The organism is Sphingomonas sp. PWP1-2, assembly GCF_049898305.1.
Taxonomy (GTDB): domain Bacteria; phylum Pseudomonadota; class Alphaproteobacteria; order Sphingomonadales; family Sphingomonadaceae; genus Sphingomonas; species Sphingomonas glacialis.
The window spans coordinates 895377-987639 of record NZ_JAFCXM010000001.1 but is presented as its reverse complement, the minus strand read 5'-3'; the positions used below and the strand labels follow the sequence as shown (position 1 = coordinate 987639).

At 66.7% G+C, this 92263-nt stretch carries 91 protein-coding genes and 2 tRNA genes (1 of these 93 running past the window's edge); 42 read left to right on the top strand and 51 right to left on the bottom strand.

Annotated features, from left to right (window positions below):
• On the top strand, positions 1-210 hold a 210-nt coding region (locus ACP7C5_RS04830; protein ID WP_426263363.1), incomplete at its 5' end, for a DDE-type integrase/transposase/recombinase.
• A 576-nt stretch (positions 211-786) separates the two neighbouring features.
• On the top strand, positions 787-1206 hold the full coding sequence (locus ACP7C5_RS04825; protein ID WP_426263362.1) for a globin domain-containing protein: 420 nt from the start codon (positions 787-789) through the stop codon (positions 1204-1206).
• 104 nt (positions 1207-1310) lie between these two features.
• On the opposite strand, the gene ACP7C5_RS04820 is transcribed toward ACP7C5_RS04825, so the two are convergent.
• The 4 genes from ACP7C5_RS04820 to ACP7C5_RS04805 are packed head-to-tail and all read right to left on the bottom strand — an operon-like array spanning position 1311 to position 5582.
• Positions 1311-1829 carry a YdcF family protein gene (locus ACP7C5_RS04820; protein WP_426263361.1) on the bottom strand — a complete coding sequence of 173 codons (519 nt, stop codon included), beginning with the start codon at positions 1827-1829 and terminating at the stop codon, positions 1311-1313.
• Positions 1826-3397 carry a cryptochrome/photolyase family protein gene (locus ACP7C5_RS04815; RefSeq protein WP_426263360.1) on the bottom strand — a complete coding sequence of 524 codons (1572 nt, stop codon included), beginning with the start codon at positions 3395-3397 and terminating at the stop codon, positions 1826-1828. The genes ACP7C5_RS04820 and ACP7C5_RS04815 overlap by 4 nt, the downstream gene beginning before the upstream one ends.
• Before the next feature lie 53 nt (positions 3398-3450).
• The gene (locus tag ACP7C5_RS04810) at positions 3451-4464 is read right to left on the bottom strand and encodes an inorganic phosphate transporter (protein WP_133189042.1); all 1014 of its coding nucleotides are present in this window, start codon (positions 4462-4464) and stop codon (positions 3451-3453) included.
• Positions 4465-4472: 8 nt separating this feature from the next.
• On the bottom strand, positions 4473-5582 hold the full coding sequence (locus tag ACP7C5_RS04805; protein ID WP_416194525.1) for a DUF47 family protein: 1110 nt from the start codon (positions 5580-5582) through the stop codon (positions 4473-4475).
• 244 nt (positions 5583-5826) lie between these two features.
• Between ACP7C5_RS04805 and ACP7C5_RS04800 the strand changes: the two genes are divergently transcribed.
• On the top strand, positions 5827-6057 hold the full coding sequence (locus tag ACP7C5_RS04800; RefSeq protein ID WP_133189044.1) for a hypothetical protein: 231 nt from the start codon (positions 5827-5829) through the stop codon (positions 6055-6057).
• Between the two features lie 148 nt (positions 6058-6205).
• The gene (locus ACP7C5_RS04795) at positions 6206-7486 is read left to right on the top strand and encodes a DEAD/DEAH box helicase (RefSeq protein ID WP_426263359.1); all 1281 of its coding nucleotides are present in this window, start codon (positions 6206-6208) and stop codon (positions 7484-7486) included.
• 46 nt (positions 7487-7532) lie between these two features.
• Here the strand turns inward: ACP7C5_RS04795 and ACP7C5_RS04790 are convergent, their stop codons facing one another.
• Positions 7533-8189, bottom strand: coding sequence for a DNA starvation/stationary phase protection protein (locus ACP7C5_RS04790; RefSeq protein WP_322163077.1), 657 nt, complete (start codon positions 8187-8189; stop codon positions 7533-7535).
• 208 nt (positions 8190-8397) lie between these two features.
• On the opposite strand from ACP7C5_RS04790, the gene ACP7C5_RS04785 reads away from it, so the two are divergent.
• Together ACP7C5_RS04785 and ACP7C5_RS04780 are read left to right on the top strand one after the other, a co-directional pair.
• Positions 8398-9654: a TolC family protein gene (locus ACP7C5_RS04785; protein ID WP_426263358.1), complete on the top strand. Its 1257-nt coding sequence runs from the start codon at positions 8398-8400 to the stop codon at positions 9652-9654.
• Positions 9651-12830, top strand: a complete 3180-nt coding sequence (locus tag ACP7C5_RS04780) for an efflux RND transporter permease subunit (protein ID WP_426263357.1) — start codon at positions 9651-9653, stop codon at positions 12828-12830. Before ACP7C5_RS04785 ends, ACP7C5_RS04780 begins: the two co-directional genes overlap by 4 nt.
• Before the next feature lie 121 nt (positions 12831-12951).
• Here ACP7C5_RS04780 and ACP7C5_RS04775 read toward each other — a convergent pair whose 3' ends face one another.
• Positions 12952-13587 carry an SOS response-associated peptidase gene (locus ACP7C5_RS04775; RefSeq protein ID WP_189675580.1) on the bottom strand — a complete coding sequence of 212 codons (636 nt, stop codon included), beginning with the start codon at positions 13585-13587 and terminating at the stop codon, positions 12952-12954.
• A 232-nt stretch (positions 13588-13819) separates the two neighbouring features.
• On the opposite strand from ACP7C5_RS04775, the gene ACP7C5_RS04770 reads away from it, so the two are divergent.
• Positions 13820-15862, top strand: coding sequence for a putative bifunctional diguanylate cyclase/phosphodiesterase (locus ACP7C5_RS04770; protein WP_426263356.1), 2043 nt, complete (start codon positions 13820-13822; stop codon positions 15860-15862).
• A 4-nt stretch (positions 15863-15866) separates the two neighbouring features.
• Here ACP7C5_RS04770 and ACP7C5_RS04765 read toward each other — a convergent pair whose 3' ends face one another.
• Positions 15867-16322, bottom strand: coding sequence for a MarR family winged helix-turn-helix transcriptional regulator (locus ACP7C5_RS04765; protein ID WP_426263355.1), 456 nt, complete (start codon positions 16320-16322; stop codon positions 15867-15869).
• Positions 16323-16339: 17 nt separating this feature from the next.
• The gene (locus tag ACP7C5_RS04760) at positions 16340-16765 is read right to left on the bottom strand and encodes an organic hydroperoxide resistance protein (RefSeq protein WP_426263354.1); all 426 of its coding nucleotides are present in this window, start codon (positions 16763-16765) and stop codon (positions 16340-16342) included.
• 140 nt (positions 16766-16905) lie between these two features.
• On the opposite strand from ACP7C5_RS04760, the gene ACP7C5_RS04755 reads away from it, so the two are divergent.
• Both ACP7C5_RS04755 and ACP7C5_RS04750 read left to right on the top strand, forming a co-directional pair.
• A complete protein-coding gene (locus ACP7C5_RS04755; RefSeq protein WP_354289034.1) occupies positions 16906-17550 on the top strand; it encodes a DsbA family oxidoreductase in 645 nt (214 codons plus the stop codon).
• Between the two features lie 28 nt (positions 17551-17578).
• Positions 17579-18664, top strand: a complete 1086-nt coding sequence (locus ACP7C5_RS04750) for an alkene reductase (protein ID WP_426263353.1) — start codon at positions 17579-17581, stop codon at positions 18662-18664.
• A gap of 40 nt (positions 18665-18704) precedes the next feature.
• Here the strand turns inward: ACP7C5_RS04750 and ACP7C5_RS04745 are convergent, their stop codons facing one another.
• Together ACP7C5_RS04745 and ACP7C5_RS04740 are read right to left on the bottom strand one after the other, a co-directional pair.
• The gene (locus tag ACP7C5_RS04745; protein ID WP_426263352.1) at positions 18705-19622 is read right to left on the bottom strand and encodes a hypothetical protein; all 918 of its coding nucleotides are present in this window, start codon (positions 19620-19622) and stop codon (positions 18705-18707) included.
• 29 nt (positions 19623-19651) lie between these two features.
• Positions 19652-20860: an MFS transporter gene (locus ACP7C5_RS04740; protein WP_426263351.1), complete on the bottom strand. Its 1209-nt coding sequence runs from the start codon at positions 20858-20860 to the stop codon at positions 19652-19654.
• 90 nt (positions 20861-20950) lie between these two features.
• On the opposite strand from ACP7C5_RS04740, the gene ACP7C5_RS04735 reads away from it, so the two are divergent.
• Positions 20951-21871, top strand: coding sequence for a LysR family transcriptional regulator (locus ACP7C5_RS04735; RefSeq protein WP_426263350.1), 921 nt, complete (start codon positions 20951-20953; stop codon positions 21869-21871).
• Positions 21872-21940: 69 nt separating this feature from the next.
• Here ACP7C5_RS04735 and ACP7C5_RS04730 read toward each other — a convergent pair whose 3' ends face one another.
• Positions 21941-23230, bottom strand: a complete 1290-nt coding sequence (locus ACP7C5_RS04730) for a tetratricopeptide repeat protein (RefSeq protein WP_133189069.1) — start codon at positions 23228-23230, stop codon at positions 21941-21943.
• A 182-nt stretch (positions 23231-23412) separates the two neighbouring features.
• Between ACP7C5_RS04730 and yaaA the strand changes: the two genes are divergently transcribed.
• The 5 genes from yaaA to ACP7C5_RS04705 all read left to right on the top strand — a co-directional run bounded on the left by yaaA (position 23413) and on the right by ACP7C5_RS04705 (position 28634).
• Positions 23413-24165, top strand: coding sequence for a peroxide stress protein YaaA (gene yaaA / locus ACP7C5_RS04725; RefSeq protein ID WP_426263349.1), 753 nt, complete (start codon positions 23413-23415; stop codon positions 24163-24165).
• Positions 24162-24860, top strand: a complete 699-nt coding sequence (locus ACP7C5_RS04720) for an SDR family NAD(P)-dependent oxidoreductase (RefSeq protein ID WP_133189071.1) — start codon at positions 24162-24164, stop codon at positions 24858-24860. The genes yaaA and ACP7C5_RS04720 overlap by 4 nt, the downstream gene beginning before the upstream one ends.
• Before the next feature lie 221 nt (positions 24861-25081).
• Positions 25082-25399 (top strand): hypothetical protein, encoded by a 318-nt coding sequence (locus tag ACP7C5_RS04715; protein ID WP_322163050.1) that lies wholly within the window; start codon positions 25082-25084, stop codon positions 25397-25399.
• A gap of 110 nt (positions 25400-25509) precedes the next feature.
• The gene (gene gyrA / locus ACP7C5_RS04710; RefSeq protein WP_133189073.1) at positions 25510-28281 is read left to right on the top strand and encodes a DNA gyrase subunit A; all 2772 of its coding nucleotides are present in this window, start codon (positions 25510-25512) and stop codon (positions 28279-28281) included.
• Positions 28278-28634 carry a DUF952 domain-containing protein gene (locus tag ACP7C5_RS04705; RefSeq protein WP_426263348.1) on the top strand — a complete coding sequence of 119 codons (357 nt, stop codon included), beginning with the start codon at positions 28278-28280 and terminating at the stop codon, positions 28632-28634. The genes gyrA and ACP7C5_RS04705 overlap by 4 nt, the downstream gene beginning before the upstream one ends.
• A gap of 9 nt (positions 28635-28643) precedes the next feature.
• Here the strand turns inward: ACP7C5_RS04705 and ACP7C5_RS04700 are convergent, their stop codons facing one another.
• The 3 genes from ACP7C5_RS04700 to ACP7C5_RS04690 form a co-directional block, all read right to left on the bottom strand.
• The gene (locus ACP7C5_RS04700; protein ID WP_189675149.1) at positions 28644-28982 is read right to left on the bottom strand and encodes a PilZ domain-containing protein; all 339 of its coding nucleotides are present in this window, start codon (positions 28980-28982) and stop codon (positions 28644-28646) included.
• 99 nt (positions 28983-29081) lie between these two features.
• Positions 29082-29513, bottom strand: a complete 432-nt coding sequence (locus tag ACP7C5_RS04695) for a DUF488 family protein (protein ID WP_426263347.1) — start codon at positions 29511-29513, stop codon at positions 29082-29084.
• Positions 29514-29582: 69 nt separating this feature from the next.
• A complete protein-coding gene (locus ACP7C5_RS04690) occupies positions 29583-31289 on the bottom strand; it encodes a hypothetical protein (RefSeq protein ID WP_426263346.1) in 1707 nt (568 codons plus the stop codon).
• Positions 31290-31513: 224 nt separating this feature from the next.
• Between ACP7C5_RS04690 and trmFO the strand changes: the two genes are divergently transcribed.
• Positions 31514-32827, top strand: a complete 1314-nt coding sequence (gene trmFO, locus ACP7C5_RS04685) for a methylenetetrahydrofolate--tRNA-(uracil(54)-C(5))-methyltransferase (FADH(2)-oxidizing) TrmFO (RefSeq protein ID WP_426263345.1) — start codon at positions 31514-31516, stop codon at positions 32825-32827.
• A 9-nt stretch (positions 32828-32836) separates the two neighbouring features.
• Here trmFO and ACP7C5_RS04680 read toward each other — a convergent pair whose 3' ends face one another.
• Together ACP7C5_RS04680 and ACP7C5_RS04675 are read right to left on the bottom strand one after the other, a co-directional pair.
• Positions 32837-33322, bottom strand: a complete 486-nt coding sequence (locus tag ACP7C5_RS04680) for an EF-hand domain-containing protein (protein WP_133189079.1) — start codon at positions 33320-33322, stop codon at positions 32837-32839.
• A 56-nt stretch (positions 33323-33378) separates the two neighbouring features.
• Positions 33379-34071, bottom strand: coding sequence for a squalene/phytoene synthase family protein (locus tag ACP7C5_RS04675; RefSeq protein ID WP_426263344.1), 693 nt, complete (start codon positions 34069-34071; stop codon positions 33379-33381).
• 111 nt (positions 34072-34182) lie between these two features.
• Here ACP7C5_RS04675 and ACP7C5_RS04670 point away from each other — a divergent pair, with 111 nt between their 5' ends.
• The 3 genes from ACP7C5_RS04670 to ACP7C5_RS04660 all read left to right on the top strand — a co-directional run bounded on the left by ACP7C5_RS04670 (position 34183) and on the right by ACP7C5_RS04660 (position 37390).
• Positions 34183-36057: a pilus assembly protein TadG-related protein gene (locus ACP7C5_RS04670; protein WP_426263343.1), complete on the top strand. Its 1875-nt coding sequence runs from the start codon at positions 34183-34185 to the stop codon at positions 36055-36057.
• Positions 36054-36665: a TadE/TadG family type IV pilus assembly protein gene (locus ACP7C5_RS04665; RefSeq protein WP_426263342.1), complete on the top strand. Its 612-nt coding sequence runs from the start codon at positions 36054-36056 to the stop codon at positions 36663-36665. The genes ACP7C5_RS04670 and ACP7C5_RS04665 overlap by 4 nt, the downstream gene beginning before the upstream one ends.
• Positions 36666-36739: 74 nt before the next feature.
• Complete coding sequence (locus ACP7C5_RS04660) at positions 36740-37390, top strand: TadE/TadG family type IV pilus assembly protein (RefSeq protein ID WP_426263341.1); 651 nt, start codon at positions 36740-36742, stop codon at positions 37388-37390.
• A 17-nt stretch (positions 37391-37407) separates the two neighbouring features.
• Here the strand turns inward: ACP7C5_RS04660 and ACP7C5_RS04655 are convergent, their stop codons facing one another.
• Positions 37408-38808 (bottom strand): pyruvate dehydrogenase complex E1 component subunit beta, encoded by a 1401-nt coding sequence (locus ACP7C5_RS04655; protein ID WP_426263340.1) that lies wholly within the window; start codon positions 38806-38808, stop codon positions 37408-37410.
• Positions 38808-39854, bottom strand: coding sequence for a pyruvate dehydrogenase (acetyl-transferring) E1 component subunit alpha (gene pdhA / locus ACP7C5_RS04650; protein WP_133189084.1), 1047 nt, complete (start codon positions 39852-39854; stop codon positions 38808-38810). The genes ACP7C5_RS04655 and pdhA overlap by 1 nt, the downstream gene beginning before the upstream one ends.
• Before the next feature lie 255 nt (positions 39855-40109).
• Here pdhA and ACP7C5_RS04645 point away from each other — a divergent pair, with 255 nt between their 5' ends.
• The 3 genes from ACP7C5_RS04645 to ACP7C5_RS04635 all read left to right on the top strand — a co-directional run bounded on the left by ACP7C5_RS04645 (position 40110) and on the right by ACP7C5_RS04635 (position 43896).
• Entirely contained in the window at positions 40110-41393 is a 1284-nt protein-coding gene (locus ACP7C5_RS04645) for an MFS transporter (protein ID WP_426263339.1), read from the top strand.
• Entirely contained in the window at positions 41390-42310 is a 921-nt protein-coding gene (cysK, locus tag ACP7C5_RS04640; protein WP_133189086.1) for a cysteine synthase A, read from the top strand. Before ACP7C5_RS04645 ends, cysK begins: the two co-directional genes overlap by 4 nt.
• A gap of 275 nt (positions 42311-42585) precedes the next feature.
• Positions 42586-43896 (top strand): cell wall hydrolase, encoded by a 1311-nt coding sequence (locus ACP7C5_RS04635; RefSeq protein WP_426263338.1) that lies wholly within the window; start codon positions 42586-42588, stop codon positions 43894-43896.
• Positions 43897-43942: 46 nt separating this feature from the next.
• Here ACP7C5_RS04635 and ACP7C5_RS04630 read toward each other — a convergent pair whose 3' ends face one another.
• From ACP7C5_RS04630 to ACP7C5_RS04610, 5 genes are all read right to left on the bottom strand, one after another.
• Entirely contained in the window at positions 43943-45745 is a 1803-nt protein-coding gene (locus ACP7C5_RS04630) for an acyl-CoA dehydrogenase C-terminal domain-containing protein (protein ID WP_426263337.1), read from the bottom strand.
• Positions 45745-46164 (bottom strand): MerR family transcriptional regulator, encoded by a 420-nt coding sequence (locus ACP7C5_RS04625; RefSeq protein ID WP_133189090.1) that lies wholly within the window; start codon positions 46162-46164, stop codon positions 45745-45747. Before ACP7C5_RS04625 ends, ACP7C5_RS04630 begins: the two co-directional genes overlap by 1 nt.
• Before the next feature lie 105 nt (positions 46165-46269).
• Complete coding sequence (locus ACP7C5_RS04620; protein ID WP_426263336.1) at positions 46270-46779, bottom strand: hypothetical protein; 510 nt, start codon at positions 46777-46779, stop codon at positions 46270-46272.
• 32 nt (positions 46780-46811) lie between these two features.
• On the bottom strand, positions 46812-47174 hold the full coding sequence (gene hisI, locus ACP7C5_RS04615) for a phosphoribosyl-AMP cyclohydrolase (protein ID WP_426263335.1): 363 nt from the start codon (positions 47172-47174) through the stop codon (positions 46812-46814).
• Between the two features lie 145 nt (positions 47175-47319).
• Positions 47320-47568 carry a Rho termination factor N-terminal domain-containing protein gene (locus ACP7C5_RS04610; RefSeq protein ID WP_426263334.1) on the bottom strand — a complete coding sequence of 83 codons (249 nt, stop codon included), beginning with the start codon at positions 47566-47568 and terminating at the stop codon, positions 47320-47322.
• A gap of 130 nt (positions 47569-47698) precedes the next feature.
• Here ACP7C5_RS04610 and purF point away from each other — a divergent pair, with 130 nt between their 5' ends.
• Positions 47699-49168, top strand: coding sequence for an amidophosphoribosyltransferase (gene purF / locus ACP7C5_RS04605; RefSeq protein WP_133189094.1), 1470 nt, complete (start codon positions 47699-47701; stop codon positions 49166-49168).
• A 133-nt stretch (positions 49169-49301) separates the two neighbouring features.
• Complete coding sequence (locus tag ACP7C5_RS04600; protein WP_354289010.1) at positions 49302-50012, top strand: SDR family NAD(P)-dependent oxidoreductase; 711 nt, start codon at positions 49302-49304, stop codon at positions 50010-50012.
• Positions 50013-50122: 110 nt separating this feature from the next.
• Here ACP7C5_RS04600 and ACP7C5_RS04595 read toward each other — a convergent pair whose 3' ends face one another.
• The 3 genes from ACP7C5_RS04595 to ACP7C5_RS04585 form a co-directional block, all read right to left on the bottom strand.
• Positions 50123-51340: a class I SAM-dependent methyltransferase gene (locus ACP7C5_RS04595; RefSeq protein ID WP_426263333.1), complete on the bottom strand. Its 1218-nt coding sequence runs from the start codon at positions 51338-51340 to the stop codon at positions 50123-50125.
• A gap of 44 nt (positions 51341-51384) precedes the next feature.
• Positions 51385-52758 carry a cryptochrome/photolyase family protein gene (locus ACP7C5_RS04590; protein ID WP_426263332.1) on the bottom strand — a complete coding sequence of 458 codons (1374 nt, stop codon included), beginning with the start codon at positions 52756-52758 and terminating at the stop codon, positions 51385-51387.
• Between the two features lie 64 nt (positions 52759-52822).
• On the bottom strand, positions 52823-53761 hold the full coding sequence (locus ACP7C5_RS04585; protein ID WP_426263331.1) for a histone deacetylase family protein: 939 nt from the start codon (positions 53759-53761) through the stop codon (positions 52823-52825).
• A 35-nt stretch (positions 53762-53796) separates the two neighbouring features.
• On the opposite strand from ACP7C5_RS04585, the gene ACP7C5_RS04580 reads away from it, so the two are divergent.
• From ACP7C5_RS04580 to ACP7C5_RS04545, 8 genes are all read left to right on the top strand, one after another.
• Positions 53797-54753, top strand: coding sequence for an alpha/beta hydrolase (locus tag ACP7C5_RS04580; protein WP_426263330.1), 957 nt, complete (start codon positions 53797-53799; stop codon positions 54751-54753).
• Positions 54754-54924: 171 nt separating this feature from the next.
• Positions 54925-55404 carry an RNA pyrophosphohydrolase gene (locus ACP7C5_RS04575; protein ID WP_189675169.1) on the top strand — a complete coding sequence of 160 codons (480 nt, stop codon included), beginning with the start codon at positions 54925-54927 and terminating at the stop codon, positions 55402-55404.
• A gap of 49 nt (positions 55405-55453) precedes the next feature.
• Positions 55454-56662: a hydrolase gene (locus ACP7C5_RS04570; RefSeq protein ID WP_426263329.1), complete on the top strand. Its 1209-nt coding sequence runs from the start codon at positions 55454-55456 to the stop codon at positions 56660-56662.
• A complete protein-coding gene (locus tag ACP7C5_RS04565) occupies positions 56659-57675 on the top strand; it encodes an arginine N-succinyltransferase (RefSeq protein WP_189675171.1) in 1017 nt (338 codons plus the stop codon). The genes ACP7C5_RS04570 and ACP7C5_RS04565 overlap by 4 nt, the downstream gene beginning before the upstream one ends.
• A gap of 94 nt (positions 57676-57769) precedes the next feature.
• Positions 57770-57988: a hypothetical protein gene (locus ACP7C5_RS04560; RefSeq protein ID WP_426263328.1), complete on the top strand. Its 219-nt coding sequence runs from the start codon at positions 57770-57772 to the stop codon at positions 57986-57988.
• A 68-nt stretch (positions 57989-58056) separates the two neighbouring features.
• On the top strand, positions 58057-58956 hold the full coding sequence (cysD, locus tag ACP7C5_RS04555) for a sulfate adenylyltransferase subunit CysD (RefSeq protein ID WP_426263327.1): 900 nt from the start codon (positions 58057-58059) through the stop codon (positions 58954-58956).
• Positions 58956-60974, top strand: a complete 2019-nt coding sequence (gene cysN / locus ACP7C5_RS04550) for a sulfate adenylyltransferase subunit CysN (RefSeq protein WP_426263326.1) — start codon at positions 58956-58958, stop codon at positions 60972-60974. Before cysD ends, cysN begins: the two co-directional genes overlap by 1 nt.
• Positions 60971-61726: a 3'(2'),5'-bisphosphate nucleotidase CysQ gene (locus ACP7C5_RS04545; protein ID WP_426263325.1), complete on the top strand. Its 756-nt coding sequence runs from the start codon at positions 60971-60973 to the stop codon at positions 61724-61726. The genes cysN and ACP7C5_RS04545 overlap by 4 nt, the downstream gene beginning before the upstream one ends.
• A gap of 291 nt (positions 61727-62017) precedes the next feature.
• On the opposite strand, the gene ACP7C5_RS04540 is transcribed toward ACP7C5_RS04545, so the two are convergent.
• Positions 62018-62094 (bottom strand) — tRNA-Arg (locus ACP7C5_RS04540).
• 131 nt (positions 62095-62225) lie between these two features.
• Between ACP7C5_RS04540 and ACP7C5_RS04535 the strand changes: the two genes are divergently transcribed.
• The gene (locus ACP7C5_RS04535; RefSeq protein WP_426263324.1) at positions 62226-62699 is read left to right on the top strand and encodes a hypothetical protein; all 474 of its coding nucleotides are present in this window, start codon (positions 62226-62228) and stop codon (positions 62697-62699) included.
• Here the strand turns inward: ACP7C5_RS04535 and ACP7C5_RS04530 are convergent.
• The 7 genes from ACP7C5_RS04530 to ACP7C5_RS04500 form a co-directional block, all read right to left on the bottom strand.
• Positions 62696-64891: a spermidine synthase gene (locus ACP7C5_RS04530; protein ID WP_426263323.1), complete on the bottom strand. Its 2196-nt coding sequence runs from the start codon at positions 64889-64891 to the stop codon at positions 62696-62698. The two genes, ACP7C5_RS04535 and ACP7C5_RS04530, sit on opposite strands and share 4 nt — an antisense overlap.
• 17 nt (positions 64892-64908) lie before the next feature.
• Positions 64909-65439, bottom strand: coding sequence for a GNAT family N-acetyltransferase (locus ACP7C5_RS04525; RefSeq protein WP_426263322.1), 531 nt, complete (start codon positions 65437-65439; stop codon positions 64909-64911).
• Positions 65436-65981: a GNAT family N-acetyltransferase gene (locus ACP7C5_RS04520; protein ID WP_426263321.1), complete on the bottom strand. Its 546-nt coding sequence runs from the start codon at positions 65979-65981 to the stop codon at positions 65436-65438. The genes ACP7C5_RS04525 and ACP7C5_RS04520 overlap by 4 nt, the downstream gene beginning before the upstream one ends.
• On the bottom strand, positions 65978-66970 hold the full coding sequence (gene hemB / locus ACP7C5_RS04515) for a porphobilinogen synthase (protein WP_189675178.1): 993 nt from the start codon (positions 66968-66970) through the stop codon (positions 65978-65980). Before hemB ends, ACP7C5_RS04520 begins: the two co-directional genes overlap by 4 nt.
• 49 nt (positions 66971-67019) lie before the next feature.
• Entirely contained in the window at positions 67020-68471 is a 1452-nt protein-coding gene (locus ACP7C5_RS04510) for an MATE family efflux transporter (RefSeq protein ID WP_426263320.1), read from the bottom strand.
• Positions 68472-68597: 126 nt separating this feature from the next.
• Entirely contained in the window at positions 68598-71276 is a 2679-nt protein-coding gene (locus tag ACP7C5_RS04505) for a valine--tRNA ligase (protein WP_426263319.1), read from the bottom strand.
• A 199-nt stretch (positions 71277-71475) separates the two neighbouring features.
• Positions 71476-72024 (bottom strand): hypothetical protein, encoded by a 549-nt coding sequence (locus tag ACP7C5_RS04500; RefSeq protein ID WP_426263318.1) that lies wholly within the window; start codon positions 72022-72024, stop codon positions 71476-71478.
• Between the two features lie 120 nt (positions 72025-72144).
• Between ACP7C5_RS04500 and ACP7C5_RS04495 the strand changes: the two genes are divergently transcribed.
• The gene (locus tag ACP7C5_RS04495) at positions 72145-72552 is read left to right on the top strand and encodes an MAPEG family protein (RefSeq protein ID WP_426263317.1); all 408 of its coding nucleotides are present in this window, start codon (positions 72145-72147) and stop codon (positions 72550-72552) included.
• A gap of 21 nt (positions 72553-72573) precedes the next feature.
• Here the strand turns inward: ACP7C5_RS04495 and ACP7C5_RS04490 are convergent, their stop codons facing one another.
• From ACP7C5_RS04490 to ACP7C5_RS04475, 4 genes are read right to left on the bottom strand one after another with little or no spacing between them, the layout of a single operon-like run.
• Positions 72574-74655, bottom strand: coding sequence for a prolyl oligopeptidase family serine peptidase (locus tag ACP7C5_RS04490; protein WP_426263316.1), 2082 nt, complete (start codon positions 74653-74655; stop codon positions 72574-72576).
• Positions 74656-74713: 58 nt separating this feature from the next.
• Positions 74714-75226 carry a DUF2497 domain-containing protein gene (locus ACP7C5_RS04485; RefSeq protein WP_426263315.1) on the bottom strand — a complete coding sequence of 171 codons (513 nt, stop codon included), beginning with the start codon at positions 75224-75226 and terminating at the stop codon, positions 74714-74716.
• A gap of 34 nt (positions 75227-75260) precedes the next feature.
• Complete coding sequence (locus ACP7C5_RS04480; protein WP_426263314.1) at positions 75261-76772, bottom strand: TolC family outer membrane protein; 1512 nt, start codon at positions 76770-76772, stop codon at positions 75261-75263.
• Positions 76773-76792: 20 nt separating this feature from the next.
• Positions 76793-77458 (bottom strand): protein-L-isoaspartate O-methyltransferase family protein, encoded by a 666-nt coding sequence (locus ACP7C5_RS04475; protein ID WP_426263313.1) that lies wholly within the window; start codon positions 77456-77458, stop codon positions 76793-76795.
• Between the two features lie 198 nt (positions 77459-77656).
• Here ACP7C5_RS04475 and ACP7C5_RS04470 point away from each other — a divergent pair.
• Positions 77657-77730 (top strand) — tRNA-Cys (locus ACP7C5_RS04470).
• Positions 77731-77769: 39 nt separating this feature from the next.
• On the opposite strand, the gene ACP7C5_RS04465 is transcribed toward ACP7C5_RS04470, so the two are convergent.
• Positions 77770-78207 carry a (deoxy)nucleoside triphosphate pyrophosphohydrolase gene (locus ACP7C5_RS04465; protein WP_426263312.1) on the bottom strand — a complete coding sequence of 146 codons (438 nt, stop codon included), beginning with the start codon at positions 78205-78207 and terminating at the stop codon, positions 77770-77772.
• A 55-nt stretch (positions 78208-78262) separates the two neighbouring features.
• On the opposite strand from ACP7C5_RS04465, the gene ACP7C5_RS04460 reads away from it, so the two are divergent.
• Both ACP7C5_RS04460 and ACP7C5_RS04455 read left to right on the top strand, forming a co-directional pair.
• Entirely contained in the window at positions 78263-78457 is a 195-nt protein-coding gene (locus tag ACP7C5_RS04460) for a Flp family type IVb pilin (RefSeq protein WP_133189145.1), read from the top strand.
• 120 nt (positions 78458-78577) lie between these two features.
• Entirely contained in the window at positions 78578-78751 is a 174-nt protein-coding gene (locus ACP7C5_RS04455) for a Flp family type IVb pilin (protein ID WP_133189146.1), read from the top strand.
• Between the two features lie 223 nt (positions 78752-78974).
• Here ACP7C5_RS04455 and ACP7C5_RS04450 read toward each other — a convergent pair whose 3' ends face one another.
• Genes ACP7C5_RS04450 through ACP7C5_RS04435 form a run of 4 tightly spaced genes read right to left on the bottom strand, consistent with a single transcriptional unit; the run spans position 78975 to position 82832 of the window.
• Entirely contained in the window at positions 78975-79922 is a 948-nt protein-coding gene (locus tag ACP7C5_RS04450; protein ID WP_426263311.1) for an acetyl-CoA carboxylase carboxyltransferase subunit alpha, read from the bottom strand.
• Between the two features lie 12 nt (positions 79923-79934).
• A complete protein-coding gene (locus tag ACP7C5_RS04445; protein ID WP_426263310.1) occupies positions 79935-80870 on the bottom strand; it encodes a tyrosine-type recombinase/integrase in 936 nt (311 codons plus the stop codon).
• Positions 80867-82714: a hypothetical protein gene (locus tag ACP7C5_RS04440; protein ID WP_426263309.1), complete on the bottom strand. Its 1848-nt coding sequence runs from the start codon at positions 82712-82714 to the stop codon at positions 80867-80869. The genes ACP7C5_RS04445 and ACP7C5_RS04440 overlap by 4 nt, the downstream gene beginning before the upstream one ends.
• Positions 82695-82832: a hypothetical protein gene (locus ACP7C5_RS04435; protein WP_165954491.1), complete on the bottom strand. Its 138-nt coding sequence runs from the start codon at positions 82830-82832 to the stop codon at positions 82695-82697. Before ACP7C5_RS04435 ends, ACP7C5_RS04440 begins: the two co-directional genes overlap by 20 nt.
• An 85-nt stretch (positions 82833-82917) precedes the next feature.
• Between ACP7C5_RS04435 and ACP7C5_RS04430 the strand changes: the two genes are divergently transcribed.
• Genes ACP7C5_RS04430 through ACP7C5_RS04420 form a run of 3 tightly spaced genes read left to right on the top strand, consistent with a single transcriptional unit; the run spans position 82918 to position 84747 of the window.
• Entirely contained in the window at positions 82918-83472 is a 555-nt protein-coding gene (locus ACP7C5_RS04430) for a shikimate kinase (RefSeq protein ID WP_133192011.1), read from the top strand.
• Positions 83469-84560 carry a 3-dehydroquinate synthase gene (gene aroB, locus ACP7C5_RS04425; protein ID WP_426263308.1) on the top strand — a complete coding sequence of 364 codons (1092 nt, stop codon included), beginning with the start codon at positions 83469-83471 and terminating at the stop codon, positions 84558-84560. The genes ACP7C5_RS04430 and aroB overlap by 4 nt, the downstream gene beginning before the upstream one ends.
• A 37-nt stretch (positions 84561-84597) precedes the next feature.
• On the top strand, positions 84598-84747 hold the full coding sequence (locus ACP7C5_RS04420) for a DUF2256 domain-containing protein (RefSeq protein ID WP_133189151.1): 150 nt from the start codon (positions 84598-84600) through the stop codon (positions 84745-84747).
• Between the two features lie 66 nt (positions 84748-84813).
• On the opposite strand, the gene ACP7C5_RS04415 is transcribed toward ACP7C5_RS04420, so the two are convergent.
• Genes ACP7C5_RS04415 through radA form a run of 6 tightly spaced genes read right to left on the bottom strand, consistent with a single transcriptional unit; the run spans position 84814 to position 89605 of the window.
• Positions 84814-84972 (bottom strand): hypothetical protein, encoded by a 159-nt coding sequence (locus ACP7C5_RS04415; protein ID WP_165954492.1) that lies wholly within the window; start codon positions 84970-84972, stop codon positions 84814-84816.
• Positions 84973-85016: 44 nt separating this feature from the next.
• On the bottom strand, positions 85017-85346 hold the full coding sequence (locus ACP7C5_RS04410) for a DUF423 domain-containing protein (RefSeq protein ID WP_426263307.1): 330 nt from the start codon (positions 85344-85346) through the stop codon (positions 85017-85019).
• On the bottom strand, positions 85343-87142 hold the full coding sequence (locus ACP7C5_RS04405) for a cation:proton antiporter (protein ID WP_426263306.1): 1800 nt from the start codon (positions 87140-87142) through the stop codon (positions 85343-85345). Before ACP7C5_RS04405 ends, ACP7C5_RS04410 begins: the two co-directional genes overlap by 4 nt.
• On the bottom strand, positions 87139-87573 hold the full coding sequence (locus ACP7C5_RS04400) for an iron-sulfur cluster assembly scaffold protein (protein ID WP_426263305.1): 435 nt from the start codon (positions 87571-87573) through the stop codon (positions 87139-87141). The genes ACP7C5_RS04405 and ACP7C5_RS04400 overlap by 4 nt, the downstream gene beginning before the upstream one ends.
• 45 nt (positions 87574-87618) lie before the next feature.
• Positions 87619-88188 (bottom strand): CvpA family protein, encoded by a 570-nt coding sequence (locus ACP7C5_RS04395; RefSeq protein ID WP_133189155.1) that lies wholly within the window; start codon positions 88186-88188, stop codon positions 87619-87621.
• Between the two features lie 43 nt (positions 88189-88231).
• Entirely contained in the window at positions 88232-89605 is a 1374-nt protein-coding gene (gene radA, locus ACP7C5_RS04390; protein WP_133189156.1) for a DNA repair protein RadA, read from the bottom strand.
• A 148-nt stretch (positions 89606-89753) separates the two neighbouring features.
• Between radA and ACP7C5_RS04385 the strand changes: the two genes are divergently transcribed.
• Complete coding sequence (locus ACP7C5_RS04385; RefSeq protein WP_426263304.1) at positions 89754-90164, top strand: BLUF domain-containing protein; 411 nt, start codon at positions 89754-89756, stop codon at positions 90162-90164.
• 3 nt (positions 90165-90167) lie between these two features.
• Here ACP7C5_RS04385 and ACP7C5_RS04380 read toward each other — a convergent pair whose 3' ends face one another.
• A complete protein-coding gene (locus ACP7C5_RS04380) occupies positions 90168-90872 on the bottom strand; it encodes a glutathione binding-like protein (protein WP_426263303.1) in 705 nt (234 codons plus the stop codon).
• Between the two features lie 76 nt (positions 90873-90948).
• Between ACP7C5_RS04380 and ACP7C5_RS04375 the strand changes: the two genes are divergently transcribed.
• A complete protein-coding gene (locus tag ACP7C5_RS04375; RefSeq protein WP_426263302.1) occupies positions 90949-92127 on the top strand; it encodes a glycosyltransferase family 4 protein in 1179 nt (392 codons plus the stop codon).
• Positions 92128-92202: 75 nt separating this feature from the next.
• Here ACP7C5_RS04375 and ACP7C5_RS04370 read toward each other — a convergent pair whose 3' ends face one another.
• Positions 92203-92263 carry the end of a DUF2218 domain-containing protein gene (locus ACP7C5_RS04370; RefSeq protein ID WP_354288973.1) on the bottom strand. It continues 254 nt past the right edge of the window, so the window shows 61 of its 315 coding nt (coding positions 255-315); its start codon lies beyond the right edge, outside the window; the stop codon is at positions 92203-92205.

Sequence of the window (92263 nt, the reverse complement as noted above, 5' to 3'; positions counted from 1 at the left end):
AACAATCGGGTCGAAAATAGCCACCTGCCCTTTCGACGACGAGAGCGGGCAATGCTAAGATTCAGGCAAATGAAGACCCTACAGAAATTCGCCTCGGTCCATGCCAACGTCCACAATCACTTCAATCTCGAACGTCACCTCGTCGACCGCAAGACCTACAAGGAACGCCGCTCAGCCGCCCAGGCTGAGTGGCAATCGGTCATGGCATAGCGGCACCTTACAAAAGCCCGACCTGCATCGTGGAGAGAGCGGTTCGCGTTAGACTGACATCACCGCCATTTTTTCTGTAATCGCCTTGCTTAAAGGCCGCACCAGTCGAGGCGCTGGCGCGAATACGTTAGCGGCTGAGCAACCGATTTTGCCGTCGGCGGTCCACCATTGAGGAGTGATCGCCCTCTGTATTGCCGCGACTGGGATGCTCCGAAAAAATCTCTCAGCCGTGAGAGACCTCGGCGGGATTGGCCATCTCTGAAATAACCGCCGATTTGACCACAAATCAACAGTTTGATCCATTACCATGCTTGGCACTGGGGATAATCGTACGCGCGCATGTGCTCTCACCGCCCGTCTATTGATGGCTACCAATCGCTGCCTGTTACCCAAAAGTACCCCCAAAGCATCGGCACTCTATCGGGTTGAACTTGATCTAGATCATTGACGCGCAAGATTGTGCTGCACCATGTTTCTCTGCCAGGCTGCGAGCTTGGCGGGTCAAGATGGCAGCGGGGTAATCGGACACTGAAATGATGGAATATCGAACGATATAACCACCAGGGAGCAGCGAAGGTGGCTTTAACCCTAGAGCAGGTTCAGCTCGTGAAGGAAAGCTACTCGCTGATTTGCAAGCATTCCGAACCGTATTCTATCCTCTTCTATCACCAGCTATTCCTGAAGCATCCGTTCGTACGCGCGCTATTTCCTGACGAATTGGCGCACAAAACGAGTGTGTTCAAGCAAACCATCGATGTCTTGGTCGAAAACATCGCTGACCTTGCACGCATGCGTCCGACCTTGGCGACCTTGGCCAGACAGCATGTTCAGTACGGTGTCGACACATACCAATATGCGATCGTCGGAGCCGTGCTGATCGATACGTTCGCAGAAATTCTGGAGAGCCGTTTCACTTCGGAGGCCCGTAAAGCTTGGGAAGCGCTATATGCGGAGACCGCGGCCATCATGATATCGGAGTCCAGCACAGGACATTAGCGCAGAACGCCAGGGTCGCTCGCACGCCTGCATCGGCCATCCTGCCCGGCGCGTAGACCGACACGATCGCGGGCTGGACACCGACCGCGATAGCCTTCCCCTCATCAACGGCGATGGCGCCAAGCCGCATTCACGCCTGCGATCATATCGTAGGGGATCGCCGCGGCCTCGCGCATCCACATCTTGGCCTGCAACGGCCTTGGCCCGCGCGCGACCATCCGCACTGGACGGCTGGCAAGGCCCAGCAACGCAAACAGCATCCGCACGCGGGGCTGGTGGTACGCATCGGTACAAGTCCGGATCGCCGTATAGCCGTGACGCCGCGCGTAGCTCGCGGCCGCGCGAACCGTCTGGAGCGTGTCCGCGCTGACGTCATCGAGGATCAGCCGATCGCGCGCGACGGTGCCGTGCAGCAGTTCGGCCATCACCGCCGCCTCGGACGGTGGATAGGTCCCCACCCCGCCCGAGAGGAACAGGTCGGTGCGCGGATCCGCTTCGGCAACCGCAGCGGCATAACCGACGCGGCGCAAGAGTGCGGGGCTGGCCGTCCCATCGGCCCGCACGGCAGCCCCGAACACCACGACGAGGGTGCGCGCGGGCGCCTCAGGTCTGTCGATCGTCATCGCGCGTCCGATCCGCTACCCCGCGCCCACCCCTTCGCCGCTGGTACCAGCGTCGCGAGGAAAGCCTGCGCACTTGCGCGATAGGAATCGCGCACCTCGGGCTTCATCCGGTTCCACGTCGCGTACATGTTCGCCATGCGGTGATTGCGCCCGAACAGACGTTCGTGCCGCGCGAGAAAATCCCAATACAGCGCATTGAACGGGCAAGCGTCGGGCCCGACCTTCTTCTTCACGTCGTAGCGGCATTTGCCGCAATGGTCGGACATCCGGTCGATATACGCGCCGCCCCCGGCATAGGGCTTGGTTGCGAGCCGGCCTCCATCGGCGTGCTGGCTCATGCCGATCACGTTGGGCAGTTCGACCCATTCATAGGCATCGGCATAGACGACGAGGAACCAGTCGGCGACGTCCTGCGGCCGCACGCCGGCGAGCATCGCGAAATTGCCGAGCACCATCAGCCGCTGGATATGATGCGCATAGGCATTGTCGCGCGTGTTGCGCACCGCCTCGGCGAGGCACAGCATCTGCGTGTCGCCGGTCCAGTAGAAATCGGGCAGCGGCCGTGTCGCCTCGAGCGCGTTAGCGGCTGCGACGTCGGGCATCTCGAGCCAGTAATAACCGCGGACATATTCGCGCCAGCCGATGATCTGGCGGATGAACCCCTCCGCCGCATTGAGCGGAACGCTCCCCGCGGCATAGGCGTCGGCGGCGGCCTGCGCGACCTCGAGCGGGGTCAGCAGCCCGAGATTGAGCGCGGGACTGAGCCAGCTATGGTAGAGCCAGTCCTGCCCCGTCACCATCGCGTCCTGATATGTGCCGAAATCGGGGAGCGCGGTCGTGACGAAATGCGCGAGCGCCTCGCGCGCCTGCGCGGCGGTCACCGGCAACGCGAACTGCTCCAGCCGCCCGAAATGCTCGGCAAAGCGATCGGCGACCAGCGCCATCACCGCCTGCGTCGTTTCGTCGGGCGCGAAATGCATTGGCTCGGGATAATTGAGCCCGCGCTTGGGCGGTGCGCGATTGTCCTTGTCGAGGTTCCAGCGGCCGCCCTCGGGCTTGTCGCCGGGCGTCATCAGCAGGCCGGTCTTGCGGCGCATCTCGCGATAGAAATATTCCATCACGAGCTCGCTGCGCGCCTGCGCCCAGGTCTGGAATTCGAGGATGCCGCAGATGAAGCGATCGTCGATCAGCACGTCGACGCGAAGCCCGAACCGCTCGGCCCAACCGTCGATCATCGTCCGCACGCGCCATTCGCCGGGCTCGACGATCCGGATCGCGCTCGGCCGATGCCGATCGACCGCGCGCGCGACTTCGCCCGAGAAACTCCCACTATTTTCGGGATCGTCGAGCCGGATGTAATCGACGCTCCATCCCGCGGCGCGCAGTTCATCGGCAAAGTGCCGCATCGCGGAAAAGATCAGCGCGATCTTGCGCTTGTGGTGGCGGACATAGGTCGTCTCGTCGGCGACCTCCATCAGCAGAACGACGGTGCCGTCTTTCGGCACGCCGTGCAGCGAGGCGATGGTGTGCGACAGTTGGTCGCCGAGGATCGGAACGAGGATTGTCATCGCACTCCAACGTCCGGCATCGCGCCGGGATGCACCACGCCGCGATTCGACGCTCAGAACAGCGTCGTCAGCATGTAGAAGGCGGCGCCGACCGCCGCCGAGGCCGGGATCGTGATGATCCACGCGACCAGCACGTTCTGCGCGACGCCCCACCGCACCGCCGACGCGCGCCTGGCGACGCCCGCGCCGATGATGCAGCCCGTGATCGTATGCGTCGTCGAGACGGGAATACCGAGCAGCGACGCCGCGAACACCATCACCGACCCGCCGAGCGAGGCGCTGAACCCCTGGTGCTGCGACAATTTGGTGATGCGCGAGCCCATCGTCTCGATGATCTTCCACCCGCCGGTCAGCGTGCCGAGCCCCATCGCGACGTAGCAGCTGATCGCCACCCAATGCGGCACTTCGAAATCGCCGTGGAGATAGCCGGTCGAGAACAGCAGGACGGTAATGATCCCCATCGTCTTCTGCGCATCGTTGAGCCCGTGGCTGAGCGAATAGGTGCCCGACGAGATCAAGTGCAGCGCGCGGAACGAGCGCTCCGCAGTGCGATGCGTGGCGCGGCTGAACAGCCAGCTCGACACCAGCATGATCAGCATCGACAGGATCATGCCGAGCACCGGCGACAGCACGATCGCGATCAGCGTCTTGTTGAGTCCGCTCCACTGCACCCCGGTGATGCCCGCATGCGCGACCCCCGACCCGATCATCCCGCCGACGAGCGCGTGGCTCGACGACGAGGGAATGCCCTTGAGCCAGGTCACGACGTTCCAGAACATCGCGCCGACCAGCGCGCCGAACACCACCGCCGGGGTCACCAGTTCCTGCGCGATCAGCCCCTTGCCGATCGTCGAGGCGACCGCGTGCAGGCTCGGAAAGGTGATCGTCAGGAAATAGGCGGCGAAGTTGAAGAAGCCTGCGAACAGCACGGCATGGACGGGTTTGAGCAACCGCGTCGACACGACCGTCGCGATCGAATTCGCCGCGTCGTGCAACCCGTTGAGGAAGTCGAACGCGAGCGCGACGGCGATCAGGCCGATCAGCAAGGGCAAGGCTAAGGTGTACATCGATCTGGTCAGGCGTGATCGATGACGATGCCATCGATTTCGTTGGCGACGTGTTTGAAGGCGGCGACGATCCGTTCGAGATGCTTGTACACCTCGCGTTGCACGATGAAGCCGAGCGTGTCGCTCGCCCCGAGTTCCTTGAACGCGCGTTTTACGCCGTTGGCGTGGATCGCGTCGGCCTGGCTCTCCATGCGGACCATCCGCTCGGTCAGTTCGTGCAGCCGCCCGCCATTCCTCCCAACGTCGCGCAGCAGCGGCATCGCCTCGGCGGTGAGCCGCGCGGCATCGACGATGATCGCGGCCATGTCGGTCATTTCCTGGGTGAAGTGCGCGACCTCGTACAGGTCGATCGCTTGCACCGCGGCCTGCATCTCGTCGATCGAATCGTCCATCGCGCCGATCAGGCTCGTTATCGCGCCGCGATCGAACGGCGTGAGGAAGGTCCGCCGCACCGTCAGCAGCATCTCGCGCGTGATGTCGTCGGCGTCGTGCTCACGCTCGATCACTTCGCGAATATGGTCGGCGGCGCCGCCGGTGCCGTTGCGCAGCAACCGCGCGACCGCGTCGGCCGCGGCGCCGATCGCGACGGCGTGCGCTTCGAACAGCTCGAAGAAATTGCCGGTGCGCGGCAGGAGGCGTTGGAACCAAGCGAACATCGGACGGACTTTCGTAGTTTTGGCAACGGCCGCAAGCACACCCTTGCGCTCTGCGGCGGTCTTGAATTCGGCGGGGCCGAACGAGCGGATGAGATCGCGCAGATCGCTTTCATCGACCGCGTCCGCGGCGTCGGGGAGCGAGAACCAGCGACGTTCGCGCTGCGACTGTTCCTTCCACACGTCGTGCTCGCGCGTCACCGCCAACGGGAAGACGTCGACATCGAGCATCAGCGAGGCGCCGTTGCCCTTGCGCTTGCGATAGCGGTACGATCCGAGCGGGGTCGGGCAGACGAGCCCGCTGACGCCGGCCTCCTCCTCTGCCTCGACCGCGGCGGCCCGGTGGGACGCCATCCCGGTCATCGGATTTCCCTTCGGAATGACCCATCGCTTGCTTTCGCGCGAGGTGACCAGCAACACGCGCACGGGCGCGTCGATTCTGGTCCCTTCGGTGCGATAGGGCAGTGCTGCAATCTGGCGGATGATCAGGCTCCCTTTGTTGCACCCCCGTATCGGACCGCCACGACGCCGCCAATCCCATGGGCGGCATCGTCGCTGCGGTTGGATGGGTCGCACGACGATCGCTCGCTACCGCCGAATCGACGCATATTCCACCGCAGACTTGCGTCTCGCGTGCGCTCCGGCGATGTCGGGCCAAGCCGTTCGTCGGAAACGGTCCAGGAGCAGAGCAGCAAAAGATGCGAATCCCATGACTGCGCGGTCCCTGTCGCCGTCCGAGCCTGCCGTCCTGTTTCGCTCGCGCGCCGAATGGCCCGACGAGATCGAGCGGGCCGTGCTCGAACAGATCGGCGACGGCCCTCTGGCCAAGATGATCCGCATCGCGATGACCGATCCCGATGAAGAGCTGTGGCGCTATTCGATCAGCGTGTCGGGACAGACGATCGCGGGGAAAGCGATCCGCGCTTTGGAGCTTCAATAAAGCGGACACGACATTGCGGCCTTACCCGTCCCCGCCTGCGATGTTCGAGATTGACGCAGTGCAGCATCGCACCTACCAGCCCGCGCTCCCAACCTCGCTAAGCCCGATCAGGCGCAGCTTTGCTCAGCGCCGGAGGCGCCGCGTGCCCATGACCATGACTTTCGCCGATCTCGCTCTGGCGCCCTTCCTGCTGCGCAGCCTCGCCGACCTCGGCTATGCCACGCCGACCCCGATCCAGGCCGGCGCGATCCCGCTGCTGCTGCAGGGCCGCGACATGCTCGGCATGGCGCAGACCGGTACCGGCAAGACCGCTGCCTTCGCGCTGCCGCTGCTCCATCGCCTCGCCGCCGATCCCCGCCCCGCACCTGCGCGCGGCGCACGCGTTCTCGTGCTCGCGCCGACGCGCGAACTCGTGTCGCAGATCGCCGCAGGGTTCGAAAATTTCGGTCGCGATCTGAAGCCGCGCGTCACGACGATCTTCGGCGGCGTCAGCGCGTTCCACCAAGTCAAGGCGCTCGAGGCCGGCGTCGACATCATCGTGGCGACACCGGGGCGCTTGCTCGATCTGATCGAGCAGGGCGAATGCGACCTGTCCACGCTCGAGGCGCTGGTGCTCGATGAGGCCGACCAGATGCTCGACATGGGCTTTGCCAAGCCGATCGCGCAGATCGTCGCGACCATGCCGACCGAGCGCCACACCCTCCTGTTCTCGGCAACCATGCCAAAGTCGATCACCGCGCTCGCCGATAGCTTGCTGCGCGATCCGGCAAAGGTCGAGATCGCCCCGCCCTCGACAACGGTCGAGCGGATCGAACAGTCGGTGATGTTCCTCGATGCCGCCAACAAAAAGGCGGCATTGCTCGACTTGCTGCGGACCCCCGACATGGGCCAGGCGGTCGTCTTCACGCTGCAGAAGAATATCGCCAACGAAGTGTGCGCGTTCATCAGCGAAGGCGGCATCACCGCCGAGGCGCTCCACGGCAACAAGTCGCAAGGCCAGCGCGAACGCGCGCTCGATGCGTTCCGCGCGGGCACGGTGCAAGTCCTGGTGGCGACCGATATCGCCGCGCGCGGGATCGACGTCGACACCGTGACGCACGTCTTCAACCACGATCTGCCGAGCTTGCCCGAAAGCTATGTCCACCGCATCGGCCGCACCGGCCGTGCCGGGCGCAGCGGCTACGCCATCACGCTGTGCGACGCCGAGCAGCGCGCCTGGCTCCACGATGTCGAACGCGAGATCGGCCAGACGCTGACCGTCCAGGACGATCACCAATGGCATTGCGAAATTGCGCGCCACTCGACCAAGCGCGCGCCGGTGCTCGGCGGCGGCCCGGTCAAGCAAGTCAAGGCGCCCAAGGAGCGCGAGCGGAAGATCTGGACCGAAGAGGAAAAGGCCGCCGCGCGGATGGCGGCGAAGGCCGCCTGAGCCGTGCTTGGGGCGGCAGCGCCAGACGCGCTCCCGCCCTTTGCGCTTATTGAACCGGTGCGCTCGGGCGTCCGGTGGGCGCGAGCGGGCGGCCGCCGTTGAGATCGGCGCCGGTGTTCGAATCGGTCGGTGTCGACTGAATCATCGCGCGCATCTGCCACTGATATTTGTCGATCGCGTGCTGGACTTCCTGCAGCAGGTTCGACGTGGTCGGATCGGTGTCGTTGGTCGCCTTGATCCCCTGCGCGATCTCGTCGCTGGTCACCCGGTAATATTGCGCGAACCACTGGATGACCTGCGCATCGTCGACAAAACCGCCCGGGAATTCAGGGATGCGGCTTGTGCGGATGATCGTGTTGGCGCGACCGTCCGACGAGACGCCGATCCCCTGCAGCCGCTCGGCGACTTCATCGGCATATTTTGCGACGCCTTCGTAATGCTCCTGCAGCAGTTCGTGCAGCGGGTAGAACAAGGTGCCCGAGACGTTCCAATGCGCCTGCTTGGTCTCGAGTTGGAGCTGCTGGAGTTCGGTCAGCGTCTGCTGGAGCGCCTGGGTCGAAGCGCGCAGCCCCTCGCCCTGCGGCCCCGCATGAACGCGGTCGGTGACGCTGTTGAGCGGGAACGGGCCGGTCTGCGGCTGGGTCTGGGCCAACGCGGGTGACGCACACAGGAGCGCCGCCGTGGCGAGTAGGATGGAACGCATGGAAGTCCTTTCGATCGAGCACTCGAGACGCCACCGCGTCTCGCTCGGCACGCTCAACGGTCGTCGGGTCGAAGGGTTGTCTAAATTCGCTTTCAGCTTTGCTGCGAGGCGACACTGGACCACAGCGGACCCTTCTGTCTGAACTCGTGTTTAGTCGACGCGAGCGCTCGCGCCGCTAACGGGTGCAGCTCGGTCTGAAGGAAGTAGCATGCGGAATCTTGTCCTCGCGGTGGTGCTCGCCGCTACGCCAGCGTTGGCGGCAGCGCAGGAGACGACGGGGATGTCGCTCGACCGGCTCGCGCAGGATGTGATCGCCAACAATCCCGAGCGGCAATTCTATCAGCGCCAGATCGAGACCGCCGGCGTCGAACGAGCCGCCGCCGGGCGCTGGGCCGACCCCGAGGCCGTGGTCGAATTTGGCCAGCGGAGTGCGAACGACCGCACCACCGGCGCGCTGCTCGGCGACGGGCAAACCTATGCCGTCTCGATCGTCCAGCCGATCGAATTCGGCGGGCGGATCGCGCTGCGTCGCGCGATCGCCGAGCGGCAGATCGACCTTGCCAAGATCGGTCTCCAGCAGTTCGACGCGACGCTGGCCGCGCGGGCTCGCTCGCTCGGGTACGGACTGTTCGCCGCCGACGAAAAGGCCGCCACCGCACGGACCGTCGCCGCACGGATGCGCGACCTTTCGCGCGTTCTCGTCGCACGCGATCCCGCCGGCCCTGCCCCACGGCTCGAAGCGGCATCGCTCCAGGCCGGCGCGATCACCGCCGAGCGCACCGCGGCGATGGCCGATGCCGAGGCGAATTCGGCGCTGTACGAGCTCAATCAGTTGCGCGGTGCACCGTTCGCGGCGCGTATTCGGGTCATCCGCCCCGACATGCGTCTACCCGATCTCCCCTCGGGCGCAGCGCTTGCGGCGAGTGCCGCCGCCAACAATTTCGAATTGAAGTCGCTGCGCGCGCAGTTCGAGCAGCAGGGTCTGCGCGTCGATCTTGCGCGCAAGTCACGAATCCCGATCGTCGGCGTTGGTCCGTATTACGACCGCGCCCGCTCCGACATTCGCGAGACAAATTACGGTGTGCGGCTGTCGACCACGCTGCCGGTATGGAATCGGCAGGCGGGCGACGTCGCCGCGCAACAAGGCCGCCAGGCGCAGGCCAATGCCACGCTGATCAACGCCGAGCGCCGGATCGAGCGCGACGTGTTCGACCAGGCCGCGCAATATGAGGCCAAGCGCAAGGCGCTCGGCCAATGGTCGGGCAGCACGCCGCAGGGCTTTGCCGATGCCGCCGCCGACGCCGACCGCAACTATCGGCTCGGCGCGATCCCGCTGCAGGTCTATATGCAGATGCAGCAATCCTATATCGAGGCGACCAACGCCGTGCTCGATACGCGGCGCGAGGCGCTCGAGGCGTTGCTCCAGTTGCGCGCGCTCAACGGCGGGACCGCGCTCGCGCGATGATCGGCTGGTTGCTCGCGCTGGTGACGCGTCACCGGCTGGCGGTGACGATCGTCACCGCGATCGTCGCGATGCTCGGCATGGGCGCCTATTCTGCGCTCAAGATCGACGCGATTCCCGACATCACCGGCGTCCAGGTCCAGATCAACACGATGGTCCCCTCGCTCGCGCCCGAGGAGATCGAGCGGCTCGCGACGCTGCCGATCGAGCGGGCGATGGCGGGCCAGCCAGGCCTGCAGGAAACGCGCTCGCTGACCAAGACCGGGCTGAGCCAGGTCACTTTGCTCTACAAGGACGGGACCGACCAGCTGCGCGCGCGCCAGCTCGTCGCCGAGCGAATCCAGGCGGTGCGTGATCAGCTTCCGCCGGGTGCGACGCCACAAATGGCGCCGATCACGACGGGCTTGGGCGAAATCTATTACTACACGCTCGAATGGAAGAATCCGCCCAAGGATTATGACGCGCAGCGCCAGTTAATGGAGCTCTACGAGGCGCAGGAATATACCGTCCGCCCGATGCTGCGCGCGGTCACCGGCGTCGCCGACGTCAATTCGAACGGCGGGATGGAGCAGCAGTTCGTCGTCCAGCCCGATCCCGCACGCCTCACGATGCACGGCGTGACCGCGGGCGAACTCGCCGATGCCGTCGGCAAGAATGTCGAGAATGCCGGCGGCGGGATCATCGTGCGCGGGCCCGAGCGCTTCACCGTGCTGACCAAGGCGCGCGTCACCAATGCGACCGAGATCGGATCGATCCCGGTCAAGTTCGCCGCCGGCGTGCTGCCGCTGCAGGTCCGCGATCTGGCGAACGTCGTGATCGGCTCGGCCCCGCGCCAGGGGGCGGCAACGCAGAACGGGCGCGAGACCGTCCTCGGCACGGTGATGATGCTCGTCGGGCAGAACAGCCGCGAAGTCGCATTGCGCGTGCAGGATGCGTTGCCCGACATCCAGGCGGCGCTGCCCAAGGGCATGGTGCTCGACCGGCAATATAGCCGCGCCGATCTGGTCGACCGCGCGATCTCGACGGTCGAACACAATCTCGGCGAAGGCGCGCTGCTCGTCGCGCTCGTCTTGCTCGTCGTGATGGGCAATTGGCGCGCGGCGCTGATCGTCGCGCTGGTCATCCCGCTCGCCTTCCTCGTAACCGTCTCGGGCATGACCGCGATCGGCGTGTCGGGCAATTTGATGAGTCTCGGCGCGCTCGATTTCGGACTGATCGTTGACGGGTCGATCGTCGTGATCGAGAACAGCCTGCGGCTGCTCGCCGAGCGACGGCGCGACAAGGGCGAGGATCTGACGCCTGAGGAACGCCGCCAGACCGTCGCCGATGCGGCCAAGATGGTCGCGCGGCCGACGCTGTTCGGGATCGTGATCATCGCGCTGGTCTATGTACCCGTGCTCAGCCTCGGCGGGGTCGAGGGCAAGCTGTTCCAGCCGATGGCGCAAGCAGTGATGCTCGCGATCTTCGCCGGGCTGATCTGGACCTTCACGATCGTCCCCGCGCTTGCCGCCTGGCTGCTGCGCGCGCCCGCTGGCGAAGCCGGCGACGGCGGCAAGACGGGGCTGATCGGCTATGCCGAACGCGGCTATGTCCCCGTGCTCGAGCGCGCGCTCGCGCATCCCAAGCTGCTCGTGCTCGGCGCGCTCATCCTGCTGGCGGGGACGTTCCTCGTCTTCCGCACGCTCGGCTCGCAATTCACCCCGCAGCTCGACGAGGGCGCGATCACCGCGATGGTCTATCGTCCGGTCGGCATGTCGCTCGACCGCAGCCTGGCGATCGAGAAGGAAACCGAGCGCCAGATCAAGCGCCAATTCCCGCAGGTGACGCACACCTTCTCGCGGATCGGCACGAGCGAAGTCGCGACCGATCCGATGCCGCCGAACGAAAACGATCTCTACATCTTCTACGCGCCGCTCAAGGACTGGCCGACCGGCGACGGCAAGCCCAAGACCAAGGAAGAGCTGGTCGCAGGCATCGAGAAGATCGGGCGGAAGGTCTATAAGGGCCAGACCTTCGAATTCGCCCAGCCGATCGAGATGCGCTTCAACGAGATGCTCGAGGGCGTCCGCGCCGACGTCTCGGTCAAGGTGTTCGGCGAAGATTACGACGTGCTCGAAAAGGCCGCCAAGCAGGCCAAGGCGATTCTCGAGAAGCAACCCGGCACGGCTGGTGTCGAGTTCGAGACCGCCGGGCGGCCGAAGAGCATCGTCGTCGAGCTCGATCATGCCGCGCTCAACCGGCTCGGGCTCGGCACCGCCGAGGTCAACAAGGCGATCACCGATGCGATCGCCGGCACCGAGGAGGGTTTCATCCCGCACGAGGAAGCACGCCACATGATCGTCGTGCGGATGAAGGAGGATCTGCGTGCGGATCCCGCTTCGATCCTCGCGCTCCCGCTGCGCGTCGGCGAATACGGCATGGTGCCGCTGTCACGCGTCGCGCACTTGCGGACGATCCGCGCGGTCGAGCCGATCCTGCACGACGGCGGCAAGCGCCGTGCAGCGTTGATGGTCAATCTCAAGACCAGCGATCTTGCAGGCTATGTCAAAAAGGCGCGCGCCGAGGTCGGGCAGCAGGTCAAGCTGCCGCCAGGCTATCGCATCGAATTCGGCGGGCAGTTCCATCAGCTCGAGGCGGCGCAGAAGCGGTTGTCGATCGTCGTGCCCGCCGCGCTGATCCTAATCTTCCTGCTGGTTTATGCAGCGCTCGGCAGCGTGAAGGAGGCGGCGATCGTCTACACCGGCATTCCGTTCGCGGTGACGGGCGGCGTGCTGGCGCTGTGGCTGCGCGGGATGCCCTTCTCGATCACCGCGGCGATCGGTTTCATCGCGCTGTCGGGGATCGCGATGCTCAACGGGCTGGTGCTGATCGATCATATCAACAGCCTGCGCGACGGCCGCGACGGCGATGCGCTTCCGGTCGACGACGCGGTGCGTCAAGGCGCGCGTGATCGATTGCGGCCGGTGCTGTCGACTGCTTTGGTCGCCTCGATCGGCTTCGTGCCGATGGCGATCGCGAGTGGGGCAGGTGCGGAGGTGCAGCGGCCACTGGCGACAGTTGTGATCGGCGGGATCGTCACCTCGACGCTGCTGACGCTGGTGCTGCTGCCGAGCCTGTATCGGTGGTTGATCCGCGACGCTGGCAAGGCGAAGCCCAAGGACGAGGTGGCGGCCGACTGATCCCACCCCCCGCCGTCACCCCGGCCTCGTGCCGGGGCCCACCGTGCCGCGTACGCTGAACCGGCAGTATGTGGATCACGGTGGACCCCGGCACAAGGCCGGGGTGACGGCGGGGGGATGGCTACGTCTCGTTCCGCCGCGTCGGGAACACCGGCCCGCGCACCGTCATCCGCTCCGCCGGATACGGGCGCTGCAGCGCGACCACATCGTCATAGCTGCCCCGCAGCCAGCGCTCATGATCCTCGGGCGCGAGGATCGTGACCATCGCCTTGGGATGGATCGGCGCGACCAGCGGGTTGGGGTCGCAGGTCACCATCGTGAAGCCGTTGCCCTTGGCGGTACGCTGCCAGAACCCAGCGACGCAGAACAGCGGCTGGTCGGTCACCTGGAACCACATCTCGCCCTTGAGCGGCTTCTTGCCGTCGCCGAGATCCTGCGCGTCGGGCGTCCATTCGCAAAATTCGCTGAGCGGGACGAGGCAGCGGTTCTCGGGGCTGGCGGCGAGCGCACGCCACTGCGACAGGCCGAGATTGCGGACGTTGGTCATCGGCCACGCCGCCGCGCCGCCGAGCACGTCCCACGCCATGATATCGAGCCCGCGTCGCCCGGCCTCCTCGCGCACGACATACGCGCGCCCACGCGGCATCAGCTCGCGCGGGTTGAAACGATTGTCGAGCGGGCGCTCGGGTTCGAACACCGTCGCGAGGTGCGTGTGGAGCGTTTCGGGCTCGTAGCTGAGGCGGGCGCGGTTGCACATCGTCGGTCGCTCCGGTGGATTGGGCTAAAGGGCCGACACCTCGCCCCTGGGGGAGCGCGCCATAGGCTACCGCGTCCCGCCATCTAAGCAACCGCTAGGCGGCGATCAATCCACCTGCACGCCACGTCTCCACTCCGATCTTGTGCGGTCGGCAGTGGTATCGCTTCCGGAACATCCCGCAGCCAGCCGCCATTTTTACCCGATCGTTACGGATAGCGTGCAAGGGGCAGTCATGGTCGATACCACTCTATCCGGCGAATCTCCCGGCGCATCGTCAGCCTTTGGGGAAGCGTCGTGCTCGGACTGGCGCGTCCGGGTCGATCAGCTGGTCGAGGCGCAGCGCAGCGTGGCGATCGCGCTGCCGATCAACGTCCTGCTCACCCTGCTCTGCGCCGCCGTCGCGTGGCACGCCGGCGCCACGCGCATGGCACTGCTCTGGCTCGCTGCATCGTTGAGCGTCAATATCGCACGCGGTGTCTTGCAGTGGCGCACGCGAGGTCGGCGCAGCGCGGCAACACCGCCCGTCACCCCCGCGGCCGTCGAACGCCAGCTCCGCGCCTTGTGGGTCGTCACGCTCGCGTCGGGGTGCGCGTGGGCGACGCTGCCGTGGCTGTGCGCGCTCTACACGACGCAGCAATCGTTGTTCTTTCTCGCGGTCGGCTGCGGCATAACCGCCGGCGCGGTGTCGCATGGCGGGGCGTGCGCGCGCGTGCCGATCGCCTTCATCACGCCGCCGATCGTTTCGACCGCGATCGCGCTGCTCGCGGTCGGCGGGTTCGATCGCACGATGCTCGCGGCGACGATGGTGCTGTATTGGGCGGCGTTGGTCGCCACCGCGCGGCAGGCCGAGGCGACCTTCCGCCGCGCCAGCGCGCTGACGCACTGCATGGCGACGCTCAACAGCTCGCTCGAATCCGCGAATGCCAGCGCGCAGCGCACCGCGAGCGAGATGCGCCACCGCGCCGACCATGACCATCTGACTGGCTTGCTCAATCGTGCCGGTTTCCTGCGCGCCGCTGCGGCGCAGATGGAGCGGGCCAAGCCGCCCTTCTGCCTGATGCTGCTCGATCTCGACGGCTTCAAGGCGATCAACGACGTGTTCGGTCACAAGATCGGCGACGAGGTACTGGTCGAGGTGGCGCAACGGCTGTGTCGCGAATTGCCTGACGATGTCCTCATCAGCCGCTGGGGTGGCGACGAGTTCGCCGTCCTGCTCGCGGCCGACGCCGCGCTCACCCCGCCGCTCGATCTCGCCGACCGGCTGATCGGCGCGGTGGCGGCGCCCTACCCGACCTTCGGCACGGTGGCGCGTGTCGGGCTGAGCGTCGGGCTGCATTTGACGCACGACAGCGAGATGCCCGAGATGTTGTCGTGCGCCGATCTCGCGCTGTATGCAGCCAAGGGGGCAGGGCGGAATCGCTGCCACGTGTTCGGCGACGATCTGCGCAGCACGCTCGACCTGCGCCGCGACATCGAGCGCGATCTGCCCGCGGCGCTGATCCGGGCTGAAGTGGACGTGTGGTTCCAGCCGATGTTCGGCGATGGCGGCACCCGGGTCTTCGGGCTGGAGGCACTGGTGCGCTGGCAGCATCCGACGCTCGGCTGGATCATGCCCGCCGATCTGATGGCGACCGCCGCCAAGGCGGGCTTCGCGCGGCCGCTGATGGACCTGATCCTCGACCGCGTCTGCACGATGATCGCGGCGCTTCGCGAGCGCGGTGTCGATCATGTCACCGTCGCGATGAATGTATCGCCGCGCGAAATGTCGCAATTGCCGGTCGACCGGATGATCCTGTCCGCGCTGGCGGAGCGCAGCTTGCCCCCCACCGCGCTCGAGATCGAGATCACCGAGGAGACCGCACTCGACACCGCCGATTGCGCACGCAAGCTGATGGCGCTGTCGAATGCGGGAATCCGCATCGCGATCGACGATTTCGGGATCGGCTATTCGTCGCTGTCGCTGCTGCGCATGCTCAAGGTCGACAGCCTCAAGATCGATCGCTGCTTCGTCTCGGGGCTTGCCGATTCGGCGGGCGATCAAGTGCTGGTCAAGGCGGTGCTCAACCTCGGCCAGTCGCTGCGAATCGACGTGACCGCCGAGGGCGTCGAGAGCATCGACGATCTGCGCATGTTGCGGACCTTCGGGTGCCAGATGATGCAGGGCTATCACCTCGCGCGCCCGATGCCGATGGCGCAGTGCCTCGCCTTCGTCGCCGACTCGCAGGCGCGGTCGCTCGCGCCGGGCGACGACGGCGTGCACCGGCTCGCGGGCTGAGCCGCTAGGAGACCTCCGCCTCGGCGGTCGCGAGAACGCCGACGAGATGCTGCACCGTCGCGCGGAGATCGGAAAGTTCGGCCGCCGACAGGCCGAGCCCGCTCGCCAAGGTGTGCGGCACCGCGCGCGCGGCGTCGCGCAACGCCACGCCCTGTGCGGTCACGCCGACCAACACGCGACGTTCGTCGGTGGCATCGCGCTGGCGCGTCACCAGCCCGGCGCTCTCCATTCGCTTGAGCAGCGGCGTCAGCGTGCCGCTATCGAGATGCAGCCGCTCGCCGAGTGCGCCGACGCTTTGCGGCGCCTGCTCCCACAGCACGAGCATCACCAGATATTGCGGATAGGTAAGCCCAAGCTCGGCGAGCACGGGGCGATACAGCCGGCCGAACAGATTGGAGGCGGCGTAGAGCGGGAAGCAGACCTGTCGGTCGAGCCGCAGGAAATCGTCGTCTTCGCGCATCGCCGCCTCCGTGTGCGTCACTTGGTGTTGACGGTGATCTTGACGTCGATATTGCCCTTTACCGCGTTCGAATAGGGGCACACCGCATGCGCTTGCGCGACGAGCGCCTCGGCAGCGGCCTGATCGAGCCCGGTGATCGTCACGTCGAGTGCGACCGACAGGACAAAGCCACCCGAAGCATTGGGCGACAGGCCGACCTCTGCGACGACGAGGATATCGTCATCCTTGACCTTCTGCGGCTTGCTGCGGCCGACATGGATCACCGCATTTTCGAAGCAAGCGGCGTAGCCCGCGGCGAACAGCTGCTCGGGATTCGTCGCGCCGCCCTTGCCGCCGAGCGCGGTCGGCATCGCAAGCTGGAGGTCGAGCAAGCCGTCGTCGCTGCGAATCGTGCCGCTGCGGCCGCCGACTGCGGTTACCTTGGTGCTGTAGAGCGTGCTCATCGTGGGTCTCCTGAAGTGAGGATCGAAAGGAGCTTTTATATTGTGCGCGATTTAATTGAGCACAAGTATTTCCCGCCCCTGTTTTTGCGTCGCCCAGTCCCCACATCGCCTTTCAACACTCCAACCGCAGATGGTGCCCCATGCCCAAGCCAATGAAGATCGATTTCGTTTCCGACGTGTCCTGCCCGTGGTGCATCATCGGGTTGCGCGCGCTCGAGGACGCGCTCGCGCGGACGAGCGACGTGGTCGATGCCGAGATCACCTTCCAGCCGTTCGAACTCAATCCGCAGATGGGCAAGGACGGCCAGAACATCGGTGAGCATATCGCCGAGAAATATGGCGCGACGCCCGAGCAATCCGCCGCCAACCGCGCAACGATCCGCGAACGCGCCGCCGATCTCGGCTTCACGATGGCGATGGGCGCTGACAGCCGCATCTACAACACTTTCGACGCGCACCGCTTGCTTCATTGGGCCGAGCTCGAAGGCAAGCAAGCAGACCTCAAGCGCGCATTGTTCCAGGCGTATTTCACCGATCAGCAGGATCCCTCGGACCATGCCGTCCTGGTCGCGCTCGCCGAAAAGGTCGGGCTCGACCGGGCACGCGCCGCGGAAATTCTGGAGAGCGACGCCTATGCCCGCGAGGTGCGCGCCGCCGAGCAGCTCTGGCAATCGCGCGGCATCTCCTCCGTCCCCGCGATCATCATCAACGATCGCCACTTGATCTCGGGCGGCCAGCCGACCGAACTGTTCGAGCGCGCGATCCGCGAAATCGCTGCCGCCTGATCCCCCTCACCGACCGAAAGACACACAAATGGCTACCCTGTTCGACAGCTACACGCTCGGCACGATCCCGCTCGCCAATCGCATCGTGATGGCCCCGCTCACGCGCAACCGCGCGGCGGCGGGCTTCGTCCCCGGCCCGTTCGCCGCCGACTATTATGCACAGCGCGCCACCGCCGGCCTGCTCATCGCCGAGGCGACGCAGGTCTCGCAGCAAGGCCAGGGCTATCAGGACACGCCTGGCATCTACACCGATGCGCAAGTCGAAGGCTGGCGCGTCGTGACCGACCGCGTTCACGCGGCAGGCGGCAAGATCTTCCTCCAGCTGTGGCATGTCGGGCGCATCTCGCATGTCGACCTCCAGCCCAACGGCGGCGCCCCCGTCGCGCCCTCGGCGATCCGCGCGGAGGCGAAGACCTTCGTCGGCAATGCCTTTGTCGACACCTCGACGCCGCGCGCGCTCGAGCTCGACGAGATGCCCGGCATCGTCGAGGACTTCCGCCGCGCGGCCGCCAACGCGATCCGTGCCGGTTTCGACGGCGTCGAGGTCCACGGCGCCAATGGCTATCTGCTCGACCAGTTCGCCAAGGACGGCGCGAACCACCGGACCGACGCGTACGGCGGCAGCATCGAGAACCGCGCACGGCTGATGCTCGAGGTGACCAAGGCGGTCGTCGCCGAGATCGGTGCCGATCGCACCGGCATCCGCATTTCGCCGGTCTCGCCTGCAAGCGGCGTTTCGGACAGCAACCCGCAGCCGCTTTTCGACTATATCGTCGATCACCTCAGCGCGCTGGACTTGGTCTATCTCCATGTGATCGAGGGTGCGACGGGCGGCGATCGCGATTTCGCGCCGTTCGATTACGCCTCGCTGCGCCGCCGTTTCGCCAACACCTATATGGCGAATAACGGCTACACGCTCGAACTCGCCACCAAGGCAGTCGAGTCGAATGCTGCCGATCTGATCGCGTTCGGGCAGCCGTACATCGCCAATCCCGATCTCGTTGAGCGCTTCAAGCAGCATGCGCCGCTCAACACGATCGATCAGGCCACGCTCTATGGCGGTGGGGCGAAGGGCTACACCGACTATCCGACGCTCGCCGAGCAGACCGCCTGACGGGGTGGCGGGGCCGGCGCAGTGCCGGCCCCGGTTGGATTTAGGTGAGCGAGCTGGTCCGGATCAGGTCGCAGACATCGTCCGCGACTTGATTGTTCGCGCCGAGCCGCTCGATGAGTTGCGCCGGGCGGCTGCCGCGCAGTCCGGCAATGGTCAGCGTCTTGTCGCGGACATAGGTGTAGACCCCGCTCACCGCGAACGCCGACGCATAGGCGATATGCGCCTTCTGCGCGTCCATCGTCGCGCGGAACGCTTCGGTTTCGAAGAAGGCGCGCCGCGTCATCGGCGTCTCGAACGCGATCTCGACCACGGCGATCGTCGTCCGCTCGGGCGGCACCTGATGGTCGACATTGGGGGCGGGCGGTGCCGGCTCGGCATTGTCATAGGTCTGCGGAAGATGCAGCCGCAGCTTCAGCACCGCTGGCTCCGCCGCAAGCGTTTCGGCAAAATTGCTCATGAAGTCGCCGAACGCCTTCGCGTCGGTCCCGGCCGCGCCGAAATGGACGTGGATCCGGTCGATCCCGTCATCGCCATTGGGAACCGGGTCGGGCAAGCGGTCGACCAAAGTGCGCGACCCGTCCGGCAGAGCGTATGCGACGGTCGCGGCGAACATGTTCTGCTCGTCGGCGAAGAGGATCGAGCTCGCTGCGTTGAACACGCCCTGATCGTCCGCCGACAAGAAGCCGATCTCGACCCCACCATCGAGTTCATAGTCGGGGAACGGCGCGATCCCGTCGACTTCCGGCCAGAGATGCGCATCCTGCTCGCGGTCGAAATGGTTCTGAACGTACCAGCCGAGCCCGGCAATACGCGAGCAGAGCGGGCCATGGACGTCCCGCCAATAGGTCGCAAACACGTCGTGCGGCACGCGCGGGCGGCGCAGGACGGTGGTGTAGCTGTTGATCGCGATGCCGGCATCGCGCGCGGCATAATCGGTGGTGATCGAAACCTTGGGCATGACGATACTCCTGAAAAGCGGTGGGGGCTTTATGCGGCGGCGCGCGCCGGCTTGAGCCGACCGACCAGCGCCGCGACGATCGCGGCCAGCACGGCGATGGCCGCTGCGACATAACCGACCGTCCCCAGCCCGAGATGCTGGATCACCGACCCGCCGATGATTGCGCCGAGCCCGATTCCGGCATTCGCCATCGACACGTTGAGCGTGCCCGCAAGCGCCTGCGCATGGCTCGCCGACTGCATCACGCGGACCTGGCAGATCGGATAGAGCGCCGTGTTGGCGACGCCCCACACCGCGATCGCCACCGCGAGCCAGAGATGCGAGCCCGCCACCAGCGTCGTCGCCGCCATGCCGATCGCGAGCACGAGCGCCGTGACCGCGGTCACCATCAGCGGCCCACGCCCGACGAACTGCCCGCCCAGCCAGTTGCCGCCAAGCCCGACGACGCCGAAGCCCATCAGCCACCAGCCGACTTGCCCGACCGGGATCTTCGCGATCTGCTCGAGCGTGTCGGCGAGATAGGTATAGGCGGTGAACATCGCGGTGAAGACGATCACCGACAGCACGACATTGCCGAGGAAATACGGGTCCTTGAGGATCCGCGCCTGGTCGGCGAGTTTCACGCGCGCCGGCCGCGCCAGCGTCGGCATCACCACGAACAGCAATACCGCCATCACCAGCGACAGCCCCGCCAGCCCCCAGAACGTCCCGCGCCAGCCGAACGCGGTCGAGGCGAGCGTGCCGATCGGAATGCCGAGCACCATCGCGCCCGAAATCCCGAGATAGACATTGGCGACCGCCTTGCCGGCCTTTTCGGGCCCGGCGAGCTCGCCCGCAGTCTCGCTCGCCGTGCCCCAGAACACCGGCAGCGCGAGCGCGGGAAGGAAGCGCGCGAGACCGAGAATCCAGATGTCGGGCGCGGCCGCGGCAAGCGCGTTGGCGCCGGCGAAGATCACCAGGATCGTGACGAACAGCCGCTTGCGCTCGAAATGCGAGAGCAGCGCCGTCAGGAACGGCCCCGCCAGCATCACCGTGAAAGCGAACAGCGTAACGAGTTGACCCGCGGTCGAGATCGAAACCCCGAGATCGCGCGACAGGCTCGGCAGCAGCCCGACGATGATGAACTCGGTCGTCACGATCACGAACGCCGAGATGGCGAGTAGCAGCACCGCGAGCCCGCGCCCCGCCGATGGTACCGCGGGCGGCGCTGCGAGATGGGGATGGACGACGGACGACATGGGCAGGCTCCTGTTCAGCCGCCTCTAACGCGCGACGGAAAGTTCAGTCGCACGGCGTTTTTTCCGCTATGGTGCGACAGAAATTCCAGAATGGAGATGACGTTGATTCCGTCCGAGCGTCTCAAGGGCATCGAAGCGTTTGTCTGTGCGGCCGATGCCGGCAGCTTCACCGCCGCCGGCGCACGCCTCAACCTTACCAACTCGGCGGTCAGCAAGAGCGTCGCGCGGCTCGAGGCGCGGCTCGGCAGCCGCTTGTTCGACCGCACGACGCGCCGGCTCGCTTTGACCGACGCCGGCGCGGCCTTTTACGAAACGTGCGCGCGCGTGCTCGGCGACTTGGCGGATGCCGAGGCGGTGCTCGCCGCGCAGCGCTCCGAGATCGTCGGGCGGCTCAAGCTCGACGTGCCGGTGGCATTCGGGCGGATGCAAGTGATGCCGGTCTTGCTCGCCTTCGCAGAACAGCATCCCGGGGTGCGCCCGGTCGTCACCTTCACCGATCGCGTAGTCGACATCTTCGAGGAAAGCGTCGACGTCGCGATCCGGATCGGCGGCTCGGAGGTTTGGGCGGACAATCTCGGGCACCGCTATCTCGGGCGCGAGCGCGTGATCTTCTGCGCGGCGCCCGGGTATCTCGCGCGCCGTGGGGCGCCGGCTTCGGTCGAGGCGCTCGCCGCGCTCGACTGCATTCTCTACGGCCGCGCGGATGGCAGCACGATCGCATGGCGCTTCGCCGATACTGCGGGCGGGATCGAACAGCGGACGATGGACGGGCGGATCGTGCTCGGCAGCGCCGAGGCGCAGGTCGGCGCGGTCAAGGCGGGCTTCGGCGTCGCGCAGCTGGCGACCTGGCTGATCAAGGACGAACTCGCGCGCGGCGAACTGATCGAAATCCTCCCCGAGCTGGCGACGGTCGGGCTGCCGCTGCATCTCGTCTGGCCGCGCAGCCGCCAGCTCAGTCCGAAGGTCGATGCGCTGATCGAGGCGCTGACCGCCGGCCTCGAGATCGCCTGACCGGCATCCTGCCGAAACAAAAAGGGCGACCCGAGGGCCGCCCTTTTCGCTTCACGTCTCAGACGATCCTCATGCAGCCGTCGGCGGCGCATCGACGAACACCGTCCACAGCCGCGCGATTGCCTTGTTGGGCTCGGCCGCGACCTTGGCGAGCGTCGTCTTGGCGGCGGCACGATCTCCCGACAGCGCGAGCGCCATCCCGAGGTGGAGGTTGTTGCGGTCGGCGTCGGGTGCGCCCTTGGTCTCGCACAGGCGGTACATCTCGATCGCCTTGGCGTAGTTGCGCGTGCCGAAATAGGCGTCGCCCGCCTGCTGCGCGAGATCGCCCTTCGGGGCGCCCATCGCGTTCTTTTCCTTGATGGCGAGCGAAGAGCTGCCCGCGATCCCGGTCTTGGCGCGCGTCTGCAACTCGGTCGCGGTGATGTTGCCCTTGGGGATCACGCCCGACGCGAGACCCTCGTCGATCACGGTCTTGGCTTCGTTGGGCAAGCCGATCGTCAGCGCGGCGTCGGCATAGTCGATATATTCGCGCTGGCCGGCCTGGCTCTTGGTCGCCCACAGCAAGCGGAACAGATCGATCCGGTTCTTGCTGTACTTGACCGCCGCCGGGCCCTGGAAGCCGAAGGTGTAGATCGCACCGCGCCAGTTCGGGGCGGTGCCATATTCGGTCAGCCAGGCTGCGGTCCAGGCATCGGCCTGCTCGGTCAGGCCGGCCTTGGTCAGACGCGTGAAGGCATATTTATACCAAGCCTCTGGCGCCTTGCGGCCAGCGGCCTTCTCGGCCTTCACTGCAGCTTCGAGATCGGCGGTGCCGCCAGCGACGTCGCCGGCTTCGACCTTCGAGCGCGCGATGTTGAGCTGGAGGTCGGCATCGGTCGCGCCGAGTTCGCGTGCCTTCATATAGTCTTGCGCCGCCAGCTTATAATCCTTGGTCGCAAACGCGAAACCGGCGCGCTCGTTATAGCGAATGCCGAGTTCGGTCTTCGGCGTCGCGGGATTGGCGATGATCGCGTCGAGCGGCGGGGTCAGCGCGGCGACGCGCTGCGTTTCGGGCTGGCCGGCGGTCTGCGCATTGATCAGCGCGAGGCGCAGACCCGAGGCGAGGTACTTTTCATAGTCGCTCTTGGCAGCGGCATCGAGCGCGTCGAGCGAAGCTGCGGCCTTCACCAGATCCTTCGGGGTCGCGTTCATCGCGGTCTGCACTTCGACCGCGGCAGCGCGCGCTTCCTTCGACAGGCTCGGCGCGGCCGCATCGGCGGCCTTTTCCTTCTTTGCGGCGAAGGCGGGGGCGACGAGCGCCGCGCCGTTCATGCCGACGACAAGCGTGGCAGCCAAAGCGATTTTCGAGACCATCTTCATTGTCGAACTCTCCTCTTGCCGCGCGGCCGCGCGCGGCGGATTGCTGCCGCCGCTCTAACGCCGCGGGGTATACCGTCAAGCGACGGCAGTAGTGTCACCGCGACTGAACACCGCTTGAACCCGATATATCCCTGACGCGAGACTCTTTGACGCATTCGCGGCGGAAGCTTAACGGCGGGGCGATGATCGCCTTGCTCTCCCCCGCCAAGACGCTCGATTACGAGAGTCCCCTGCCCGCCCTCACGCCGACGACGCCGCGCTTCGTGGCCGAGGCCGAATCGCTCGCCAAATCGGCGGCGAACCTGTCGCAGAAACGGCTGTCCGAGCTGATGCATATCTCGCCCAAGCTCGCCAAGCTCAACGCCGACCGCTTCGCCGGTTTCGCCGATGCGCCCGAGCGCCCCGCGCTGTTCGCCTTCGCCGGCGACGTCTATACCGGCTTTGAGGCGCAGACGCTCGACGAGCCCGCGATCGCCTTTGCGCAGGATCATGTGCGGATGCTGTCGGGGTTGTACGGCCTGCTCCGCCCGCTCGACGCGATGAAGCCGTATCGCCTCGAGATGGGCACGCGCTGGGCACCACGCCGCCACAGCCTGTACGAATGGTGGGGCGACCGCATTGCCGCCGCGGTGCGCGAGGAGGTCGCGGACGAGGGATCGGGCGTCGTCCTCAATCTCGCCAGCCAGGAATATTTCGGCGCGGTGCTCGGCAAGCTCGACGGCGTGCGGGTGATCGACGTCGATTTCCGCGAGCCTGGCCCCGATGGCCCGCGTTTCGTCAGCTTCCACGCCAAAAAGGCACGGGGACTCGTCGCGCGCTGGCTGTGCGAACATCGCATCACGGAGATCGACGACATGAAGGGTTTCGACACCGACGGCTATCGTTTCGACACGGCCGCGAGCACGGCCGATCGCTGGCGGTTCGCGCGGTCATGAGCGGCGCAGCCGTCATCATCGGCGCCTCGGGCGGGATCGGCGCAGCGTTCGAAGCGGCGCTGATCGAGGAAGGCGCGTACGACGTCGTTCACGGTTTCGCGCGGTCGCGCACCGGCGCGCAGCATCTCGACCTGACCGACGAGGCGAGCATCGCGGCAGCAGCGGCGCACGTTGCCAAGGGCCCGGCTCCCACGCTGGTGATCGTCGCGACCGGTATCCTCCACGCCGACGCGCGTGGCCCGGAAAAGGCGCTGCGCGAGCTCGACCCGGCATGGCTGGCGCGCGTCCACGCGATCAACGCGATCGGCCCGGCACTCGTCGCCAAGCATTTCCTGCCGATTACACCCAAGACCGGCCGCAACGTCTTCGCGGCCTTGTCGGCGCGCGTCGGGAGCATTTCGGACAACAAGATGGGCGGCTGGCACGGTTATCGTGCGTCGAAGGCCGCGCTCAACATGCTGGTGCGTACCATCGCGATCGAGGAAAAGCGCCGCAACGACCGAGCCATCGTCGTCGCGCTGCATCCGGGCACGGTCGACACCGCGCTGTCCAAGCCGTTCCAGGGCAATGTCCAGCCCGGCCGGCTGTTCGACACCGAGCGCGCCGCGCTGCAACTGCTCGACGTGATCGAGGAATTGAAGGCGCCCGATACCGGCAAACTGTTCGATTTCGAAGGCAAGGAAGTGCCCTTCTAAGCCAACGGGGTGCTCTCCCGCCCGTTCGCCCTGAGCCTGTCGAAAGGCGCCGCTCCCCAAGTGCCGGTGCAAGCGGGGCTTTGACGGGCTCAGCCCGAACGAGATAGGAGCCGCCGCTCCATGACGAACTTGTCATCGTCGACCCATTGATATGGTCGCAAATCGGCCGCATTCTCCCGACCATCGCGCATAACGCTCGAAGGTTTTTTGAGGGGACCGTCATGATCAGACACGCATTCACCGCCATCGTCCTGCTGTCGGGCACCGCCGCACTCGCGCAGACACCCGTCGCGACCAAGACGACCACCAAGACCACCGTCGCCAAGCCAGCCGCCGCGCCGACGACCAAGACGATGGTGACCACCACCAAGACCACCCCGCCCACCACGGCGGTCAAGGCCACCACCGTGGCACATTCGCGCACCACCAAGACGACCACCACCGGCGGTCGCATGGTCCAGGCCAAACTCGCCAACGGCAAGACCGTCACCTACAATTGCTCGCTGCCAGGCAACAAGACCAAGAGCGCCTGCAAATAACGCTCTCCCCACCCCTGCGACCCCATCCGGGACATGCGCAGGGGTGGCATTCGTCGCCGTGCTGGGCTAGGGTTGTCGCAATCCCGTAACACAGCCGAAGGCACCGAAAATTGACCGACGAGACCGTGCTCGCCGACCCTTCCGATATTGCGCCGATCTCGATCGTCGACGAAATGAAGTCGAGCTATCTCGACTATGCGATGAGCGTGATCGTCGCGCGCGCGCTGCCCGACGTTCGTGACGGCCTGAAGCCCGTCCACCGCCGCATCCTGTGGTCGGCGAGCGAAAGCGGCTTCGTCTACAACCGCCCGTATCGCAAATGCGCGCGCATCGTCGGTGATGCGATGGGTAAGTATCACCCGCACGGCGACAGCTCGATCTACGACGCCTTGGTCCGCATGGCGCAGGACTGGTCGATGCGCGTCACGCTGATCGACGGCCAGGGCAATTTCGGCTCGATGGACCCGGATAAAGCCGCGGCGATGCGCTACACCGAGGCGCGTCTCGCCAAGGTGACAAATTCGCTGCTCGAGGACATTGACAAGGACACCGTCGATTTCACGCCGAACTACGATGGCTCGGAACGCGAGCCTTCGGTCCTCCCCGCGCGCTTCCCCAATTTGCTCGTCAACGGCGCCGGCGGCATCGCGGTCGGCATGGCGACCAACATCCCGCCGCACAATCTCGGCGAAGTGATCGACGCGACGCTCGCGATGCTCGACGCCAAGACCGGCGCTCGCGAGGCGCTCACCACCGAGGAACTGCTCGAGATCGTCCCCGGTCCCGATTTCCCAACGGGCGCGATCATCCTCGGCCGCTCGGGCGCACGCTCGGCTTATGAGACCGGCCGCGGCTCGGTGATCATCCGCTCGCGCTACGTCGTCGAGGAAGGCCGCGGCGACCGCCGTTCGATCGTGCTGACCGAGATCCCGTACCAGACCGGCAAAAACGGCCTGGTCGAGAAAATCGCCGAAGCCGCCAAGGACAAGCGGATCGAAGGCGTCAGCGACATTCGCGACGAATCGAGCCGCATGGGCGTGCGCATCGTCATCGACCTCAAGCGCGATGCGACCCCCGACGTCGTGCTCAACCAGCTGTGGCGGCACACCCCGGCGCAATCCTCCTTCCCGGCGAACATGCTCGCGATCCGCGGCGGCCGTCCCGAACTGCTCAACCTGCGCGATATCCTCGAGGCGTTCGTCGGCTTCCGCGAGGAAGTCATCACGCGCCGCTCGAAGTTCGAGCTCGCCAAGGCGCGCGAGCGGGCGCATCTGTTGCTCGGCCTCGTCATCGCGGTCAGCAACCTCGATGAAGTCGTCAAGATCATCCGCGGCTCGTCGAGCCCCGCCGCGGCGCGCGAAGCCTTGTTGTCGCGCGACTGGCCGATCGCCGACATCGCGCCGTACATCCGGCTGGTCGAAGCGGTCGATACCGAGGTCACCGGCGCGACCTATCGCCTGTCCGAACTGCAAGTCCGCGCGATCCTCGATCTGCGCCTGCATCGCCTGACCGCGCTCGGGCGCGACGAGATCGGCAACGAGCTCCAAGGCCTCGCCGATTCGATCGCCGAGCTGCTCGAGATCCTCGCCAACCGCGCGAAGCTGTACGCCGTCATGCGCGAAGAGCTGGTCGCGGTCCGCGCCGAATTCGCCACGCCTCGGAAAACCGAGATCGCCGCTGCCGCCGATGGCATCGACGACGAGGATCTGATCGAGCGCGAAGACATGGTCGTCACCGTGACGATGCAGGGCTATATCAAGCGCACCACGCTCGACACCTTCCGCGCGCAGGCACGCGGCGGCAAGGGCCGCGCGGGTATGGCGACCAAGGACGAGGATGCGATCACCAATTTGTTCGTGACCTCGACCCACACGCCGGTGCTGTTCTTCTCGACGCTCGGCAAAGTCTACCGGATGAAGGTCTGGAAGCTGCCCGAGGGCGGTGCTGCGACACGCGGCCGGCCGATGATCAACCTGCTTCCGCTGGCCGAGGGCGAGGTCATCTCGACCGTGCTCGCGCTGCCCGAGGACGAGGCCGAATGGGCCAAGCTCCACGTGATGTTCGCGACCGCAAACGGCAGCGTGCGCCGCAACTCGATGGACGCGTTCGCCAACATCCCGACCGCGGGCAAGATCGCGATGAAGTTCGAGGGGATCGACGAAGACGATCGCCTGATCGGCGTCGCTTTGCTGAGCGAAGAAGACGACGTCCTGCTCGCCACGCGCGCGGGCAAGGCGATCCGCTTTGCCGCGCACGAGGTCCGCGAGTTCCAGAGCCGCAACTCGACCGGCGTGCGTGGCATGGCGCTCAAGGGCGACGACAAGGTCATCTCGCTGTCGATCCTCCACCGTGTCGGCGCAACGCCCGACGAGCGCGAGGATTACCTCCGATTCGCGCCGTGGAAGGGCGAGCGCGAGGGCGAGCCGACGATGGAGGCCGCGCGCTATCAGGAGTTGATGGAGCGCGAGCAGTTCGTGCTGACCGTTTGCGAGAACGGCTATGGCAAGCTGTCCTCGGCCTATGACTATCGTCGTACCGGCCGCGGTGGCCAGGGCATCACCAATATCGACAACATCCCACGCAACGGCCTCGTCGTTGCGAGCTTCGCTGCGACCAAGGGCCATCAGCTGATGCTCGTCACCGATCAGGCGAAGGTGATCCGCACCACGCTCGGCTCGATGCGCGTGATTGGGCGCAATTCGGCGGGCGTGAAGCTGTTCGATGTCGGCAAGAACGAGCATGTCGTCTCGGCCGCGCGAATCGAAGAGTCCGAAGGCGATGCCGAGGCCGACGTCCGCGACCTGACCGCGGTCGAGATCGCGCCCGACGACACCGCCGATACCGGCGACGATCTCGCCGCCGGCCCGGAGAATGGCGAATGAGCGACTTGCCGCTGACCGCGTACAAGGTGCTCACCGCCGAGCAGATGGCGACGCTGGAGCAGGAGGAATCCTTCGCCGGCGCGCCGGTCGATCTTGCCGACGGCTACATCCACCTCTCGACCGCCGAGCAGTTGACCGAGACGGTCGACAAGCATTTCGCCGGGCAGAGCGATCTGCATGTCGCAGCGGTCGATCTCGGATCGTTCGGTGCGGGCCTCAAATGGGAAGAGTCGCGCGGTGGCCAGCTCTTCCCGCATCTGTACGGCGGTCCGCTGCTGCTCGAGACGGTAATCGCCTACGGCCCGCTCGAGCGCGATGCAGACGGCAAGGTCAAGCTGCCCATCGCCGGCTGAGCGCAAGGCTCAACCGCGCATCGCCACCGCTTTGGTGAAGGTGTTGAGGTTGGGCAGATAGGGATTGCTGCGAACGACGGCGAGCGGCGCGATCGGCTTGTGAAAGTTGACGCCGCACGCGGTGCCGTCGCTCCAGACCACGGTACCGACGACTTCGAGATCCTTGGCCAGCAACAGGACTTCCTGGCCGCGCTGCGGCAAATCGTGCCCGCGAACGCATGCGCCGACGCAGGAAATATCGGCGATCTCGATCGCAAGTCGCTGGCGATCGACGATCACTGTACCGGCAAAGCGAGTCGGGTATCGCTGCTCACGCCGCGCCGTCTGAAGCTCCTTGATGCTGCGCACGCCCATAATCCTGTCTACTCGGGTATTGGCCCTCGACCGATAACAGACCCCGACCAGCTCTGTTCCTAAGATTGATGCTTAGCAAAGTATGACGACACTTTAAGCGAACAGATCGATGACTTCGGCATCCGCCGCTTCGGCCTCGAGCAGCAGCGTGCGATGGCAATGCCGCGGGTCGCGCTCGAAGCACAACAGGGCGCTCGGCTTTTCCGCCGCGAGTTCCAGCATCCGCGCGGTTTGCGCCTGCGCTTCGGGCAGGACGAGCTGTTCGGCATAAACCGCCTCGAGCGTTGCCACATCGCCCTTCTTGGCAGCATCGCGCCCGCGCTTGGGCGTGCCGAGCGCCTTCAGATGGACATAGTCGATCCCGGCTTCGGCGAGCGACGCCGCAAGCGACGTCTTCGAAAAACCCGGCCGGCGCGACAAAGGCAGCGCGCGGACGTCGATAACGCGGGCGACGCCCGCACGAGTCAGCGCATCGATAAACGCCGCCATCGTCGTGGCTTCATACCCGATCGTATAGATCTTCATCGCAACTCCTCGTCCTCTATGTCGGGACGAAGCGCCGCGCGATCAATGCGTCCGCCGCGATACCGCGGCTCAGCGCGCGGCGTGTTGCGCGGCCCCCGACGCCGCAAGCAGCGCCTGTGCCCGGGTCTTTTCGGGTGAATCGTATCCGCCATAGAGCACCGGTATCAGCACTTGCCGCGCGAGATCGGCATGCCCCTGCCGCACCAGCTCCTGCGCGAGCAGCAGCCGCGGCCCGGGCGCGGCGGGGACTTCCTGCGTCACCTTGACGAGCCCGAGCATCGCTTGGTCGGGCACAGGCTCGCCCGCCTCGGCATAGCTGTTGAAGAAGGCGAGCAACGGGAGCGGCGTATCGTTGTCGATCCGCAGCGCGCGGACGATCGGCACGCGCGCCGCTTTGAGCGCGGCCACGCGATCGGCCGTCGGGCCTGCCAGCGCCTGATGCGTCAACGCGATCCCCTTCCACGCGAGCGCGCGGATGTTGTCGGGAGCCCTGGCAAGCACGCGCTCGGCCGACGCGAGACAGGCGGCATGCTGACCAGCGCGGCACTCGACCTCGGCTTCGGTCAACAACGCCTCGGGATTGTATGGCAGATCGGCCACGGTATCGTGCAGCCGTGCGACCCATCCGCTGTCGGCCGGCGCGGCGGCAAGCCGAGTTCCTAGCTCGAGCCGCGCCTCGATCACCGCGGCGCTGCTGCGCGGCACGACGTTGATCGACGGATCGCCGCCCGGTGGTGGCACGGCGTCGGCGCGGGCATATTCGGTGCCGCGCTCCTGATAGATGTCGAGATCGTGCTGGAGACGGCTGAGATCGCCGAACACCTTTGCCGCCTCGGCCATCGGCACGCCCTGTCCGATCGCCGCCATATAGCGTTGGAATTGCGCGCTCCGCTCGGCCTTGAGCTGCGAGAACAGGAAGAAATGCGTCAGCAGCCAGGCATGATACGGCGTCCAGCGCATCTTGCCCGTATCCCCCTGGAGATATTCCCCGGTTATGATCGGCTTCACGCGCAGCGGCCCATAGGCATTGAACACCTGACGGTAATCGAGCGGATCGCGCGCATAGTCGACCTTGCCGTCCCGCCGCACCTCGAGCGTCGAGAACAACGCGCCGACCCCGTCGAGATACCAGCGCGGATAGGCGGCGGGCACGTAGGTCAGCAGGAAATGCTGCGCGAACGCCGAATAGAGCACCGCCTCCCATCGCCGCGCGATCGGCGCACGCGCCATCGCGCCCATCATGCTCGTCCCGCCGCTCGCCTCGTCATTGGTCGACGTCGACCCATCTTCGAGATCGCGGTCCTCGGCGAGCGCGGTGGAAAGCTTGATCACTTGATCGGTCCGCGCGACGGCGAGGACCGGACCGTCCTCGCGCGGATCGTAATAGCGCTCGCCGGCAAAGGTCGTCGCATAGGGGCCTTCTTCGGAGCGCAGGTTGCGCAGCTTCATCGCCTTGAAGAAATCGGCCGAGTCGACGAGCGTCACTTGCAGCTTCACCGTGTCGTCGGCGGCGTTGGTCCGGTGATAGAGCCGCGCCATCAACGCATAAAGCCGCTCGAGCGTGTTGGTGACGCGCTTGAGCTCCGCCTCGCTCCCCTTGCTCGTGACGATGACATGCGCCGACTCGGCGCGCCGCCATGCGCTCGGCGTATCCGACAGCCCTTGGACGACGATGTCGGGCCCGGTCTTGGCCTGGACCGGCGGCTGTTGTGCCGCGCCGGGTGCCGCGACGCCCCACCATATCACCGCTGCAGCAAGATACCGGCCGATCGCCATGACACGACTCCGTAAGGGGCGGCTTTCGACCGCGAGGAACGTTCTCCGAGCGCAACCATATCGCGCGGCGGGGGAGAGCGGTAGAGGACGGGCGCGCTAAGTCCCGAAATTCATGCGTGAAGTTTCTTTCATCTCGCGAACGCATCGCTGTCGACGCGTGTCCGCCGGACGCTCCGCACGCACGGCCTTTGCCACCCCGCCTTGCGCCCGCTATCAGCCAGCCCATGACACACGACGTACACATTATCGGCGGAGGCCTTGCAGGCTCCGAAGCCGCCTGGCAGCTCGCCGAGGCCGGCTTCAAGGTGAAGCTCTCCGAAATGCGCGGATCGGGCGAGATGACCCCGGCGCACCAGACCGACGGCCTTGCCGAACTGGTCTGCTCGAACAGCTTCCGCTCGGACGATGCGACGAGCAATGCGGTCGGGCTGATCCACCAGGAGATGCGCACGCTCGGCTCGCTGATCCTGCGCGAGGCGGACGTTCACAAGGTGCCCGCAGGCTCCGCGCTCGCGGTCGATCGTGATCGCTTTTCCGACGGTGTCACCGCAGCGCTCAGCGCGCACCCCAATATCACGATCGTCCGCGAACGCGTCGACGTCCTGCCCGCCGAGGGGCTCACGATCGTCGCGACGGGTCCGCTCACCGCGCCCGCGCTGGCCGACAACATCGGCGGCGCGACCGGCAAGGATGCGCTCGCTTTCTTCGACGCGATTGCGCCGATCGTCCATTTCGACAGCATCGACATGGAGACCGCCTGGATGGCGTCGCGGTGGGACAAGGGCGATACGAAGGATTACATCAACTGCCCGATGACGAAGGACGAATATCTCGCCTTCCACACCGGGCTCATGGAAGGCGAAAAGACCGAGTTCAAGGAATGGGAGAACGTCCCCTATTTCGAAGGCTGCATGCCGATTGAGGTAGCCGCATCGCGCGGTGTCGACACCTTGCGCTACGGGCCGATGAAGCCGGTCGGGCTCGACGATCCGCGGACCGGGCGCTGGCCCTATGCGGTGGTGCAGTTGCGGCAGGATAATGCCTCGGCCACGCTGTGGAACATCGTCGGCTTCCAGACCAAATTGAAGCATAGCGAGCAGGTCCGCCTGTTCCGCACGATCCCCGGATTGCAGAATGCCGAGTTCGCGCGATTGGGCGGCTTGCACCGCAACACCTTCATCCGCTCGCCCGAACTGCTCGATCCGACGCTGCGGCTCAAGGCGCGCACGAACATTCGCTTCGCCGGACAGATCACCGGCTGCGAAGGCTATGTCGAAAGCTCGGCGATCGGATTGCTCGCGGGGCGCTTCGCCGCGGCCGAGCTCGGCGGGGCCGCGATGACGCCACCGCCGGTTGAGACCGCGCTCGGCGCGCTGCTCCACCACATCACCGGCGCGGCCGTCGCCGAGACGTATCAGCCGATGAACGTCAATTTCGGGCTGTTCCCGCCGATCGAGGGCCGCACCAAAAAGGCCGATCGCAAGAAAATGTACACCGACCGTGCCCGCGACGCGCTTGGGGCGTGGATGGCAGCGTAACGCCGCCGCTCAACTCTCCTCGGCGTTCGCCGGCGCGTCGTCCTTGGCCGCCGGCGGACAATCGCGCCGCACGCGCGGCGGCTTGCGCTTGACCGCGGTCCTGGCGAATTCGACCGGGGTCATCGCGCCCGATTTGTCGCCATCGGCCGCGGCGAACTTGCCTTCGGCCTTCACCGCCCATTCGTCGAACGCCAGCAGGCCGTCATGGTTGACGTCGAGCTTGGCGAACGCCTTGCGCCGCGCGGCGAGATATTCCTCGCGCGTAACCTTGCCGTCGCGGTCCTTGTCGTAGCGGTCGAAGCGCTTCTGCTCGCGCGTCCTGTCGCTCGCCTCGGGAACGGTATCGGGGAGCGCCGCCGCCGCGCCCGTCGCCTGTCCCTGCCCGACCGGCGCAAGCGGCAACGCGGCGACCGAGCGCGCGTTGCGATTGAACACCAGCATCCCCGCCGCCGCCAGCGCCAAAGCCGCCAGCCCGCCCACCAGATAGCGCCACATATCGTCCCCCCACGATCGTCGCGGCAGGATAACCCTTTCTGGCGCCTTGCGAAAGTCTATCGTCCGGTAATGCGGTGCAACGCCAGTCGCGCGACCCGTCGCGGTGCGCCATGCGGCACGGCGGTATCGAGCGGGACCGCCAGGTCCATCCGTGCAAGCTGCGTCAGCGCGCCGAGCGGGCGCCCGGCGCGGCTCCAGCGCACCGCCGTTGCCGCTGCGATCGCCTGTGAGGCGGCCGTCGCGGCGCGACGTGCGACCGCCGGGTCGCGTACGTGGCGCGCGAGGTCGGCCAGCACCCATCCCTCCCCCGCCGCCTCGACGGGGTCGGCTGGCGCGCCGCCAAGCACGGTCCGCGCCGCGACGAACAAACCGCGCCCCCGCGCTTCAGCATGGAGCTGCAGCGCGGGTCCGTCGATCGCCTCGGCTTCGAGCAGCGCTTCCCACCCATCGATCATCGCGGCGAGCTGCGCGCCGCTAACGCCCCGCGCCACGACATGCGCAGCGAGCGCCTGCAAGACCGGCTGCGCGGGGGGCGGCGCGCTGTCGAGCGCGCGCAGCGCCTCGTGCCACCATGTCAGCCGCATCTGTCCCACCAACGGCTCGCGCGTCGTCCGCAGGATCTGCCCCAGCGTATCGTCGAGCGAGAAAAGCGCGGCTAGCCCCGGCCGCGCGGTGTCGGCCGCATAGGAAAGCGCCAGCGCCCGCTCGGCCGACCTGGCCTGCCCCGCGGTTAACGCACCTTTTACCATCGATCTTGTACCCAATTTAGCCGCCTCTTGTTCAAGGCGGCCCGATCTTTTGTTCAAGGCGTAACCATGTTCCGGCGTATCGCGAAACCCAAAGACGACGTACGACCATTTTTGAGCCGCCTGCGACACGATGTGCGCGGCAACGCCCTGGCGATCATGGCGGCCGCGATGGTCCCGCTGATCGGGTTCGCCGGCTCGGCGATCGACATGGGGCGGCTCTACGTCGTCAAGGTCCGGCTGCAACAGGCGTGCGATGCGGGCGTTCTGGCCGGGCGCAAGACGATGACCGATACATCGACGACCACAGCGCTCGATTCCACGGCATCGGCGCAGGCGCAGAGCTTTTTCGCGAACAATTTCAAATCGGGTTTCTATTCGAGCACGGCGGTGGCGTTCACGCCGACCAAAGCGGTCAACGGAACGAACTCGACCGTCGCCAACGCGGTGACTGGCAGCGCCACTGCGACGGTACCGATGACGTTGATGGCCTTTTTCGGCCAGCCGGCGATAAAGCTGACCGTTGCGTGCCAGGCGGTGTTCGACCTCGCGGATACCGATGTGATGTTCGTGCTCGACACGACCGGTTCGATGTCGTGTCAGCCGAGCGATCCCACGAGTTGCGCGAATGCAGCCGTGTCGTACACGCGGGGCGACGGAACGACCGGCTATTACAATCAGGAAAGCAGCAATTCGAAGATCGAGGCACTGCGGCAGGCGGTCGTGCTGTTCGATACGACGATGCGGTCCAGCGCCGACGTGACGACGCATTTTCGCTATGGCTTCGTGACCTATTCGTCTGCGGTCAATGTCGGCGGGATCATTCCGCCGAGCTACCTTCAGAACACGAACTGGACGTATCAGAGCCGGCACGTTCAGGGAGATTACAATTACGGTGCGGCCACGTCGGTCAGCTATACCGGTGTTCCAAGCGCCTCTTGCGTTGCGCAACGCATGCCGGCGACCGGCTATTCGCGGACCGGGCTTACCTGGACCGATCAAGGCTATTACCAGGCGCGGAATTACTACAACCTTTCGTGGACTTCGGCGAATGGCGGAACGTGTTCCGGCATGCAGCAACCGTTGCGCCCGTTGTGGCGCTATGAGCCGACCACGCTCAATACGAGCGGGCTTGTGTCCAGCCTCAGCACCGGCACCCCCGTCACCAATCCGACCAAGCTCGACGGATCGACGTCGACCTGGCGCGGCTGCATCGAGGAACTCGATACCACGACGGGGTCGTCGTTCAATGTCGCCAATCTGCCCGATGATCTCGACCCGGATATCATTCCCAACGCAACCGCCAACAAATGGCGTCCGCGCTGGCCCGAAGCGGAATGGTTGCGAAACACGATTGGAGCGCAAGACGTCAAGGACGATGCGATCGTCGAGGACAGTACCAACGCGTACTACAACCTCAACTATCGCCCGGGCGGTTATATGGACAAATTGGGCTCGTCGGCATGCGGTATGCCAGCCCAGCGGCTGAAGGTGTGGACCGCACAACAGGTCAACGACTATGTCTACAATGTCGATTTCAAGCCGTTCGGCGGAACGTATCACGATGTCGGGATGATCTGGGGAACGCGCATGCTGGCACCCGCCGGCGTCTTCGCCAGTGACACGGCAGCATGGCCGGGCCGCAAGGATCCCACGCGCAATATCGTGTTCATGACCGACGGCACGATGTCGCCGAGCCAGACGTCCTACGGACAATATGGCGTCGAACAGTGGGACAATCGTACCGGCGGAGCGGGCAATTCGACCACCGACTATAACAATCACACCGCGCGCTTCCGCGTCGAGTGCGATGCCGCCAAGAAGCGCGGCATCACCATTTATGTCGTGGCCGTCGGCACCGGGGTAACGTCCGACCTGACCTATTGCGCCTCGCCGGGGCAGACGTTCCAGGCGTCGAGCAAGGATGATCTGACCAAGGCCTTCAAGAGCATCGCGCAACGCATCGCGCAGCTTCGGATCACGCAATGACGATCGTGCGTGAAGCGCGGCGCGTCGTGCGGATCGTCCGCGACACGCGCGGCGCGACGATCATCGAATTCGCGGTCGTCGCCCCCGTGATGATCTTGTTGATCATGGGTTTGTCCGACCTGGCCTATCAGGGGTACATCATGTCGATCCTCGACGGGGCGATGCAGAAGGCCGGACGCGATTCGACGATCCAGGGCAACGATACGACCCCGAGCGGCGCCGCGATCGACCAGAAGGTGATGGCGTCGGTCTGGCTGGTGATGAAGAGCGCGACCTATGTCTCGTCGCGCAAGAGCTATTCGCAGTTCGGCAACATCGCGCCCGAATCGTTCCGCGACGATAACGGCAACAAGGTGTACGACGCCGCGACCGAATGCTTCACCGACGTCAACGGCAACAAGACGTGGGACGCCGATCCCGGCGCGTCGGGTCAGGGCGGCGCGAGCGACGTGGTCGTCTACAAGATGACGATCACCTACCCCCGGCTGTTTCCCATGGCCGGCCTTGCCGGCCTTTCGCAAACGGTCACGAATTCATCCACGACCTATCTGAAGAACCAGCCTTATGCCGGGCAGGTCTCCTACACTCCGACTTTGGTGTGCCCGTGATCCATCCCGATCCTATCGCCGCGCTGCGCGACTGTTCGCGCCGGCTCGCCCGTGCCAAGAGCGGGCTTGCCCTGATGGAGTTTGCCCTCACGCTGCCGCTCGTGCTGACGGTCGGGGGATATGGCATCGAATTGTCGTCGGTCGCGCTGACGAACATGCGCATCAGCCAATATGCGCTCAATCTCGCCGACACGACGTCGCGTCTCGGGCTAGACGCCGGCGGGGGCGTGATCCAATTGCGCGAGGCGGACGTAAACGATGCGTTCCAAGGCATTCGCCTCGCCAGCACCGCGCTCGATCTGGCCACGAACGGGCGTGTCACCCTGTCGAGCCTCGAGAACACGAAGCAAACCTACGACACCGCCTATGTTCAGCGGATCCACTGGCAGCGGTGTTTCGGAAAGATGAGCGGCGTCAATTACGACTCATCCTATGGCACGACGAAGGCCACCGATGGGACGAGCAACACCGCGGCCGACGCCGGAACGGTGACAACGGCGGGCATGGGGCCAACCGGCGGCAAGGTCAGCGCTCCGCAAGACAATGCGGTGATGTTCGTCGAGATCAACTACAATTACAAACCGCTGTTCGGGTCGATGTTCGTCGCCCCGCAGGTCATTCGCTATACCGGATCGTTGCTCGTCAGAGACAATCGCGACTATCGTCAGATCTACAATCCAACTCCAGCCGCGACCGCCTCCACCTGCGATAAATATACGAGCTGATCCGTATCCGGGGCTGATCAGCCCCGGTACGTCACCTGCTTCACCGCCGCGACGATCTTGTCGGCGTTGACCAGCATCAGCTTTTCGAGGTTCGCCGCATACGGCATCGGCACGTCCTCGTTGGTCACGCGCAGCACGGGTGCGTCGAGGTCGTCGAAGCCCCGCTCCATGCACAGCGCCTGGATTTCGGACGCGATCGAGCAAGTGGGCCAACCCTCCTCGGCGACGACGAGGCGGTTGGTCTTCTTGAGGCTCTTGAGCACCGATTCGGTGTCGAGCGGACGCAGCGTGCGCAAGTCGAGCACTTCGGCATCGACACCCTCTGCGGCCAACTTCTCGGCGGCTTCGAGTGCCAAGCCCACGCCGATCGAATAGCTGACGATCGTCACGTCCTTGCCCTCGCGCATGATCCGCGCCTTGCCGATCGGCAGGACATAGTCATCGAGCTTGGGCACCTCGAACGTGCGGCCATAGAGCAGCTCGTTCTCGAGGAACACGACGGGATCCTCGGTGCGGATCGCCGCCTTGAGCAGCCCCTTGGCGTCGGCCGCGTCATATGGCGCGATCACGATCAGGCCGGGGACGCTCGCATACCACGGCGCATAGTTCTGCGAATGCTGCGCACCGACGCGGCTTGCGGCGGCGTTCGGCCCGCGGAACACGATCGGGCAGCGCATCTGGCCCCCCGACATGTAATTGGTCTTGGCGGCCGAATTCACGATGTGATCGATCGCCTGCATCGCGAAGTTGAAGGTCATGAACTCGACGATCGGGCGAAGCCCGCCCATCGCCGCGCCCGTGCCGATGCCGGCAAAGCCATATTCGGTGATCGGCGTATCGATCACGCGCTTGTCGCCGAATTCTTCGAGCAAGCCTTGCGTGACCTTATACGCGCCCTGATACTGCGCGACTTCCTCGCCCATCACGAAGATGCGCTTATCAGCGCGCATTTCCTCGGCCATCGCGTCGCGCAAAGCTTCGCGCAACGTCAGCGTGACCATCTCGGTCCCCTCGGGGATCGCGGGGTCGCTGACTTCGGCCTTGTGCTTGGCGGCATCGGCCAGCTGCTGCGTGCCGGTTTCGGCCTGCTTGGCCGCAGGCGTCGCCTCGAGCTTTTGCTCGGGTGCAGGCGCAGCAGCGGCCGGCTTGGCGTCGCCGCCAGCGTCGGGCGCTTCGCCCTCGGCGGTCAGCGTCGCGATGACGGTGCCGACCTTCACGTTATCGGTGCCCTCGGCGACGAGGATCTTGCCGATCGTCCCTTCGTCGACGGCTTCGAATTCCATCGTCGCCTTGTCGGTCTCGATCTCGGCCATGATGTCGCCCGACTTGACGACATCGCCTTCCTTGACGAGCCATTTGGCGAGCGTGCCCTCCTCCATCGTCGGGGAAAGCGCGGGCATCTTGATTTCGATGGGCATCAGTACGTTTCCACCAGAATGTCGGTGTAGAGTTCGGCAGCCTCGGGTTCGGGCGCCTGCTCGGCAAAGTCGGCGGCTTCGTTGACGATCTTGCGGATCTCCTGATCCACCGTCTTGAGCTCGGCCTCGGTCACGCCCTGCGCGTCGAGCAGCTTCTTGACGTGGTCGATCGGGTCCGACTTGTCGCGCACCGCCTGGACTTCGTCGCGCGAGCGGTACTTGGCCGGATCGGACATCGAATGGCCGCGATAGCGATAGGTCTTCATCTCGAGGATGATCGGCCCCTTGCCAGCGCGGACCCAGGCGAGCGCTTCCTCGGCGGCACCGCGGCACGCCAGCACGTCCATGCCGTCGACCTGAATGCCCGGGATGCGGAACGATTCGCCGCGGCGGAACAGCTGGTCCTCGGCCGACGAGCGGTTGACGCTCGTGCCCATGGCATATTCGTTATTCTCGATCACATAGATGATCGGCAGCTTCCACAGCTCGGCCATGTTGAAGCTCTCGTACACCTGGCCCTGGTTCGACGCACCGTCGCCGAAATAGGCCATGGCGACGCCGCCATCCTCGTTATACTTGTGCGCGAAGGCGAGGCCGGTGCCGAGCGACACCTGCGCGCCGACGATGCCGTGCCCGCCGTAAAACTTCTTCTCGGTCGAGAACATGTGCATCGATCCGCCCTTGCCGCGGCTGATGCCCGCGCCACGCCCGGTCAGCTCGGCCATGATGACCTTTGGATCAATGCCGTAGGCGAGCATGTGGCCGTGATCGCGATACCCGGTGATGACCGAGTCCTTGTCGCCATCGAGACCCGACTGCAGGCCGACCGCGACGGCTTCCTGACCGATATAGAGGTGGCAGAAACCGCCGATCAGGCCGAGGCCGTACAGCTGTCCGGCTTTCTCTTCGAAGCGGCGGATCAGCAGCATCTGCTTGTAGAATTCGAGCAGCTCTTCCTTCGAGGCCTCGTACGCTTTGGGCTCGTCGGGGCGCTCGCGGTTGGGCACGGGGGGTAGTGCCTTTACGGCAGCGGGGGCTTTTGCCACGTCTGGAAGACCTCATGACCTGGGGAGAGGGACGCCGAGCCTATAGGCGCGATGTTGCGCCGATATCAATCGCCCCTGTCAAAACGATGCGCATCGCGGATGTTTTCCGCCGAACCGCCACCGGGGTAGCGAAAGCGCGTGGCACGCGTCGATCGCGGATCAAGTCCCGGATGACGTGCGAACAGCGCAAGTTTCCACAGGCCAAGCACATCCTCGATTGCCCCTCCCGCATCGCACCGCTTAAGGCAGGGCAAGATGACCGTCGCTCGCCACCCGCTCCGCATCGCACAGTTCCGTTCGTATTGGGCGGCGCGCTTCGCGATGACGATCGCGCAAAATGCGATGATCATCGTGATCGGGTGGCAGACCTACACGATCGCGCGGACGACGATGTCCCCCGCCGGCGCCGCCGCGCAGCTCGGGCTGATAGGGCTGCTGCAATTCGTGCCGCTGTTCGTGACGACGCCGCTCACCGGCTGGGTCGCCGACCGATTCGACCGGCGGCTGATCACGCGCTGCACGCTCGCCTTGCAAGTGGCGTGCGCGCTGAGTCTCGCGCTCGTCACCTATTCGGGCGGCATGACGTTGCCCGTCCTGTTCTCGGTCGCGGTGCTGCTCGGGCTCGGGCGCGCGTTTGCGGGTCCGGCGTTCGGCGCGCTCGCGCCCAATCTCGTCCCCCGCGAAGTCCTCCCGACCGCGATCGCGCTGAGCTCGATCTCGTGGCAAGTCGGCACGATCGTCGGGCCGGCGCTCGGCGGCTTTGCCTATGCCGCCGCGCCGTGGGGCGCCTATGCGCTCGCCACGGTGCTGTTCGCGGTCGCGTTGGCGTGCATGCTGACGATCCCGCCGGTGCCGCGCACGATCACCCCGAACAAGGGCAACCCGCTGCGCCAGATCGTCGACGGCCTGGCATATGTGGGGCAGAACACGCTGGTGCTCGGCGCGATCACGCTCGATCTGTTCGCCGTGTTCCTCGCAGGGACGAGCGCCTTGCTGCCGATCTACGCGCACGACATTTTGAAGGTCGGCCCGCAGGGACTGAGCCTGCTCGCCGCCGCGCCCGCTGCCGGTGCCTCGGTCGTCGCGCTGTTCTTCTCCTTCCGCCCGATCAAGACCAATGTCGGCCCCAAGATGCTCGGCGCGGTCCTCGTCTACGGCGTGGCCACGGTGGTGTTCGGCTTGTCGCAGATCATGGCGCTGAGTCTCGCCGCGCTGGCGGTTGCGGGCGCGGCCGACATGTTCTCGGTCTATATCCGCCAGTCGCTGATCACGCTGCACACCCCCGACGACAAGCGCGGACGCGTCGGCGCGGTTTCGCAGCTCACCATTTCGGCGTCGAACGAGCTGGGCGAGGCCGAGTCGGGGTTCCTCGCGGCTGCGCTCGGGCCGGTCGGCGCGGTGCTGGTCGGGGGCGGCGGGGCGATTGTCGTTACGATCCTGTGGACCTATCTCTTCCCCAGCATTCGCAACGCCAAGACTTTCGATCTGCCCAAAAGCGCCCAAGATTCCCGCGATCTCGAACTGGAGGCCACGCCATGAAAGCCAACACGATCCTCGACACGATCGGCAACACGCCGCACGTCCGCGTCCAGAAGCTGTTTCCCGGCGCCGAAGTGTGGATCAAGTCCGAGCGCTCGAACCCCGGCGGCTCGATCAAGGACCGCATCGCGCTGGCGATGATCGAGGCGGCCGAGCGTGACGGCCATCTCCAGCCCGGCGGCACGATCATCGAGCCGACCTCGGGCAACACCGGCGTCGGCCTGGCGATGGTCGCCGCGGTCAAGGGCTACAAGCTCGTGCTCGTCATGCCCGAGAGCATGAGCCTCGAACGCCGCCGGCTGATGCTGGCATATGGCGCGACCTTCGACCTCACCCCGCGCGAGAAGGGCATGAAGGGCGCGATCGAGCGTGCGCTCGAGCTCGTCGAGCAGACGCCCGGCGCGTGGATGCCGCAGCAGTTCGAGAACCCCGCCAACATCGATGTCCATGTCCACACGACCGCGCTCGAGATCCTCAACGACTTCCGCGATTCGCCGATCGACGTGATCATCACCGGCGTCGGCACCGGCGGGCACATCACCGGCGTCGCCGAACGGCTCAAGCAGGATTGGCCCAACCTCAAGGTCTATGCGGTCGAGCCCGCCGCCTCGCCGGTGATCTCGGGCGGGTCGCCCGGCCCGCACCCGATCCAGGGGATCGGCGCCGGGTTCGTCCCCGCCAACCTCCACACCCAGGCGATCGACGGCGCGATCAAGGTCGATGCGAGCGTCGCCAAGGACATGGCGCGCCGCTCGGCGGCCGAGGAAGGGATGCTCGTCGGGATCAGCTCGGGCGCGACGCTCGCCGCGATCCTGCAGAAGCTGCCCGATTTGCCTGAGGGCGTGCGGGTACTCGGCTTCAATTACGATACGGGCGAGCGCTATCTGTCGGTGCCGGACTTTCTGCCGGAGAGCTGAGCGCGGTCGCAAGTCTTCTTCGTCACCTCGGGCTTGTCCCGGGGTCCACCGTGACGGACGAACCGCCGTCGTTGGGCATGCGGGACGGTAGACCCGGGCACGAGGCCGGAGTGACGGTTGGGGGGTGTTCGCCCCTTCCGAACCGAACCGGACCGCGCACGGCGATGACATCGCGCCCATTTCGTATCCGCGCGAGAATGCGCTAAAGGCGCTGGCCCAATTTGGTCAGGAGCCGTTCGTGCCCCCGTTGCTTCTCAATTTCCGGTCTTGATCGCATGACCCCGTTCCGCCCTCCCAGCGCCACGCTGCGCGCGATCGTCGTGGCGATCGCGACGCTCGCGATCCTCGTCCCGGTCCTGCTGATCCGCTTCGCGCCGCCACTCGTGCGCCACCATGTCGCGCGCAGCGCAGCGCAGCGCGTCGTCCCCGCCGCCGAGTTGCCGTCGGTCGAGCCGGTCGCGTTCCAGGATCTCGACCCCGACGACGCCCGCGCGTTCAACGCGAGCGTACCGTTCGTCGATGGCCCCAACCCCGCCGCGCGCCCGTTCAAGCTCGCCGGCGACCCGATCCAGCGCGCACGCGCGATCGACTGCATGGCCGCTGCCGTGCTGTACGAGGCGGGCGACGATCCGGTCGGGCAACGCGCCGTCGCGCAGGTGGTGATCAACCGCGTCCGCCATCCCGCCTTCCCCAAGACGATCTGCGGCGTGGTGTTCCAGGGCGCCGAGCGCTCGACCGGCTGCCAGTTCACCTTTACCTGCGACGGCGCGCTCGCGCGCCATGGCTGGCTCGACGTGCAATGGACGCGCGCACGCGAGACCGCGACCGCGGCGCTGACTGGCGCGGTGTTCAGGCCGGTCGGCTATGCCACGCATTACCATACCGACTGGGTCGTGCCGTATTGGCAGTCGAGCCTCGACAAGATCGCCGCGGTGAACACCCATCTGTTCTTCCGCTGGACCGGCTGGTGGGGCACCCCGCCCGCCTTCAACCGCCACGTGTCGAGCGACGAGCCGATCATCGCGCAACTGGCGGACTATTCGGACGCGCATCGCGACGGGCCTTCGATGGTCGCGACCGAGGCACTCTATGTCGATCCGGTTGCGGCGGCGACTCCGCTGCCGAGCGAGCTCGCCAGCGACGACGGCAGCTTCCTGCTGACGCTCGATGCCAAGAAGATGACACCCGACGGCTTCGCGCAGCTTGCTGCACGGACCTGTGGCGACCGCGCGTATTGCAAGGTGATGGGATGGAGCGACAAGACCAAGACACCCGCCGCGCTGCCGCTTCAGCCGACGCAGATCGCCGCTCTGTCGTTCAGCTATCTGCGCGACCGGGCGCGGGGCTATGACAAGGCGCTGTGGAATTGCACCGAGTTCAAGCGCGCCGATCTATCGCAGTGCATGAAGCAGCAGGTCTATCTGCCGAGTACCCGCGGCGCAAACATCGCTAAGCCCGATGCCCTGCCGAGTGCGACGCGCACGCCGGGATCGCCGGCGTCGGTCCCCGATGCGTTGGTCGGCGTGCGCCGCAAGGCCGATGTAGCACCGTCATCCGCCGTGACGCAGACATTCGAGCCGCGATAGGCGGGCGCGCCTCCTCCCGCCGGATGCGGGAAGAGGCGCGCGGCGCTTACGCCGCTACGAACATCTCCGGTGGAATCGCCATCAGCGCTTCGGCACCAGCCTCGATCTTGCGACGCAGCGCGCCTGCCTCGGGCATGATCCGCTCGGCGAAGTAGCGCGCGGTCATCAGCTTGGCGTCGAGAAAAGCGGCATCGCCCTCGCCCGCTGCCTTGAGCTTGGTCGCAGCCGTCGCCATCCGCAGCCACATCACGCCCAGGCCAACGATGCCCATGATGTGCATGTAGCTGTGCGCGCCGGCGCCGACATTGTCGGGGTTCTGCATGCCGTTCTGCATGAACCACATCGTCGCCGCCTGGAGCTCGCCATTGGCCTTTTCGAGGCGCGACGCGAAGTCGGCGGTCGCCGGATCGGCCTTGCCCGCCGCGACGTCGTCGGCGACGACCTTGAAGAACGCCTGCACCGCACGGCCACCGTTCTGCGCGAGCTTGCGCCCGACCAGATCCATCGCCTGGACGCCGTTGGTGCCCTCGTAGATCATCGCGATACGGGCATCGCGAACGTACTGCTCCATGCCCCATTCGGCGATGTAGCCGTGGCCGCCGTAAACCTGCTGCGCGTTGGTCGCGACGTCATAGCCCTTGTCGGTGCCGTAGCCCTTGATGACCGGGGTCAGCAGGCCGATCAGGTCGGAGGCGAGCTGGCGCTCTTCCTCGGTCGCACCGGCATGTTCGAGATCGACCTGCAGCGCGCCCCACAGGCACAAGGCGCGAAGGCCCTCGGTCAGCGCCTTGGCTTCCATCAGCATGCGGCGGACGTCGGGGTGGACGAACAGCGTGTCGGCCTTTTCGTTCGGCTCCTTCGGCCCGGTCAGCGCGCGGCCCTGGCGGCGGTCGTGGGCGTACTGGACGGCATTCTGATAGGCGACTTCGGCGACGCCGAGGCCCTGCAGGCCGACGCCGAGGCGGGCTGCGTTCATCATGATGAACATCGCGGCGAGCCCCTTCATCTCCTCCCCGACGAGCCAGCCGATCGCGCCGTCATAGTTCATCACGCAGGTCGAATTGGCGTGGATCCCCATCTTGTGCTCGATCGAGCCGCAGGTGACCGGGTTGCGCGCGCCGAGCGAGCCGTCGTCGTTGACGAGGACCTTCGGCACCACGAACAGCGAAATGCCCTTCGAGCTTTCCGGCGCGCCGGGCGTCTTGGCCAGGACGAGGTGGATGATGTTCTCGGTCAGGTCATGCTCACCCGACGAGATGAAGATCTTGGTGCCGGTGATCGCATAGGAGCCGTCGGCCTGCGGCTCGGCGCGGGTGCGGATGAGGCCGAGATCGGTGCCGCACTGCGGCTCGGTCAGGTTCATCGTGCCGCCCCATTTGCCGCTGACCATGTTGGGGACGTACTTGGCCTTCTGCTCGTCCGAGCCCTTCGCCAGCAGCGCGGCGATCGCGCCGTGCGACAGGCCGGGATACATCGCGAACGCCATGTTCGACGAGATCATGAACTCCTGGAACGCGGTCGAGACGACGTGCGGCATCGCCTGGCCACCGAATTCTTCCGGCGCGCTGAGCGTGCCCCAGCCCGATTCGACGAACGCGTCATAGGCGTCCTTGAAGCCCTTCGGCGTGGTGACCGAACCGTCCTCGTGACGCGTGCAGCCTTCCTGGTCACCCGAAGCATTGAGCGGGAACAGCACTTCGGCGACGAACTTGCCGCCTTCGTCGAGCACGGCATCGACCACGTCGGGGGTCGCGTTCTGGAAGCCGGCGTGGTTCGAATAGTTTTCGAGGCCGACGACATGCTCGAGCACGAAGCGGACGTCGCGAACGGGGGGCGTATATTGGGGCATCAGGCTTCCTTCGGATGATTATGTTCGACGAGCTCGATGAACTCGGTCAATTCGGCGATGGCGGCGTCGATGTCGCGCTTTTGCGCATCGAGCAAAGCGACGCGGCTGCGGCAGCGCTCGATCGTGACGGCACGCTGCGCGCGGCGCCCGTCGCCGATATCGTAGAGGTCGATCATCTCGCGGATCTCGGACAGCGAGAAACCGACGCGCTTGCCGCGCAGGATCCAGGCGAGCCGCGCACGATCGCGCTGCGAATAGATCCGCGCGGTGCCGCGGCGTTCGGGGGCGATCAGCCCCTCATCCTCGTAAAAGCGCAACGCACGCGCGGTGACGTCGAACTCTGCCGAGAGATCGGAAATCGAGAAATGATCGCGATCGGGATGACGCTCGATCAAGGCATAGGCGGGATCGCTGGACATGTCCGCTAAATAGTTGCCGCTTACGTGAACGTCAACCCGCAAGGCGCCGGTTCGGGATCGTTTCGTGGGTCGGGCTGACCAATCCGTCGCGAACCCGCGGCTAGGCTACCCGCCATCCCCACACAGCAAACGCCCCCGCGCGTCGCGCAGCGTTGCAGCTTCCGACGCGGATTCACTCAGCCGCGTCACATCGAGCGCGGCGATCGACGCGCGACCGCGGCACGCCTTCTGGCACGCGTCGGGAACGCGCGGCGGGAAAACGATGCGATCGCCTTCGAACCGCGCATCGATGGTGCAGCCATCGCCGCTAGCGCCGAGCGTCACGTGCAGCGTGTCGCCATCGCGCGTGACGACGCCCGATCCGCCGCAATTCTGCGTCTCGTCATAATCGACGAAGACGCCGATCCGATATGCCTTCGCGCTCGGCACGATACAGACGCGGTCGTTCCCGGTCGCATAGACGCCGGTGAGATCGGTGCTTGCCGGGTCGGGAATGACGCCCGCCTGGATCGCGGCGGCTTCGAGCCCCTGCGGGGTCGGCGACGCGGCCGGATCCGATGCGGCGCGGTGGCATCCGGCCAGCAGCAGGGTCAGTACGACAAGCGCGACCTGCACCCTCCCCCATACGCGCGTGCGCCGCCTCGGCATCATTCCGCCGATGCCAGCCGATCGCCCTCGATGCGGCGGTAGAAACAGCTGCGCGCGCCGGTGTGGCACGCAGGGCCAGCGGGATCGACGATCAGCCACACGGCATCCTGATCGCAATCGATGCGGATGTCGCTGACCTGGAGCACATGCCCCGAGGTCTCGCCTTTCTTCCACAGCGCAGCCCGGCTGCGCGACCAGAAATGCGCGACCCCGGTTTCCACCGTCAGCGCCAGCGCTTCGGCATTCATATGGGCGAGCATCAGGACGTCGCCGGTCACGCGATCGGTTGCGACCGCAGTGATCAAGCCGGCGGCATCGTATTTCGGGTCCAGCACGAGGCCGGTTTCGCGGGGATCAGGCATGGCTTGCCAATAGCGCCGCTCCCCCCTTCCGTCACCCCGGCCCTGTGCCGGGGTCCACCGGGCGGCAATCCCGCGTTTTGGTTCAAGCGGCCGCGCGCGCTGCACGGTGGGCCCCGGCACGAGGCCGGGGTGACGGGTGGCATCCTCAATCCTCGCGAATCGCCTTCACCAATTCCGCCTTGGTCATCTTCGATCGGCCGGCAATTCCGATCTCGCGCGCTTCCCTCATCAGATCGTCCTTCGTTCGATCCTCGAGCGCAGTCGCGCGATGGTCGATCGTCCCCGCCGCCTTGGCGTTGGCGATTCGCGCGGCTTTTTCCTTCGACGCGCCGTCGCAGCGCAGATCCTCGTAGAGCGTGTCGTCCTTGACGCTCGGTCCATGATCCTTCGCCACCGCAACCTCCTGCTATTCAACGCCAAAAAACCCGAGATGCGACCAAACGCTCCGCGCGTTGTTACAAAAGCGCGACAAACCCCGGAGCCCTCCCTATATGCCACCGCGAGCGCTACCCCCGAAGGGCGATATGCTGACCACGAACCCACATGAAGACGACACGCTGCACGAAGAGTGCGGCATTTTCGGCATTTCCGGCGCGACCGACGCGGCCCGGCTGGTTGCGCTCGGGCTGCACGCGCTGCAGCACCGCGGCCAGGAGGCGGCCGGCATCACCAGCTTCGACGGGGTGGAGTTCCACACCCATCGCGCGATGGGGCATGTCGCGGGCAATTTCGACCGCGAGGACATCATGGTCCCGTTGCGCGGCTCGGTCGCTTGCGGCCATGTCCGCTACTCGACGACCGGCGAGACGGCTCTGCGCAACGTGCAGCCGCTCTACGCCGATCTCGCCTCGGGCGGTTTCGCGATCGCGCACAACGGCAACATCTCGAACGCGTTGCGGCTGCGGCGCGATCTGGTGCGGCGCGGATCGATCTTCCAGTCGACCAGCGATACCGAGACGATCATCCATCTCGTCGCGACCTCGAACTATCGCACCACCGTCGACAAGTTCATCGATGCGCTCAAGCGCGTCGAAGGCGCCTATTCGCTGATCGTGATGACGCCTGAGGGCATGATCGCCTGCCGCGATCCGCTCGGCATCCGTCCGCTCGTGATGGGCAAGATCGATGGCCCGGATGGCGGGTCGATCATCTTCGCGTCGGAGACCGTGGCGCTCGACGTCGTGGGTGCGACCTTCGTCCGTTCGATCGATCCGGGCGAACTGGTGATGGTCAAGGGCACCGAGATCACCTCGCACCGCCCCTTCGCGCCCGTCGCGGCGCGGCCGTGCATCTTCGAATATGTCTATTTCTCGCGCCCCGATTCGATTTCGGAGGACCGCAGCGTCTACACCGTGCGCAAGGCGATCGGCGCGCAGCTGGCGATCGAGAGTCCAGTCGAGGCCGACCTCGTCATCCCCGTCCCCGATTCCGGCACGCCGGCGGCGCTGGGCTACGCGCAGGAATCGGGCATTCCGTTCGAGCTCGGCATCATCCGCTCGCATTATGTCGGGCGCACCTTCATCCAGCCGAGCGACAAGGTCCGCCATCTCGGCGTCAAACTCAAGCACAACGCCAACCGCGCGCTGATTGCGGGCAAGAAGATCGTGCTGATCGACGATTCGATCGTGCGCGGGACGACCAGCCTCAAGATCGTCGAGATGATGCGCGAAGCCGGTGCGGCCGAGGTGCATATGCGCATCGCCAGCCCGCCGACGCGGCATTCGTGCTTCTACGGCGTCGACACGCCCGAGCGCGCAAAGCTGCTCGCCGCGACCAAGAACCTCGAGGAGATGGCGGCGTATATCAAGGCCGACAGCCTCGCCTTCGTTTCGATCGACGGGCTCTACAAGGCGCTCGGCGAGCCGCAGCGCAACGCGATCCGGCCGAGCCATTGCGACGCCTGCTTCACCGGCGATTACCCGACCAGCCTGACCGACCAGGACGACGTCTCCTCGGTCGATCAGTTCGCGCTGCTCGCGGAACGCGTCATTTAAGCGACATATAGCCCCTCCCCTTCAGGGGAGGGATTGGGGTGGGGAAGTAACGGGCGCTGGCGCTCTGCGAGGCACGTCCCCACCCCCCAACCCCTCCCCTGAAGGGGAGGGGCTCAAAGGGAGAGAGCCCCGAATGACCGACAAGCCACTCGCCAATCAAGTTGCCCTCGTCACTGGCGCAAGCCGCGGGATTGGCGCTGCGACCGCACTCGCGCTCGGCGCGGCGGGCGCACATGTCGTGATCACGGCGCGCACCGCGGCGGGCCTCGAGACCGTCGAGAACGCGATCTTCGACGCGGGCGGATCGGCGACGATCGCGCCGCTCAACCTGACCGAGACCGATAGCATTGCGCGCCTCGGCACCGCGATCGGCGAGCGCTGGCCCGCGCTCGACATCATGGTCCTAAACGCCGCGATGCTCGGGCAATTGTCCGCCGTCCCAGCGATCGACGCCAAGGAGATGGCGCAGGTCCTTACGCTCAACGTCAGCGCGCAGGCCGCGCTGATTGCGGCGTTCGACCCGATGCTGCGCAAATCGGCGCACGGCCGGGTGATCGGCCTCACATCCAGCGTCGGGCGCAAGCCGCGCGCCTATTGGGGAATGTATGGCGCATCGAAGGCGGCGTTCGAGACGCTGCTTTCGGCGTATGGCGACGAAATGGAGCTGATCAGCAAGGTCCGCACCGCGATCATCGACCCCGGCGCGACGCGCACCGCGATGCGCCACAAGGCCTATCCGGGCGAAGACCCCAAGTCGGTCAAGGATCCGTCGGTGGTGGCGGATCGGATCGTCGCTTTGCTGACCGAGGATTTCGCGACCGGACATTTCGAACGCGTCGAATAGAGCGCACGAGTCGAATAGAGTTCCCCTCACGCTTCCAGGAGGGAAGCCCTCAAAACTCCCCTCCCGCTTGCCGGAGGGGCTGGGGGAGGGAAGCGAGGCACGCCCCTCCCCTAACCCCTCCCGCAAGCGGGAGGGGAAATCTTCACCAGCGTGACATGCGCGACGTCGATCCCGCCGCCGCGAAAACCGCCTTCGCAATACATCAGATAATAGCGCCACAAGTCGATGAACGACCGGTCGAACTTGTCCGGCAACCGCCCGGCCGCGACCGCATCATCGAACGCCGCACGCCAGCGCCGCAGCGTCTCGGCATAATGCAGCCCGAAGGTGCGATTGTCTTGCCACTCGAGCCCTTCCGCCTCGGCCAGCGCGCGAAAGCGGCTCTCCGACAGCAGCATTCCGCCGGGAAAGATGTAGCGCTGAATGAAATCGACATTCTCGGCATAGGCCGGGAAGATCGCGTCATCGATCGTGATGTACTGCAACGCCGCGCGCCCCCCGGGCTTGAGCGCGCGCGCGACCGCGGCGAGATAGGCCGGCCAATATTCCTGCCCGACCGCTTCGACCATTTCGATCGAAGCGACCGCATCGTATTCGCCGGTAACGTCGCGATAGTCGATCCGCGACACCGTCACGTCGCTCAAGCCGGCCGCCGCGATCCGCTGCTGCACCGCCAGATCCTGCTCGGCCGACAGCGTGATCGCATCGACGCTGAGCCCGCGCCGCGCTGCGGCTTCCGCACACGCGCCCCAGCCACACCCGATCTCGAGCACGCGGTCCCCCGGCGCCACCGCCAGCCGGTCGAGGATCGCGTCGATCTTGGTCGCCTGCGCGGCCTCTAGACTTTCCGCCGCCGACACCGGCTCGGCGAACAAGGCGCTCGAATAGGTCAGGCTCGGGTCGAGCCAGACGCGATAGAAATCGTTGCCGAGATCGTAGTGGAATTCGATGTTTCGCCGCGCACCAACTCGCGAATTGCGCCGCCGACTGTTCGCCATACGCCGCAGCGTGCGGATCACCCCGCCCGAGCGCGCGGTGCCGCCGAGCGTCACGCGGTTGCGCATGAACAGCTCGAACAGCACGGTCGGATCGGGGCTCGCCCATTCGCCCTTGGACCAGGCGACGTACCAGCCCGCCGATCCCCCCGTCGCCAGCCGCAGCAATGCGCGCCAGCTGCGCAGATCGACCACCGCCGCCGGCCCCGGCGCGCGGCCGCCCAGCAACCGGTCGCGCCCGTCGGGCAAGTGCGCGGCAAGCGATCCCGCGACCAGACCCGCGTCGATCCGGTCGAGCAGGCGGTGAAACAATTTCGAGAAGGCCCCAAGCATCGCGCGCCCCCTCGCATCCATGCCCGCGTACCGCAACGGGATTTTCAGCGCGCCTGGCGTGCCGCCTCGAGCGCCCGCTCGCGTGCCTCGCGATGCCCGATGATTTTTGCGGGGTAGCCACGCGGGAGACAGCCGGCCTCTTCGGGATCGTGGACGGCATCGCCCTTGATGCCGGCAAGCTCGGGCACCCACTCGCGGATATAGTCCCCGGCATCGAATTTCGGCGACTGGACGAGCGGCGCCATAATCCGCACGAACATGTTCGAATCGATCCCGGTGCCTGCGGTCCATTGCCAGTTGACCGCGTTCGATCCGTAATCGGCATCGACCAGACAATCCCAGAACCAGCGCTCGCCCTTGCGCCAGTCGATCAGCAGATGCTTGATCAGGAAGCTCGCGGTGATCATCCGCACGCGGTTGTGCATCCAGCCCGTCGTCCACAACTGGCGCATCCCGGCATCGACGATCGGATAGCCGGTGCGGCCCTGCTGCCACGCCTCGAGATCGGCGTTGGCGGCTTTGCCCGTCCGCCAGGCGAGGTCATCGAGCGCGTCGCGACCGTTCTTGGTGCCGTAATCGGGATATTGCTGGATGACGGTCTGCGCATAATCGCGCCACCCGATCTCGCTGAGGAAGACATCGACCGAGCCCCCCGCATCGGCGACCGCGTGCCACACTTGCGCCGCCGACACTTCGCCGAAATGCAGATGCGGCGACAGTCGCGAGCTGCCCTCGACCGAGGGCAGGTTGCGCGTCTCGTCATAGCGGTCGGCAAGATCCGCGAACGCCTTCAGGCGTTTGCGTGCGCCCTTTTCGCCCGGCGTCCATTCCTTGCCGAACCCGGTCGACCAGTCGGGCTTGGTCGGAAGCAGGTCCCAGTCGGCCAGCGAATCGCTCTTCGGCCAGTGCGCCGGCGCGGGGATATGGGCGGGCACGCGCGTCGGTTCGGGCGGCGGCAGCGTCGACTTCAATGCGCGCCAGAATGGCGTGAAGATCTTGTACTGCCCGCCCGAGCCCGTCGTCACCGAGCCCGGCGGCGCGAGATAATTGCCGTCGTGGCACGCCAGATCAAGCCGCTTCGCCACCGCGCGCTCGGCATTGCGCCACCACGGCTCGAAATGGCGGATCGCATGGACGCGTTTCGCCCCGGTTTCCTCTGCGAGCTTGGCGAGTTCGACATCGCACACCCCGCGCCGCAGGATCAGCCGCGATCCCTTCGCGCGCAAAGCGGCATCGAGGCTTTCGAGGCTGTGATGCAGCCACCAGCGCGACGCGCCGCCCATCGCATAGTGTTTCGGCGTGTCGTCATCGAGCACATAGACCGGGATCACCGCCCCATCCTCGATCGCGGCGAGCAAGGCGGGCTGGTCGGCGAGCCGCAAGTCGCGGCGCAGCCAGAGAAGAACGGGATCGGTCAAGCATTGCCTCACAAACGAACGGGAGCGGCACCTCTTTAGGCACCCTGCCCCGCTTTCGTCATGCTCAACTTGACGGGAGCGCCATCGTTCCCGGAGTGGCGCGCGCCGCGTGATATGCGCGCCCCAAGGTCAGGATCACCGCGACATGCGTCGCGGCGAGCGCGCGGACATCGTCGCCATACCCGCCCCCGACCGTGCTCGCGAGCGCGATGCCGCGCGTCGCGGCGGCTTCGGCGATGAAGCGGTCGCGCGCAACAAGCCCGTCGGGTGTCAGCGCGAGCCGACCGAGTCGGTCGCCCGCGAGCGGATCGATCCCCGCCTGATAGAGGATCAGGTCGGGCCGATAGTCGCGGATCAGCGGCAGCAGCGTCGCTTCGAGCGTCGCGAGATACGCGCCATCGCCGATCCCGTCGGCAAGCGGCACGTCGAGGCTCGAACGGGCTTTCCGCGCCGGGAAGTTCTTCTCGGCATGGATCGAATAGGTCGCGATCCCCGGTCGGCCGGCGGTGAGTGCCGCGGTGCCGTCACCCTGATGCACGTCGCAATCGACGATCAGCACGCGTGCGACATCGCCCTCCTCGACCAGCCGCACCGCCGCGATCGCGAGATCGTTGAACACGCAATACCCAGCCCCGGTCTCGGCGAGCGCATGATGGCTCCCGCCCGCACTGTTGGCGGCAAACCCGCGCTCGAGCGCGAGCCGTGCCGCGAGCCACGTCCCCGCCGGCACGACCTGTGCGCGCGCCGCGACGCTCGCCGTCACCGCAAAGCCGATCCGCCGCTCTTTTTCCCGCGGCACGCGGGCTTCGAGTACCTCGGCGACATAGCCGGGATCGTGCGTCGCCTCGAGCCAGTGGAGCGGCATCGGCTCGGGTTCGTGCCAGTCGATCGCACTCCCATGCGTGCGCAGCAGGTCGCGAATCGCGGCATTCTTGCTGAGCTGGCTCGGGTTGGCCGCCTGGCCGTTCGCAACATAGGCTGGGTGATGGACGACCGCGATCATCCCCCCTAGGTAGGAGCAAACACGGCATAGACCAGATGGAGAGCAGCGTGACCGATCCGTATGTGCGCCCCGATGTCGCGGGCTTCCTCGCTTTCCTCAATAATATTCCCGGCCCCAAGATGCACCAGCTCGAGGCACCCGCCGCGCGCGCGACCTATGCCGCGATGAAGGACATTGCCGATCCGCCGGTCGGCGAGCTCGCGACGATCACCGACCTGAAGATCCCCGGCCCTGCCGGCGACATTCCCGCGCGGCTGTTCGACACCGCTGCGACGCGCGCGGCAGGGCCGCTCGTCCTGTTCTTCCACGGCGGCGGCTTCGTGATCGGCGATCTCGACACGCACGCGAGCTTCTGCGCCGAAGTCTCGCGTAGCCTCGACTTGCCAGTGCTCGCGGTCGATTATCGCCTCGCCCCCGAAAGTCCCTGGCCCGCCGCACCAGACGATTGCGAGGCGGCGGCACGCTGGGCGGCGGCGAGCCCTGAGGCGCTCGGTCGGTCGGTCACCGGCCTGATCGTCTGCGGCGACAGCGCCGGCGGCAATCTCGCAATCGTCACCGCGGTGGCGCTGCGCGATGCGCCCGCCGCGGTGCCGGTGATCGCGCAACTCCCCTTCTATCCCGCGACCGACACGAGCCGCGAATATCCGTCCTACACGCAGTTCGCCGACGGCTTCCTGCTGACGCGCGACAGCATGGAATGGTTCAACGCCGCCTATCAGGCCGAAGCCGAGCATATCCGCACGTCGCCGCTCAAGGGCGACCTTGCGGGCATGCCGCCCGCGGTCGTGGTGACCGCGAGCCTCGACCCGATCCGCGACCAGGGCCGTGCCTACGCCGCGGCACTGGCGGAGGCGGGCGTTCCGGTCGTCTTCCGCGAGGCGGTCGGCAACATCCACGGTTTCATCACGCTGCGCAAAGCGATCCCGTCCGCGGCGGAGGATGTCGCTGGTGCGCTGGCCGCCGCAAAAACGCTGATTGCCGAAGCCCTTTAATCCCCCCCTCCGGGAACCGGGGAGGCGGACAGCCAGCCTCCTTCAGGCTGGTTTTGAAGGGGGGCCGCCACACGCGTACCGCTCGCGGATAGCCCCCCTCCACCCCTCGCTGAATGCTCAGGGTTCCCCTCCCCCGCTCCGCGCGGGAGGATTTCCTAACGAAAGTCCCCAATGACCGACCCCACCACCTTGCCTTATCGCCCCTGCGCCGGAATCATGCTGCTCAACGCCGACGGCCTCGTCTTCGTCGGCCAGCGGATCGATGCCGAGGTCGAAGCGTGGCAAATGCCGCAAGGCGGGATCGACGATGGCGAGGACCCCGAGGCCACGGCTTTGCGCGAGCTCGGCGAGGAAACCGGCATCGCACCCAAGCATGTCGAACTGATCGCTGCCGCGCCGCACGAACTGTTCTACGATCTCCCCGAAGAGCTCGTCGGCCGCGTCTGGAAAGGCAAGTGGCGCGGGCAGCGGCAGCGCTGGTTCCTCTACCGTTTCCTCGGCAGCGACGCCGATATCGACATCGCGACCGAGCATCCCGAGTTCAAATCCTGGCAATGGATCCGCCCCGAGACGCTCCCCGACGTCATCGTCCCCTTCAAGAAGACGCTGTACGAGGACGTCCTCGCCGCCTTCGCGCCGCATCTGTCCTGACGCGGTGCCAGGGGTGGAGCGTACCGCGCAGACCGGCTAGACCGAGCCTATGGTGGGGATGACAGAAACAGACCGCGCGGCCGTCGCCTATGTCGCGACGCAGCCGATGCTGGCACAGGTCGAGGCTTGGTCGGCGATCAACAGCGGCACGCGCAATCTGGCCGGGCTGGCGGCGGTGGCCGAACAGCTCGCGGTGGCGTTCGGCGCGCTGCCGGGGGAGCTCGCGCTCGTCACGGGCGACACCGCCGAGAGCGTCGCCGCCGACGGGACCGTCACCACGCTCGATCACGGCAAGCATTTGCATCTCGTCGTCCGCCCCGATGCGCCGGTGCAGCTGCTGCTGACCGGCCACATGGACACGGTCTATCCGGTCGACCACGCCTTCCAGACGCTGACCTTCCGCGATGACGGTACGCTCAACGGCCCGGGCGTCGCCGACATGAAGGCCGGGCTCGCGGTGATGCTCGCGGCGTTGAAGGCGGTCGAGGTGAGCCCGCTCGCAGCGCGGATTGGCTATGAAGTCGTCATCAATTCCGATGAGGAAACCGGCTCCTTCTCCTCCTCGGCGCTGATCGCGCGCGCGGCACGCGGCAAGCTCGCCGCGCTGACCTACGAGCCCGCTCTGCCCGACGGCACGCTCGCGGGCGCGCGCGGCGGCACGGGCAATTTCTCGATCGTCGTCACCGGCAAGAGCGCGCATGCCGGCCGCAACCCGGACGAAGGCCGCAACGCGATCGTCGCGGCGTCGGATCTCGCGGTGCGGCTGTTCGCCGTCCGCTCGCCCGCGCTCGCGGTCAATCCCGCGCGGATCGAGGGCGGCGGGCCGAACAACGTCGTGCCCAACCACGCCGTGCTGCGGATCAATTTCCGCCCGGCCGACCATACCGAAATCGCGCGCGCGCAGGCGGCCATCGACACGCTGGTGGCCGAAGTCGCCGCCGCGCACGACGTGACGATCGCGGTCCACGGCAGCTTCAACCGCCCGCCAAAACCGATCGACCCAGGCGCCGCCAAGCTTTTCGCGCTCGTCAAGGAATGCGGCGCCGCGCTCGGCCTCGATATCGCGTGGCGCGCGACTGGCGGAGTGTGCGACGGCAACACGATCGCGGCGTGCGGCGTCCCCGTGGTCGACACGATGGGCGCGCGCGGCGGCGCGATCCATTCGACCGACGAATTCCTCATCGTCGATTCGCTCCCCGAACGCGCCGCGCTCTCGGCGCTGACGATCCTGCGCCTTGCCGAAAAGGGCTTATTGTGACTCACGTGATCCGCGCCGCGCGCGACAGCGATCTCCAGCCGCTCTACGAAATGGCCAAGCTCACCGGCGGCGGCTTCACCAATCTCCCGCCCGATCGCACCGCGCTCAAGGCCAAGCTCGATCGCAGCGCCGCCGCCTTCGCCCGCAGCGACGATGGCAAGGCCGACGACCTGTTCGTGCTCGTGCTCGAAAACGTCGCAACCGGCGAGGTGCGCGGCACCTGCCAGATCTTCACGCATGTCGGTCAAAGCTATCCCTTCTACAGCTATCGCCTCGGCACGCTGACGCAACACAGCAAGGAGCTTGGCCGCACCTTCCGCGCCGACATGCTCGGGCTGACCACCGATCTCGAGGGCTGCAGCGAAGTCGGCGGGCTGTTCCTCCATCCTGGCGAGCGCGCCGGCGGACTCGGCATGCTGCTCGCGCGCAGCCGCTACCTGTTCATCGCGGCACATCGCGCGCGCTTTGCCGATCGCGTGCTGGCCGAACTGCGCGGGATCATCGACGAAGCGGGCGGATCGCCCTTCTGGGACGGGCTCGCGGGGCGCTTCTTCGGGATGAACTTCCAGGACGCCGATCAATTCAACGCGGTGCGCGGCCACCAATTCATCGCCGATCTGTTCCCCAAACACCCGGTCTATATCGCGATGCTCCCCGAGAGCGCGCGTGCGGTGATCGGCCTGCCGCATCCCTCGGGCCGCGCGGCGATGCGCATGCTCGAGAACGAAGGCTTCGCCTACGAGAACTATGTCGATATTTTTGACGGCGGCCCGACGATGATCGCCAAGACCGACCAGGTCCGCACCGTGCGCGATGCGCGATCGTCGCGGATCATCGCGCTCGACGGCGATGGCGGCGATCCCGCGCTTGTCGCGCACGGCCGACTCGCCGAATTCCGCTGCGCCTATGGCAATGTCCGTCCGTGCGACGGCGGCGTGGTGCTCGATCACGCCACTGCCGATGCGTTGCGCGTGAGCGAGGATTTCGTCGTGAGCCACGTCGCCCGCACCTGACCCCGGGTGTCGGGTTAACTGACAGGTAACCATCTTCGTACACGAAAACCCACGCGAAACAGCGCTTGGCCCGCTCTTTGCTTATCAGTGCTGCATGTGGACCAAGATCGCCAGCCTGTTCGTCATCAAGACCAAGTTCGAAGCCTTTGCGGTGATCTACGCGCTGGCGCTCGGCGCGGTCGAGCGCGGGGTGCACTATCTTTCGCAATATCCCGGCATCGGTGGCTGGCTGCTGTTCGCGGTCTGCCCGATCGCAGTGTTCATGGCGGGAGCCCGCATCCTCGACTCGGTCGAGCGCAACGCCGAGGCGTGAGCGCGCTTTAGACGCCAACAGGATAAGTTGATCGCGCGGCGGCGTTTCTGCACTATCTGCAACGCAGCATGACGACCCTCACCCACCTCCAGCGGCTCGAGGCCGAAAGCATCCACATCCTGCGCGAAGTCGTCGCCGAGGCCGAGCGCCCGGTGATGCTCTATTCGGTCGGCAAGGATTCGGCGGTGATGCTGCATCTTGCCCGGAAAGCGTTTTTTCCGGGCAAGCCACCCTTCCCGCTGCTCCATGTCGACACGACCTGGAAATTCCGCGCGATGTACGAATTGCGCGAACGCGCAGCGGTTGCGGCGGGGATGGAGTTGATCGTCCACCAGAACCCCGACGCGGTCGCGCAGGGGATCAATCCGTTCGACCATGGCAGCCGCCACACCGACATCTGGAAGACCGAAGGGCTCAAGCAGGCACTGACGGCTGGCGGCTTCGACGTCGCGTTCGGCGGCGCGCGGCGGGACGAGGAGAAGAGCCGCGCCAAGGAGCGGATCTTCAGCTTCCGTTCGGCCAGCCAGCGCTGGGATCCCAAGGCGCAGCGCCCCGAGCTGTGGCACCTCTACAATGCCAAGAAGGCCAAGGGAGAGAGCATCCGCGTCTTCCCGCTGTCGAATTGGACCGAGCTCGACATCTGGCAATATATCCTCGCCGAGCAGATCGAGATCGTCCCGCTGTACCTCGCCGCCCCGCGCCCGACGGTCGAGCGCGACGGGATGCTGCTGATGGTCGATGACGAGCGCTTCCGGCTCGAACCCGGCGAAGTGCCGGTCGATCGCTCGATCCGCTTCCGCACGCTCGGCTGCTATCCGCTGACCGGCGCGGTCGAGAGCCAAGCGACGACGCTGCCTGAAGTGATCCAGGAAATGCTGCTTACCACCACCTCCGAACGGCAGGGCCGCGCGATCGATCACGATCAGAGCGCCAGCATGGAGAAGAAAAAAGCCGAGGGGTATTTCTGATGGGCGCCAAGCCAGACCTCGTCGCCCCGGCGAAGGCCGGAGCCGCCGCGTTGGAGCGCGAAACGCCGGCCACCCCGCCGCCATCCGGCGACCCCGGCATTCGCCGGGGTGACGAATATACCCCCGACTCCCTCATCGCATCGGACATCGACGCGTACCTCCTCCAGCACCAGCACAAGTCGCTGCTCCGCTTCATCACCTGCGGCTCGGTCGACGACGGCAAGTCGACGCTGATTGGCCGCCTGCTCTACGATTCGCGCGCGATCTTCGCCGATCAGCTCTCCGCGCTCGAGGCCGACAGCAAGCGCGTCGGCACGCAAGGCCAGAACATCGACTTCGCGTTGCTCGTCGACGGCCTCGCCGCCGAGCGCGAGCAAGGCATCACGATCGACGTCGCCTATCGCTTCTTCGCGACCGAGAAGCGCAAGTTCATCGTCGCCGACACGCCCGGCCACGAGCAGTACACGCGCAACATGGTGACCGGCGCCTCGACCGCCGACGCCGCGGTGATCCTGATCGACGCGCGCAAGGGCGTGCTGCCCCAAACCCGCCGCCACAGCTTCCTCGTCAAGCTGCTCCGGCTGCGCCATGTCGTGCTCGCGGTAAACAAGATGGACCTCGTCGAGTACGACCAATCGGTGTTCGACACGATCGTCGCCGACTATCGCGCCTTCGCCAGCGCGATCGGGATCGAGCAGTTCACCGCGATCCCGATCTCGGGCTTTGCCGGCGACAATGTCGCCACCCCGTCCGCAGCGATGCCGTGGTACGACGGCCCGACGCTGATCGAGCATCTCGAAACGATCGACGTCGAGGCCGACGCCGCGCAAGCGCGCCCGTTCCGGCTGCCGGTGCAATGGGTCAACCGCCCCGACCTCGATTTCCGCGGTTTTTCCGGCCTGATCGCGAGCGGCAGCGTTCGCCCCGGCGATGCGGTCCGCATCCTGCCCTCGGGCCGCACCACGACCGTCGCACGGATCGTGACGATGGACGGCGATCTGCCCGAGGCGGTTGCCGGCCAGTCGGTCACGCTCACGCTCACCGACGAGGTCGATTGCTCGCGCGGCGACGTGATCGCGCTCGCCGACGCGCCGCCCCAGGTCGCCGACCAGTTCCGCGCGACGCTCGTCTGGATGTCCGAAACGCCGCTGCTGCCCGGGCGCAGCTACTGGCTCAAGCTCGGCACGCAGACCGTTGGAGCGACCGTCCAGGAACCGCGACACGCGATCGACGTCAACACGCTCGCCGAGCTCTCGGTCAAGACGCTCGGGCTCAACGATATCGGCGTGGCGGAGGTCTATACCGACCGCGACATCGTCTTCGAACCCTTTGCCGAGGGCGCCGATCTTGGCGGGTTCATCCTGATCGATCGCGCGACCAACGCGACGGTCGCTGCCGGAATGCTCGATTTCGCGCTGCGCCGCGCGCAGAACGTCCATTGGCAGGCGATCGACATCACCAACGCCGCGCATGCCGACCAGAAGGGTCAGACCCCCCGGCTTTTGTGGTTCACTGGCCTGTCGGGCTCGGGCAAATCGACGATCGCCAATCTGGTCGAGAAGAAGCTGTTCGCGCTCGGCCGCCACAGTTTCCTGCTCGATGGCGACAATGTCCGGCACGGGCTCAACAAGGATCTGGGCTTCACCGATGCCGACCGCGTCGAGAACATCCGCCGCATCGGCGAGGTCGCCAAGTTGATGACCGATGCCGGGCTGATCGTCCTCACCGCCTTCATCTCGCCGTTCCGCGCCGAGCGCGACATGGTGCGCGCGATGCTGCCGGGCGCGTTCGTCGAGATCTTCGTCGACACCCCGCTCGCCGAGGCCGAGGCGCGCGACGTGAAGGGCCTCTACGCCAAGGCGCGTGCGGGACAGATCGCCAACTTCACCGGCATCTCGAGCCCGTATGAGGCGCCCCAGCATCCCGACATCCGCGTCGACACGACGCGCGAGAGCCCCGAGGCGGCCGCCGAGCGGATCGTCGAGCATATCATGGGCGTATGGAGTCACGACCTGTGATCGATCAGACCGACGCCCAACTCGCCCGTACGGTGGCGCTCGCCGCGGGCGACGTCCTGCGCGATCTCTGCGTCGCTGGCGCCTGCCCCGATGCCGAGCTGGGCGACCGCGGTGACACGGATGCCAATACGCTGATCCTCCGACTGCTCCACGAAGCGCGCCCCGATGATTACGTGCTGTCGGAAGAAGCCGCCGACGACGGCCTGCGCTGCGCCGCGCGACGCGTCTGGGTGGTCGATCCGCTCGACGGCACGCGCGAGTTCCGCGAACGGCGCGAGGATTGGGCGGTCCACATCGGCCTCGCGATCGACGGCGTGCCCGTCACGGGCGCTGTCGCGCTGCCGGCGATCCAGCGCGTCTTCGCGACCGACGATCCACGCCAGCCTTTCGCCGCGGCCCCACAGCGCCCGCGGATGGTTGTCAGCCGCTCGCGCGCGCACCCGGTCGTGCTCGCGGTGGCCGAGGCGATCGGCGCCGAGCTCGTGCCGATGGGCTCGGCCGGCGCCAAGGCGATGGCGGTGGTGCAAGGCGATGCCGAGATCTACCTCCACGCCGGCGGGCAATATGAATGGGACAATTGCGCCCCCGTCGCAGTCGCGCTGGCGGCCGGCCTGTTCGCCGCGCGAATCGATGGCAGCCCGCTGGTCTATAACTGCCGCGACCCGCTGCTTCCCGATCTGCTGATCTGCCGCCGCGAATATGCCGAGCACGTGCTCGCGGCGGTTGCCGCAGCAACCCACCTGCTGCCCTAACCATCCATACGTCACCCCGGGCTAATCCCGGGGACCACCGGGCCGCACAGCGAGCCAGCGACGCCCTTGCTTTCGTAGCGCGACACCTCACCCATCTTCGTCATCCCGGGCTCGTCCCGGGGTCCACCGTGCCGCACAGCATGCCCGCCAAGCGCGCGTGGCACGGTGGGCCCCGGCCCAAGGCCGGGGTGACCTCGGACGCTGAGGATGGGCCCCACCGACACCCCCAGAACGCAGAAAAGCCGGGACATTTCTGTCCCGGCTCATCGCCCGCCATCCGGCGGAAATAGGTGGTGCACCCAGAGCGATTCGAACGCCCGACCCTCAGATTCGTAGTCTGATGCTCTATCCAGCTGAGCTATGGGTGCAGTGGAGTGGCGCTGTTAGCGGCGTCTTTCGGGGGACGCAAGGGCGTTGCGTCACCTTTCTTGCCAGCATAGAGAATTTATCGATGAACCAGCCGCTTTTGCCCGCCCGCCCCGCCGCTTTTGCGCTGGCCATGACCCTCATTCTCGGAGGATGCGCCGCGCAGACGTCGACGCGCTATCCCTCGCTGCTCCCGCGCGCGATCGAATCCCGCAGCGATGCCGAGCCCGAATCGCCTGTCGTGCTCGCCGAACCCGAACCCTCGACCGATTCGGCGCTGGCCGACCTGCGCAAGACGCTCGACCGCACGAGCGCCGACTTCGCGCCCGCTGCGATGCGCGCCGAGCGGCTTGCCGATGCCGCACGCGGCGACGCGCCCGGTGGCGAACGCTGGATCGCGGCGCAGACCGCGCTCGCCGAACTCGACGGTTATCGCGCAACGACGTCGGCCACGCTCTCCGCGGTCGATACGATGGCGTCGGACCGCATCACCGGCGGCAAACCCGAATATCCCGCGATCGCGACCCTCCAGACCGCGGCACAGGCCGCGCTCGAGACGCAGAGCACCCGCATCACCGCAATCTCGGCAAAGCTGCGTAGCGCCTAGCGTACGCCTTTGAGCAGCGGCAGGATCGTCGAATAATCGTCGGTCCACGGCGTGAACCCCGCGCGCACCGGGACCGCCCCCCATGCCGCATTGCCGCGCTGCAACGCCGCGATGATCTGCGGATCGTGCGACAAGGCTACCCATTGCGACTTGGTCGCGCCTGCCGCGTTGGCCTGCGGCGGACGATAGAAGAGCTGGACGGCGTGCCACCCCCCGACCTCGGCAGCGCCCGCAACGACGGGTTCGAGATCGAGGAAGCGGTTCGAGATGTGCACCAGCAACAGCCCGCGCGGCGCGAGCACGCGCGCATAGTTCGCGAACGCCTCGCGCGTCATCAGGTGCATCGGCACCGAATCGGACGAGAAGGCATCGAGCGCGAGGAAATCGAGCGATCCGCTCGCCGCGTGCGCAAGGTTGAGCCGCGCATCGCCGAGCACCACCGGGGCATCGGGCAGGCAGCGCGACAGGAAGCTGAAGCGCGTCCGCGCGATTCGGACGATCGCCGGATCGATCTCGTAAAACCGCCAGTCCTGTCCGGGCTTGGCATAGCAAGCCACCGTCCCTGCCCCCAACCCGACGATGCCGACACGTGCCGCCGGCCCGTACAGCGCCGGGACCGCCTGCAACGCTTGCCCGATGCCAGCACCAGGGACGTAATAGGTCGTCGCGGTCCGCTCGCGCGCGGGCGTGCCGAGCAGCTGCAGGCCATGCACCGTCGTGCCATGCGCGAGTTCGCGTTCGCGCGGGTTTCCCCGGACGGTGTAGATGCCGAAATAGCTGCGCGTGCGCGCATCGGGCTCGAGCGAGATCATCACCGCGTGATAGCCACCGAATGCGATCAGCGATCCGAACATGGCAATCGCGAAAGCACGACGCGATCCGATCGTCAGCAAGCCGAGCGCCACCATCACCATCAGCGTGATGTGCTGCGTCGGTCCGGGGCGACCGATCGGGCCGGGATAGGTGAGCACGAGCGCCACGAGCGCGACGACCGCGATCGCCACAACATAGAGCAGGATCCGCTGCCGCTGCGCATTGCCGTCCCACAACCGCGCGACCACACCGAGCAAGGCGCGTTGCGGCGTCAGCACCGCCGCGGCGAGAATCAGGATCGGATATTCGTAGGTCCAGTCGAACAGCAGCGGCGCGAGCAGCGCCGAGAACACCCCGCCGAGCGCCCCGCCGACCGACATCGCGAGGTAGAACCCGGTCAGCCGGTCGGGCTCTGGCCGCAGCCGGTACATCGCGGTGTGGAGCGCGACCGAGACGAGGAACAGCACCGCCAGCGCCATGATCGCGCCGAGCATCGGCATCCCGGCCATCCCACCGACGAGCAAGCCGCCGAACAGCAGCATCGCGATCGGCGCGATTCGCGTCTGGATATCGGCGGTGGTGCGGTCGCTCGCAAACGCGATCGTGAAGCTCAGCAGATACAGCCCGAGCGGGAGCACCCACAGCAGCGGCATCGCGACGATATCGGTGGTGATCAGCGTCGAGGTCGCGAGCATCAGGCCCGACGGGACGAACGCCAGCAGGATCCAGTGCGCAACGCGTCGCCGACCCGGCGCGGGCGACGTGGCGCGCGGCGCTGCATCGGCCACCGGCCCGCCGCGCGGCAGCGTCGCCGCGCACAGCGCCACCAGCAACCCGACCAGGATATAGCCGCTGCTCCACACCACGCGCTGCCCGTACAGCGCGAGCCCGGGCTCGACGAACAGCGGATAGGCCAGCAGCCCGGCAAAGCTGCCGAAGTTCGACGCGGCGTACAGCGCATACGGATTGTCGCCGTGCCGCGTCAGGCTGAACCAGCGCTGCAGCAGCGGTGCCTGCGCCGAGATCGCGAAGAACAACGGCCCGATCGATAGACCAAGCAGCCACGGCACCCAGATCGCGGGCTGCGCGGTCGGGCTCGGCTGGAGCGCGGTGAGCCCGATCGGCAGCCACAACCCCGCGACGAGCAGGACGCCGAGATGCGTCATCGCCTGCGCGCGCGGGTTCATCCGCCCGAGCCAGTGCGCATAGCCGTACCCGGCGAGCAGCAGCGCCTGATAGACGAGCATCGCCGAATTCCACACCGCCGGCGCGCCGCCAAGCCGCGGCAGCGCCATCCGCGCGACCATCGGCTGGACGAGGAAGAGCAGGAACGAGCTTGCCAGGATCGTCAGCACGAACAGCGGCCGGGCAAGGCGCATGGGAGCTCGGAGGGTCGTCATGCGGTCGGCCGATCGATTCGATAGAGGATGTGGCGCCGGAGCGGATCGCTCACGGCAAGATCAGGACGGTCGAAATCGCCACCCACGACGCGCGTCATGCCGAGCCGCTCCATCAGCCCCCAGCTGCGCGTATTGGCGGGGACGGTGATCGCGGTGACACGCGGAATGGTGAGGTTCGCCCAGCCCCAGGCGAGGCTCGCCTCGGCCGCCTCGCGCGCATAGCCCTGCCCCCACGCATCGCGCGCGAGCCGCCACGCAATCTCGGTTTCGCCTTCGAGGAAGCTGTCGCCCGGCTTGATCCCGCAGAATCCGATGAACGCGTTATCGGCACGACGTTCGACCGCCCAGAAGCAATAGCCATGCGCCGCCTGGCACGCGACCATCCGGTCATGCCCCTCGCGCGCGGCGTCGATACTCAGCGGCGGGCCGAGATAGCGCATCACCTCGGGGTCCTGCCCCATCGCGTGCAACGGCGCGATATCGCTTTCGCGCCAGCCGCGCAGGATCAAGCGCTCCGTCTCGATCATGCGCGTGGACGGTCGATCACGTAGACCACGCTGTCGCGCAGCCGGTGCCCTTTGGCAAAGGCGGGATGCTCGAAATCGAGCGCGGGCGCGGCGTGCATGCCGATCCGCTCCATCAGCCGCTGGCTCGCGACGTTCACGCGGGCGGTAATCGCGCCGACTTGGGCGTCGCGGCAGTTCGGCCACCCCCAGGCGAGCACCCCCGCCGCTGCCTCGCGTGCATAGCCCTGCCCCCAGTGCGCGGGCCCGAACATCCAGCCAATCTCGAGCGCGCTCGCCAGCGGCGTTTCGGGGTTACCGCGCTTCAGCCCGCAAAAGCCGAGCGGCACATCGTCCAGCCTGCGCTCGACCAGCCAGAAGCCGAGGCCTTCGCTGCGATACCCGTCGTGCCGCGCGATCGCGGCATCTGCCGCCGCTGCGTCCATCGCCGGCGCGAGATCGGCCATCACCTGCGGATCGCCGAACCAGCCGTGCAGCGTCGCGCGGTCGCCCGGTCCGGGGACGCGCAACCGCAACCGCTCGGTCTCGACGACCGCGTCGCTCACGCGCCCAGCAAGCGCGCCGCGTGCGCCGCGTGATAGGTCAGCACGCCCGAGCAACCCGCGCGCTTGAACGCCATCAGCGTCTCGAGCACCATCGGGTCGCGCTCGGCGGCGCCCGCCGCGACCGCCGCCTCGATCATCGCATATTCGCCGCTGACCTGATACGCGAACACCGGCACCTCGAACGCCGCCTTCACGCGCGCGACGATGTCGAGATAGGGCAGCCCGGGCTTGACCATCACGCTGTCGGCGCCCTCGGCGAGGTCGAGCGCGACTTCGCGCAGCGCTTCCTCGGCATTGGCCGAGTCCATCTGATAGGTCTTCTTGTCGCCCTTCAGCAGCCCGCGCGAGCCCACCGCGTCGCGGAACGGGCCGTAGAACGCGCTCGCATACTTGGCCGCATAGGACATGATCTGGACGTTGTGGTGCGCATCAGCCTCGAGCGCCTCACGGATCGCGCCGATGCGGCCGTCCATCATGTCCGAAGGGGCAATGATGTCCGACCCCGCAGCTGCCTGGTTGAGCGCCTGCGCGACCAGCGCATCCGAGGTCGCGTCGTTGAGCACATAACCTGCCGCGTCGAGCAACCCGTCATGCCCATGGCTGGTATAGGGATCAAGCGCGACATCGGTCAGCACGCCCACTTCGGGGACCGCGTCCTTGAGCGCCTTCACCGCGCGGCACATCAAATTGTCGGGATTGATCGCTTCCTCGCCCGTCGCGCTGCGCAGATGCCCCGGCGTATTCGGGAACAGCGCGACGCACGGAATGCCGAGATCGCGCGCTTCACGCCCGCGGGCGACGATCCCGTCGACCGACCAGCGCGACACGCCGGGCAGCGAGGCGATCGGCTCCTCGACGCCGGTGCCTTCGGCGATGAACAGCGGCCAGATCAGATCGGCGGGGGTCAGCACCGTCTCGGCATAGAGCCGCCGGCTCCAGGCCGAGGCGCGAGTACGACGAAGGCGAAGCGCTGGATATTGGGCGGTCATGTTGCGCGTTCTGGAACCTCGCGCGGGCGGGCGCAAGCGGTCTTGCGCGTCAGCTCGACGGGTGCAGCCGCCCCGCGGGTTCGGCCGAGCTCGGCACCTGTTCCTGCGCGCGCTCCGCCGGCACGACGAGCCGCTGGTTGCGCCAGCCGCCATAGCGATAATAGCACAGCGCCATCACGAAATTGGCGCACGAGCCGAGCGGGAAGCTCCACCACAGCGCATCCGCGCCCATCGTCGGCTGGAACAGCAGCGCAAAGCCGATCCGCACCGGATACATCGCGACGAACAGCATGATCAGCGGCGCCCACACTGCCCCGTTCGCGCGGACGGTCGAGAACAGCACCATCGTCATGCCGAAGATGATGAAGTTCCAGCTCGCCAGCACCTGGATATGCCGCGCGATCGCAATCGCCGGGCTCTCGCCACCGAGGAACAGCCCCATCACCGGCCGGTCGAACGCGATGATCGCGAGCACCATGGTCGAGGTCAGCACCGCGCTGAAGATCAGCCCGGCGCGTGTGATCCGGTCGACCCGGTCCCAGAAGCCCGCACCGATATTCTGCGCCGCCATGCTGCTCACCGCAGCGCCGACCGCGAGCGCGGGCATCTGGATATAGCCCCAGAGCTGGAGCGACACGGCGTAAGCGGCGGTCGTCTCGATCCCGTAGCGATTGACGAGCCCGGTCATCGTCAGCGCGGCGACCGACATGACGAGCATCTGCGCACCCATCGGCAGGCCCTTCGACAGGATCGTTCGAGTCAGCGCTAGGCTCGGGATGAGGTAGGACAGTTCGTGCCCGCGCAACCGGATCGGCAGGTCGCGCGCATAAACGTAGGCAAGCAGCCCGAACGCCGCGACGTGCGAGGCGATCAGCGTCGCGGTCGCCGAGCCGGCAATCCCCATCGCCGGCATTCCGAACCAGCCGCGGATGAACACCGGGTTCAACCCGCTATCGAGCAGCACGCTGAGCAGCGTGAACCACAGCGGCGTGATCGAATCGCCGATCCCGCGCAGCGCCATGCTGAGCAGCACGAGCAGCATCGACGCCGGCAGCCCGAGGAAGATTACGCGCAGATAGGCGAGCGCGAGCGGCATCGCGCTCGGCGGCGTTGCGAGCACGCGCAGGATGTCGGGGGTGAAGATCCAGCCGAGCGCCGCGACCACCACCGCGCCGCCCATCACCAGCCCGATCGACGCGCCGAACGCGCGGCGCGCCGCCTCGACATCGCGCCGCCCCATGCTCTGGCCGATCAGGATGGTCGAGGCCATGCCGAAGCCGAACACCAGCGCGAACATCAGGAACATGATCGTATTGGCATTGGCGGTCGCCGCAACCGCGCCCTCGCCGAGAAAGCGCCCGACCCAGATCGTGTTGATCGAGCCGTTGAGCGACTGAAGGATGTTCGAGCCGAGCGTGGGGAGCGCAAACGCGAGCAACGTCATCGCGATCGGCCCGGTCGTCAGGTCGCGCTGACCGCGGCGCGTCGGGGAGCTTGCCATCGTCGTCTCTACTCCCCTTCGTCACCCCGGCCTTGTGCCGGGGTCCACCCTGCCGCGAGAGCAACGCTGCCCGCTCGTGTGTCACGGTAGACCCCGGCACAAGGCCGGGGTGACGACTATCCGATTTCAGCCCAGCCGCTCGAGCGCCGCCGTCAACCGCTCGGCCTCGGCGGACTTCTCGGCGTAATCGGCGCGCGCCTTCTCAACCGCCTCGGGCTTCGCGCGTTCCACGAAGCTCGCATTGCCGAGCCGTCCGGCGAGCGCGTCGCGCTCCTTGGCGGCGGCGGCAATGCCCTTGGTCAGCCGCTCGCGCTCGACGGCGAGATCGATCACGCCCTCGAGCGGCAGCACGAAGGTCGCGCCATCGACCACCACCTGCAGCGCGCCACCACCGGGCGCATCCTGCACCACGCTCGCCCGCGCGAGGCGGGCGATCACCGTCGCCTGCCGCTCGAGCCGCGCGAGCGTTTCCGCATCGGCATCACGGACATGCATCTGCATCCGCGTGCCCGGCGCAATGTTGACCTCGGTCCGCGCGGCGCGGATTTCCGACACCAATCGGATCAGCCAGTCGATCTCCTTGCTCGCCGCCGGATCGAGCGAGCGCGCATCCGCCATCGGCCATTTCGCGACGATCAGATCGTTCTCGCGCGGCCCCATCGCGTGCCACAGTTCCTCGGTGATGAACGGCATGAACGGGTGGAGCAGCACGAGGATCTGGTCGATCACCCAGCCCGCGACGCGCTTGCTCTCGGGATCGATGCTGCCCTTTTCGTCGCCGTCGAACACCGGCTTGATCAGCTCGAGATACCAGTCGCAGAAGCGGCTCCACACGAACTGATAGACCGCATTCGCCGCGCCATCGAAGCGCAGATCGGCGAGCGCGAGATCGACCGCCTGGACGCAACCGATCGTCTCGGCGATGATCCACTTGTTGACCGCAAGCTCGGCCGCGGGCGCTTCCATGTGCGTACTCGCGACGATGCCGTTCGACTGCGCGAAGCGGCATGCGTTCCACAGCTTGGTGGCGAAGTTGCGATAGCCCTCGACGCGCTTCTCATCCATCTTGATGTCGCGGCCCTGGCTCTCCATCGCCGCCATGAAGAAGCGCAGCGCATCGGCGCCGTACTGGTCGATCAGCCCGAGCGGGTTGACGACATTGCCCTTCGACTTCGACATCTTCGCGCCGTCCGCAGCGCGAACGAGGCCGTGGAGGTACAGCTTCTTGAACGGCACATCGCCCATGAAGTGGATGCCCTGCATCATCATCCGGGCGTCCCAAAAGAACAGGATGTCGAAGCCCGAGATGAGCACGTCGTTGGGGTAGCGACTATGCAGCGTTGGCGAGGTTTCCTCGGGCCAGCCCATCGTCGCGAACGGCCACAGCGCGGAGGAGAACCACGTGTCGAGCACGTCGCTATCCTGCCGCAGCGCGACGCCCTCGCCGGCCTGCGCCTGCGCTTCGGCCTCGGTCAGCGCGACGTAGATCGACCCATCCTCGGCGAACCACGCCGGAATCCGATGCCCCCACCACAATTGCCGCGACACACACCACGGTTGGATGTTCTCCATCCAGTTGAAGAAGGTCTTCTCCCACGTCTTGGGCACGATCTGGATCGCGCCCGACCGCACCGCCTCGATAGCGGGCTTCGCCAAGGTCGCCGCATCGACGTACCATTGGTCGGTCAGCCACGGCTCGATCACCACGCCCGAGCGATCGCCGTACGGCGTCTGGATCGTGCGCGGCTCGGCGTCGTGCTCGACGCCGTCCTTGTCGGTGTGCGCGATGAGGAAGCCCTCGGCCTTCAGCCGCGCGACGACCGCCTTGCGCGCCTCCGCCGTGGTCAACCCGAGCAGCTCGGCCGGGATCAGCCCGTCGGACACCTGGACGACCTGCGCCTTGGCATCGAGCATGTTGAGCATCGCGTTCGCCGCGATCCCGGCGCGCTTGCCGACCTCGAAATCGTTGAAGTCATGCCCCGGCGTGATCTTGACCGCGCCCGACCCCAGCTCGGGATCGGCATGGTCGTCGGTCACGATCGGGATCAGCCGCCCGGTGATCGGCAGCTTGATCTGCTTGCCGACGAGATGCGTGTAGCGCTCGTCGGCCGCGTTCACCGCGACCGCCATGTCGGCGAGCATCGTCTCGGGTCGCGTCGTCGCGACCTCGATGAAGCCCGATCCGTCGGTCAGCGGATAGCGCAGATGCCAGAAGCTCCCCTTGATCTCGCGCGTCTCGACCTCGAGGTCGCTGATCGCCGTGCCGAGGCCCGGATCCCAGTTCACCAGCCGTTTGTCGCGATACAGCAGGCCTTCATTGTGCAGGTCGACGAACACCTTCAGCACGGCCTTCGAAAAGCCCTCGTCCATCGTGAAGCGCTCGTTCGCCCAGTCCATCGAGCAGCCGAGCCGTCGGAGCTGCTGCGTGATCTCGCCGCCGCTCTCTTCCTTCCATTCCCACACCTTCGCGACGAACTCTTCGCGAGTGAAGTCGGTGCGCTTCTGTTGGGCGGAGGCCATCTGGCGCTCGACCACCATCTGCGTCGCGATGCCGGCATGGTCGGTGCCGACCACCCACAGCGCATCCTTGCCCTGCAGCCGCGCATGCCGCGCGAGAATGTCCTGCAGCGTATTGTCGAGCGCATGGCCGATATGGAGCGAGCCCGTAACGTTGGGCGGCGGGTTGACGATCGTCCACGGCTCGGCGCCGGGGCGGTCGGGCCGGAACAGCCCGTTCGTTTCCCAATGCGCGTACCAGCGCTGCTCGAGTTCGGCGGGGTCGAAGGTTTTGGAGAGCTCGGTCATAGCCTGCAAGCTTTAGCCGCGATGGCACAAAAGAAAAGGGCGGCCCGTACGGACCGCCCTCAAGGATCGCAGCATTGTCCCCCACGCCGTTCGGGCTGAGCGTGTCGAAGCGCTGCCCTCCCGACGTCCGGCGTTCCGGGTGGAGAGGTGCCCTTCGACACGCTCAGGGCGAACGGAGGGGGAAGGTAGCGCAGCCCGGTCAGACCGCGTCGTGCGGGACGGTCTTCGGGGCTTCGATCGCCTTGGCGGGCTTGGGTGCCGCCTGCAGCTGCCCGGCCTTGCTGCAATCGCCACTGCTCTGCGAGACGACCTTGGGCTCGGCAGTGCCGTAGGCCGTCATCTGATAGCTCTGCGTGCAACCGCCATTGCTCGAGCTGTACGCGGTGAACGAGTAGCTCGCCCCCGACGGCATCGCCTTGAGCGCCGCCTTGTCGATCTTGCCGCCCGCCGGCGCCGCCGCCTGCAGCGCGGCCGCTTGCTGCAGCATCACCGCTGCCTGGCGATCCATGTCGGCGAAGATCTGGTCGAACCCGACGAACGGCGATTCGATCAGCGCGACCGGAATCGCGCGCTCGACCGGCATCAGCGCGATCCTCGGCGGCGTATCCCCGGCATAGCGGACCTGCGCCACGGTGCCGTCGGGAAGATTGACGTTCATCACGTGCGTCGCGCGCTCGGCGGCAATCGCGCTCCCGGCCAGCGCACACGTGCCGAGCCCGGCGAGAAGGATCTTCGAAAACGGAGTCATCGGATGGTTTCCTCGGTTGGTTGAAGACGGCGGAAAGTCTATCCCACCAACCTGAACGCCAGATGAAACACTCCGCCGCCACGCGGCATTGTGACGGCATCATTGAACCGAGGAGCCGCCATGCGCATCGAACTCACCGTGCTTGCCTGGGGGTGTATCCTGGCGCTGGTCCACATCTTCGCCGCGGTCATCCTCAAGACGCAGCTCTACGGCACCGCCTGGAACGCCGGAGCACGCGACGCGGCGATGCCACCGCCGCCGCCGCTCATCGCCCGGCTCGATCGCGCCCAGCGCAATTTCTTCGAGACCTTCCCACTCGTCGTCGCGGCGATCGCGCTGCTCGGCATCACCGGGATCGAAACGCGCTGGACCGCGATTGGCGCCGTCGTATGGCTCGGCGCGCGGATCGCCTATCTGCCGATCTACGCCGCCGGCACGCCCTATGTCCGCACGCTCATCTTCCTTGTGAGCGTGGTCGGACTGCTGATGATGCTATGGCCGATCCTCGTCGCGCCGCTTTTCGGGTAAAGCTCCGAGCCGGCGCGGCGGTCAGCCGCCCTTCCCGCCGGATGTGCCGGCCGGACGCGGCGCGATCGCGCCGCCGGTGTATTTCCCCATCCAGCCAAGCACTTCGCGATACCATTGGCGGCTCTCATTGGGCTTCTGCACCCAGTGGCTCCCGCCTGGATACACCACCAGCCGCGACGGAATGTCGCGCCGCTGCAGCGCGGTGAACGCCGCGATCCCCTGCGTGTACGGAATGCGATAATCGCCCTCCGAGGTGATGACGAGCTGCGGCGTCTTCCACGCGGTCACATGGTTGACCGGGTTCCATTTCTCGAACGCGGCGGGGTCTTCGTAATAGGCCTTGCCGCCATGCTCCCACTCGTCGAACCACAGCTCCTCGGTCTCGTACGCCATCGCGCGCGCGTCGAACACGCCGTCATGCTGGACGATGCACTTGAAGCGATCGGGCCAATTACCCTCGATCCAGTTCATCATATAGCCGCCGTAAGACGCCCCCAGCGCGCAGGCATTGTCGCCGTCGAGCCAGCTGAACTTGGCAGTCGCTGCAGCAAGGCCCTTCTGCAGATCCTCGAGCGGCCACCCGCCCCAATTGCCCCGGATCGCATCGGTGAAGGCCTGCCCGTACCCGGTCGACCCGTGGAAATCGACCGCGACGAGGCCATAGCCAGCGCCCGCGAACACCGCCGGGTTCCAGCGATACGACCAGCTGTTGTTGCTCGACCCCTGCGGGCCGCCGTGCACCATGTACGCGACGGGGACCTTCCCGGTGCTGCCCGCAGGCTTGACCGCATAGCCCCATACCGTGTCGGCGTTCGCACCGGTGAAGCTGAACTTGGTCACGCTCGGCATATCGATGCCGGCGAGCTTGGTCGCGTTGACCGCGGTCAGCCGCGCGGTCTTGGTGCCCGTGAGCCGGTAGAAATCATCAGGCGCGGTCAGCGAATTCATCGCGAACACTACGCCGCTCGCGGTCGGCAGCACCGCCGTGACGTTGCCCGCCTGCGTCAGCCGGGTGACCTTGCCGCTGACCGGCGAAACCGACCAGATCGGGTTTTCCTGCGTGTCCTCGGCGGTGACGAGGATCGTCTTGCTGTCGGGCGACCACGCGATCGACCCGATCGAGCGATCCCAATCCTGCGTCAGCGCGCGGACCTGCCCGCTCGCCAGATCGCGCAGCATCAGCACTTGCCGATCGGCTTCATACCCAGCGCGCTTCATCGCGACCCAGGCGAGCGATTTGCCATCGGGCGACACCGTCGGAAACGTGTCGGTCCCCGTGTTCGCCGCGGTCAGATTCGTCGGCGCGGCCGACCCATCCGCAGGCGCCGCGAAGATATCGAGATTGGTCGACAGCGGTTCGATCCGCCCCGCCTCGCGCAGCGCGAAGAAGACGGTCTTGCCGTCAGCGCTCCACGACACTTCCTCGCCACCCCCGAACGGCTTGGACGGCGCGTCGCCGACGAGCGCGCCTTCGATCGGAACGCCGTTGCCGGTCGCGCCGGCGGGCGTCAGCGGCAGGACAAACAGTTGCGAGCGCGTCCCGTCGGACCAGCTCGCCCAGTGCCGCACGAACATCTGGTCGTACACGCGGCCGTTGCCGGCGTTGGCATCCTTCTTGACCATCGCCGGCTCGAGGCTCGGCGCGCCGGGACGGCGATCCGCCCAGACGAGCAGCTTGTGGTCCTGCGGCGAGACCTTGAAGCCGCCCATCCCGCCCTTGAATTGCGTCAGCCGCGTCGCCGTGCCGCCCGCGATGCCGATCGACCAGACCGCGTCGTCGCCGCCTTTATCCGATTGGAAATAGACCGTCCGCCCGTCGTGCGAGAATTGCGGTGCGGTCTCATTGACCTCGGCCTCGGCGGCAAGCCGCTCAGGCGCAGCGCCCGCGCGCGCGAGATCGAGCCGCCACAGGTCGAAGCGCCCGCCGTCGATCGACAAGTCGGTCTCGCGCTGCTGCCATACGAGCCAGCGCCCGTCGGGCGAAACCGCAGGCGCCGAGACGCGCGACAGCGCGACGACATCGTCGATCGTGAGTTGGCGGGCAGCTGCGGGAACAGCGACGAAAGCGGCGCTCAAGGCGGTCGCGGCAAGAAGCATCTTCATGGCGGCAGGTTACAGCAGAACGCAGCTGCCGCCGCAATCGGGTCTAAGCGGGCAGGTCTTACTTCCCCGTGATCCGATCGATCTCGCGCGCGACCATTGCCTCGACCATCGTCGGGAGATTGGCGTCGAGCCAGTCGCGCAGCATCGGCCGCAACATCTCGCGCACCACGCCCTCGAGCGTGTCCGATCCGGTCACCTCGGGCTTGACCACCAGCCGCGACAAAGCGTCGAGCGGGCTGCGCGAGGCTTCGGCGGTGCGCGCCGACAGCAGCGATTCGGGGCTCGGTTCGGGCGCGACCGACGCCGGCACAGGCTTGGCGGCCACCGCTACAGGCTCCGCCGCAGGCGCTGGCGCAGGGCGGGGGGCAGGCTCGCGTGCATATTCCGGCTCATGGACGGGCTCGCTCAGCTCGAGGATGTCGTGATCGAAGGGTTCCGCTTCGGAGCGCGGCGGCAGCGAACGCGGTGGGCGCTTGCTGCGGCCTGGCGTCGCGTCGTTTTCCTCGGCGATGATGCGCTTGATCGACGAAAGGATGTCTTCCATCGATGGCTCCGCGCTCAGATCACCCATTACCGCATTCCTAGTTTGTGCGTAGATCCGATGGTTAACGGTTCTTCGTCGCATTACCTGCAGTGATCGGCGCGCTTCTGTCAACTGGCGCTTCGAGAATTGGGTCGAGCGGTTGCGTCATCTTCGCGGTCTGCGGGCGCGTCGCATTGGTCCGCGTGCCGGTGACCGCCGGGTCGGGATCCGACGACCAGTCCCAGATCCGGTGCCGCACGCTGGTATAATGTGCGACCGGATCGTAGAGCGGACCGCCGTCGAGCCCGAGATTGCGCGCTTCCGCCTCCCCCATCGCCGCGAGCAAGGCGAAGCCCGCGACATAGGCGTCGCGCTGCGCCGTAACGAGCGTGACCTGCGAGTTGAGCAATTCCTGCTCGGCGTTGAGGATGTCGAGAATCGTGCGGTTGCCGACGCTGTTCTCGGCGCGGACGCCCTCGAGCGAGAGCTTGTTGGCGTTGACCGCGACTTCGCTCGACGCGATCGTCTCGAGCGAGGATTTCCACACCGCATAGGCCGACCGCGCCTGCGCGATGACGCCGCGCTCGGTCTCGGTCACTTGCTCGATCGCGCGCACGCGCGCGTCCTGCGCCTGGCGAATCTGCGCGGCGGGGCGGCCGCCCTGATATAAGGGCATCGTCAGCCCGAGCCCGACCGTAGCCGCCTTCCCGCTCTGTCGGACCGCAACGCCCGTGCTCGAACCGAGCGAGCCGAGATAATTATAATAGTTGCCGCCAACATTGACCGCGACCGTCGGCAAGCGGTTGGCGCGTGCCACGCCAATGTCATAGCCCGCCGCATCGCGCGCCTTGGCCGCCGCGAGCAAGGTCGGATTGTTCTTCAACGCGACATCGACTGCGACATCGGGTTCGGCCGGCAGATTGGGCAGGTCGGGCGGCGTGTCGAGCCGGCCGGGCTCGGTGCCGACGAAGCGGATATAGCTCTCGCGGCTGGTGATCAGCTGCGCTTGCGACGATTGCAGCTGGCTGCGCGCGACCGCGAGACGCGCCTCGGATTGCGCGACGTCGGTGCGGGTCAGGTCGCCGACCTGGAACCGATCGCGGCTGGCTTGAAGGTTGACCTCGAGCACGCGGACATTCTGCGTGTTGAGCCCGACGATCGCCTCGTCGCGGATCACGTCCATATACGCGCCGACCACGGTGGTGAACAAGCTCGCCTCGGTCCCGCGCAAGCTCAGCTGCCCGCTCTCGACTCGCGTCTGTGCGGCGCGAATGCCGTTGCGGACGGCGCCGCCGCTGTAGATCGGTACCGCGAGCGTCACGCTCGCCCCGGCCTGGCGATCGGGCGAGACGAAGCTGTTCGCCGCCTTCACGACATTCTCGGTGTAGGTGCTTTGCAGCTGGACGCCGGGTAGCCCCTGCGACCGGATGATCGGCACGTTTTCGTCCACCCCGCGCTGGCTCGCGCGTTGCGCGGCGAGCGTCGGGTTGGTGTTGTACGCCTTGACCAAGGCCTCGCGCAGCGTTTCCGCCGACAGCGGTGCTGCGACCAGAGCGAACAGCGCTGTACCGGTGACGAAAAAGAGTGCGCGCATGGCTCGGCGTGTCTTTCTGATCAGAACGTGAAGGAGCGCGGCCGCGAGAAGCCCGGCAGCGGAACGCAATCGATGTCGGCAAAGTCGAGCAGCGCAAAGCCGCCTGCGGTCTTGCGGCCCGAGGTCAGCCGCGTCACGCCGCGATCGGCGATCCCCGTGACGACCCGCCCGCCGATCGCGACTTGCGCAACCAAAGCGTCGGACACTGCCTCGACCGCGCCGTCGATGACGAGCACGTCGTACGGCGCGCCGGCAGCGTGGCCCGCCTCGAGCGGACCCTCGACCACGGTCACGTTGGTGGTATCGCCCAGGGCCGTGCGCGCCGCTGCCGCCAGCGCCGGCTCGCATTCGAGCGCGACGACCGAATTCACCAGATGCGACAGCACCGCCGCGGTGTAGCCGCCCGCCGCGCCGACGAGCAGCACGCGGTCGGTCGCGCGCAGCTCGGCCTGGGTCAGCAGTCGCCCGGTCGCGATCGGCACGTTCTGCGCGCGGCCATGGCCGAGCGGCACCGCGGTATCGCGATACGCGATCGCCTGCGCATCGGCGGGCACGAAGGCTTCGCGCGGGACGCTGTCCATCGCGGCCACCACGCGCGCATCGCTCACCGCATTGGTGCGCAGCTGGCTGGCCACCATTGCGTGGCGCATCGCCACCATCTCGGAATCCTGCGTCGTCACTGTCATCGAACCACACCCTTGTCGGACACCAGCTTTGCACAACTGTTGTAGCTGTGCAATACACTCGTTTGCTGCGCTCGCTTCTATCGTGATGGAAAGGCTACGCCAAGCGACGCGTAGCGGCATTTTTGCACGCCCGCGGTTGACAGCGCGCGTGCGCCCCTGCATCAGCGCGCCTCCCCGAAACGCCCCACAGCGTCTCGTGGCCCGATGGCGGAGTGGTGACGTAGAGGACTGCAAATCCTCGCACCCGGGTTCGATTCCCGGTCGGGCCTCCATATTCTTCCCTGCCCCGCGGCGCGGCAGGCGCGACGATCCTAGCGGTCGTCCCCGATATCCTCGAGCGCAGCGATGAACGGCAAGTCGGCCGGCGGCATCGCCAGGTCGCGCAGTGCGGCAGGGGCGTGCCACGCGAGCGCGGTCGCATCGAGCGCTTGCGGCACCCCGCCCCACGCGCGGCAGACATAGAGCAGCAGCAGCAAATGGCGTCCAGGCAACGTCGCGCTGGCAAAGGTCAGCGGCGCCAGCGCGTCTTGCGCAACGACGATCCCCAATTCCTCCTCGAGCTCGCGCACCAGCGCCGCCTCGGGTGTCTCGCCCGGCTCGACCTTCCCGCCGGGAAACTCCCACAGCCCCGCCATCGCCTTGCCGGGCGGGCGCAGCTGCACCAGCACGCGCCCGTCGCGATCGATCAACGCTGCCGCAACCACCGGCATCAGCGAGGCCGTCTCGCCCGCTCCCAAAGGTTTAGACATTCGTTAATCATCCTTAGGTATCAAAACGCCGGAACCTGGCTCGGAGAGTATCGCCATGATCATCCGACTGCTGAAATCTCTGCTTGGCGACCGCCGGGGTGGCACCGCTATCGAATATGGGCTGATCGCCGCGCTCGTCGTGATCGCGCTGATCGCGTCGTTCACGCAGCTCGCCAATACCACCATCGGCATGTGGGGCAACGTCAACACCAAGGTCAGCAGCGCGGGCGCCGCGACCCCAGCGAACTGACCCGCAAACGCCACCGGTCGCCTTAAACTTTTATCAACTCTGGCCTTCTACAAAAGCTGTGTTGGCCCGGCACTCCGGTCCGACCGGGTACTGAAGCACTTATCCACGGAGACCGAAATCATGAAGACGATCCGCAATTTCATCAAGAACTCCAAGGGCGCCACCGCAATCGAATACGGCCTGATCGCCGCGCTGATCGCCGTCGCTGCCATCGCCGCGATGCAGGGCCTGGGCAACTCGCTCAAGACCACGTTCACCAACGTGTCGGGTACGCTGGGTTCGGCTGCCAAGTAAGCTTTAGCGCTTACGTGACGACAGACGGGCGGCAAGACGATGGTCTTGCCGCCCGTTTTCGTGTGCGCGCCCTGCAAAAGCCGCGTCTGCGACCGAATCCGCACGCATCGCGGCGCGGATCGCCGTCGCCGCGATGCAAAGAATTCAGCCATCAGCGCGTGACGACCTTCATCAAAATTTCGGAATTGCGAAGTCCGCTTGATCCGACAAGCGGCGAAGCGGCTTAGAGCCGCCCCATCGCCAGGAACTTTTCGCGCCGGCTGCGGCGCAGTTCGGCCGGAGTCTTGCCGTCGAGCTTGATCAACGCCGCCTCGATCGCATCGCCGAGCGCAGCGATCGCCGTGGCCGGATCGCGCTGCGCACCGCCAAGCGGCTCGGGAACGATCGTGTCGATGACGCCGAGACCCTTGAGGTCCTGCGCCGTGATCTTCATCGCCTCGGCCGCTTCCGGCGCCTTGTCGGCGGTGCGCCACAGGATCGACGCGCAGCCCTCGGGCGTGATCACCGCGTAGATCGCATGTTCGAACATCATCACGATATTGCCGGCCGCCAGCGCGATCGCGCCGCCCGAACCGCCCTCGCCGACCACCGCCGCGACCATCGGCACGCCGAGCGCAAGGCACGCCTCGGTCGAGCGCGCGATCGCCTCGGCTTGCCCGCGCTCCTCGGCCTGGATGCCGGGAAACGCGCCGTTGGTGTCGACCAGCGTCACGACGGGCAGGCCGAAGCGGTCGGCGAGCTGCATCAGGCGAATCGCCTTGCGATAGCCCTCGGGCTTGCCCATCCCGAAATTGTGCTTGAGCCGGCTCGCGGTATCGTCACCGCGCTCGTGACCGATCACCAGGATACGGCGCCCGCGAAACGTCGCAAAGCCGCCGAGGATCGCCTGATCGTCACCGAACGCGCGGTCGCCCGCGAGCAGCATGAAATCCTCGAACAGGCCAGCGATATAGTTCTTGAAGTGCGGCCGCTCGCCGTGGCGCGCGACTTGCGCCTTCTGCCACGGGGTTAGCCTGGAATAGGTGTCGCGCAGCAGCTTGTCGGACTTTGCCTGGAGCCTGCCGACTTCCGCGCCGATATCGACCGTCCCTTCGGACGCGGTCTCGCGCAGCTCGTCGATCCGGCTCTGAAGCTCGGCGATCGGTTTTTCGAAATCGAGGAAACTTGCCATAGCCAGCGGCGGTTAAGGCCCGCCGCGCTTTGCGTCAACGCGCGCTGTCGCCTCGGCAAGCGGATGGCGCGTATTGACGAGCTCCACGAGCCGGCTCGCATCGACATGCGTGTAGATTTCGGTCGTCGCAATATCGGCATGGCCGAGCATCGATTGCAGCGCGCGCAGATCGGCCCCGCCCGCCAGCAGATGCGTCGCAAAGGCATGCCGCAGCACGTGCGGACTGACGCGATCGGGCGGAATCCCCGCCTCGCCCGCCAGGCCCTTGAGCAACTGGTACAGCCGGATCCGGCTGAGATGGCTCTTGCCCGAGGGGAACAGCCACGGGCTCTCCTCGGGAACATGCAACCGCCACACCGCCACCGCCGCGCGCGCGCGATCGGACAGCGGGACGAGCCGCTCCTTGCCGCCCTTGCCGCGCAGGATGAGATACGGCCGGTCGGGCGCCACCGCGCGGCGCGGCAGCGACATCAGCTCGGTCGCGCGCAGCCCCGATCCGTAAAGCAACTCGACCAACGCGGCGAGCCGCAGGTCGTTGGGATCGGGCGGGTCGCGGGCGATTCGCGCGGCGATCGCGGCAAACAGCCGGTCGATATCGGCATGGTCGAGCACCTTGGGCAGCCCGCGCGTCGCGCCCGGCCGAGGCAGCGCGGCACCCGGATCGTCGCTGCGAAACCCCTCATCGACCAGGAACGCGAAAAAGCGCCGCAACGCCGCCGATTTGCGCGCCGCGCTCGCCTTCGACAGCGCGAGCCATTCGCCACCGAGCCGCGCGAGCTCGTCGGCACCGGCAGCACTCAACCGCCCCTCGAGAAACCCCGAAGCCAGCTCGAGATCGCTGCGATAGGCGAGCACGGTATTCTTCGCCGCGCCCGATTCGGCGGCCATCATCTCGAGAAAGCGATCGATCAGCGCGCGGTCCCCGCCCGCGGCCGATGGCTCGGTCACAGCCGGCTCATCGCCTCGACCGCGACCATCTTGGCCTCGCCGGGCAAGCCGACCGCACGCAGCGCGGTCACGATGTGATAGAGCGCCTCGGGCGACACGCCGCGCCACGCACGCGTCTGCATCCCCACCGCCGACAGCAACGCCACCGTGCCGGGCTCGCGGTCGACGACCGCTGTCTTGAGCGCGCGTGTCCAGCTATCCTCGCGCCCGACGCGCACGCCGAGCGTCCGCGCGCCGCGCTCGATCTCGCTCGCCGACATCCGGCCGAGGCCGGCCAGGCCAGCGAAGAACATCCGCCGCTTGAGCCCGTCCGAATCGTTCGCGCCGGCATAGGCGCTGACCTCGTCATAGCTCGCCACCGGTTCGGCCGGGTCGATCAGCGTCAGCATCGCCCAGGCGGTGCTGCCGCGCTCGGCCTTCTCGCGCCAGCGCATCGCGCGCGGATCGAGCCCCGCACTGAGGATCGACGCGACGATGCGGTCGATATCCGGCTTCTCGAGCGATTGCGGCAACCGCGCCGCCGCGCCCGCGGTGAGCACGAGCCGCGCATAGCGGCCTTCATCGGTCTTGGGTTCGTCCCACAGCCGCTTGAGCGCATCGGCGCGCCCGGCCACGCTGCTCGCGTCATACGACGCGCGCAAGTCGCGAGCGATGCCCGCTTCGGCGACCGACTGGTCGTCCCCGGCGTCGATCGCGCTGTAGAGGTCGATCAGCGCCGCGCTCGACAGGATCCCGCGTGCCGCCGCAAGCTCGGCCGCCGCCGCGCGGACGTTCGGCGCGAGCGTCGGCGCAAGCGCACGCCAGCCGTCGACCGCAGGCGTTCCCGTCGCGAGCAGCGTTGCCGGGATCTCTACCCCAGCGGCCGTGGCGAGGCCGTAGCGCCATGCGGTCAGTTGCGAGACATCGTCCCACTCAATCGTCACCGCCTGACGACCGCTTTGCCCGGTGCCGGCAACCTTCTGCGCAAGCAACAGGTCGACGCCCCCGGCCAGCCGCGTCCGCCGCGCCTGGGTCAGCAACGGCTGCACCTTCGCGGGCATACCCGACAGGCCAGCGCACATCGCGCGCGCGAGGATCCACCCTCGCTCGGCGCCGAGCGTCGCGCCCGCCTCGACCGCCGGGCACAACGCCGCGGGGTCGCCCGCAGCCAGCGCCGCCTGCATCGCTGCGACGAACATCTTGGGCGTATAATCTTCGGTATCGACCGCTTGCACCATCGCCCGCGCGGCGACCGATTCGCCCATCCGCACCAGCAGCCACGCGCGCTCGGCGGCGAAATCCGCGCCGTTGACGCCGCGCGGCGTATCGACGCGCGCGAGCAAGGCGCGCCGCAACACGATCGACACCCAACGCGACGCGACCGGCGGATTCAGCCGCCGCATCAGCGTTTCGAGATAGCGGCCATTGGCGCGGCCGAACGCGTCGGTCGCCATCGCGCCCTGCGCCGGCCCGACGACGCCAACCTGCGCCAGCGAGCGGCGGGCGTACGCCGGCATGTCGGCGCGAACGAACGCCGCGAAATCGGTCGCCGCAGGGGGCGCGACGGTCGGCACCGGCGTTGCGAGCGGCGTCGGCGCGGCATCGGGGCCTCCGGGACCGAGCGGTGTGAGACCGAGCGGGGCGGGAACGAGCGGAGCCGCCGCTGGGGCCGCCGGCCGCGCCGCAGTCGGCGCGGCGTCGGGCCGATTCGGCTGGGCAGCGCGCGGACGCGGTGCGCTCGGCGGCGGCGTGGGATCACCGAAGCCGGGCGGAAGAATCGATTCGGGCTTGTCCTGGCCTAGCGCCGGAATCGCCAGCGCTGCGGCCAGCGCGGCGATCGCGACCTTACTTCTGGAGATTCGCAAGCGGGACGGCCTTCTCGACATGCTTCAGCGGCTTTTCGTGCGACAGACGCGACAGGCCGAACAGCAAAGCGACCACCACCACGAGGACGACGATGAGAGCGACGATCGAACGGGGCATGGGCTCACAACCTGCAACAAACTGAAAATGGGCAACGACCAAGCTTTTGCCCGAGACGCAGGTGCGCTGTATAGCGCTCGCTTCGATGTTGCAAAGCCCCGCCCCCTCCCCGCCCGAACCGCCCATCTGGACCGGCCAGCCGATCGTGCTGGTGGGATTGATGGGGGCCGGCAAATCGACCGTCGGGCGCAGGCTCGCCACGCGCCTCGGCCTCCCCTTCGTCGACGCCGATAGCGAGATCGAGATCGCCGCCGGCATGGCGGTGTCCGAAATCTTCGAGCGATTCGGCGAAGCGCATTTCCGCGACGGCGAACGCCGCGTGATCGCCCGCCTGATGGACGGCGAGCGGCGCGTCATCGCGACTGGCGGCGGCGCCTTTGTCGATCCGCAGACGCGCGCCGCGATCCTGTCGAACGGCTTTGCGATCTGGCTCGACGCGAAGCCTGCGGTGCTCGTCGAGCGCGTCTCGCGCCGCGACACCCGCCCGCTGCTGCGCAACCGCGATCCGCTCGCGGTGCTCGAAGAACTGGCGCGCGTCCGCAACCCGTTCTACGCGACGGCACACCTCCGCGTCTCGAGCCACCGCGCGCCGCACGACGCGACCGTCAACGCCATCCTGAAAGCGCTCGGCAAGATATGACGACCATTCCCGTAGCGCTCGGTTCGCGCAGTTACGACGTCGTGATCGAAGCCGGCGTGCTCGCGCGTGCGGCCGATTGGCTGAAGCCCTTGTCGCGCGGCCGGCGGATGGCGATCGTCACCGACCAGAACGTCCTGCCGCATCTGGCAACGCTGCAAGCGTCGCTCACCGCGGCGGGCGTCGAAAGCGAAGCGATCGTGCTCCCACCGGGCGAAGGCACCAAGAGCTGGGCGATGCTCGAACAGCTGACCGACCGGCTGCTCGAGCTCGGCGTGGAGCGCGGCGATCATGTCGTCGCGCTCGGCGGGGGCGTGATCGGCGATCTCGTCGGCTTCGCGTGCAGCATCGTCAAGCGCGGCTGCGGCTTCGTCCAGATCCCGACGACCTTGCTCGCGCAGGTCGATTCGTCGGTCGGCGGCAAGACCGCGATCAATTCGCGCGCCGGCAAGAACCTCGTCGGCGCGTTCCACCAGCCCGCCTTGGTGCTGATCGACCCGGATGTGCTCGACACGCTGCCGCTGCGCCACGTCCGCGCGGGCTATGCCGAGGTCGTGAAATACGGCCTGATCGACGATCCCGCCTTCTTCGACTGGTGCGAAACCAACGCGCCCGCGCTGCTCGCGGGCGACCCCGCCGCGCGCGCCTACGCCATCGCGCATTCGGTCGCCGCCAAGGCGCGGATCGTCGCCGAGGACGAGCGCGAGACGACCGGCAAGCGCGCGCTGCTCAATCTCGGCCACACCTTCGGCCATGCGCTCGAGGCCGAGGCTGGCTTCTCCGACCGCTTGCTCCACGGTGAGGGCGTCGCCGCCGGGATGGCGCTGGCGTTCGGCTATTCGGCGGCGCGTGGGCTCGCCCCCGCCGCCGATGCCGAGCGCGTCGCGGCGCATTTGCGCGCGATCGGCTTGCCCGATGGCGTAGCGGCGGCCGGGATCGATGCCGATGGCGAGACGCTCGTCGCGCACATGCTCCACGACAAGAAGATGGACGCGGGCAAGCTCCCCTTCCTGCTCGCGCGCGGGATCGGCGGGACCTACCTCGACACATCGGTGAACCTCGTCGACGTCCGGGCGTTTCTCGACGCCTGAGCGTCGGTCCACGCGCAGCACCAGGAAGGCCCCCTTCATGCCCCAAGGCATCGCCAAGGCGAACCTGCCCGAAAAGACCTGCCCGGTCTGCCAGCGCCCCTTCGCCTGGCGCAAGAAATGGGCGCGCGACTGGGACAACGTCGTCTATTGCTCGGAACGCTGTCGCCGCGCCGCAAAGAGCGGGTGACGGCGCGCGGGAGAGTTTGGCGGCGATAACTGGTGGCAATCCGACCGACCTCGCCACCCGGGCCCGTTACGCTATCAGGCTCGCAAAGACCGCCAGCGACAGCACCACAAACCCCACCTCGAGCGTGAAGATGATCCAGCACCATCCCGGCTCGTCGTCACGATTGGGCGCACACCATTCGGGATCCGACATCGGTACAAAAACGGAAACGATCGCCCCGGTCAATCACGCGTCCAGGGGGCCATCGAGTCAACCGATCCGCGCGGCGCTTACCCCCGGGCGATCCAGGCCAGCCACAGCCAGCCGGCGATCAGCGCCGCGCCGCCGATCGGCGTGATCGCGCCGAACCAGCGCGGCGCGCCGAGCGCCATCAGGTAGAGCGAGCCCGCAAAGATCGCGCCACCGGCGAGGAACAGCCACGCCGGCCCGCGTGCGTCCATCTTCAGCGCGACGAGCGCCGCGACCGCATGGATCAGCTGGTAATGCGCGCCGGTCTTGAGCCATTCGGCCGCGTCCTTGCCCGCGCCATGCGCGCCGAACGCGCCCGCACCGATCGCCAGCGCCCCCGACAGCGCAGCGAGAATGGCAATCCAGTTCATCGTGGTTCCTCCACCGATGCTTCGTCCTCGGGCAGCGCCGATTCGCGTTCGTGCTGCGTGATGATCTTCTCGCGCACGGCGCGGATGTCGCCTGCGGCGACTTGCGCGCGCAGCCGCTCCTTGTCCTTGCGGCGATAGGTATCCTCGGTGCGGTCGATCTCGGCCTGATCGACGCCGATGCTCTTGAGCGCCATCCGCCCCATCTTGACCGCCGATTCGAGCACTTCGCGCACCACCCCGTCGAGCGGCGCGCCCTTGAGCTTGATCACCGCGCGGCGATCATAGGCGCGGACGTAGATCGAGGCGTGCGGAAAGGCCTCCTTCACGCCCTTGACGAGATCGGCAGAAATCTGGTCGCCATCCATGCAGAACATGATGAGCTCGGCCTCGCCCGCCCCCGCCTGGCGCAGCATGTCGAGCCGCGTCCCGTCGCCGTAATAGACCTTGGCGCCGAACTCGCTCGCGATGTCGATCATCTCGATATCGGTGTCGATCAACGTCACCGGCACCCCTTGCGCGATCAGCATCTGCGCGACGGTCTGGCCGAAGCGCCCATAGCCGACGATCAGCGCGTTGGCGCCGTCCGCGGTCGGCCCGTCGCGCTCGCCGGCGATGATCGGCTCTTCGCGAATGCGCTGCGTGATCATCATCAGGAACGGCGTCGTCGCCATCGACAGCGTGACGATCGCGCCGAACAGGCTCGCCGCCTCGGGCGCGATCAGGAAGGCGTGCTGCGCCTGCGCGAACAGCACGAAGCCGAACTCGCCGCCCTGGCTCAGCAACAGCCCGAGCGCGAGCGCGGCGCGCCACTTCATCTTGAACAATATGCCGATGCCGAAGATGATCAGCGCCTTGGTCGCGATCAGCGCGAGCGCCATGCCGATGACGAAGAACGGCCGCTCGGCGATCGCGTGGAGATCGAGCATCATCCCGACCGCGAGGAAGAACAGTCCGAGCAGGATCGAGCGGAACGGCTCGACGTCTGCTTCCAGTTCATGCCGATACGGGCTGTCGGCGAGCATCACGCCCGCGACGAACGCGCCAAGCGCGGTCGACAGGCCAAGCGATTCCATGATCGCCGCCGCGCCGATCACGGTGAACAGCGCGGCAAACACGAACATCTCGCGCTCGCCCATATTGCCGATGATGCGGAACAGCGGCCGCAACAGGAAGCGCCCGGCGGCGACCAGCCCCGCTACAGCGCCGACAGTATAGAGAAACAGCAGCCAGCCCGGCGGGCCGCCAGCGTCCGCCGGATTGCGCGACAAGACCGTGACGAGCGTGATCAAAGGAACGATCGACAGATCCTGGAACAGCAGGATCGAGAAGGCGCGCTCCCCGAACGGCGTGCGCAGCCGCCCCGCCGATTGCAGCATCGGCAAAACCTGCGCGGTCGACGACAGCGCGAGCGGCAGGCCCAGCACGAGCGCCGCAGCCCAAGAGAAATGCTGCGGCGATCCGCCGAGCCGCGTCGAGAGCCAGACCACGCCCGTCACCGCGAGCCCGCACAGCACGACCTGCATCAGGCCAAGCCCGAAGATTTCCTTCTTGAGCGCCCACAGCCGCGTCGGGTTGAGTTCCAAGCCGACGATGAACAGCAGCAAGGTGATGCCGAGCTCGGCGATGCCCATCTTCGATTCGGCATTGCCGACCAGATGCAGCACTTGCGGCCCGACCACCGCGCCCGCGACGAGATAGCCGAGCGTCGCACCGAGCCCGAAGCGGCGGAAAATCAGGACGAAGACGAGCGCGAAGCCGCCGAGGATGACGCCATCGAGCAGCAGCGATTCGCTCATGCCGGTGCCTTGGCGGCAGCGGCTTGCGCTGCCTCGGCCGCAGCCTCGAAGGCGAGCCGGATCGAGGCATGGCGCGCGCTGTGCGGCAGCGCGGGCGCGAACAGCTCGAGCCCCGTCCAGCTCGGCGGCGGCCCCTCGCTCGCCAGCCAGGCAGCCAGCGCATCGCGCGCTGCGACGAGTTCGGCGGGGGTCTTGCCGATCACTTCGGCTCCCATCAGCGATGCCGAAGCCTGGCCCAGCGCACAGGCGCGCACCAGCATCCCGAGCTCGGCGACCCGCCCGTCGCGATCCATGTTGACGTCGACCGTCACACGGCTGCCGCACACCGGCGAGCGCTTCTCCGACGAGCCCATCGGATCGGGCAAGCGTTGGTGGTGCGGAATCGTCGTCGAGAGGCGGAGGATCTCGGTGGTGTAGAGCGGCGCGGTCATGCCGCCTATGTAGGCGGGCTCGCCGCGCGCGTCACCCCGCCGCGGTCAGTCGGCGGCGTTGTCGGGCTCGGCGGCGCGCGGCGTCCGCACATGGGCCGGGCCGAACACCGGCTCGCCACGGCGCCGACGGTCGACGAAGTCGGCGATGCTCGCGCTCGTCGTGTTGAGCAACGGATAGACCTTGGCCTGGGTCAGCCACTCGGGCCGGTGCGTCGGGCCGCCGCTCATCGTATCGGTCATCAGCACGACGAGCAGGAAGGCGAGGCTCGCCAGGATCAGCCCCTTCAGCGCACCGAAGCCGAAGCCGAGCGCGCGGTCGACCGGCCCGAGGATCGAATCGCGCGTGCGCGCGCCAATCGCATTGGCGACCATCCGCCCCCCGAAATAGGTCACGCCGCCAAGGATCGCGAAGGCGAGCACCGCAGCGCCGGTGGTGGTGCCGACCATGCCGGTCAGCGCGTGCGTCAGCGGCACATGGAACAGCTTGAGCGCAAAGACGATCGCCACCCAGGCGAACAGCGAGAGCACTTCGGTGACGAACCCGCGCACGAGCCCGAGCGTGGCCGATCCGCCGACGGTGAGCAGGACAAGGATATCGAGCGCGGTGAGATGCATCCCCGCGCCTTATCGCCGAGCGATGGGTTAAGTCGAGGGGCTGCTATCGTCCAAGCATATGCTCGACGAAACTCCCGAGCGTGCGGAAGCCGGTCAGCTTCAACCCGCTTTTGTCGTCCTGCACCGCCGCAGGCAGCAGCGCGCGCTCGAAACCGAGCTTGCCCGCTTCCTTCAGCCGCAAGGCGCCGTGCGCGACCGGCCGGACTTCGCCCGACAGCGCGAGCTCGCCGAACACCACCGCATCGGCGGGCACCGGCCGCTCGGACAGCGCCGAGATCAACGCCGCCGCCACCGCGAGATCGGCCGCCGGATCCTGCACGCGGTAGCCGCCCGCAATGTTGAGATAGACTTCGCTCGACGAGAAACTCAGCCCACACCGCGCCTCGAGCACCGCGAGCACCATCGCCAGCCGCCCGCTGTCCCAGCCGACCACCGCACGCCGCGGCGTCGCCCCGCTCGCAAGCCGTACGACGAGCGCCTGGATCTCGACCAGCACCGGCCGCGTCCCCTCGAGCGCGGGGAACACCGTCGTCCCCGTCATCCCCTCGTCGCGCTGCGTCAGGAACAGCGCCGAAGGATTGCCGACCTCGGACAAGCCTTCCGAGACCATCGCGAACACGCCGATCTCGTCGGTCCCGCCGAAGCGGTTCTTGATCGCGCGCAGGATGCGATATTGGTGGCTGCGCTCGCCCTCGAAGCTCAGCACGGTGTCGACCATATGTTCGAGCACGCGCGGCCCCGCGATCGATCCGTCCTTGGTGACATGGCCAACCAGCACCACCGCCGTCCCGCGTTCCTTTGCGAAGCGGATCAACTCCTGCGCCGACGCCCGCACCTGGCTGACGGTGCCCGGCGCGCCTTCGATCAGATCGCTGTGCATCGTCTGGATCGAATCGATCACGAGCAAGGCAGGCGGCTGCCCCTGCCCCAGCGTCGTCAGGATATCGCGCGTAGAACTCGCCGCCGCGAGCTGAACCGGCGCGTGCCCCAATCCGAGACGTCGCGCGCGCAGGCGGACCTGATCCGCCGCCTCCTCGCCCGAGACGTACGCAACGCTCAGTCCCGCGAGCGCCATCTTCGCCGCCGCCTGGAGCAGCAACGTCGACTTGCCGATCCCGGGATCGCCGCCGATCAGCGTCGCCGATCCCTCGACAAACCCACCGCCAAGCGCGCGGTCGAGCTCGGCAATTCCCGACGTCATTCGTTCGGGCAGCGCGATCTCGGCATCGAGCCCGACCAGCGTCATCGTCCGCCCGCCCGACTGGAGGTTATGCTTGGCCTGGAACGGCGTCACGGTGCCGCCGCCCGCTTCCTCGACCAGCGTGTTCCATTCGGCGCAATCGGCGCACTGCCCCTGCCAGCGGTGCGACACCGAACCACAGGCCTGGCAGACATAGCGTTTTTGAGGTTTGGCCATGGGACGAGCATAGCGAGCGGAGAACGAGAGGGGAACAGATTTTCCGACGCGTTACCTTTATGCGCTTTCAAAATGTCGTAGCGCGAGATCTTAACCGTTCTTTCGCGCTTTGCGCAGAAACCGGAGGTTCCAGGTCTGGAGCGTAAGCATGCAGCGTCTTATCTATATAAGCAGCACGAGATCCCCGCTCACGACGGCGGAACTCGATGCTATCCTGATCGCCTCACGCCGTAACAATGCCGCGGTCGGCGTGACCGGCCTGCTCGTCGCGGGTGGACGCCGCTTCCTCCAGGCGCTCGAAGGCCCGGAAGCTGCCGTGGAGACCGTCTTCAACAGGATCAAGGCCGATCCGCGCCACCACGCCGTCGTCATCCTCTCGCGCACGACAATCGACACGCCGACCTTTGGCCAATGGGCGATGGGCTTCAACCGCGGCGGCACGGGAAGCGGCGATGCAATAACGCTCCCCGAAACCGTCGCCACGCTGGTCGAGCCGATCACCGACCCGATCGTGCGCGGCTATTTCGAAGGTTTTGCGCAAGTCCACGCCGCCGCGTGAGCGCTACCCGCGCGCCGGGATAGTGAGCCCACGCTGCACCGCCGGCCGCGCGAGGCCACGCGCGAGCCACGCCTTGACGTTGGTGAAATCGTCGAACCCGACAAGCTCGCCCGCGCCGTAAAAGTCGACAACCGCGTTCACCCAACCCAGCATCGCGATATCGGCGATCGTGTAGTCCTCGCCAACGAACCAGCGCTTGTCGGCGAGCGCGACATCCATCACGCCGAGCAAGCGCCTGGCCTCGGCGACATAGCGGTCGCGCGGACGCTTGTCCTCGAAGTCCTTGCCGGCGAACTTCACGAAGAAGCCCATCTGGCCGAACATCGGGCCGACGCCGCCCATCTGGAACATCACCCATTGGATCGCTTGAAGCCGCGCGACCGGGTCGCTCGGCAGGAACCGGCCGGTCTTCTCGGCAAGGTAGAGCAGGATCGCACCCGATTCGAACAAGGCCAGCGGCGCACCGCCCGGGCCGTCGGGATCGAGGATCGCGGGGATCTTGCCATTGGGGTTGAGCGATTCGAATTCGGGGGTCTTCTGGTCGTCCTTGGCGAAATCGACCAGGTGCGGCTCGTACGCCAGCCCGGTTTCCTCGAGCATGATCGAGACCTTGACGCCATTCGGGGTCGGCAACGAATAGAGCTGCAACCGCTCGGGATGCTGTGCCGGCCAGCGCTTGGTGATCGGGAAAGCGGAAAGATCGGGCATTGCGAACTCCTTTGGCGCGCCACGATGGCGTGCAGGAGATAGTCACGCGCCCCGCGCTTCGCTATGGCGCCATCCGATGCAAGCTTCCGATCTCCGTGTCGCGCTCTTCAGCGGCAACTATAACTATACCCGCGATGGTGCGAACCAGACGCTCAATTTGCTCGTCGGCCATTTGCTGAGCCGCGGCGTCAAGGTGCGCGTCTATGCCCCCACCAGCCGCACGCCAGCTTTTCCGCCGACCGGCGACCTGGTCAGCGCACCCTCGATCAAGATCCCGCTGCGCGGCGAATACAAGCTGACGCGCGGCATGGGCAATCGCGTGCGGCGCGATCTGGCGGCGTTCGCGCCGAACCTGATCCACCTGTCGGCGCCCGACTGGCTCGGCCACAAGGCGCTCGCTTATGCCGAGAAGCACGACATCGCGTGCGTCGCTTCGTACCATACGCGCTTCGAGACCTATATGAGCTATTACGGGCTCGGGTTCCTCGTGCCGATGATGATCCGCGCGCAACAGCGCTTCTACAGCCGCGTCGACGAAGTGCTCGCGCCGAGCCAGATGATGGGCGAAATCCTGCACGACTGGGGCGTGCCGACGCCGGTCACGCGCTGGTCGCGCGGCGTCAATCACGAACGCTTCAATCCCGCGCGGCGCGATCTCGCGTGGCGCCGCAGCCTCGGCATCGGTGATGACGAGATCGCGGTCGGGTTCCTCGGCCGGCTGGTCAAGGAAAAGGGCCTCGATGTATTCGCGCAGGCGCTGCGCGCGCTCGACCAGCGCGGCGTCAAGCATCGCACCTTCGTCGTCGGCGAAGGCCCCGCGCGCGACTGGTTCGCCCAGCAGGCGCCCAATGCGGTGTTCGCGGGCTATCTGACCGGCGACGATCTCGGGCGTGCGGTCGCGTCGATGGATGTGTTCTTCAACCCGAGCCTCACCGAGACCTTCGGCAACGTCACGCTCGAGGCGATGGCGGCGGGCGTGCCCGTGGTCGCGGCGCGCGCGTCGGGCGCGGTCGGGCTGATCGCCGATGGCGTGACCGGGCTGATCGTCCCGCCGACCGATATCGAAGGCTATGCCGATGCGCTCCAGCGCTTCTGCGAGGATGACGCGTTCCGCCACAGCGCGGGCGCCGCGGGCCACGCGGCGGCGGCGGCCTATCAGTGGGAGCGAATCAACCAGGTCGTGCTCGATACCTATCTCAAAGTGCTCGAGCGCCGCGCGTCCGGGCACCCGACCGGCGCCGCGCACGCCGCGTAAAGCGGTCGTTGCCCGCGATCCGTCACTCCCTTGCGGGAAGCGCGGATCGCGGGTCAACCACACGGTGGTCAGGTCCTAGCGCCAGTCATAGCTCAGCGGTGCCTCGCGGAACGCGAAGCGATCGACATGGCGCGCG

What these genes read in the sequence shown, in the direction of transcription:
- ACP7C5_RS04820 (WP_426263361.1), bottom strand. Translation starts at nt 1,829, where the DNA reads ATGACGATCGACAGACCTGAGGCGCCCGCGCGCACCCTCGTCGTGGTG.
- ACP7C5_RS04815 (WP_426263360.1), bottom strand. Translation starts at nt 3,397, where the DNA reads ATGACAATCCTCGTTCCGATCCTCGGCGACCAACTGTCGCACACCATC.
- ACP7C5_RS04810 (WP_133189042.1), bottom strand. Translation starts at nt 4,464, where the DNA reads ATGTACACCTTAGCCTTGCCCTTGCTGATCGGCCTGATCGCCGTCGCG.
- ACP7C5_RS04800 (WP_133189044.1), top strand. Translation starts at nt 5,827, where the DNA reads ATGACTGCGCGGTCCCTGTCGCCGTCCGAGCCTGCCGTCCTGTTTCGC.
- ACP7C5_RS04795 (WP_426263359.1), top strand. Translation starts at nt 6,206, where the DNA reads ATGACCATGACTTTCGCCGATCTCGCTCTGGCGCCCTTCCTGCTGCGC.
- ACP7C5_RS04790 (WP_322163077.1), bottom strand. Translation starts at nt 8,189, where the DNA reads ATGCGTTCCATCCTACTCGCCACGGCGGCGCTCCTGTGTGCGTCACCC.
- ACP7C5_RS04785 (WP_426263358.1), top strand. Translation starts at nt 8,398, where the DNA reads ATGCGGAATCTTGTCCTCGCGGTGGTGCTCGCCGCTACGCCAGCGTTG.
- ACP7C5_RS04780 (WP_426263357.1), top strand. Translation starts at nt 9,651, where the DNA reads ATGATCGGCTGGTTGCTCGCGCTGGTGACGCGTCACCGGCTGGCGGTG.
- ACP7C5_RS04775 (WP_189675580.1), bottom strand. Translation starts at nt 13,587, where the DNA reads ATGTGCAACCGCGCCCGCCTCAGCTACGAGCCCGAAACGCTCCACACG.
- ACP7C5_RS04770 (WP_426263356.1), top strand. Translation starts at nt 13,820, where the DNA reads ATGGTCGATACCACTCTATCCGGCGAATCTCCCGGCGCATCGTCAGCC.
- ACP7C5_RS04765 (WP_426263355.1), bottom strand. Translation starts at nt 16,322, where the DNA reads ATGCGCGAAGACGACGATTTCCTGCGGCTCGACCGACAGGTCTGCTTC.
- ACP7C5_RS04760 (WP_426263354.1), bottom strand. Translation starts at nt 16,765, where the DNA reads ATGAGCACGCTCTACAGCACCAAGGTAACCGCAGTCGGCGGCCGCAGC.
- ACP7C5_RS04755 (WP_354289034.1), top strand. Translation starts at nt 16,906, where the DNA reads ATGCCCAAGCCAATGAAGATCGATTTCGTTTCCGACGTGTCCTGCCCG.
- ACP7C5_RS04750 (WP_426263353.1), top strand. Translation starts at nt 17,579, where the DNA reads ATGGCTACCCTGTTCGACAGCTACACGCTCGGCACGATCCCGCTCGCC.
- ACP7C5_RS04745 (WP_426263352.1), bottom strand. Translation starts at nt 19,622, where the DNA reads ATGCCCAAGGTTTCGATCACCACCGATTATGCCGCGCGCGATGCCGGC.
- ACP7C5_RS04740 (WP_426263351.1), bottom strand. Translation starts at nt 20,860, where the DNA reads ATGTCGTCCGTCGTCCATCCCCATCTCGCAGCGCCGCCCGCGGTACCA.
- ACP7C5_RS04735 (WP_426263350.1), top strand. Translation starts at nt 20,951, where the DNA reads ATGGAGATGACGTTGATTCCGTCCGAGCGTCTCAAGGGCATCGAAGCG.
- ACP7C5_RS04730 (WP_133189069.1), bottom strand. Translation starts at nt 23,230, where the DNA reads ATGAAGATGGTCTCGAAAATCGCTTTGGCTGCCACGCTTGTCGTCGGC.
- yaaA (WP_426263349.1), top strand. Translation starts at nt 23,413, where the DNA reads ATGATCGCCTTGCTCTCCCCCGCCAAGACGCTCGATTACGAGAGTCCC.
- ACP7C5_RS04720 (WP_133189071.1), top strand. Translation starts at nt 24,162, where the DNA reads ATGAGCGGCGCAGCCGTCATCATCGGCGCCTCGGGCGGGATCGGCGCA.
- ACP7C5_RS04715 (WP_322163050.1), top strand. Translation starts at nt 25,082, where the DNA reads ATGATCAGACACGCATTCACCGCCATCGTCCTGCTGTCGGGCACCGCC.
- ACP7C5_RS04705 (WP_426263348.1), top strand. Translation starts at nt 28,278, where the DNA reads ATGAGCGACTTGCCGCTGACCGCGTACAAGGTGCTCACCGCCGAGCAG.
- ACP7C5_RS04695 (WP_426263347.1), bottom strand. Translation starts at nt 29,513, where the DNA reads ATGAAGATCTATACGATCGGGTATGAAGCCACGACGATGGCGGCGTTT.
- ACP7C5_RS04690 (WP_426263346.1), bottom strand. Translation starts at nt 31,289, where the DNA reads ATGGCGATCGGCCGGTATCTTGCTGCAGCGGTGATATGGTGGGGCGTC.
- trmFO (WP_426263345.1), top strand. Translation starts at nt 31,514, where the DNA reads ATGACACACGACGTACACATTATCGGCGGAGGCCTTGCAGGCTCCGAA.
- ACP7C5_RS04680 (WP_133189079.1), bottom strand. Translation starts at nt 33,322, where the DNA reads ATGTGGCGCTATCTGGTGGGCGGGCTGGCGGCTTTGGCGCTGGCGGCG.
- ACP7C5_RS04675 (WP_426263344.1), bottom strand. Translation starts at nt 34,071, where the DNA reads ATGGTAAAAGGTGCGTTAACCGCGGGGCAGGCCAGGTCGGCCGAGCGG.
- ACP7C5_RS04665 (WP_426263342.1), top strand. Translation starts at nt 36,054, where the DNA reads ATGACGATCGTGCGTGAAGCGCGGCGCGTCGTGCGGATCGTCCGCGAC.
- ACP7C5_RS04660 (WP_426263341.1), top strand. Translation starts at nt 36,740, where the DNA reads ATGGAGTTTGCCCTCACGCTGCCGCTCGTGCTGACGGTCGGGGGATAT.
- ACP7C5_RS04655 (WP_426263340.1), bottom strand. Translation starts at nt 38,808, where the DNA reads ATGCCCATCGAAATCAAGATGCCCGCGCTTTCCCCGACGATGGAGGAG.
- ACP7C5_RS04645 (WP_426263339.1), top strand. Translation starts at nt 40,110, where the DNA reads ATGACCGTCGCTCGCCACCCGCTCCGCATCGCACAGTTCCGTTCGTAT.
- cysK (WP_133189086.1), top strand. Translation starts at nt 41,390, where the DNA reads ATGAAAGCCAACACGATCCTCGACACGATCGGCAACACGCCGCACGTC.
- ACP7C5_RS04635 (WP_426263338.1), top strand. Translation starts at nt 42,586, where the DNA reads ATGACCCCGTTCCGCCCTCCCAGCGCCACGCTGCGCGCGATCGTCGTG.
- ACP7C5_RS04630 (WP_426263337.1), bottom strand. Translation starts at nt 45,745, where the DNA reads ATGCCCCAATATACGCCCCCCGTTCGCGACGTCCGCTTCGTGCTCGAG.
- ACP7C5_RS04625 (WP_133189090.1), bottom strand. Translation starts at nt 46,164, where the DNA reads ATGTCCAGCGATCCCGCCTATGCCTTGATCGAGCGTCATCCCGATCGC.
- hisI (WP_426263335.1), bottom strand. Translation starts at nt 47,174, where the DNA reads ATGCCTGATCCCCGCGAAACCGGCCTCGTGCTGGACCCGAAATACGAT.
- purF (WP_133189094.1), top strand. Translation starts at nt 47,699, where the DNA reads ATGCTGACCACGAACCCACATGAAGACGACACGCTGCACGAAGAGTGC.
- ACP7C5_RS04600 (WP_354289010.1), top strand. Translation starts at nt 49,302, where the DNA reads ATGACCGACAAGCCACTCGCCAATCAAGTTGCCCTCGTCACTGGCGCA.
- ACP7C5_RS04595 (WP_426263333.1), bottom strand. Translation starts at nt 51,340, where the DNA reads ATGCTTGGGGCCTTCTCGAAATTGTTTCACCGCCTGCTCGACCGGATC.
- ACP7C5_RS04585 (WP_426263331.1), bottom strand. Translation starts at nt 53,761, where the DNA reads ATGATCGCGGTCGTCCATCACCCAGCCTATGTTGCGAACGGCCAGGCG.
- ACP7C5_RS04580 (WP_426263330.1), top strand. Translation starts at nt 53,797, where the DNA reads ATGGAGAGCAGCGTGACCGATCCGTATGTGCGCCCCGATGTCGCGGGC.
- ACP7C5_RS04575 (WP_189675169.1), top strand. Translation starts at nt 54,925, where the DNA reads ATGACCGACCCCACCACCTTGCCTTATCGCCCCTGCGCCGGAATCATG.
- ACP7C5_RS04570 (WP_426263329.1), top strand. Translation starts at nt 55,454, where the DNA reads ATGGTGGGGATGACAGAAACAGACCGCGCGGCCGTCGCCTATGTCGCG.
- ACP7C5_RS04560 (WP_426263328.1), top strand. Translation starts at nt 57,770, where the DNA reads ATGTGGACCAAGATCGCCAGCCTGTTCGTCATCAAGACCAAGTTCGAA.
- cysD (WP_426263327.1), top strand. Translation starts at nt 58,057, where the DNA reads ATGACGACCCTCACCCACCTCCAGCGGCTCGAGGCCGAAAGCATCCAC.
- cysN (WP_426263326.1), top strand. Translation starts at nt 58,956, where the DNA reads ATGGGCGCCAAGCCAGACCTCGTCGCCCCGGCGAAGGCCGGAGCCGCC.
- ACP7C5_RS04535 (WP_426263324.1), top strand. Translation starts at nt 62,226, where the DNA reads ATGACCCTCATTCTCGGAGGATGCGCCGCGCAGACGTCGACGCGCTAT.
- ACP7C5_RS04530 (WP_426263323.1), bottom strand. Translation starts at nt 64,891, where the DNA reads ATGCGCCTTGCCCGGCCGCTGTTCGTGCTGACGATCCTGGCAAGCTCG.
- ACP7C5_RS04525 (WP_426263322.1), bottom strand. Translation starts at nt 65,439, where the DNA reads ATGATCGAGACGGAGCGCTTGATCCTGCGCGGCTGGCGCGAAAGCGAT.
- hemB (WP_189675178.1), bottom strand. Translation starts at nt 66,970, where the DNA reads ATGACCGCCCAATATCCAGCGCTTCGCCTTCGTCGTACTCGCGCCTCG.
- ACP7C5_RS04510 (WP_426263320.1), bottom strand. Translation starts at nt 68,471, where the DNA reads ATGGCAAGCTCCCCGACGCGCCGCGGTCAGCGCGACCTGACGACCGGG.
- ACP7C5_RS04505 (WP_426263319.1), bottom strand. Translation starts at nt 71,276, where the DNA reads ATGACCGAGCTCTCCAAAACCTTCGACCCCGCCGAACTCGAGCAGCGC.
- ACP7C5_RS04500 (WP_426263318.1), bottom strand. Translation starts at nt 72,024, where the DNA reads ATGACTCCGTTTTCGAAGATCCTTCTCGCCGGGCTCGGCACGTGTGCG.
- ACP7C5_RS04495 (WP_426263317.1), top strand. Translation starts at nt 72,145, where the DNA reads ATGCGCATCGAACTCACCGTGCTTGCCTGGGGGTGTATCCTGGCGCTG.
- ACP7C5_RS04490 (WP_426263316.1), bottom strand. Translation starts at nt 74,655, where the DNA reads ATGAAGATGCTTCTTGCCGCGACCGCCTTGAGCGCCGCTTTCGTCGCT.
- ACP7C5_RS04485 (WP_426263315.1), bottom strand. Translation starts at nt 75,226, where the DNA reads ATGGGTGATCTGAGCGCGGAGCCATCGATGGAAGACATCCTTTCGTCG.
- ACP7C5_RS04480 (WP_426263314.1), bottom strand. Translation starts at nt 76,772, where the DNA reads ATGCGCGCACTCTTTTTCGTCACCGGTACAGCGCTGTTCGCTCTGGTC.
- ACP7C5_RS04475 (WP_426263313.1), bottom strand. Translation starts at nt 77,458, where the DNA reads ATGACAGTGACGACGCAGGATTCCGAGATGGTGGCGATGCGCCACGCA.
- ACP7C5_RS04465 (WP_426263312.1), bottom strand. Translation starts at nt 78,207, where the DNA reads ATGTCTAAACCTTTGGGAGCGGGCGAGACGGCCTCGCTGATGCCGGTG.
- ACP7C5_RS04460 (WP_133189145.1), top strand. Translation starts at nt 78,263, where the DNA reads ATGATCATCCGACTGCTGAAATCTCTGCTTGGCGACCGCCGGGGTGGC.
- ACP7C5_RS04455 (WP_133189146.1), top strand. Translation starts at nt 78,578, where the DNA reads ATGAAGACGATCCGCAATTTCATCAAGAACTCCAAGGGCGCCACCGCA.
- ACP7C5_RS04450 (WP_426263311.1), bottom strand. Translation starts at nt 79,922, where the DNA reads ATGGCAAGTTTCCTCGATTTCGAAAAACCGATCGCCGAGCTTCAGAGC.
- ACP7C5_RS04435 (WP_165954491.1), bottom strand. Translation starts at nt 82,832, where the DNA reads ATGCCCCGTTCGATCGTCGCTCTCATCGTCGTCCTCGTGGTGGTGGTC.
- ACP7C5_RS04430 (WP_133192011.1), top strand. Translation starts at nt 82,918, where the DNA reads ATGTTGCAAAGCCCCGCCCCCTCCCCGCCCGAACCGCCCATCTGGACC.
- aroB (WP_426263308.1), top strand. Translation starts at nt 83,469, where the DNA reads ATGACGACCATTCCCGTAGCGCTCGGTTCGCGCAGTTACGACGTCGTG.
- ACP7C5_RS04420 (WP_133189151.1), top strand. Translation starts at nt 84,598, where the DNA reads ATGCCCCAAGGCATCGCCAAGGCGAACCTGCCCGAAAAGACCTGCCCG.
- ACP7C5_RS04410 (WP_426263307.1), bottom strand. Translation starts at nt 85,346, where the DNA reads ATGAACTGGATTGCCATTCTCGCTGCGCTGTCGGGGGCGCTGGCGATC.
- ACP7C5_RS04405 (WP_426263306.1), bottom strand. Translation starts at nt 87,142, where the DNA reads ATGAGCGAATCGCTGCTGCTCGATGGCGTCATCCTCGGCGGCTTCGCG.
- ACP7C5_RS04400 (WP_426263305.1), bottom strand. Translation starts at nt 87,573, where the DNA reads ATGACCGCGCCGCTCTACACCACCGAGATCCTCCGCCTCTCGACGACG.
- ACP7C5_RS04395 (WP_133189155.1), bottom strand. Translation starts at nt 88,188, where the DNA reads ATGCATCTCACCGCGCTCGATATCCTTGTCCTGCTCACCGTCGGCGGA.
- radA (WP_133189156.1), bottom strand. Translation starts at nt 89,605, where the DNA reads ATGGCCAAACCTCAAAAACGCTATGTCTGCCAGGCCTGTGGTTCGGTG.
- ACP7C5_RS04385 (WP_426263304.1), top strand. Translation starts at nt 89,754, where the DNA reads ATGCAGCGTCTTATCTATATAAGCAGCACGAGATCCCCGCTCACGACG.
- ACP7C5_RS04380 (WP_426263303.1), bottom strand. Translation starts at nt 90,872, where the DNA reads ATGCCCGATCTTTCCGCTTTCCCGATCACCAAGCGCTGGCCGGCACAG.
- ACP7C5_RS04375 (WP_426263302.1), top strand. Translation starts at nt 90,949, where the DNA reads ATGCAAGCTTCCGATCTCCGTGTCGCGCTCTTCAGCGGCAACTATAAC.